Genomic DNA, 111,935 nt, shown 5'->3' with positions numbered 1-111,935 from the left:
GCTTACGGTGCCGTCCACTTGGAGGAGCAGCGGCGGCGGATGTCCCCGGTCGACGATCCGTACGACGCCGTCGCCGTGCGGGAGTTCGGCGAGGACGGCCGTGGTGAACCCCTCGAACGCGTCGAGTCCGTCGCGCCGGGTGCCCTCGCGCGCCAGCGCCCGCTCCAGCCGCTGCGCGACCGCCTCCAGGGTCGTCTCCTGCTCGGCGGCCTCCCGGAACGCCCCGATGACCACGGCGACGGCGGCGACCGCGCCCATGCCCTTGCCGCGCACGTCCCCGACGACCAGCCGTACGCCGTGCGGGGTGTCCTGCACCGCGTACAGGTCGCCGCCGATGAACGCGTCCTCCTGCGCCGCCTCGTACCGTGCCGCGATCTCGAACCCGCCGATCCGCTCGGCCGGTTCGGGCAGTACGGCGCGCTGGGCGGCCTCGGCGATCTCGCGCGCGGAGGCGAGCTGTTCGCTGCTGCGGCGGACCAGGGCGTTGATCAGGACGGCGAGAACGGCGACCGTCGCGACGGTGGCCGCCTCGGTGATCGCGTCGGAGTGCAGGACGATGCCGAGCTTGACGTGGATCGCGAGCACGACGACCACGGCCGCCAGCCCGGTGAGCACGGTGCCGCGCCGGGAGTAGAGCGGGGCGGCGACCAGGGGGGCGGCGGTGAAGAAGGGGGCCGCGGTGAAGTCCTGCGGGGTGAGGTAGTCGTAGAACGCCCCGACGATCAGCAGCAGCGCCGGCAGTCGGCGGACGAAGGTGCGGGCGGAGGAGATCCGCCGTCCCTCGACGGGGCCGAGGCCCGGGTCGGGCACGGGATCGCCGGGCAGGCGCCCGCCGGCTCGCGCATACGGACCCTCCTCCTCCACGGATCCAGTTTTTCGTGGTGGGGAGGGGGCGGCGAGTGGTGTGGGCCGATCGAGGAGGCCTAGGGGTTCTAAGGGGTCTAGGGGTTCTACGGGAAAAACACCTAGGGCCGGAATCCATTTCTGGATTCCGGCCCTAGGCCTTAGTAGCGGGGACAGGATTTGAACCTGCGACCTCTGGGTTATGAGCCCAGCGAGCTACCGAGCTGCTCCACCCCGCGCCGTTGTGATTGCAACTATACGCCATTCGCGGGGTCCGATGTCACACAGGTTTCAGTCGGCGGTGTTACCGGCGTGCGTGAGGGTCTCCCAGGAGACGAAGAGGTCGTCGCTGCCGGCCGGGCGGGTGGACTCGACGAGCTTGTCCGCGGCGGGCACCTTCACGCCGAGCCGGCCCTCCAGGTGGTTGACGGCGACCTCCAGGTCGGGGCCCATGTTCCGGTCGACCTTGCCGCCGCACAGCCAGGCGGGCGCGGGCTCGCCGAGCTGGTAGCGGGCGTGGAATTCGAGCGCCGCCTTGAGCCGGTCCTTGACGCCGTCGTAGAGGTCGACGCCCTGGTGCCAGGCGGTCTCGGCGATGTGCGCGGTGGCCGCCAGCGAGTACCCGACGTGCTTGAAGTTGCGGCAGGTCTCCTGCGCGACGCCGTCCCGGAACGTCGTCTGCTTGAACCAGTACGTCGTCAGTTTCTGCGGGGTGGTGACCTTCGAGCCCACCGGGGTGAGCGGCACCTTGCCGTCCTTGGCGAGGTAGAAGTAGGCGGGCACGCGGTCGCGGAAGCGTTTGACGGCCGCGTCGAACGCCTTGTGGTCGTCGAGGAAGACGGCGATGCCCATCGCCGCGTCCGTCATCGCGAGGTCCCAGTTGCCGTTGTAGTCCGGCAGGTCCTTGGTGACCTCAGGCTCGTAGGCGGTACGCAGCATCGTCCCGAACCGCTTGACCCGGTCCGCCGGCCAGCCCGCGCCGGGCGCGTACCGCACGATCTCCGCCGCCCGCGCCCAGGTCGACCCCGCCCACGCGGTCTGCAGCCCCGCGTCGTCGGAGGTGTGCTCCTTCATCTTCGCCGACCAGTCGTCCATGATCTCCCGCGCCTTCAGCGCGTGATGCTGCTTGCCGGTGATGCTGAAGAGCAGGGCCTGCGTGTACGCCGCGATCGCGTCCTCGCGCTCCTCGACACAACCGTGCGCGGCCTTGCCGTTCCAGGGGCAGTCGACGTCCGCGTACGGCTTCGCCGTGTACTTGTACGACCCGTACTTGCTGTCCCGCATCCCGAAGTACGCCTTCAGCCAGGGTTGCTTGCCGGCGGTCACGTTCTTGCGTACGGCGTCCAGCTGGGCCTTGCTGACGAGGACTCCGGGGTGCGTGAACGCGGCGCTTGCGGGGAGCGCCCTTGCCATGGTTCGGGTACCGGTGTCCGTCGATCCGCACGAGGCGAGTAGTCCTACGGCTACGGACGCGCCCAGCACCGCGACTGCCCTCATGTGTCCTACCTCCGCGTTGTCCTCCGCACCGGTTCTTTGTGAGCGTGACTCGGTGGGCGGTGGGGTGCAGGATTTGATGGGCCGATTGGTCGTGGTGGGCGGGCGGTGTTGGGGTGGGCGTCCCTGGGGGCTCCGCCCCCAGACCCCCATCGGCCCTGAAGGGGCCTCGTCCTCAAACGCCGGACGGGCTGATTTTGTGGGCCTTGCCGAAGAGCTGCCGGACGGGCTGACTTTTGCCGACCGGCATCAAAGAACTCACCCCAGCAGATGCCCGTTCGGTGCCTTCGCTCGCTCCTCGTACTCCGGGAGTACGACCACGGTCACCCCCCGCGCGGCCAGCGCCCCGCTCCCGTCCGCACCCTCCACGAACGTGTCCGGCTCGCGCCAGGCGGTCACCACTCTCCGCACACCCGCGTCGAGGATCAGCTGGGCGCAGGGCTTGGGGCGGGAGGCGCGATGAGTGCAGGGTTCGAGGCTCGTGTAGACCGTGGCCGTCGGGAGGCGCGGGTCTGCGGGGTCCAGCTTGGCCAGTGCCGCCTCCTCCGCGTGGACCACCGGGTCGCCCGCCTCGCGGGAGTGGCCCCGGGACAACTCCGTGCCGTCCTCCGCCACCACCACCGCGCCGACGCTGAACGCCGTCTCCGAGGGCGGGCAGTCCGCCGCCAGGTCGCAGGCGAGGGCGAGCCAGTGGCGGTCTGCGGCGGAGGGGAGGGTGTCGGTGCCGGGGGCGGTGGGCTCGTAGCGCATGAGTACTACGTCTTCGATGGGGCGGGTCTCCAGCAGGCGCAGGCGGCCGGGCTGGTAGCTGCCCGGGCCGAAGAGGCGGGGGGCCTTGTCGTCGCCCACGAACAGGGGGGACAGGACCAGGTGGAGTTCGTCGGCCAGGCCCTGTTGGAGGAGTTGGGTGTGGATCGTGCCGCCGCCCTCGACCATCAGGCGGTCAACTCCCCTTACCGTGTGCAGGTGTTCAAGGAGGGCTCGCCAGTCGAGGTCCGGGCCGAGCGACACCACGTCCGCCGCCAGGGCCAGTTCGTGTGCCCGGTCGGCGCCCCCGTCGGTCGTATAGACGAGCTTTTCGCCGCCTGTGTGCCAGAAGTTGGCCGTCGGGTCGAGGTCGCCGGAGGCGGTGACCGTGACCTTGAGGGGGTACTCGGGCTTGCCCTGGGCGACCCGACTCGCCCTGCGCTCAGGGGAGTTGACCAGGAGGCGGGGGTTGTCCGCGCGGATCGTGCCGGCGCCGATGAGGATCGCGTCGACCGATGCCCGGACCTCGTCGACGCGGTCGAAGTCGGCCGGGCTGGAGAGGAGCAGCCGGTCGGGGCCGGTGTCGTCGAGGTAGCCGTCGAGGGAGACGGCGGCGGACAGCAGGACGTACGGGACGTACGGGTGGGGCATCGACGCGCTCTCTCTCCGAGGCGGGCGGGGCTGGATGGCACGGCGGGGCTGGGTGGAGTGGCGGGGCTTGGTTCAAGTTTGAAACAAAACTACACTGGGGGCATGACGACTCGCTGGCTCACCGCCGAGGAGCAGCGCGCCTGGCGCGCGTACATCGCCGCGACGCACCTCCTGGAGGACGCGATCGACCGGCAGCTCCAGCAGGACGCCGGCATGCCCCACCTGTACTACTCCATCCTCGCCAATCTCTCCGAGGTGCCGGACCGGCGGCTGCGGATGACCGACCTCGCCGAGAAGTCGAAGATCACCCGGAGCCGGCTGACGTACGCCGTGACCCGGCTGGAGAAGGACGGGCTGGTGCGGCGGGAGGGGTGCCCGAGCGACAAGCGCGGCAGTACCGCCGTCCTGACCGACGAGGGGATGGCCGTGCTGGAGCGTACGGCGCCGGGCCATGTCGAGACCGTACGGGCCGCGATCTTCGATCACCTCACCCCGGAGCAGGTGGGGCAGCTGGAGGAGATCAGCGCCGGGATCGTGCGGGCGCTGGAGGAGCCGCAGGACGTGCCGTGGCGCCGCCGCTCCACGCCTTCGTGTTCGTAGACCGTCCGACGTTCGTGACCCGTCCCACAATTCTGTTGCTTCAAATTTAAAGCATGAGGTAGTGTCCGTCATCGTGGAGGTGCTTCAAAACTGAAGCACCTCACCGACGCACATCCGCGTACCTGCCGCCGGACCACGGAGACCCGCATGCCCGACTTCCCCGCCGCCACCCCGCGTGCCCGCGTCCGGGTACCGCTGCGCTTCCAGGACGGCTACGGCGTCGACGCCGAACTCGTCACCTTCCACGGCCTGACCGACGGCCAGGAACACGTGGCCGTCGTCCTCGGCGACCCCGCCCCCGGCACCACCCCGCTGGTCCGGCTGCATTCCGAGTGCCTCACCGGCGATGTCTTCGGCTCGGCCCGCTGCGACTGCGGACCCCAGCTGCGCGAGGCCGTCGAGCGCATCGCCGAGCGCGGCGGTGTCCTGCTGTACCTGCGCCAGGAGGGCCGCGGCATCGGCCTCTACAACAAGCTCGACGCGTACGCCCTCCAGGACCAGGGCCTCGACACGTACGCCGCGAACACCGCGCTGGGCCTGCCCGAGGACGCCCGTGACTACACGGCCGCCGCGCAGATGCTCACCGCCCTCGGCATCACGTCGCTCGACCTGCTCTCCAACAACCCTGACAAGGCGGACCAGTTGCGCGGTCTCGGCATCGACGTCCACGACCGCGTGCCGACCGGTGTGTTCACCACCCCGCACAACGTCCGGTATCTACGCGCGAAGGTCCTCCAGACCCAACACACGTTGCCACTGGGCCAGTTGACCGAGCTGAACGTCGGCTGAAGCAACCTGACGCGCTCACGGATGGTGTAGCGGGCTACACCAACCATTCGGGAGGGCACTCCCTCGTGCCGTAGGGCCGCCGACGGAAGGCTTGAGACCACGATCACGCACTTGATCTGGATCTCGACCGACCGCCGACGTGGAGGCCTTCCCCAGCCATGGCAACTCTCCTGTATCGCTTGGGCCGTGTGGCCTTCCGGTGGCGCTGGTTCGTCACCCTGTTGTGGGTGGCGGTCCTCGGCGCCGTCGGGTTCGCGGCCACCAAGGCCCCCGCCGCCCCGGACGACGGCTTCACGATGCCCGGCATCGAGTCGCAGCGCGCCTTCGACCTGCTGGAACAGCGCTTCCCCGGCACGGCGGCGGACGGCGCGAGCGCCCGGATCGTCTTCGTCGCCCCGAACGGCGAGAAGGTCACCGCGACCGAGAACAGGGCGGCGATCGAGAAGCTGGTCACGGAGGCGGCCGACGGTTCCCAAGTCGCCTCCGCCGTCGACCCGTTCACCGCGAAGGCGGTGAGCAAGGACGCGTCCACGGCGTACTCCACCGTCACCTTCAAGGTGAAGGCCGACGACCTCACCGGCGCCGCCAAGACCCACCTGGAACGGGCCATCGACACCGCCCGGGACGCGGGCCTGACCGTCGAGGTCGGCGGTGACGCCCTCGCCACCCAGCCGGCCGCCGGCGGCAGCGCGGAGGCGATCGGCATCGCGATAGCCGCCGTGGTCCTGCTGATCACCTTCGGTTCGCTGGCCGCGGCCGGACTGCCCCTCCTCACCGCGATCATCGGCGTCGCCATCAGCATGTCCGGGGTCCTCGCCCTGGGCAGCACGTTCGGCCTCTCCGAGACCACCGGCACGCTGGCCACGATGCTCGGCCTGGCCTGCGGAATCGACTACGCGCTGTTCGTCGTCTCCCGCTATCGGGAGGAGCGGGAGAAGGGTCACGCGCCGCGCGAAGCGGCGGGGCTGGCCGCCGGTACGGCGGGTTCGGCAGTGGTGTTCGCCGGGCTGACCGTCGTCATCGCCCTGGCCGGTCTGTCGGTGGTCGGCATCCCGATGCTGACGAAGATGGGCCTCGCGGCGGCCGGCGCGGTCCTGCTGGCCGTCCTGATCTGCCTCACCCTGGTCCCCGCCCTCCTCGGCTTCTGGCCGAACGCCGTGCTCTCGCGCCGCGACCGGAAGAACCGGAAGAAGAAGGAGAAGGCCGCGCGGGCCAACGGCGAGAACGGCGGCAGCCGTTGGGCACGCCTGGTCGTCCGCCGCCCGATCCCCGTCCTGCTGCTCGGCGTCGTCGGTCTCGGCGCGATGGCGCTGCCCGCCCTGAACCTCCAACTCGGCATGCCCGGCGACGAGTCCAAGTCCACCGCCACCACCGAACGCCGTGCCTACGACGACCTCGCCCAGGGCTTCGGCCCCGGCTTCAACGGCCCCCTGACCATCGTCGTGGACGCCAAGAAGGCCGACGACGCGAAGAGCGCCGTAGCGACGATTTCAAAGGAGATCGCGGCCACGGACGGAGTGGTCTCGGTCTCGCCCGCCCGCTTCAACTCGGCCGGTGACACAGCGGTGTTCGCCGCGACCCCGGCCACCAGCCCCACCGACGAGAAGACCAAGCAGCTCGTCCAGACGATCCGCGACGAACGGGCCGGCATCGAGTCCGGTACGGCGGGCGCGAACTTCGAGGTCACCGGCACCACCGCGCTGAACATCGACGTGGCGCAGAAGGTGCAGGACGCGCTGATTCCGTACCTGGCACTGGTGGTTGGCCTGGCGATCGTCCTCCTGCTCCTCGTCTTCCGCTCCCTCCTCGTACCGCTGAAGGCGGCGCTCGGCTTCCTGCTCTCCGTGCTCGCGGCGCTCGGCGCGGTCGTGGCGGTCTTCCAACAGGGCCACTTGGCCTCGCTGTTGGGCGTCGATCAGACCGGTCCGATCATGAGCCTCATGCCGATCTTCCTGGTGGGCATCGTCTTCGGACTCGCCATGGACTACGAGGTGTTCCTGGTCTCCCGGATGCGCGAGGCCTACGTCCACGGGGACGGGCCCGGTCAGGCGGTCGTCTCGGGGTTCCGGCACAGCGCCCGGGTGGTCGTGGCCGCCGCGCTGATCATGATGGCGGTGTTCTCGGGCTTCATCGGCGCGGGCGCCTCGATGATCAAGATGATCGGCTTCGGGCTGGCCATCGCGGTGCTGTTCGACGCGTTCGTCGTCCGGATGGCGATCGTGCCGGCCGTCCTCGCCCTGCTGGGCAACAAGGCCTGGTACCTGCCGAGTTGGCTCGACCGGGTCCTGCCCCGCATGGACGTCGAGGGCGAGGCCCTGACCCGCAAGGTCCCGGCACCGGCCGCCGACACCCCGACCGCCCGGCTCACCGCGGTCCCTTAAGGACCCCCAGACCGGGGCCGCCGAGAGCGGTGGCGGCCCCGCGGTGCCGGATCCCGTGGGGACGGGGACCGGCACACGTCCCGGGCCCGGCGACGGGGCACTCCCCCCGCCTGTCGCCGGGCCCGCGGACGTCCACACCGCACCGCGTCACCCACCTCAACGAGTCACCGACTCGCCCACCAGAGAGGGCACTTCGATGAAAACCTCCGTACAGGCCGGAGTGGCCGGGCTCCTCGCCTGCGGCACGCTGCTCACCGTCGTCCTGGTGGCCCGAGACGGCGGCGACGACAGCGACGGCCACACCGGCATCGCCTACTCGTCCCCGACGAAGGGCCCGTACGTGGCCCTGGGCGACTCCTACACGGCCGCCCCCGGCATCACCGACCCCACCGGCACCCCCGCCGGCTGCGACCGCTCCAGCGGCAACTACCCGGCCCTCGTCGCCGCCGAACTCGGCCTGAAGGGACGGGACTTCCGCGACGTGAGCTGCAGCGGCGCCACGACCACCGACCTCACCGGTTCGCAGCACACGGACGACGGCACCAACTCCCCCCAGCTCAGGGCGATTTCCTCCACCACCCGGCTGATCACCATCGGCATCGGCGGCAACGACATCGGCTTCAGCTCGATGATCAAACGGTGCGTGGCGATGGGCGCGCTGTACGAAATGACGGGCAGCGGCAAGTACATCGCCGAGGACGCGCCCTGCGAACGCAACTACGTCAACGGCGACTCCGACGCGGTGAAGGCGAAGATCGCCACGGCGGGCGACCGCCTCACCCGCATCCTGACCGAGGTCGGGCGCCGCGCCCCCGAGGCCCGGGTCTACGTCGTCTCGTACCCGGCGCTCCTGCCCTCCGACGGCGCCGACTGCGGCCGGGACATGTCCCTCGCCCCCGGCGACGTGACCTTCCTCCGCGAGAAGGAGCAACAGCTCAACTCCATGCTGCGCCAACGGGCTTCGGAGGCGGGCGTCGGCTACGTCGACACGTACACCCCCTCCAAGGACCACAACGCCTGCACGGCGAAGGACACCCGCTGGATCGAACCCCTCGTACCGCAGAACCCGGCGGCACCGGTGCACCCGAACGCGCGGGGTGAGCGGGGCATGGCGGACGCGGTACTGCACACGCTCAAGTCGGCGCTGTAGGACGGTTGTTCCCGCTCCACTGTTGGGCGGCCGTTCAGGCTCCGAGGTGTCAACCCGCAGGTACGCAACCTAAGTTGCACCTGTGGGCACTGTGAGTCACGACAACTCCCTAGGCCGTACCGCCGGCCCCGGCACAGCATGAGGCCACTCGTCCTCAAGTGATCGGGAGACCCAGTGAATTCCTCCCCCACCGGTACCGGCCGCCGCGACTTCCTAGGCCGCACGGCGGCCGCCACGGCCGGCGCGACCTTGCTGAGCACCCTGCCCTCAACCCCGGCATCAGCCACCCCACGCAACGCCGCCGGCCACCCGGTCAGAACCCAGTCCGGCCTGGTCACGGGCACCGCGGCCGCCCTCCCCGGCGTCACCGTCTACAAGGGCATCCCGTACGCCGCCTCCACCGCGGGCGAGAACCGCTGGCGCGCCCCGCAACCCCCCGCCTCCTGGCAGGGCGTCCGCAAGGCCGACACCTGGGGCGCCGCCTGCCCCCAGCCGGTCACGGGCATCACGGCCGACAAGGTCCCCCCACTGAGCGAGGACTGCCTGAACCTCAACATCTGGACGGCGGCGGGGAGTTCAGGGTCCTCCCGCGCCCTCCGCCCGGTCTTCGTCTGGATCTACGGCGGCCGCAACAGCGCCATGTGGGCCTCGCAGCCGGTGTACGACGGGGCGAACCTGGCGGCCAAGGGCGCGGTGGTGGTGACGTACAACCACCGTGTGGGCGCCTTCGGCAACCTCGCGCATCCGGCGCTGAGTTCGGAGGGCGGGCACGGTGGTTCAGGGAACTGGGGTGTGCAGGACACGGTGGCCGCGCTGAAGTGGATCCGCCGCAACATCGCCGCGTTCGGGGGCGATCCGGAACGGGTGACGCTGGCGGGCTGGTCGCACGGCTCGTCGTTCGTGAACATCCTGATGATCTCGAAGCTGGCGCGGGGCCTGTTCCACCGGGCGCTGCTGTCGGCGGGCGTGCAGTACACCAAGGACCCGGCGCTGGGCCATGTGGCGGGCGGCTACGCCCAGTTGGCGGCGGCGGAGGCCAACGGCACGGCATTCGCCACGTACATGGGCGCGTCCACCCTGGCCGACCTGCGCGCCCTGCCGGCCGACGACATCGTGACCAAGGTGTACGCACCGGGCGCCCCGGCGGCGGGCACGAGCTTCGGCAACGTACTCGACGGCTACGTCCTCCCGAAGTCGTACACGGCCGCGATGAAGTCCCGTACGGAGTACGACATCCCGGTCCTCACCGGCAACAACAAGGACGAGAACGGCGCGTCACCGACGCTGACGATGACGGTCGCGGCGTACGAGGCGTACGCGACAACGACGTTCGGAGATCGGGCGGCGGACTTCCTGTCCCTCTACCCCGCGACGACGGACGCGGAGGCGGCAGCCCAGTACAACAACTACGCCCGCGACGAGGAGCGGGTCTCCACGTTCCTCTGGGGCACACAGTTCCGCGTGACGGCCGCCAACCGCAGCCCCGTCTACACCTACTGGTGGACCCACGTCCCCCCGGGCCACGACACCACCAACCCGATCGAACCGGCGGACGGCGCGGGCGCCTACCACGGCGCCGAGAAGTACTACTTCTTCGGCAACCTGTACGGCACGGACCGCCCCTGGACGGCCACGGACTACGCCATCGCCGACCGCACGTCGTCGTACGTAGCGAACTTCGTGGCCACGGGGAACCCGAACGGCCACGGGCTCCCGGCCTGGCCTGCGTTGCGGACGTCGAGGCCGCAGTCGATGGAGTTGGGCGACCATTTCGCACCGCTCCCGGCGGCGGACTCGGGGGCCAAGTATGCGTTTCTGAAGGGGTACTTGGAGTCTCAGGTGACGGAGTACTGAGCGCGGAGTTGGGTCAGCTGTGGGCTCGTGCGGTGAGATAGGGGTCCCGGCGGAGGGCTTCTCGGCTGCCGAAGAGGGTGCCGACGGCCAGGCCGGCAGCGGGCAGCAGCAGTGCCGCTCCGGCCCAGGCCGGCCCGGGCAGGGCGTCCGTGACGGTGATGGGCAGGCCGAGCACATCGCTGAGCGGGCCGGCCAGCGACGCGGACAACGCCGTGCCGACGACCGCGCCGAGCACCCCGGCCACGCCGCCGGAGAGCACGGCTTCGCCGAGCAGGATCCGGCGTAGTTCGGACCGTCCGGAACCGAGGATCCGCAGGACGGCGAACTGGCCGATCCGTGCCCGCGCGCTGTCCGCGGCCCGCACGACACCGAGCGCGAGGGCGCCCAGCGCCAGGACCAGTACGCCGATGCGCATCGCGAGGTCCGCCGCACCGAACAGGCCGGGCAGGTTGCGGACCCGGTCGGAGACAGCGGAGGCCGAAAACCCCTTGTTCTGCAGGGATTTGGTGACCGCGGCCACCTGTCGTTGGTGCTCGACCACCACGACGGCGGACTGCGCACCCTCCCGGTTCCGGAAGGCTTCCGCCGATTGGCCGGAGCGTGCCGCGGCCAGCAACGCGGCGATGTCCTGCGAGAGATAGGCGGCGCCCGGTCCGTCGGCCTGCCAACTCGGGTCGTACAGGGCGACGATCTTCAACTTGATCACAGCGCTGGTGCCGGACGCGGCGCCCGTCGCCCTGGTGTACCCGAAGGCAACGGACCGGCCGAGGAGGGGCGCGAAGTCGGTTCCCTGCGCGGTGGCGGGCAGCACGACCTCGTCCGGGCCGAGCGACGCGGAGACCTTCCCCTTGGTGACCGGCAGATCGTCACCGGGTGTCAGGGTGTGGCTCGCCAGGTCGTACGTCCCGTTCTCCTCGGCGTACAGCACGGAGGAGTAGTCGGCGACGACCTGCCGAACTCCCTTTACCCGTACGGCTTCCCGCAGCGCCGAGGTGGTGAGCGGGCGGACCGACGCGTCGCCCTCGAACGAGGAGAGTTCGATCTGCGTGAGCCCGCCGGACCCCAGTACGTCCCGCTCCACGGCACCGGCGGCACCGGCCGCGACCCCGGCGGACGTCGTCAGCAGCGCGGCCAGGACCGTGAGGGTGGGCAGTGCCCGGCGCAGCGAACGCCCGTCGCGCTTCCAGGTGTAGAGACTCCAGCGGCTCATCCCAGCGTCTCCCTACGGGCACTTCCCTGCCGAAGGTCCTGTTCGCCGACGTGCGACAGCACACCGTCGTCCAGCACATAGCGCTGGTCGCAGGCCTCGGCGACGGCGGAGGCGTGCGTGACGAGCAGTACGGCCGCGCCCCGTTCCGCGCACGAACGCAGCGCATCCATCACGGAGTCGGCGTTCTTCGGGTCCAGTCCCGAGGTCGGCTCGTCGGCGAGGACGAGCAGCGGTTCCTTCACGGCCGCCCGGGCCACCGCGATGCGTTGCCGCTGGCCGCCGGAGAGTTCGGTGACCGGGGAGTCGACCAGGTGCGCCATGCCGAGGTCGCCGAGCATCGCCAGGGCCGCCGTACGGTGCCGGGACAGCCGTGGCCCGAAGGCGGCGGCGACGTTCTCCCAGGCGTTGAGGAACGAGAGGAGCCCGAGGTCCTGCAGCACGATGCCGATCGAGCGCAGGCGTAGCGCGTCCCGGCCGGCGGGTGACAGTGCCCCGGTGTCCGTGCCGGCGATGTGGAGAGAGCCCGCGCTCGGCGAGAGGATGAGCCCGAGAAGGGCGAGCAGGGTGCTCTTGCCCGAACCGGACGGCCCCTCGACGGCGGCCGTCGTTCCCGCCCGGAGCGTGAGATCCGCCCGGCTCAGACCACCACCGGCCGCATATCTGAAGGCCAGGCCTTCGCCCAGGACGATGGGTGGGGAGGCGGTGTTCATACGGCGGGTGCCCTTCTGGGGTGGGGAGAGCGGGGCGGGTGCGGGCTCAGGCGAGGAGGTAGTACGCGGCTCTCGTGGCGTCGGCCGAGGCGGCTCCGCCCGGCGAGTCGGCGTACAGGTCGGGGAACTCGGCGTCGCGGTAGGGCGCCAGCAGTGCCGGAAGCTCGTTCCAGAAGCCCTGCGCGACGTTCTGGTCGGCGGCGAGGGCCGCCTGGACCGCGTCGGAGGCAGCCGCCAACTCTCCGTCGCGCAGGGCTCTTTGGGCCTGTGCGACGAGGTCGGTCCCCTCCGTCAGCCGTCGCGCCTGGGTCGTACACCCCGCGTCGGCGAGCACCGCCGCGACGCGCAGGGAACGGGAGGGGAGAGCGTCTCCCTCGTGCCGGGGCGACGCGACGGACGTGCGCGGACACCCCAGTCCAAACTCGGCACGCGCGGCCGTCGCGCCGTACCAACTGTGCTGGTTCTCCGTGGTCAGACGTGCCGGTACCGTGCGTTCGGCCGCTTCGGCCGCCCCCTTGTCGGCCTGCGGTCCGCAGGCCAGGGACAGCCGGTGACAGGTCATGGCGAGCAGCAGCCGGTCGGACGGATCGAGTCCGGGATCCGAGCCCAGCCGCTTCAGCCCGTTCCTCAGCCAGCCCGGTGTGCGCTGCTGTCCGCCACTGGCGGTCAGGGCCCGCGCGACGTTGTACGTGGCGGTCAGCGTGCCGAGTTGGGTCGGGGACTTGGCCACGAGACCGTCGGGCCGAACGGCCGCCGTCGGCGCGGGAATTGGCGGTGCCGACGAGTCGGACGCGCCGAGGGCGAGCGCCCGCCGGACCAGCCACCGGGTCTGGGTGTCGGGATCGTGCAGCGCGGGCAAGAGGCAGGCACGCGTCTGCCGTGTCAACTCCCGCCGCAGCAGGGCGGATGCGGCCCGCTGGATGGGTTCGAGTACGACGCAGTCGGCCCTCCGGAGATCGGCGTCGGCGTGCCGGAGGACGCGTGCGGCCCGGGCCCGCACACCGACGGCCCGCAGCGCCTCGACGGCGTACAACGCCGTTACGGGCCGGTCGACTTGAGCGGTGTCCGCCGCGAGACGCGTCAGCGCGGCGGGGGCCACCTGGTCGTCGCGGCCCAGGCAGGCCAAGGTCTGCAGGAAGGCGGCGCGGGTGGCGAGCGAGGTCGTGGCGTCGTCCCCGGGGTCCGGCGCCCGGAGATAGCCGAGCGCCTCGGTCTCGGCCCGCGTGAGGAGCCCCGCCCGTTTCAGGACGGCGGCCGCGTTGGTTGCCAGGGAGACTGCGGGGACGTCGGCGGCTCGGGAGGGTCGGGAGGGTCGGGAGGGTTCGGCGGCTTGGGAAGTGGCCGACAGTGACAGGCACACGTACTGCGCCCGCCAGGCGGGGGTGTCGAGCAGGTCGGTGCGGGCCAGTTGTGCCAGGGCGGCCGGCCGAATTCCGGGAACGGGCTTGCCGCCGGTCCGGTGTCCGGTGGGGAGCGCGGCTTCCAGGCGCCCGTACGCGGTCGGGTACAGCGCGGGGTCACGTCCGACCTCGGCGCGGGTGGCACGTACGAGATCGTTCGCTCCGCGCAGGGCGTCGAGCTGCGCGGCCAGTTCGGTGCCGGGCCGGTCGGGCCGCTCCACCGTTCCGCCGCCGAACATCGAGACGCCCAGGGCGGCTACCCCGGCGATCGCCGCGGCCGCGGTGACCACCGCACGGCGGCGACGCCCGGTACGACGTGGCAGGACGCTGTGTTCCATGTGCTCAGTCGTTCGCGCAGGCCGAGGCGAACGCCTTGACGCCGGACTTGAAGGCGCCGCCGTCGGAGCAGGTGGTGATGCTCGTGTTGAGCGAACCGTCGGGGTCGGCGATGCCGCTGACGTCGGCGATCCAGGTGTTCTGGTTGGTCCAGCTGACCTGGCGGGTGCTCTCGCTCACCTGAGTACCGCTGGGACTCAGCGCGAGCGTGGCCTGCCATCCGTTGGCCTTCACGGTCGCGGTGTTGCTGATCTTGCTGACCTTGTACTTCGCGTTGCCCTTCTTCGTCTTGGTGGACGTCTTGAAGGAGCACTTGTCGGCGTAGGCGTTGCACTGCCAGGCGGTGACCTCGATCTTCGCCCCCGTGCCGGGCAACGGTGTCGATCCGGAGTCGGAGATGGCCATGGTCGGCGCGGCCGTAGCCGCCGTCAGCAACGCGACCAGTCCTGTGGTCAGCAGGATCTTCTTCACCCGGTTATCCCCTTTTTCGTCCCCAACTGGGCGTCGAAATGTATATGTTGCGGGAATATCCACGAGTGACCGAAAAGTGCCGACAGACGTGTGCGAGATGTCCTGGATTCACAGAACGAGGTGCCCCTGGACGCCGCAACTCCCGTGTCCGCAAAGGAACCCGGCGACCGGTTTCAGCCATCACGATCCCGGCCCGTTTCACTCCTGAGGAGTAACGGAGACCGGACTCGTCTACCAGAGAACGACGCAGCCTCGCCGTTCCAACTCGGTCAACAGCGCTGCGGAGGGGACACATTCGTTCCACCGCAGGTCCAGCTTCTCCAGCGACGGCATCTCCACCACCCAGTCCGGCAGCAGGGTGAGGCGGTTGCTCCGGAGGTCGATCTGCCGCAGTCGGGGCAAGTCGGCCAGCACGTCCGGGAGTTGGGCGAGGGCGTTCTCCCGTAGATCCAGGTGGCGGAGTTCATGGAGGTCGGCCACGGACGACGGCAGGTGGGCGATCTCGTTGCCGCGCAGCCAGAGTTCGCGAAGGTTGCGGAGTTCGCCGATACCGGCGGGCAGTGTCGTCAACCCGTTGTGCTGTGCCCGGAGTTCGACGAGCCCCGCCATGCGACCGATGGCTTCGGGCAGGGCGGTGAGGGTGTTCTCGCCGACGTTGAGGTAGCGCAGCCGGGTCAAGTTCCCCAGGGCGTCGGGGAGTTCGGGCAACGCGTTGTCGTGCAGGTAGAGGCAGCCGTCGAGGGTGGTCAGGTCGCCGAGTTCGTCGGGGAGGGAGGTGAGGTGGTTGTGACCGAGGTCCAGGGTAGTCAGGCGGTGCAGGCGTCCGATCTCGGGCGGGAGGTCGGTGAGTGCATTGTCGGCGAGGATGAGGATCTGGAGTTCGGTGCGTTGCCAGACCGACTCCGGTACTTTGCCGAGCTGTTGACGCCATAGGTTCAGTACGTGTGGCACGACTTGCCCGCCTTTCTCGACAGCTCGGCGTACGAAGGGAACACGCGAACGTGACGACCCTCGCGGTGACCGGCCACATCGACCTCACCGAGGACAGCATCCCGCTGATCCGCGGCGCACTGGCCGACCTGCTCACCCGGTACACCACCGACGGCCGGCTCATCGGCGTCTCCTGCCTCGCCCAGGGCGCCGACTCCCTCTTCGCCGAGGCCGTCCTCGCCGCCGGCGGCCGCCTGATCGCCGTGATCCCCTCCCAGGACTATCGCCGACACAAGGTCGGGCCCGACCAGGCCCCCCTCTTCGACCACTTCGTCGAATCCGCCGAGGAAGTACTCGTACTCCCCCACGAAACGGCCAACCGTCAGGCCTACGAAGCCGCCAACACCGTCCTCCTCCGACGCGCCGACCGCCTCGTCGCCGTATGGAACGGCCAACCCCCCACCGGCAAGGGCGGCGGCACCGCCGACACCGTCCTCGAAGCGCGGGCGACCGGCATCCCCGTGGACGTCGTATGGCCGGAGGGCGCCGCGCGCCGAGGGTGAGGGCATTGCCCGCGCGGCGCGGAGTCAGCGGAGTCAGAGGAAGGCCTCGGTGCCTGCCGGCCAGGAATCCCCGATGGCTCAGCCCCCCGATCCCCCATCGGCCGGCGCCCCGGTGACGGCCTGCGTCTCCTGACCGATCATCTCCCGCAACGGCACGCCGTCGCGGTTGCCGAGGATGACGCCGACCCAGCCGGTGTCCGGGTAGATGTCCCAGTTGGCGGCGACACCGGGGTTGCCGCCGGCGCGCTGGTACATCCACTGGCCGCCGACGATGGAGACCGGAAGCCCGTACGCCCCGAACGAGGCCGGTCCTTGCGGGGTCCTGGCGGCGGTGAGCACGTCGGCCCACGGCCGGTCCAGCACCGTGCCGTCGCCCAGCGCGTGCGCGAACCGCACCAGATCCGGCGCCGTGGCGAAACCGCCGTCCCCGGGGGCGTCGATGAAGGCGCGGCCCGGATTCTTGCCGAGGACGTTCGGGTCCGGGCTGCTCACATCCAGGTTGCGGACGGCGTCCACCACGCTGCCGTCGGCCAACTCCATGTACGGGTGCGCGATGTGCCCGTCGGTGAGCCACCGCGGCCGCGTGAAGAACCCCGAGCCGGTCATCCCGCAGCGCGCGAAGACGTACTCCCGCACGTAGTCCCAGTACGACCGACCGCTCACCGCCTCCACGATCAGCGCGGCCAGCGTGACCTCCGCCTCCTCGTGGACGGTGTCGGGAACACCCGGAACACCCACCAACTTCGCCTGCCGCGCCCGCTGTTCGTAGTACGCGTGCACCTCGTCCCGGCTCCGGAAGACCCGTTCTACGTCTTCGTCCGCGACGTCCAGCCCAGAGGTGCCGGACAACAGGTGGTGGACGGTCACCTGCTCGGCGACGTCCTTGGCGAGGCCCGTCAGATGCGTCCCCACCGGGTCCGACAGCCTCACCTTGCCCGCCTGCACCAACTGCAGAACGGCCACCGCCCCGAACGGCTTCCCCGCCGAACCGAGGCTGAACGCGACGCCCTGGTGATGGGCGATCCCCCTCTCCTCGTCGGCCATCCCGTAGCTGCGCGCGAGCACCGTCCGGCCCCGGTGCGACAACAGCACGACACCGGAGAACTTGCCGTCGGCGGCCAACTTCGCGACGTACCGGTCGTAGGCCCCGCCGGGCCGGGTGTCGGCCGGGATCGCATCGGTCGAACCTTGACCGGCCGACTCGGCGTAACCGGGCTGCGCCCCCGCCGACGACGCCCCCGCCACCACCCCCACGGCCCCCAGCCCACCCCACCCGAGCAACCGCCGCCGATCGACACCACGTACGGAATCCGACACCACGCCCACGCCCCTTCCCCGAGGAACGAACCGACCGTCGGTGCACGGTGGTTCATGGGTCCACCGAAGTCGGGGGGCGGTTGCGGGGGTGTATGCGCTTTTCGATACGTCGGCGATACGCGCAAGAATCTGCATGGCGACGATAAAAATCGACACTGTGTAGACTTTGAAGCGAGGGAGAGCGACCAGGCTCCTCCCGAGTCCCTGCCAGAGCAACAAACCAGAGCAACAAGCCAGAGGAACGAGCCGGAGGAACAATGCGGGAACAGACGTGGCTCATCACCGGTGTCAGCACGGGCCTCGGACGCGCCTTCGCCCAGGCGGCCCTGGCCGCCGGGCACACCGTCGTCGGCACGGTCCGTTCGGAGCAGGACCTGCGCGCCTTCGAAGAACTCGAACCCGGGCACGCTCACGGCCGCATCCTGGACGTGACGGACGGCGAGGCCGTCTCGGACGTGATCACCGAGGTGGAACAGAGCGTCGGCGCCCTGGACGTCGTCATCGCCAACGCGGGCTACGGCCTGGAGGGCACCTTCGAGGAGACCCCGCTGGCCGAGGTCCGGCGGCAGTTCGAGGTCAACGTGCTCGGGACGGTGGCCACCCTGCAGGCGGCGCTGCCCCACATGCGCCGGCGCCGCCGCGGACACCTGATGGCCGTCACCTCCATGGGCGGGCTCATGGCCGTGCCCGGCCTGTCCGCGTACTGCGGCAGCAAGTTCGCGCTGGAAGGCATCCTTGAGGCGCTGGGCAAGGAGGTCGCGCAGTTCGGGATCCACGTGACGGCGATCGAACCCGGCTCCTTCCGCACCGACTGGGCCGGACGGTCCATGTCACGCGTCGCGCAGTCCATCGACGACTACGCCGAGTTGTTCGCCCCCATCCGCGAAGCGCGGCAGAAGGCCAGCGGGAACCAACTGGGCAACCCGGCCAAGGCCGGTGACGCCGTCGTACACATCACGTCGGTGGACCGGCCGCCGGCCCACCTCGTCCTGGGCTCGGACGCGCTGCGCCTGGTCACCGCCGCGCGCACGGCCGTTGACGAGGACATCCGCGCATGGGAGACGCTCTCCCGTACGACCGACTTCGCCGAGGGCGCTCAGCTCTGATGCCCGGCCACCACCCCGCGCGAAGCCGACGCACCACCGAGCGCAAGGGCGATGTCCGCGAGCGGGCCATCCTGGACACCTGCGAGGCTCTTCTGGCGCAGAAGGGCTACGACGCCATGACCGTCGGCGACATCGCCCAGGGCGCCGGCATCACCCGCGGCGCCCTGTACTTCTACTTCGGCTCCAAACAGGAAGTGGTCACGGCGCTCGTGGCCCGGACGGTCGAGCACCTGTGGGAACGGTCCCGGGTCACCGCGCGGGCCGACGATCCCCGCCAGGCCATCACGGCGGCCATGCACCGCACGGTCGAGCTGTGGAACGAACACGGCCTGGTCATGCGCACGGCCATCGACCTGTCCCTGACCGTGCCGGAGATCGGCGAACTGTGGAGCCGTACGGCCGACTTGTTCATCACGGCCATCACCGCCGTCCTGGAACGAGCCGGCATCCGGTCCGGCCCCGAGCCGGAACAAGCACCGGCAATGGCACGCGCCCTGTGCTGGATGATCGAGCGGACCTTCTACCACGCCTCACAGGAGTCCCGCGCGAACCTGCAAAAGGCCTCCTCGACCTGCGAACACATCTGGCTGACCAGCGCCGGCCTGACCGGCTGACCACCTGACCGCCTGACACATCCGGCACTGCCGGTATATCGCTGCTGACCATCGTGGGGGTGGTTCAGCGGTGGTCGCTGCCGCCTTGGCGGAGTCGGTCGGCGAGATGAGTGATGGTGTCGATGCGGTCCGCGAGGTCGGGGTGGTTGGCCTTGAGGTGTGTATGGGTGTCGGTGAGCGGGTCGATGAGGCTGGCGGTGTCGTTGTCGGCGAGGGCTTCGGCGAGGCGGGCCAGGGGTGTGCGGGCCTGGGCGGGAAGGTCGGTGAGGGCGGTGATCTGGCCGGCGAGCTGGCGCAGGTCGGCGGCGTTGGTGCGGGCCCAGGCGGTCAGGGTGCGATCGGCGGCGCGACGGCTGCGGGTCGCTTGCACGCGCTGTTCGCCGGTGGTGCCGGGGGTGCCGGGGCGTACGCGCAGGTAGCGGCGTTCGGCGGCCTGGCGGCTGGCGACGCCCAGAGGGTGGGCGAGGTCGGCCCAGCTGGAGCCCGCCGCACGGGCCGCCTCGATGAGTCCGGGTTCCCACCCCGCGAGCTGCTCGCGCAGTTCGCGCAGCATGAGCAGGGCGGCCAGGGCCTCCTCGGAACTGGCGTGCCCGCCCTCGGCGGGTGGTGGGGTGTGCGTGTTCTGGGCGGTGCGAACGGCCTCGTCGATCGTGTTCAGCGCTGCCGCGGCGGCGAAGAACGAGGTGGGGTCACGGGGCTCGGGGGAAGTGGGCACGAAGATCCTCCCGGAGTGCGTGTCATCCAAAGGACGACTCTGAGCTTGTCATCGTTTGGATGACATGTTACAACGGTGTCAGACGAAGCGCATTGGCAGTTCCTGCCAGACCTGTGGAGGTGTTTTCGCGATGTTGATGCGCACCGACCCGTTCCGCGAACTCGACCGGCTCGCCCAGCAGTTGACGGGTGTGACCGGTACCTGGTCCAGGCCCTCGGCGATGCCGATGGACGCCTACCGCGAGGGCGAGGAGTACGTGATCGCCCTCGACCTGCCGGGTGTGGCGAAGGACGCGATCGACGTCGATGTCGAGCGGAACATGCTCACCGTCAAGGCCGAGCGCCGCCCGGTCGCCAAGGCCGACGACGTGCAGATGGAGCTCTCCGAGCGGCCTCTGGGCGTCTTCTCCCGTCAGCTGGTGCTGGCCGACACTCTGGACACCGAGCGCATCACGGCTGACTACGAAGCAGGGGTGCTGACCCTGCGGATCCCGATCGCCGAACGCGCCAAGCCCCGCCGGATCACCATCGGCGGCCAGGCCGAGCCCCGGCAGATCAGCGGCTGAGGAGCCAGTCCCCTCGACCGCACCGACGGCGGAGGACGGGCATCGATCTCCCCCTCACCTCCCGTCCTCCGCGCCGCCTCCCTCGCACGACGACGCAGAAGAGGCAAGGGTGGCCATGCGCTGGGAGGCATTCCTCGACCACGTGCGGGAACGCGGCGAGTACAACCGCACCCCAGGAAGCCGAGCGGGCCGCGCGCACCGTTCTCGCGCCGCTGGGCCCGCATCTGGTGGGCGAGGTCCGGGCCGAGCCGGCCGCCCGGCTCCCGGAAACCTTCGCCCTGGTTCTCCTCAACCCCCCGCGGGCGACCGAGCCACTCCCGCCCGAGCGGTTCCTGCGGGCGACCGCGGCACGGATCGAGGGAGCCACCGAATAGACCGCCGCCTGGGACGTCGGCGCCGTACCGAGTGTGACCGCCGACGCGGCGGGCGATGAACTCACCCGCCGCATCCTGCTCCAGCTCCCCCCGGGCTACGACAGCTCCCCACGGGCTACGACCTCCTCTTCGGCCGCCCCGAGCACACCGGAACACCCACATCGAGCACACCTGAACCCGTACCGATCGCCCCGCCCACACGGTCGGCGAGGCCGGCCGGCGCGACACCCCCTTCACACGAGAAAGGCGACCACTTCCCCATGCTTCCGCTGCGTGAACCGACCCCTGCCCGGCCCGGCATGACGTTTCACCAGATGCTGGAAAGAATCCGCTACGAGGGTGCGTATCCCACCCGGGAGCGGGCCGAGGACGTCACGCGCGCCGTGCTGGAGGCCCTGGGCCGCCAGCTCACCGGCGACGAACGCGTCGACCTCGCCGCCTGCCTCCCCGTAGAGGCCGCACTCGACCTCACGGGCCAGATCCCCGCTCCCCAACCACTCACCGGCTGGGGCTTCGTCAAGGACCTGGCCGCTCGCACCGGCGCCACCCCCGCGACCGCCCGTTGGGACACCGGAGCCGTGCTCGCCGTCGTCGGCCAGCTGGCCGGACCCGGCCTCCTGGACCGCATCCTCACCCAGCTCCCGACCGGATACGCGCTGCTGTTCGGCCGCGCCGAACTCACCCGGACCGCCTGACCGCCCCGAACCGCAGCGGGCGAGGACGGCAGCAGCAGCCAAGGACACGGTCGACACGCGAAAGGGCTCCGCCGATGACATCGCCGGAGCCCGGCGCGCCTCGCACCGCCGAGCGGGGCAGGCCGCCGCCATTCTGTCGAGCGCTGGGTGAGGCCGCCCCGGGAATCCCGCGGTCGGCGTCCCCGTCGGCGGGTCAGGCGTCCGCCGCGCCCTGCGAGTTGGCGGCGTTGCGGTGTTCTTCGTTGATGCGCCGGGCTTCTTCGAGCTGGTCTTCGAGGATGATGATGCGGCAGGCGGCCTCGATGGGGGTCCCGTGGTCGACGAGTTCCCGGGCGCGGGCGGCGATGCGCAGCTGGTAGCGGGAGTAGCGGCGGTGGCCGCCGGCGGAGCGGAGCGGCGTGATCAGGCGGGCTTCGCCGAGAGCACGGAGGAAGCCCTGCGTGGTGCCGAGCAGTTCGGCGGCTCCGCCCATCGTGTAAGCGGGGTAATCGTCGTCGTCGATACGGCCGAACGAGTCGTCTGCTGTCATTTGCACCTCTCTGTGGAACGCGTCGAGGGGCCTTGGTGCCGTACGGCACCAAGGCCCCGAAGGAACTGCTACACCATCTGTCGGCTCTCGTACTGCGCCGACCCTCTGTTTCCGCAGACCCGACCGGCATGCTGCCGGGGCTGCTGGGATCGCGGTTGCTTGACCGGAGACCACCTCACTATCGATGTCCTGCGGTACCCGGGTTCAAGATGTCGGCCCGGGCGATCCTGATGGCGCTCGGCTCCTCCGTTCTTCCCTCTGGGATCAACTGCTGACAAGTGGGGTACTGCTGGGTCCCGCTCACGGCGGCCCCTGATCACCGCGGGCCACCCGGTCCGGTCGTCAGCCCCGTCGCCGTCCTGCAACCGCTCTGGCTTCGAAACTCCACCACCGCACCGTCCTGCGAACTGCACTCGCGTGTACTGCCGCCCGGCAGTTCGTGTCTGCCAGGCCCTACTGTCTCTCTGAGCTACGAGAGAACCTTAACCACGCCTCAGGGGCAATGTCTACTCTGACAAACACAGACTTTCGCGCGTTCGAAAGAGAGGCAACCAGCCTCGAACAGCGACAGGCGCAGGAGGAGCGGCTGTCAGTACCTGGTTCACGGGCCACGGGCCGGGGAACGAGACACGGCTGTCAGAGAGGGGCTCGGTCTGCTCTGCGAGCGGCCTGAAGCGCGGTGACGCGTTCTCTTGGTGTGTGGTCGCACCGGGCCGCGCTCTGGCTGGAGACCACCCGCGCCCACAGTCCGCCAGAGTTTGGAGCGGCTGCGCGAGATGGGCGTCCTGATCGGGTCGTACGAGCCTCACCGGCCGAAGGCCGGCGGCGGGGCCGACCGCTGGCCCCGGGAAGAAGTGCTGGAACTGCTCGCCCCAAGGCTCCACATACGACCGTGACGCCAGGCCAGCACCGTGCACGCTCACGCACGCCGGCCCCGAAACCAAAGCAGCGCCCAACCCGACCAAAGTCGAATCAGACGCTGCACAGCAGGTCAGAGGCCTTAACCCCCGCCCACCGCCGGTAGACCCTGTGGGACTCGAACCCACAACCAATGGATTAAAAGTCCACTGCTCTGCCAATTGAGCTAAGGGTCCTCGCGATGTTGCCTCCCCGAGCATAGCGGGAGGTGGCCGTGTCTCCGATCGGGTATCGGGGACACGGCCGCGCCGGACGGGAGGAAGACGGCCGGGTGGGTCCGGAGTGTTACGGATCAACCGGTTCGGGCGCCCCGGCCCGTGCCGCCTCTCGCGCCTTCGTTCGTACGTGTTCCGGGTTCAGGAACCACTCCCGGGCCGAGGCGAACCACCAGGCCGCCGCGAAGCCCAGGACGACCAGGACCGCCACCGGCGCGTAGTTGAAGGACTCCCACGTGACCGGTGACACCTGCGGCAGCATGAACAGGACGGTGATCACGATCACCCACACCACCGACACCGTGCCGATCAGCCGCGACCACCGGCCCAGATGCCACGGCCCGCGCTGGAAGTCGTCCCCCTTGCCCAGCCGCAGCAACGTCGGGATGACGTACGCGATGTACAGGCCGATCACCGCGATCGACGTCACCGCCGCGTACGCCGTGACATTGATCAGGTAGGGGAGGCCGAGCACCAACGCGCCCGCCGCCGCCAGCCACACCGCCGCCACCGGTGTCCGCGTGCGCGGGCTCACCGTGTGCCAGACGCGGGAGAACGGGAGCGCGCCGTCGCGTGAAAAGGCGTAGATCATGCGGCTGTTGGCCGTCACCGACGCCATCCCGCAGAACAACTGCGCGCCGATCACGACCAGGAGCAGCAGCTTCCCCGCCGTCGCGCCCAGCGCGTCCAGCAGGATCTGCGCCGGGGGTGCCCCCGTCGCCGAGCCCAACTCCTTGTCGTAGGACTGGATCGCGTACGTGAAGCCCAGGAGCAGCACGAAGCCGGCTATCCAGGACGTCCAGATGGAGCGGACGATGCCCTTCGGGCCGGCCGTCGACGCGTCGTGGGTCTCCTCCGTCATGTGGGCCGAGGCGTCGTAGCCGGTGAAGGTGTACTGCGCCATGAGCAGGCCCAGCAGGACCACGTAGACCCCGCTGCCCCAGCCCGTGTTGTTCACGAACTTCGTGAAGACGAACGTCGTCGACTGGTGGTGGTCGGGGACGAAGGCGAGCGCTCCTACGATCACGCCCACCCCCAGCACGTGCCACCACACGCTCACGTTGTTGAGGAGGGCGACGATCTTCACGCCGAAGGTGTTCAGCAGGCCGTGCAGGATCAGGATTCCGGCGAACAGCAGCACCGTCCTGCCCGGCGTCACCTTGAAGTCGAACTGCAGGTTCAGGTACGCGCCCAGGAACGACGCCGCCCCGAAGTCGATGCCGGCGGTCACGGCGACCTGGCCGAGGACGTTGAACCAGCCCGTGAACCACGCCCAGGCCGCCGCCGAGCGCGGGGGCGCCAGGCGGTGGGCCCAGAAGTACAGGCCCGCCGACGTCGGGTAGGCCGAGCAGATCTCGGCCATCGACAGGCCGACGAAGAGGGTCATCAGGCCGACCGCCACCCAGCCCCACATGATCACGGCCGGGCCGCCCGTGTTCATGCCGAACAGATACAGCGTCAGGCAGCCCGACAGGACCGAGATGATCGTGAAGGAGACCGCGTAGTTGGAGAACGCCGACATGCGGCGGGCGAGAACCTGCGTGTAGCCGAGTTGGGCAAGCCGTTCTTCGTCGGAGAGACCGGATTGATCGGAGTGATCTCCCTTTGACAGCCCACTCGCTATGGCGTCATCTGTCATGCCCCCAGCGATTCCCTCGCCGGGGGCGTGACATGCGCCACTTAAGGAATCGATAAGGACTCGATGTGGCTAAAAAATGCCCTTGTAGCCCTGCCATCCGGTCGCGATCTTCACCCGCGCCCCGAACGACCCCTTCCCGTCGCCGCTGTTGCGGTACAGCACCCCGGCCGAGTCCCGCTCCACCAGGTCCGCCTTCCCGTCCCCGGTGATGTCCCCGACCCCGACCACCGCGTTGTACGACCCGCCCCACGCGGTGAACAGTTTCGCCCGGGCCCCGAACGTGCCCTTGCCGGTGCCGTAGTAGCGGTACACGGTGTTCGACTTGTCCTGCGCGATCAGGTCGCCGATGCCGTCGCCGTTGAGGTCGCCCACGCCGACCACCTTCTTGTACGTCTTCCAGTCGGCGTACAGCTTCACCCGCGCCGACAGCTTGCCCGCGCTCGTCCCCTTGTAGAGGTACACGGTGCCGGACGAGGCCGCCCGCGCGATCAGATCCGGGCGGCCGTCACCACTGATGTCACCGGGCGCGGTCAGCACGTCGTACTGGTTCCAGCCGCTCGTGCCCAGGGACGTGTACGACGTCGTCGGCTTCGGCGCCGTACCGCAGGCCGGGTTGTACGCGCGCAACGCCCCGCTGCTCAGCTTGACCAGAACGTCGTTGCAGCGGTCTCCGCTCAGGTCGCCGAAGGGGACCGCCTTCACGGTCGTCGGCCAGCCGGTGCCGCTGACCTTTCCGGTGAACGTGCCCGTCCCCGTGCCCTGTTGGAAGGACAGGGCCCCCGAGGAGTCGAGGGTGAGCAGGTCGGCGATGCCGTCCCGGCCGACGTGGTCCCGGCGGACCGGTGCGGCGGGTGTGCCGGCGGTCAGGAGGTGGATGCGCTCGGCGGAGTCCACGTAGACCAGACGGTTGGTGTACGGGTCCAGCGTCCAGCGGATACGCCGGTCCGAACCGCCCGCGCGCACGTCGAGGTTGGCTGTCGCGGGCAGGGCTGCCACGTCGGCGGTGACCGCCTTGCCGGAGCTGACGTCGGTGCGGACCAGCTTGCCGCGGGCGGTGTCGTGCCGGATCACGAAGCCGTCGGCCAGCAGGGCGTCACCGGCCGGTACGGCCACCGAGCGTCCCCGGGAGCGGTCGAACACGCCCGCCTTGCCCTGGGTCGCACAGGTCCAGTAGATCCAACGGGCGTACACCTGAAGCTCGTTGGGCGTGCAGGCGGAGCCGATGTTGACGTCCACGGCCGGTGCGGTGGAGCCGAGCCGGGTCATCGTCAGATGTCCGGCGGCGGACGCGGTGGTCCACAGCTGACCGTCCCGGAGCGTGGCGGTGGTCGCCGTGCGCGTGGCGACGACCTGGTGATGCGTCCAGTCGTAGACGTACTGCTTGTGCACGGTGCCGGAGATCACCGTGTACGGGCCGTCCGCCGTCACGACCTGGGCGCCGTCGAAGGAGACGCTGTCCGTCAGGCCGGCGGAGGTGCGGTGGTGGATCGTTCCGGTCGCGTCGGGGCCGTCGTCGTAGACGACCGATCCGTCCGTCAGGCCGAAGGAGTGGACGCAGGCGTACGCGGCGCCGCACGGCTTGACCCAGCCGCCGGCCTGGCGCACCGGTCCGGCCTGCGGGGGTGAACTCGCCGACACCGTACGCGAGTTCCACATGACGTCGTACGACGGAGACGCGGTCTGATCGGTGTACGTGAGCGTGCCGCCGGCCAGGGTCAGTCCGTCGACGGGCGCGGGCACCGGCGGCAGGTCGATGATCTCCCGGGCCACCACCTCGCCCTCGGACGACTCGGTGAGGCGCTGGACGCCCCAGTCCTGCGGGCCCGAGCCCGCCTCGACGATGAGCGACCCGTCGGGCGCCTCCCGGAGGAAACCGTCCATCGCGGGGAACAGCTGCCGCCAGGTGCCCCCGGTCAGCGGCATGGTCAGCAGCTCACGGGTCTCGTTGTCGACCGCCACGACCTGGTCCCCGAGGACGGAGAGCGAGACCTTGCCGACCGTGGGGGCGCCGGGGACCTGGGTCACCGGGCCGGCCGGGTCGTCCCGGCGCACCAGGCGGGCGCCGGCCCCCGGGTACCACCAGCCCACGTAGTCGTGGCTGAGGAAGGGGGTCCTGGCGGACGTGGCCGGGTACGGGTCGAAGATCTTGGTGAGGGTCCCGTCCCGGACGTCGACGAGCGCGAGCTGGTCGAGGAAGACCTTGGGGTCGTCCGTCGGCATGCGGTAGCGCAGCAGCAGGGAGCGGGCGTCCCTGGCAGTCACCGTCAGGATCTTCGCGCCCTCGGGGAAGCCCGTCACCGACGCGTCGGAGGTACCGCCGTCGGCCGTCGGCCTCAGCAGGTGCACCGCGCGCACATCGGTGCCGGTGCCCTCGTACGCGACGACCGTCACACCCGCCGGGCCGCCCCACCTCAGGCCGCTGGGCACGGTGACCGTGCCCCGGTCCGCGCCCGTGCCTAGGTCGTGGAACCGGACGACGTAGGGACTGCCCGTGGTCAGCAGTTCGTACGCCGTGTCGGACTGCGCCAGTCCGAGGGGGCCCTGGATGCCGTCCCATGGGGCGAGTTCGGTCACGTCCCGGGACTGTCCCGTCGCGTAGTCGGTCCACTGCTGGTGGGCGGTGCCCTCCGGCTGCGAGAGCAGACCGGTGTCGCCGTACCCCTCCAGCACGGCGTTGCGCGGGTTGGTCCTGATCGCGGAGTCCAGCACGGTCTCACCCGTACCGGCGGCCGCGGCCGTCCCCTCCGCCCCGGCAACCCCCAGTGAACCCGCCGCGAGCGCGAGAACGGCGACCAGCGCCGCACCCCCGAGCCCTCGGCGCCGTACGAATGTGCGGCCCTTCACGGAACCCCCCGGCCCCTCGACCCATACCTGTGTATGAAATGTGCATGCCCTGAGCGGGCCACGGGAGCGTATCAGTGAGCGGTCCTGGGGCCACCGGGGTTTCCGTGGCATACGAAAGGGCCCGTACGACCATGTCGTACGGGCCCTTCCTCAGCTCACTCGGTGTCAGCCGTTGCGCTTCCAGCGGGGCTTGTCGTCGCGGCGGCCGAAGGAACCGGTGCCGGTGCCCGTGCCGGTCGTGCCGCGGTGGCCCGGGCGGTCGTGGCCGCCGGCGCGGAAGCCGGGGCGGTCGCCCTGGCGGTCACGGTTGAACGGGCGGTCGCTGCCCCGGTGACCGGTCGCGGGACGGTCGTCGCGACGGTAACCGCCGGACGCGGGACGGTCGTTGCCGCCACGGTCGTCGCGGCGGAAGCCACCGGACGGACGGTCGTCACGACGCTCGAAAGAACGGCCGCCACGGTCGCCGTCACGGCGGTCGTTGCCGCCACGGTCGTCACGGCGGAAGCCACCCGAGGGGCGCTCGTCACGCCGGTCGAAAGAACGGCCACCGCGGTCGCCGTCACGACGGTCGTTGTTGAAGCCGCCCGAGGGACGGTCGTCGCGACGGAAACCACCACGGTCGCCGCCACGGTCGTTGCCACCGCGGTCGTCGCGACGGAAGCCGCCCGAGGGACGGTCGTCACGGCGGAAGCCGCCACGGTCGTCACGGCGGAAGCCACCCGAGGGGCGCTCGTCACGACGCTCGAAGGAACGGCCACCGCGGTCGCCGCCCCGGTCGTCACGACGGTCACGGCGCTCGTAGTTGCCGCGGTCGTCACGCTGCTGGCGCGGACGGTCGTAGGAAGAGGACTCCTCGCGCACCGGCGCGGGCTCCGCGGCGACGGCCTCGGCGGCCGCCTCCACGACGGCTGCGGCCTCGGCGACCGCGGCCTCGGGGTCGTCGCCCCGCTCACGCGCGGCACGGGCGATCAGGCGGTCCGACTCCTCGCGGAGCTCGGCGGCGCGGCGCGTGGCGCGCTCCAGCTCCTTGGTGAGCTGGACGACCTCACGCTCGGCCTGCTGGGCGGCGTCGCCCGCCGACTGGGCCTGGACCTCGGTCATCGAACGGGCGCCGGTGATCTCGGCGACCTCGGGCTCGAAGGCCGTACCGGTGTTGATGATGTGCCGCCCGGCGTCGACGCCCGCGTCCTCCATCAGCCGGAAGATCTGGCGCCGCTGGTGCGGCAGGGAGAGGGAGACGACGGTGCCTGTACGACCGGCACGCGCCGTGCGGCCCGCGCGGTGCAGGTAGTCCTTGTGGTCGCCGGCCGGGTCCACGTTCAGGACCAGGTCGATGCCGTCGACGTGGATACCGCGGGCGGCGACGTCGGTCGCGACGAGCGCGTTGACGTAGCCCTCCTTGAAGTCCGCCAGCGTCCGCGTACGGGCGCCCTGCGTCATGCCGCCGTGCAGCGCGTCGGCCTTCACGCCGGACTCGCGCAGCTGCTCGGCGATGCGGTCGGCGCCCAGCTGGGTGCGGACGAAGATGATCGTGCGGCCCTTGCGGGAGGCGATCGCGGCGGTGACCGGCGCCTTGTCCTTGGGCTTCACGATGAGGATGTGGTGGGACATCGTCGTGACGTTGCCCTGCGCGCTGTCGACCTCGTGCGTGACCTCGTTCTTGAGGTAGCGCTTGACCAGCGTGGAGATCTCGTTCTCCATGGTCGCGGAGAACAGCATGCGCTGGCCGCCGGCCGGGATCTGGTCGAGCAGCTCGGTGACCTCGGGCAGGAAGCCCAGGTCGGACATCTGGTCGGCCTCGTCGAGGACGGCGATGCGCACGTCTTCGAGGGAGCAGGCGCCGCGGTTGATGATGTCGCGGAGGCGGCCCGGGGTGGCGACGAGGACGTCGACGCCGCGCTCCAGGGCGTAGATCTGGTTGCCCATCGACGTACCGCCGCAGACGACCTTCATCTTCAGGCCGAGGACGTCGCCGTAGGGCTGCAGGGCGTCCGCCACCTGCATCGCCAGCTCGCGGGTCGGGGTGAGGATGATGCCGCGCGGGCGCTTCTTCTCGGTGCGGCCGCCGGACAGCGTCGCGAGCAGCGGCAGACCGAACGAGAGGGTCTTGCCGGAGCCGGTGCGGCCACGGCCGAGGATGTCCTTGCCGGCCAGGGCGTCCGGGATGGTCGCCGCCTGGATCGGGAAGGGGGCTGTCACACCGTTCTGCGCGAGCTTGCGCACGATGCCCTCGGGGAGACCGAGGGACGCGAAGGTGACCTCGGGAGCCGCCTCGGTGGTGGCCTCTACGGTCGTCTCGACGTCTTCGGTGCCCTCGTTCTCGGGCATGACGATGTGATCAGTACTGGAAATGGACATGCGAATGCGAAACCTTCCGGAGTATCCGTCGGCACGCGCCCGTCAACTCCGTGATTCGCTATCGACCGCCTCAATGCGGTCCGCCACGGCAAGGGAGAGTACGCGCCACACGGCGCGCTCTGCAGTGGCGCCGGGCAATGGGATCAAACGATCTACCACCATACGCACCCACCACCCCCTGAGGCAAACCGACCTCGATTGACGTGCGTCACAACCAGCTCCTACGCCGGTGATCCGGCCGCCGGCGCCGGTTCACGGTCGACGAGCTGCGGTACGGGGTCCTCGTGCGCGGAGGACGAGGGTTCCGCGACGGTCGGCTGGGCGGAGGGCGACTGCGGGCTCGGCGAAGGGTCCGGGGGCGGCGGAGTCCGCGTCGGGGTCGGCTGCGGCGCGGCCGTCGTCGGCTCACCCGGCTTCGGACTCGTGCCGGGTCTGGGTGCCTTGGTGGCGGTCGGGCTCGCCGCACCGCCCGGCGCGGACGGCGAGGCCGAACCCGAGGCGGACTCCCCGGGCTTCGGCTTCCCGTGCCCGTGTTTTCCGTCACCCCCCGAGCCGCCGAACCCGAGGTCGCCCCCGGGCACTCCCGAACCGCCGTCGGGTGCCTCGCCGGCGTGCTGCCCGGCGGAGTGCGAGGGCTTGGCACCGCCGCCCGCGTCGTCGCCCACGCTCATGCAGCCGGCGGCAGCGGCGACGACGGCGACCGCTGCGGCCAGACGGACGGGTACGTACATGGGGCGCACGGGGCCACCTCCGAGGGCGGAAAAAGGGAGTCCCCCTCTCAACTCCCGCCGCCCACCGGAAGACACGCGCGCCCGCCCGTGTCGCCCATTCCTGACCGGGAATTGCCCCCTCCTGACGCCAGCCGCACGATCGACCGCGAACCGACCGCCCCGCAGCGAGCCCTTCAGGAGCCACGGATGACCGAGACCGACCCCCAGCACCTGGCCGAGCGCTACATCGCCCAGTGGACCGAACCGGACGCCGCCCGACGCAGGGCGGCGATCGAGAGCCTCTGGGCGGCGGACGGCACGCACGTCCTCCAACCGCCCGCCGAGATCCGCGAGATCGCCGCGGACCTCGGCTTCGACCACCCGACGCTGCGGGCCGAGGGACACGACGCCATCGAGACCCGCGTCACGCGCGGCTACCAACGGTTCGTCGCGAAGGGCGAGTTGACCTTCCGGCCGCGCGCCGACGCCGTACGCCTCGACGGCGTGGTCCGGTTCGGCTGGGACACGGTGGCGGTCGGCAGCGGCGAAGTCGTGGGCGGGGGACTGGAGTTGCTCGTGCTCGACCCCGACGGCCGTATCCGCACCGACTACATGTTCCCCGGAGCCTGATCCCCCGCCGCGGCAGCCAGCGCCTCCGCCGTGGCCGCGTCGGCCGGCAGAAACGCCTCCAGTTTCAGCTCGGCGAGGGTCACGTCCACGGCGGTGGCGAAGGTCGTCACGGTCGTCATCAGCCGCAGCTCCCCGTACGACGACCGCAGCCGCAACGGCACCGCGAACCCCAACGCCCCTTCCCTCGGACCGAGTTCGGGCACATACCCGGCAAGCTCGGCCCGCAACTCCGCCAACTGCCCCAGCCGCGCCAGGATGTGCCGAGCCCACTCCGCGAGGTTGAGGATCCGGGGCGCCAACCCGTCGGGATGCAGGGCCAGTCGGTACACATTCGCCCCCGGCCCCAGCAGCCCGGCCGCGGCCCCCTCGGTGATCACCCCGAACGCGCTGTTGGCGGCGACCAGTTGGCCACCCCGGTCCACCACCACCGCGGGATACGGCAGATGCCCCCGCAGGATGTGCCCGATCGCCTCCCGCACCGGAGCCAGCACCGGCCCGTCCAGCGAACTCTCCGCGTACACCGGCGCGTACCCGGCGGCCAGCAACAGCTCGTTCCGCTCCCGCAACGGCAGTTCGAGCGCCTCCGCCAGCCGCACGACCAACTCCCGCCCCGGCACCGACCGCCCCGACTCGACGAAACTCACATGCCGCTGCGTGGTCCCGGCCCGCAGCGCCAACTCCAGCTGACTGAACCGGCGATCCGTACGGCGCTCACGCAACACCCGACAGAAGTCCACGCCCCATTTCTACGACCCACCACTCCAACCGGCCATTCCCCACAGGGAATTGAGCCGATACCCACCCCCACCCACCATCGACCGCATGGACATCGGCGTACTGCTCCCGACCGGAACCGCCCAATGGGCCAAGGACGACGACCCGCGCGACCTGATCACCCTCGCCCGCACCGCCGAACACCTCGGCTTCACCTCCCTCTTCGTCAACGACTCCCTGATCACCCCACGCATCGAAGCCCTGACGCTGCTCGCCGCCCTGGCCCCGGCAACCACCACCGCAACCCTCGGCACCGGCGCCCTGCTCCCCTTCCTGCGCCGCCCGGTCCAGGCCGCCCAGTCCCTCGCCTCGATCGACCTCCTCTCCGGCGGGCGCCTCACCCTGGCGGTCGGCGCGGGCTACCCCGGCCGCTTCGGCCGCCCCTTCTACGCCCTCTCGGAGGTCCCCTGGCCCCGCCGCTTCGCCCGCCTGGACGAGACGGTCGCGCTGTGGCGGGCCCTGTGGCAGGGCGCCGACTCCTTCCACGGCGAGTTCCACGACGTCCCCGACCTCCCGCCCGCCCTACGGCCCCACCGCCCCGCCGGCCCACCCATCTGGCTCGCCGGCACCACCCCCACGGCCCGCACCCGCACCGGCCGCCTCTACGACGGCTGGCTCCCCTACCCGCCAGACCCCGCCGACTACGCGACCGGCCTGCACGACATCCACCGGGCGGCAACGGACGCGGGCCGCACGCCCGAGGCGATCACCCCGGCACTCTTCGTCACCGTACGAATCGACGAGAACCCGGACTACGCACAGCGGGCGACGGACGACTACGTCCGCGCCACCTACGGCATGCCCCTCCCGGAACTGGCGAAGATCCAGGCCGTCGTGGCGGGCCCCGCCGAGCAGGTCACCGAACGTCTGAACCAGTACGTCACCGCAGGCGCCCGGCACCTGGTGATCCGCCCGGCCGCCCTGGACCTGCCCGCCCAGCGCGAGCAGATGGAGCGCGTGGCCGCCCTGATCCCCGACCTGCGCCCGTGACCGCCGCCCCGAACCGGCGTTCGTCCCCGACAATGGGCGTGTGCTGGAAATGACACGCGAGGCGTTCGAAGAGCTGGTGAGCGAGGCCCTGGACCGGATCCCGCCGGAGCTGACGCGGGTCATGGACAACGTGGCCGTGTTCGTCGAGGACGAACCCGACCCGTCCGACCCCGAACTCCTCGGCCTCTACGAGGGCACACCCCTCACGGAACGCGGCGAGTGGTACGCCGGGGTCCTCCCCGACCGGATCTCGATCTACATGGGTCCGACCCTGCGCTACTGCGCGACCACGGAGGACGTCGTGCACGAGGTCGCCGTCACGGTCGTCCACGAAGTCGCCCACCACTTCGGCATCGAGGACGAGCGGCTGCACGAACTGGGCTGGGGCTAGACGCTCCGCTGAGTAGGCGGTTCTTTGGCTGCGCGCCGGTGGGGGCTGGGCGCTGGGTGGGTGGTTCCTCGGCTGCGCGCCGGTGGGGGCTGGGCGCGCAGTTCCCCGCGCCCCTTTCGGGGCGCGAGCGCCCCCGTGCCCATCAGCCACCGCCGGCTTCCCCGAACAGGGGCTTGGCCCACCCGCATACCTGCCCCCACCCCTGGGCATACGGGACCAATGGCCCGCGTCCCCGTCGCAGCCCTGAACCGCCTCCGCCGAGCCCAGCACGCCCTGATCCGTCAGTACCGCGCCCGCCGTCCCCGCCCCACCGTCGAACTCGTCCCGCAGCCGCACCCCTGGACCCGCGCTCTCGGCCTCGTCATGGTCGTCATCGTGGGGGCCTGGCTCGGGCTGCTGATCGTGGGCAACGTACGGGCCCAGGTCGGGCCCATGAACACGACCATGACCCTGCGCCCGTCCCTCACCGGCGGCACGAAGATCAACGTGTCCCCGCTCGGCGCCCTGTCCCTGGACAGCCATCACGCCCCCGTCCGCCTGGACGTCAACGTCGACCAGCTCGACCCCGAGCGCTCCCAGGCCCTCGTCGACCACCCCGAGCGCATCTCGGGTCTCCAGGACGAGGTCGCCCGTGACGTCGAACACGGCACGCTCGACCTGGCCGTACGGTCCTGCACGGCCGTAGTCCTGGGTGCCACGACCCTCGGGCTGGCGATCTACCGCCGCCCCCGCCGGGCCCTCGCGGCCGGCGGCCTGGCGCTCACCCTCCTCGCCGCGTGCGGAGCGACGGCGTTCGCGACCTGGAACCCCAAGTCGATCCTGGAACCGAAGTTCTCGGGCCTGCTCTCCTCGGCCCCGTCCCTGGTCGGCAACGCGCGCAACATCGTCACCGAATTCGACGTCTACCAGCAGGAGTTGGCCCGCCTGGTGACGAACGTGACCAAGCTCTACGACGTCACGTCGACGCTCCCCGCGTACCAGCCGGACCCGTCCACGATCCGCGTCCTGCACGTCTCGGACATCCATCTGAACCCCGCGAGCTGGAAGATCATCGCGTCGCTGGTGGAGCAGTACAAGGTGAACGTGATCGTCGACACCGGCGACACCATGGACCACGGCACCACGGCCGAGAACGGCTTCCTCGACCCGATCGCCGACCTGGGCGTCCCCTACGTCTGGGTCAGGGGCAACCACGACTCCCTCGCCACCCAGCGCTACCTGGAGCGGATGAAGAACGTGCACGTCCTGGACGAGGGCCGCGCGGAGACGGTCGCGGGCCTGCGCTTCGCGGGCATCGGCGACCCCCAGTTCACCCCGGACCGCTCGACCGCCCCCGGCGGCAACAACGCCGAGGAACTCGCCGGCGACCAGCTCGCCTCCGCCCTCCGCGACCAGCAGACCGCCGGCACCCCGGTCGACATCGCCCTGGTCCACGAACCGTCGGCGGCCCGCCAGACGGACGGCGAGGTCCCGCTGGTCCTGGCCGGCCACCTCCACCACGAGGGCACCGAGGTCATGCCGCACGGCACGCGCCTGCGCATCGAGGGCTCGACGGGCGGCAGCGGCCTGCGCGCGGTCGAGGGCAAGTACCCCGACCCCATCGAGGCGTCGATCCTCTACGTCGACCGCGACACCCACCGCCTCCAGGCATGGGACGAGATCAAACTCGGCGGCCTGGGCCTGACGACGGCCGAGGTGAGCCGCCATCTCCCGAAGGAGAACCTGCCGGGCGCGGCCCAGTCACCGAGTCCGACCCCGAGCGAGTCCCCCGGCCAGTCCCCAAGTCAGTCCTCAAGTGGGTCTCCGAGTACGCCCCGGACCCCCTCCCCGCGCCTCTCTCCATCGGCCTCGTAAACCGTTTTGGCGATACCTCCCGCCATCCCATATGCTTCTCACGTCCCCGACGCGCTGAGAAGCGCCCAGGCGGGCCGATAGCCCTCATCGTCTAGCGGCCTAGGACGCCGCCCTTTCAAGGCGGTAGCACGGGTTCGAATCCCGTTGGGGGCACGCAACACCGTGTGCGACACTGGCTTCCGCCGGTTCGCACGCGACAGCAAGGTCCTGTGGAGCAGCTTGGAGTGCTCGCCACCCTGTCAAGGTGGAGGCCGCGGGTTCAAATCCCGTCAGGACCGCTGAGGTTCCGCAAGGAATCTCGTGGCTGGGTAGCTCAGTTGGTACGAGCGATCGCCTGAAAAGCGATAGGTCGCCGGTTCGACCCCGGCCCCAGCCACCGGATCGAAAGCCCTGTCCCACCGGGACGGGGCTTTCGTCGTGACCGGACCGGATGAACACGGGGTGGGGCGCGATGGGCCAGGACACCGACCTGGAGAAGATACGGGCGCGGTACGGACTGCTCGCCGTGGTGGGCAGCAACCTCGCGATCACCGCGGTGGCGATCTTCGGCGTATGGCAGCTGGACGGCGACCGCGCGGTGATCGTGGGCGTCCTGACCTCGGCGTTCACGGCGATGGCGGGGCTGACGACGGCGTACCTGGGCATCAAGGCCGTATCGAATACGGCGCAGTCGATGTCCAAGGAGGCGGGCCGGCAGCAGGACGCCGAACGCCAACAGGCCGCCGACACCGGATCAGGCGCAGACGCAGGCACAGGCCAGCAATAGCCAGCCCGTCCGACAACGGCACCCACCCCGGACAATCAACCCGGGACAATTCATTCGCCAGGAATTTCGCCGAGGTGAGATCCTGGACGGCGTATGTCTACGCACCCCGCCTCCGCGCCCGGCTCCTCCGCCCCCGCCCTCGGCGACCTCGCCCCCCGCCTGACCGAGCTGACCCTGCGCGACGCGCACCGGCTCGGGCGCAGGCTCGAAGGCGCGCGCAAGATCCGCAAGCCGGAGGCCCGCGCCGCCGTACTCGCCGAGATCGAGACCGAGGTCGCGCGCGGCGAGGAGCGGATGGCCGCCCGGCGCACCCGCATCCCGGCGATCTCGTATCCGGAGCAGCTGCCGGTCAGCCAGAAGAAGGACGACATCGCGGCCGCGATCCGCGATCACCAGGTCGTGATCGTGGCGGGCGAGACCGGTTCCGGCAAGACGACCCAGATCCCGAAGATCTGTCTCGAACTCGGCCGCGGTGTCCGCGGCATGATCGGCCACACCCAGCCCCGCCGGATCGCCGCCCGCACGGTGGCGGAGCGCGTGGCCGAGGAGATGAACACCCCGCTCGGCGAGGCCGTCGGCTGGAAGGTCCGCTTCACGGACCAGGTGAACCAGGAATCGACGTTCATCAAGCTGATGACGGACGGCATCCTGCTCGCCGAGATCCAGACCGACCGCGAACTGCGCGCCTACGACACGATCATCATCGACGAGGCCCACGAGCGATCCCTCAACATCGACTTCCTGCTCGGCTACCTCGCCCAACTGCTGCCCAAGCGCCCGGACTTGAAGGTCGTCATCACCTCGGCGACCATCGACCCGGAGCGTTTCTCCCGGCACTTCGGCGAGGCTCCGATCATCGAGGTGAGCGGCCGGACGTATCCGGTCGAGGTCCGCTACCGCCCCCTCCTCGAAGACGAGTCCGAGGACTCCGACCGCGACCAGATCACCGCGATCTGTGACGCCGTGGAGGAGCTTCAGGGCGAGGGCAAGGGCGACATCCTCGTCTTCCTGTCCGGCGAGCGGGAGATCCGCGACACGGCGGACGCGCTGACGAAGAAGAACTACCGGTTCACCGAGGTCCTGCCCCTCTACGCCCGCCTCTCGCACGCCGAGCAGCACCGGGTGTTCCAGCAGCACACGGGCCGAAGGATCGTTCTGGCGACCAACGTCGCCGAGACCTCCCTCACCGTCCCGGGCATCAAGTACGTCATCGACCCCGGCTTCGCCCGGATCAGCCGCTACAGCCACCGGACGAAGGTGCAGCGGCTGCCGATCGAGGCGGTCAGCCAGGCAAGTGCCAATCAGCGCAAGGGTCGTTGCGGCCGTACGTCGGACGGCATCTGTATCCGGCTGTACTCGGAGGAGGACTTCGAGGCCCGCCCGGAGTTCACCGACGCCGAGATCCTGCGGACGAACCTCGCCTCCGTGATCCTGCAGATGACCGCGGCCGGTCTCGGTGACATCGAGAGGTTCCCGTTCATCGACCCGCCGGACCACCGCAACATCCGCGACGGCGTCCAACTCCTCCAGGAACTGGGCGCGTTGGACCCGGGCGAGAAGGACCCGCGCCGCCGGCTCACCCAGACGGGCCGCAAGCTCGCCCAGCTCCCGGTCGACCCACGCCTGGCCCGCATGGTCCTGGAGGCCGACAAGAACGGCTGTGTCCGCGAGGTCATGGTGATCGCCGCCGCGCTCTCCATCCAGGACCCGCGCGAACGCCCGGCGGACAAGCAGACGCAGGCGGACCAGCAACACGCCCGCTTCCGGGACGAGTCGAGCGACTTCCTCGCGTTCCTGAACATGTGGCGGTACATCCGCGAGCAGCAGAAGGAGCGCGGCTCGTCCGCGTTCCGTCGCATGTGCAAGCAGGAGTACCTGAACTTCCTCCGCATCCGCGAGTGGCAGGACATCTACAGCCAACTCCGCACGGTGGCCAAGCAGATGGGCATCCAGTTCAACGAGGAGGACGCGGCCGAGCACAGCGTCCACGTCTCCCTCCTCGCCGGACTGCTCTCGCACATCGGCATGAAGGACGTGAAGGACGGCGCGAAGAACGAGTATCTCGGCGCCCGCAGCGCCAAGTTCGCGATCTTCCCCGGCTCGGCCCTCTTCAAGAAGACCCCGCGTTTCGTCATGTCGGCGGAACTGGTGGAGACGTCCCGCCTGTGGGCCCGCGTCAACGCCAAGATCGAGCCCGAGTGGGTCGAGCCCCTCGCCGGCCACCTCTTGAAGCGGACGTACAGCGAACCGCACTGGGAGAAGGACCAGGCAGCCGTGATGGCCTTCGAGAAGGTCACGCTCTACGGCGTCCCGATCATCGCCCAGCGCAAGGTGAACTACGGCCGCATCGACCCGGAGGCGAGCCGCGAACTCTTCATCCGCAACGCACTCGTCGAGGGCGACTGGCGCACGCACCACAAGTTCTTCGCCGACAACCGCAGACTCCTCACCGAGGTAGAGGAGTTGGAGCATCGCGCCCGCCGCCGGGACATCCTGGTCGACGACGAGACGCTCTACGACTTCTACGACCAGCGGGTGCCCGAACACGTCGTGTCCGGCGCCCACTTCGACTCCTGGTGGAAGCACAAGCGGCACGAGGAGCCCGAACTCCTCGACTTCGAGCGCTCGATGCTCATCAACGAGCGCGCGGGCGACATCAGCAAGGCCGACTATCCGGACTCCTGGCACCAGGGCCGGCTCAAGTTCCGGGTGACGTACCAGTTCGAGCCGGGCGCGGACGCCGACGGCGTCACGGTCCACATCCCGCTCCAGGTCCTGAACCAGGTGACGGACGAGGGCTTCGACTGGCAGATCCCGGGGTTGCGGGAGGAGGTGGTGACGGAACTGATCCGCTCCCTCCCGAAGCCGATCCGCCGCAACTACGTCCCGGCGCCGAACTTCGCGCAGCGCTTCCTGGCGACGGCGACCCCCCTGCAGGAGTCCTTGACGACGACGATGGCGCGCGAACTGAAGCGCATGGTCGGAGTCCCCTTCACCCCCGAGGACTTCGACTGGTCGAAGGTCCCCGACCACCTCCTCATCACCTTCCGGATCGTGGACGAACGGCGCCGCAAGATCGCCGAGGACAAGGACCTGGAGGCGCTGAAGGTCCGCCTGAAGCCGAAGGCGCGCCAGGCCATCTCGCAGGCGGCCGCGGCGACGGCCGAGCGCGAGGGCGGCGAGTCCCTGGAGCGCAAGGGCCTGACCGACTGGACGATCGGCACGCTCACCCGCGTCTTCGAGACCCGCAGGGCCGGCCAGCCGGTGAAGGCGTACCCGGCACTCGTGGACGACGGCGACACCGTCTCCGTACGGCTCTTCGACACGGAGGAGGAGCAGGCGGAGGCGATGTGGAAGGGCACGCGGCGGCTCATCGTGCGCAACATCCCGGTGAATCCGGCGAAGTTCGCGTCCGAGAAGCTCACCAACGCGCAGAAGCTGGCCCTGTCCGCGAATCCGCACGGTTCGATCCAGGCACTGTTCGACGACTGCGCGCTGGCGGCGGCGGACAAGCTGATCGGCGACTTCGGCGGCCCGGCGTGGGACGAGGAGTCGTACCGGAAGCTCTACGAGAAGGTGCGCGCCGAGATCGTCGACACGACGGTCCGCGCGGTGAGCCAGGTCCAACAGGTGCTGGCCGCCTGGCAGGCCTGTGAGCGCCGTCTGAAGGCGGCGAACAGCCCGGCGCTCCTGCCGAACCTCGCGGACGTACGCACCCAGCTGGACGCCCTCGTGAAGCCGGGGTTCGTCACGGCGGCGGGGATACGCCGGCTGCCCGACCTGATGCGCTACCTGGTGGCCGCGGACCGTCGTCTCCAGCAGATGCCGACCGGGGTCCAGCGGGACACCACCCGCATGGAGAAGGTCCACGAGATGCAGGACGAGTACGCGTGGCTGCTGGAGCAACTCCCGCAGGGCCGCCCGGTTCCGTCCTCCGTCCGGGACATCCGCTGGATGATCGAGGAGCTCCGGGTCAGCTATTTCGCCCACGCGTTGGGCACGGCGTACCCGGTCTCCGACAAGCGGATCGTGAAGGCGATCGACGCGGCCGCACCGTAACAACGCCTGCACACCGAGTGAGTTCGACCAGGCGGGCCCCCCTCCTGTACAGTCTCATCTCGCGGCACAACGCACCATCAAGCGCCGCGAATCAAGGTCCTGTGGAGCAGCTTGGAGTGCTCGCCACCCTGTCAAGGTGGAGGCCGCGGGTTCAAATCCCGTCAGGACCGCAGTAGATCAAACAAGAGCCCGGGTCTTCGGACCCGGGCTTTCGTGTGTGCCGGTGCCCTCATGGCCGCTACGGCTCTCTTGACGCCCGCCCACCCTCCCGGTACTCAGAAACCAGGCCCCGTTCCGCACAGGGCCACGGAGGTGGCACATGGCGGCTTCGGTCAGGCACGAGACGCGGGCGTTGCTCCGCGCGCATCTGTCGGCCGCCAGCTCCTACCGCCATGTGACCCGGCACTGCCCGATCTGCCACCGCCTGCAGCGGCTGGCCCTGGACGCCCCTCCGCCACGGGAACCGGAGGACGATCCGGAGACCGGAACCCCTTAGCGCACATGGGTCAGAGGCAACAAGCCATCTGGTATGTGACGGGTGTCACCGCATAAGTTTTTGAAACGTCGGAACTTACGACTCACCTACAACTGGTCAATTTAATATGTGCAATTGCACCCCTACGAGGGATGGTTCCACAGGAGATCCGACACCCCTCCCCAGACTCCGACAAGGTCCCTCACAGAACCTCGCGCCCAGGGCCCACCGGCCGCGCACGGACCCACGACCAGGCACAAAAAAGATCGCGCTGGACCCGGCGGAGTCCAGCGCGATCTACGACGCACCCTGTTCAAGTTGGTTCAAAAGCCTTGGGCGTGGGCCCTGTTGGGGCAGAACCCGCGTCGCTTGGAGCTGTGCTGTCGGGCACCGTGGCCGGTTGGGGGACTGGCCGTCGTGCCCTTATTCAGTTGGTCAGGCTTCGCTGCGCTGCTGCGGAATGCCCGCGAGCAGTGCACGGACCTCCGCCTCGCGGTAACGGCGGTGTCCGCCGAGCGTGCGAATCGAAGTGAGCTTGCCGGCCTTCGCCCACCGCGTGACCGTCTTGGGGTCCACACGGAACATCGTGGCGACCTCAGCCGGGGTCAGCAGCGGCTCGGCATCAGGGGTGCGAGCGGTCATGAGCGGCCTCCTCGGGAGAACCGAACCTTCTCGGTTCTTTCCTCTAAATTCTGCACCTTGACCCGCGTTGCCCGAAATGGCGTGTGCGGGTCGAGTCGGTTATAGGACGAACGGCTTGTCCTCGGCACTACAACTACACCATCTGTCCAACCGCGTAGGCCAAACCGATGGAATTGCCCTCCCAGGTGTCCATCAGCGACGGAAGCCGATGGACCATGCCATAGCGGACAGTCACACCTCTGTGACGATCAGTCACAGGGGCGATCAGGAGTCATCCAGACCCCCCAAAGCGCGCAATGCCGAGATTCCGCCCAAAGCATGACGGATGGAGTCCTCCCCGGACTCCTTGTCCTATTTTGGCATGAGGAGGGGCAAGCGGCGCAAGGCATCTGCACGTGCGGTCCGTCACGCTTGGCATCAATCGTCCGGATCGGGACCTACGTCCCGTGTTGACGAACCGTAAGAATCCTATGCGCATACGTTCGAACCTGTCAGCCTCGTTCGAATATGCCAGCAAGGATTGCCGCCGCGGGTCAGTTCGCCGAGCGCCGGTCCCTGACCGACCGCCAGCGCTCCACGAGCCGCCCGTACGCCTCGCCGGCCGCCGCCCCGTCCCCGGTCCGCAGCGCCTCGATGCCGGCGGCCACGTCCGCCGCCGAGTGGTCATCCTCCAGCTCGCCGGCCGGCAGGACGTGCACGAGCCCGCCGTAGTCCAGCTCGACCAGGGACCGCGGATGGAACTCCTCCAGCCAGCGCCCCACGTCCACCAGACCCTCGATCAGCGGCCCGTCGTCGATCGCGTCCTTCAGCGTCCGCAGCGCCCGCGCCGTGCGCCGCCGCGCCTGCACCATCGGCGTCCGGTACCGCAGCATCGGCGGATCGTCCCCGGAGGCCTTGTCGTAGCGCCGCTCCTCGTCCCCGACGAGCACGAACCAGTTCAGCGGCACCTGCCAGGTCGCCGTCCGGATCCACGGCCGGGCATCCGGATTCCGGGCCAGCCAGCGGTCGTAGTCCTGGGTGGCCTGGTGCCGTACGAGCGGCGGGAGTACGGCGTCCAGGACCGGCGGCGGGAGTTCCTCCGCGAGGTCGCCCAGCGCCTGCCAGCCGCGCAGCCGGGTCCGCCAGGGGCAGACGCAGACCACGCCGTCGACCTCCACCACGAAGGCGTCGGCGCTCTCGTGCACCGGGACCGGGACCGGCGGGGTGGGCAGCAAGTCGGCCAGCGCGCGGCGGAGTTCGTCCTGGTAGGACGGGCGGTCGGGGCGGCGGGCGTAGCGCGTCCAGTGGCCGCGCTCCGGCTCGGGGAAAGCGGCCAGCGGCTCGTAGACCCGTAGATAGGTCGCGTACGGGACGATCACCGAGGACACCTTCTTGGGCACGCCTGCTCCCTCCCCCGCCGTCCGCCAGGAAAACCTCCGGAACCCGCCCACAAACGCGCGGGAAAACTATGCAAATCGTCGCACGGACACCCCCCTTCGGTAGGTGATCCTGAACACTGCACCGATGGCGGTCGGGCCCAGGCTCTACGCTCGTGCCACAGCACCCGCCACCCCTACGGGAGCCTGTCTCCAACCGCCGCCACTTACCCAGGAGTCACCACAGTGACCGACGTAGACAACGGCGTCCTGCACACCCTGTTCCACTCGGACCAGGGCGGTCATGAGCAAGTCGTGCTCTGCCAGGACCGGGCCAGCGGCCTCAAGGCCGTCATCGCCATCCACAACACCGCGCTGGGCCCCGCCCTGGGCGGTACGCGCTTCTACCCGTACGCCAGCGAGGAAGAGGCCGTCGCCGACGCGCTCAACCTCGCGCGCGGGATGTCGTACAAGAACGCCATGGCCGGTCTGGACCACGGCGGCGGCAAGGCCGTGATCATCGGTGACCCGGAGCGCGACAAGACCGAGGAACTGCTGCTCGCCTACGGCCGGTTCGTGGCCTCGCTCGGCGGGCGGTACGTCACCGCGTGCGACGTCGGCACGTATGTCGCCGACATGGACGTCGTGGCGCGCGAGTGCCGCTGGACGACCGGGCGCTCCCCCGAGAACGGCGGCGCCGGCGACTCCTCCGTGCTGACCGCCTTCGGCGTCTTCCAGGGCATGCGGGCCAGCGCCCGGCACCTCTGGGGCGACCCGTCGCTGCGCGGCCGTACGGTCGGCATCGCGGGCGTCGGCAAGGTCGGGCACCACCTGGTGGAGCACCTGCGGGACGAGGGCGCCGAGGTCGTGATCACGGACGTGCGCGAGGAGTCCGTACGGCGGATTCTCGACAAGCATGCGACAGGCGTTACGGCCGTTGCCGACACGGAGGCGCTGATCCGGGTCGAAGGGCTCGACATCTACGCCCCCTGCGCCCTCGGCGGCGCCCTGAACGACGCGACCGTGCCGGTGCTGACCGCCAAGGTGGTGTGCGGGGCGGCCAACAACCAGCTGGAGCACCCGGGCGTCGAGAAGGACCTCGCCGACCGCGGGATCCTCTACGCGCCGGACTACGTGGTGAACGCCGGTGGTGTGATCCAGGTCGCCGACGAGCTGCACGGGTTCGACTTCGAGCGGTGCAAGGCGAAGGCCGCGAAGATCTTCGATACGACGCTGGCCATATTCGCACGTGCGAAGGAAGACGGTATTCCGCCGGCCGCCGCGGCCGACCGGATCGCCGAGCAGCGGATGCACGAGGCGGCCGGCGCACGCGGACTCTGAGGTTCCGGTAAGCCGCTCGGCAGGCCTCCGCGGTACCCGCCGGCGACGACTTAGAGAGAACTCTCACGTTCGTCGGCGGGTCGCCTGCCAAGAAGTGGTTAAAATCGCGGTTGACCAGCGAGTACAGGGCACCTCGCGGGTCCTGGAGCCCGGCACGTGCTGCGGGCGACGTACCGTATGGGCGCGGGCTCAGGTACCGTGGAAGCCCTACGGACCGGTCTCTCCACGGAGAGTCCGTTCCAGATCATGAACGCGTGTCAAGACTCTGGGGCCACGGAGCCCCGTATCCGAGGGGGTCGAGCCATGGGGCGCGGCCGGGCAAAGGCCAAGCAGACGAAGGTCGCCCGCCAGCTGAAGTACAGCAGCGGCGGGACTGACCTCTCGCGTCTGGCCAATGAGCTGGGCGCTTCGACTTCGAGCCAGCCGCCGAATGGCGAGCCGTTCGAGGACGACGACGAGGAAGAAGACGACCCGTACGCTCAGTACGCGGATCTCTATAACGACGACGATGAGGACGAGGACGACGAGTCCGGTCCCCAGTCGCAACGTCGCGGCGCGTAACGCTTGCAGCGCGCCCAGCGGTTAAAACTTCCCGTCAGCTGACTGCACCTCGCCCGGTCCGGGGCATCAACACCGGACCGGGTTTTGTGCTGCCGTCACGGGGCGTTGGGTGTCGGCGACACGGGGCTCCGCCCCGGACCCCGCTCCTCAAACGCCGGAGACGCTGATTCACGCGGCCCGGAACGGCTCGTTCACGCGTAGTCGCCGACCATCTCCGCGCCCGTCGCGTGATCTCCCCGCTCGGTGATCTCGCCCGCGACCCACGCCTCGACCCCGCGGTCGGCCAGGGTCTCCAGGGCCACGTCCGCCGAGTCCTCGGGGACGATCGCGATCATGCCGACGCCCATGTTCAGGGTCTTCTCCAGCTCCAGGCGTTCGACCTGGCCCGTCCTGCCGACGAGGTCGAAGATCGGGGCCGGGGTCCAGGTGGAGCGGTCCACGATCGCGTGGAGGCCGTCCGGCACGACCCGGGCGAGGTTGGCGGCGAGTCCGCCGCCGGTGACGTGCGAATAGGCGTGCACATCGGTCGTGCGGGTCAGCGCCAGGCAGTCCAGCGAGTAGATCTTCGTCGGTACGAGGAGTTCCTCGCCGAGCGTGCGGCCGAGCTCCTCGATGCGCGCGTCCAGGGCGAGACCGGCCTGGTTCAGGAGCACATGCCGGACGAGCGAGTACCCGTTCGAGTGAAGTCCGGACGACGCCATCGCGATGACCGCGTCACCCGTCCGGATGCGATCGGCGCCGAGCAGCCGGTCGGCCTCCACGACGCCCGTACCGGCGCCGGCGACGTCGAAGTCGTCCGGGCCCAGCAGACCGGGGTGTTCGGCGGTCTCGCCGCCGACCAGGGCGCAGCCGGCGAGCACGCAGCCCTCGGCGATGCCCTTGACGATCGCCGCGACACGCTCGGGGTGCACCTTGCCGACGCAGATGTAGTCGGTCATGAAGAGCGGCTCGGCGCCGCACACCACGATGTCGTCCATGACCATGGCGACCAGGTCGTGGCCGATCGTGTCGTAGACACCGAGTTGGCGGGCGATGTCGACCTTCGTGCCGACGCCGTCCGTGGCGGAGGCGAGCAGGGGGCGCTCGAACCGCTTGAGGGCGGAGGCGTCGAAGAGCCCGGCGAAACCGCCGAGGCCGCCGAGGACCTCGGGGCGCTGGGTCTTCTTCACCCACTCCTTCATGAGTTCTACGGCGCGGTCGCCCGCATCGATGTCGACGCCGGCGGCGGCGTAGGAAGCACCGGAGGGTGAGCCCGTCGACGGAGTCGACTGATCGGATGCAGCAGACATTGCCTGGGATCTTTCGCGTTGATTGATACAGCGGGGCTTACGGGCGACGGATCGCGTCGGCCGCTGCCGTGGCGGCCGGACCGGCCGCCAGCTCGGTCTCCAGGAGCTGCTTGCCGAGCAGTTCGGGGTCCGGGAGGTCCATCGGGTACTCGCCGTCGAAGCAGGCGCGGCAGAGGTTCGGCTTGGCGATGGTGGTCGCCTCGATCATGCCGTCGATGGAGATGTACGACAGGGAGTCGGCGCCGAGCGAGGTGCCGATCTCGTCGATGGTCATGCCGTTGGCGATGAGTTCCGCGCGGGTGGCGAAGTCGATGCCGAAGAAGCAGGGCCACTTCACGGGCGGGGACGAGATCCGGATGTGGACCTCGGCGGCGCCGGCCTCGCGGAGCATGCGCACCAGCGCGCGCTGGGTGTTGCCGCGCACGATCGAGTCGTCGACGACGACCAGGCGCTTGCCCTTGATGACTTCCTTCAGCGGATTCAGCTTCAGGCGGATGCCGAGCTGCCGGATCGTCTGCGAAGGCTGGATGAACGTACGGCCGACGTAGGCGTTCTTCACCAGACCCGCACCGAACGGGATGCCCGAGGCCTCCGCGTATCCGATCGCGGCCGGGGTGCCGGACTCCGGAGTCGCTATCACCAGATCGGCGTCGACCGGAGCTTCCTTGGCCAGCTTTCGGCCCATCTCGACACGGGAGAGGTAGACGTTCCGCCCGGCGATGTCGGTGTCGGGGCGGGCGAGATAGACGTACTCGAAGACACAGCCCTTGGGCTTCGCATCCGCGAATCGGGAGGTGCGCAGGCCGTTCTCGTCGATGGCGACGAACTCGCCCGGCTCGATCTCGCGGACGTAGGCCGCGCCGCAGATGTCGAGCGCTGCGGACTCGGAGGCGACGACCCAGCCGCGCTCCAGGCGGCCGAGGACCAGCGGGCGGATGCCCTGCGGGTCGCGGGCCGCGTAGAGGGTGTGCTCGTCCATGAAGACGAGCGAGAAGGCGCCCTTGACCTGCGGGAGGACCGCGTGGGCGGCCTCCTCGATGGTCAGCGGCTTGCCGTCGGTGTCGACCTGGGCCGCGAGCAGCGCGGTCAGGAGGTCGGTGTCGTTGGTGGCCGCTACGCGGGGCGTACGGCCTTCCTGCTTGGGCAGGTCGGCGACCATCTCCGCGAGCTGCGCGGTGTTGACCAGGTTGCCGTTGTGGCCGAGCGCGATGGAACCGTGCGCGGTGGCGCGGAACGTCGGCTGGGCGTTCTCCCACACGGAGGCGCCGGTGGTCGAGTAGCGGGCGTGACCGACCGCGATATGACCCTGGAGCGAACCGAGCGAGGTCTCGTCGAAGACCTGGGAGACGAGGCCCATGTCCTTGAAGACGAGGATCTGCGAGCCGTTGCTGACCGCGATTCCCGCGGATTCCTGGCCTCGATGCTGGAGGGCGTAGAGCCCGAAGTAAGTGAGCTTGGCGACCTCTTCACCGGGAGCCCAGACTCCGAAGACGCCGCAAGCGTCCTGGGGTCCTTTCTCGCCGGGGAGCAGATCATGACTGAGTCGACCGTCACCACGTGGCACGACCCCGAGTGTAGGCGAGATCGACCACTGGTCCGAATTCGGGTTACTCGTCGGTAGTGGATCACTTGGCGGCGCGTGCGTGGACGATCGTGCCGTTTTCGCTGGTCAGCGTGATGGTGTCTTGATCGACTCGGTAGGCGACCTCGCCGTTGAAGAGGCCGAGGAGGGCGCGTTCGGTGCCCATGAGTGAGGCGTCGCACATCATTCGGGTGGTGGAGGGGCGGCCGAGCGTGATGTGTCCGGTGCGTACGGTGGCCGTCGCGTTGACGGCGTTGCAGCCCAGGCGGCCGCCGACCTTGCCGCCGGTTTTGGTGTTCTTGGCGCTCGCGGTGTCGAAAGTGAGGTGCGGGTTGCCCTGCGCTTTCTTGGTCGCGCCGGACGTGGTGATGTCCTGCACCTGCCAGTCGACGCCGGTTACGGGGCGCTGTTCCTCTACCGAGCCGGAGCCGCTGCCGCTGGTCGCCTTTTCGCTGCCGCACGCCACGACGAGCGGGACGATGGTCAGGACGGCGAGGGTGAATCGCTGTTTGTCCATGGGGGTGGGACGGGAGGGGCGGGGGAGCGGTTCCCTGTCGCCCTTCGGGGTTCCGCGTCGCCCTTCGGGGTTCCGCGGCTCACCCCATGATCGGCAGGAGCCCCGCGAGATCCGCCCGCTCCCCGCTCGCGCTTACCTTCGCCTCTTCTACGGCGTCCTTCCACCGGGTCCGGCCGGTCGCGAGCCGGAGCCAGGTCAGGGGGTCGGTCTCTACGACGTTGGGTGGGGTGCCTCGGGTGTGGCGGGGGCCTTCGACGCACTGGACCACGGCGTACGGCGGGATGCGTACCTCGGTCGAGCCGCCGGGGGCCTTTGTCGCGAGGGCGTCGGCGAGGAGGCGGGTGCAGGCGGCCAGGGCCTGGCGGTCGTACGGGATGTCGAGGCCGGGGACCGCGGTGTTCAAGTCGTCGGTGTGGACGACGAGTTCGACGGTGCGGGTGACCAGGTAGTCGGCCAGGGGCATCGCCCCGACGTTGGTTTCGAGGAGTCGGGCGCCGGGGTTTGTGTCGAGGTGCTCGGTGAGGGTCTGGTCGATGTCGGCCAAGTAGGCGTCGAGGTCGGGGTGTTCGGCTGCGAGCGTGCGGGTGAAGTCGGCGATGGCGGTGGAGTTGGCCCCGGTGGCGAAGGGCCAGTCGAGGAGCACGGCGTTCTGCGCGGGCGGGGCGGGGCGGTCCAGGGAGCGGTGGATCGCGGTGAGCGCCATGCCGATGTGTGCGACCAGTTCGCGGACCGTCCAGTCGCCCAGGCGTGTGGGTAGGGCGAGTTGATCGGGGGTGAGGGTTGCCACCGCCGTTCGTACGTTCCCGAACTGGGCCTGTACCGCTTGGCGGGTCTTGGCCGGGTCGTAGGTGCGCGCGCGCTTTTTGGCCGGGGGCATGGGGGTGAGACTAATCCTCGGGTGTGGGGGCCCGCAGCTGGTGGTGGGTGGGGTCGGGGTCGTGGCGGTACGGCGAGCCCGCCGCGGGTTGCGCCCCTCTGCCTTTTGCCACAGTTGAAGGAGTGGGGACCAGCTGAGCGGCGGGCTGCGCCGTACCGCCACGACCCGCTCCCGGTTCGTCGGCGGCTGCGGGCCTGTGGGGGGATTACTGGGCTTTGCGGGCGTAGTTGCCCAGGCCCTGTTCGACCAGGGCGAAGGCTCGTTCTGCGCGTTCGGTGGCGGTGGCTGCGACCTCTTCTACGGATTCGCCGGCGTCCAGACGGCGGTGGTGGTCTTCTACGAGGGCGTTGCGGGCGGCGGTGAGGGTGGCGGCGGCGATCAGGGCGAGGACGGTGTCGCCCGTCTCTTCTGCCAGGAGGTCGGCCAGTTCGCGGGCGCCCTTTTCGGAGGTCAGGTAGGCGCGTTCCATCAGGACCGGGGTCTCCATGACGAGCTTCCGGATGCGGCGGCCGAATGGTTCGACGTGCAGGCCTATTGAGGGGTCGCGGGTCTCGATCATCTGTAGGAACTGTCGGCGTACGGCGGCCACCGCCGACTCGCCGGGGTGGCGAGAGCGGACTGCGCGGGCCGCGTCGGAGAAGTGGTCCTCGATGGGGCGGAAGACCAAGTCCTCCTTGGTTCCGAAGTAGTTGAAGACAGTCATCTTCGAGACCTCGGCGGCGTCGGCGATCTCCTGTACCGAGACGGCGTCGAAGCTTTTTTCCAGGAACAGCTCGACGGCTGTGCGGTAGATGCGCAGCTCCGTCTGGAGCTTCTTGCGCTCGCGCAGTCCCATCGTCGTCGTTGCCGTCGTCGTCGCCTCAGCAGGAACCATGACCTTACTGTACCAAGCTGAATTATGGTCTGGGATGAAATATTGGCTCGGAAAATAGATTGACTCGGTATATGTTGCTGGTTCATGGTGGGTGGCATGACCGAGACCCAGCGCCGAATCGGCTTCCTCGTGTGTCTGGTGACGATCGTTCTGGCCGTCCTGGACATGCAGATCGTGTCCGCGGCGACCGTGCCGATCGTCCGTGACCTGGACCCCGCCCATGGCATCGACAGGATTCCGTGGCTGGTCAGCGCGTTCGCGCTGGCGTCGGCCGCGGTGCTGCCGCTGTACGGCACGTTGTGCGACACCCTCGGCGCGAAGCGGGTCTTTCTGACGGCTGTGGGGGTTTTCTTGGTGGGCTCGGCGCTGTGTGGGGCGGCTCAGTCCATAGGGGAGTTGATCGCCGCGCGGGCCGTGCAGGGTGTTGGTGCCGGTGGGTTGATGAGCGTCACGATGGTGGTGATCGCCGAGTTGAGGGGGCCCGGCGAGAAGGATGCCAAGGGCGCGGGGATGGGTGGGGTCGTCTCTGGTGGCGGGATGGCGGTGGGGCCGTGGATCGGCGGTCTGCTTGCGGAGCACGCGAGTTGGCGGTGGATCTTCTACGTCAATCTGCCGCTGGGGGTGGTGGTGCTGGTCCTCGGCGCGCTCGTGCTGAAGCTGCCTCGGCAGCCGCACCGGCATCGGATCGACTTCCTGGGCGCGGCCCTGGCTGCTTCATTCGCCGCGGCTCTGTTGCTGGTGACCGAGTGGGGAGGCAAGCAGTACGGGTGGGCGTCACCGCAGATCGTGGGGCTGGGGTTGGGTGCGGTGGCTGCGCTGGCACTCTTTTTGTGGCGCCAGAGGGTGGCTCCCGAGCCGATCCTTCCCCTTTCCCTGTTCCGGGTGCCGGAGTTGCGATGGGGGTTCGCGATCCAGGGGTTGATGGGGGCGGCGATCATTGGCGCCATGTACTACGTCATGGTCTATCTGCAGGTGGCCCGGGGTGTCAGCAGCTCCTCGGCCGGCCTGTATCTGCTGCCCATGGCGTTCGGCATGACGGTTGTCGGCATCCTCTCCGCCAAGCTCACGGAACGGGGGTGGCACGAGCGGACGTTCGCGATAGCCGGGTCGGCGATCGGTGCGATGGCGTTCGTGTGCCTGTCCGTTCTGGGTACGGGTACGTCCCTGTGGTGGTTGCGCGGGGATCTGCTTCTGGTGGGGATGGCGTTCGGGCTTCTCCTCGGCCAGCTGATCCAACTGGTCCAAGAGGCGGCACCCCGGCGCCAGTTGGGCGTGGCCACGACCGCCATCCGGTTCTTCCAGGCCCTGGGTACGGCGTTGGGCGCGGCGCTTTTCGGCACGGTGATCAGTCGGTTGTACGACGGTCCGGTCCCGGCGACGTCCGGGGCGGGGGTGCGGTCGTACGTCGACGCGATGGACTCGGTGTTCTTGTGTGGGGCTGTGCTGATGGGGCTGTGCGTTGTCCTGGCCCTCCGCCTGCCCAAGTCCCGTGCGGGGAGCGGGAGTTCATCACCCACGGCGGCTTGGGAGGCGGGGTCGGGGTCGGTACGCGCGTGAATTCCGGTCAGCTGCCAGCCGTCAGCTGACCTGGCCGAGATGAGCGACGAAGCTTGCGAATGCCTCCGGCGGGAGGGTGAGGGTGGGGCCGTGGGGGTGCTTGGAATCTCGGTCGGCGACCAGGGCGTGGGTGGGGGTGAGGTCAGCGACCTCGACGCAGCTGGACCCCTGCTCGTCGCTGTACGAAGACTTGAACCAGGTCGGGTTCACGGCTGGCTCTCCTTCACATCGTCAACGAGCGCGGCGAACGCCTCCGGCGGAAGAGCGAGGGCGGGGCCGTGGGGGTGTTTGGAGTCGCGGACGGCAACACGGGCGTGGGTCGGAATGAGGTTGGCTACCTCGACACAACTGCCGCCCGCATCGCTGCTGTAGGAAGACTTGCGCCAGGTTGGCTTCAAAGCCGGGCCGGCTTCACATGGGCGACGAAGCTCGCGAACGCCTCCGGCGGGAGAGCGAGGGCGGGGCCACTCGGGAGCTTGGAATCGCGGACGGCGACGAGGGCGTGGGCGGCGATGAGGTTGGCTACCTCGACGCAGTTGCCGCCCGTCTGGTCGCTGTAGGACGACTTGAACCAGGCAGCGCCGTCAACCAGTTCGAGGACATTGCGGTGTGTGCTCATTCCTGCTCCAACTCTCGCTCTGCTCTCTTCAGGAAATCGGCCGTGTGCCTCGGGCCGGCCGCTTCGGCACGCATGGCGTCGAACCGGCGCCGATAAGCCCAGATCTCCGTGTCCTTGTCCGTGACGTTGACCGAGGTGAAGCCGTCGACGCTCACCACCGTAGGCAGCGGCGCCTCGAACTCCATGAGGTTGAAGTTCTGGTGGCTCCGGTACACGGGCTGCCCCATCGGCAGGATCTGCACGGTGACATTCTCCAACGCGGCCAGTTCCGCCAGGTGCTCGTACTGGTCCCGCATCACCTCCGGGCCGCCGTACACGCGCCGCAGGACGGCCTCGTCGAGGATCGCATGGATCTCAACTGGGCGTTCGCTGCGGGTGATGGCCTCCTTGCGCCTCATCCGGATCTCGATGTTCCGCTCGACGAACTCGGTGTTGCGCTCGTCAACCGGCTTGGCGCTATCGAACATGGCACGTGCGTAACCTGCGCTCTGAAGCAGCCCGAACACAACGTCCGGTTGGTAGACCCGGAGAATCTTCGCGTCGCCCTCAAGCCCCACGCTGACGTTGAAGCCTGAGGGCATGAACGTCCGGTACGGAGACCACCAGCCCCTGTTCAACGAGTTCTTGTGGATGTCCAGCAAAAACTCGATGTCACCCGGGTCACTCACCCCGTAGCGCTTCAGCAACGACTTGAGATCCTGCACCCTCGGCAGGCTCGTCAACCCCCGCTCCACGCGATGCAGTGTCGACTCGGAGACGCTCGTCCCCTTCACCGCCTGGCCCCTCGTGATGCCTCGGCCCAACTCACCTCCCCCGTCCGCCTGTTCCCGAAGGCGTCGCAGCTCCTGACCCAGCTGCATACGACGAATCGTGGGCCCCGTTTTCGCTGCCACCGTGTCCACCTCTTTTCGTGCCGTGCCCGCCAACTCGACCCGCATGCCCACCGAATCACGCACGGTGCCCACTGGATCGCAGCCAGTGCTCGGAGTCTGGCATACCGTGCCCCGCGTCCGCAGGTGAATGCCCACCACCCGGCATATACCAGTTAATGCGGGATTCCCTTGTTCGATTGCCGCGCCTGGTCCCACCTGCGGAAAGTGGTCCCATGACCACACCACGCAACAACCCCACCCCTACCCCAACCTCCAACCCCCGCCCCCGCACCGGCGCCCCCTTCCTCGTCGGCGACCGAGTCAAGGGCACCAGCTACGTGCCGCCAGGCCCCCACCGCCGGGAAGCACCGGAGACCTTCGAGGGTGTCGTCGTGCAGGTTGGTTCCGGGTATGCCGGGGTCGATGCCGAGCACGCGTTTCTCTGGGTGAAGTTGAAGGATCACACCGAGCGGCAGGCACTGGTCGCCGACACCGAGTTGGTCGAGGAGTGAACCTCGTCCTCAGTACCCTCGCCGGCCTGCTTGCCCTGCTCGCCCTCTTCTTACTGCTCAAGCCGGACAACGAACCGCCGCCACCGCAGCCCCCAGCCGAACCCGAAGCTGAAGCCGAACAACTCCACTCCCCCGAACTCCCCTCCCCCACAACCCCGTTCACCACCACCGGCCTCGGCGGCCCCTGGCCCCCCGCCACCTACTGCGGCGAACCTTGCCGCACCGCCATCACCAACCCGCTCGACCACGTCAACCGCACGGAACGGAAATCCGGGCGCCCCTCCAACTCGGCCAACAGCCGTTTCACCGCAGCCTCGTGGGACGCCGGCCAGTCCGGTTGTAGGAGCAGGTCGTCGATCAGGTAGGTGCCGCCGGGGGCCACGAGATCCAACGCCCGTTCCAGGTGGGTGAACTTGCCGGGCCAGGTGTCCGCGAAGACCAGGTCAAAGGGCTCCCCCTCGTACTCCTCCAGCCATCGACCCGCGTCCGCCGTCACAAAGGTGACCCTCGGATCCGACCCCAACTCCTCGCGGGCGATTGCCTGGACGCCGGCGTCACGTTCGACCGTGATCAGGCGCGCGGCCGCGTCCATCCCGCTCAGGAGCCAGGCCGTGCCCTCGCCCACGCCGGTGCCGAGTTCGAGGACGCGGCCGCCCGGGCGGGTTGCCGCGAGGACGGACAACAGGCTGCCCGTTCGTTCCTCGCACGATCTCGTGAAGCCTGCCTCCTGGGCCGCAACGCGTAGGGACGGAAGGGCAGTTGGGGGAGTGATCGGGGAGTCGTCGTCCATCCCCGGATGATGCGAGAGCCGGCCCTCCTCCGCAACCGCCCTGTCGGTGAACTGTCGGCCGTGTCGGTCTCACGTCGGTGACTTGTCGGTGCGCACTGGAACCGTTCCGTTCCGGAGTTCCCGCCGGGCGACCGCCCAGCAGGCCCGCGCCACACAAGGCGTACAACACGCACCCGACACACCCGACACAAGGAGTCATCATGACCACGCACGTCACAATCATCGGCGCCGGACTCGGCGGACTGACCCTCGCCCGCGTCCTGCACGTGAACGGCATCCCGGCCACCGTCTACGAAGCGGAGGCCTCACCAATGGCCCGTCTGCAAGGCGGGATGCTCGACATCCACGACTACAACGGCCAACTCGCCCTGAAGACAGCTGACTTGATGGACGAGTTCCGCGCCATCATCCTGGAGGGCCGCCAGGCGACCCGAGTCATCGACCGCGACGGCACCGTCCTGTTCGACGAGCCCGACGACGGCACAGGGGGTCGACCCGAGGTACAGCGCGGGGAGTTGCGGCAGATACTGCTCGACTCGCTCCCGGACAACACCGTCCGCTGGGGCCACAAGGTCAGCGGGACCCGGACCCTCGACGACGGCCGGCACGAAGTCGCCTTCTCCGACGGGAGCGTCGTCGTCACGGACCTGCTCGTCGGCGCCGACGGCGCCTGGTCGCGCGTACGGCCGCTGCTGTCCGATGTCACTCCCGAGTACTTCGGGCGGTCGTTCGTCGAGACCTATCTGTACGACAGTGAGACCCGGCATCCGGTCGCCGCGCGGACGGTCGGTGGTGGTTCGCTGTTCGTGCTCGCCCCGGGCGAGGAAGCGAGCGGGAAGTGGATCGCCGCACACCGGGAGCGCGGCGAGACGCTGCACGCCTACCTGATCCTGGCCAAGCCGCAGGAGTGGTTCGCCGCCATCGACTTCACCGATTCCGCCGCCGCCACCGCGCGCATCGCCGCCGAATTCGACGGCTGGGCCCCCGAGATCACCGCCCTGATCACCGACACCGACACCGCTCCCGTCCTACGGCCCCTCAACTCGCTCCCGATCGGCCACCGTTGGGACCGGGTGCCCGGGGTGACCCTGCTCGGCGACGCCGCCCACCTCTCGCCGCCGGACGGCGAGGGCGCCAACCTGGCCATGCAGGACGGTGCCGAACTCGCCCTGGCCATCGCGGCGCACCCCGACGACATCGAGGCCGCGCTCACCTCGTACGAGGAAGCGCTGTTCCCCCGTAGCGCCGCCGCGGCTGCCGCGGCCGTGGCCACCAACGAAGCCATAAGCCAGCGGCTGATCGACGGCCTCGACCTCGACGAACGGAGCGCATAAAGGAAATAGCAGACGGCCAGGACCTGTCGGCTAGCTCTTGGACAGCCGGAACGTCGCCGCCGCCGGGAACTTCAGGTCGGTGCAGTCTCGGCGGGCGGCGACGTCCGTGACGTACGCCTTGAAGAGGGCCTGGAGGCGGGTCTGGACGATCCTGTCGTACGGATAGTCGCTGCTCAGGGTGTGGACGGCCGGCTGGCCGGCGCAGGTGGAGGAGGCCCACCACACGTTTTCCTCGTCGTCGTAACCCGCGGTGCCGGGGTCCAACGACCTGTGCTCCCTGCCGAAGTGGTCCGTCGCGACCTCGCGTGCCTCGTCGCCGAAGTAGGACTCGGTCCGCAGCCAGAAGGGCGCGAGCCGGGTCACATCGTCGAGGCTGCTGCCGCCGACTTCGTCCTTGCCTAGGTCGGGCCACATCCTGCGCACCTCCTTGCCGCTCACTCCGAGCAGGCAGCTCTCCTCCGGCGCGTGGGCGGCGGCAGGGGTGCCCAGGGCGCGGTCGGGGAGACGCCCGCGGCCCTTCGCCGCGATGTGTCCGGCGTACCAGCCGCACGTTCCGGCGGCCGACTTCGCGTTCACCAACTTCGCTCTGGGCGTGGGGAGTTCGGCCTGAAGCGCGGGCAGCGTGGCCTTGCAGCCCAGCTTCTTCGCCGCCCGTACGACCGCGGTGCGGGCGAGCTCGGCAAGTGTTCTGCGGTCGGCGTCCGTGACCGGGTCGCGATAGGAGTACTTGGCCACGGTCATGGCGTTGACGGAGGTCGTGCCGCCGGACTTGCCGGTGCACTTGGCCTTCACGACGGCCGCGTTGCCGTAGTACACACCGAGCTGCCCGTCACCGAGCGGGTACGCGCCCGTCTCGTGGGCCTTCCGGGTGGCGTCGGCGTTCGCCGACCTGCCCACTATCTCGAACGGGTCGTCCCACCCGCTCACCGACTGCGCGAAGTCATCGCTCGGGTTCGACCAGACTGACAGCACGAAGTGGCTGTACGTGGTGCCCGGCTTCCCGACCCGGTAGATCTGACACCGCGCGGGCATGAAGCCCGGACCGACCTGGTCTATCGAGTCGTTCGCCAGGCTGCCCGCCTCCGCCTTCGTCGTACCACCGTCGAGGTCCAGCACCTGGTCGGCGTCGACCAGCCCGGCGCAGGCCTTCGCGATCCGGTCCCGGCTGGCGGACCGGTCGAAGTAGTCCTTCGTATCCAGCCCCAGACCCCAGCCCCCGGCACCGACCCCGAACACCGCTGCCACAGCCACGAGTTGGTTGAAGGCGTTGCGCCGACGGCTCCCTCGTTCCGGAGTCAGCCAGCGCGACCGCGGAAAGGGCACCCGGGCCCGCTCGGAGGAATCATCTGGCGTGGGCTCACTGTGGAGGCTCACGTGCGCCTCCGGCCGCCGCCGAACTCGCCTATCCCCACCGGTACTTCCACGTCCCCGCTCCCCCGTTCCACGCCCACGAACCGTCGAAGTTAGCACGCGCGAAGGCCCCGCCCGGATCCCGGACAGGGCCTTCACATGCGTGCTTTCCTACGACGGGCTACGACGACCTACGCCAGCAGCGCCGGGATCGTCCCCTCGTGCGCCTCGCGCAGTTCCTCCAGGGAAAGTGCGAACTCGCCCTGGATTTCAACCGAGTTGCCGTCCACTACACCGATGCGCGTGACCGGGAGACCCCTCGCCCCGCACATGTCGTTGAAGCGGAGTTCCTCCGAGCGGGGGATCGCGACTACCGCGCGGCCCGCCGACTCCGAGAACAGGAACGTGAACGCGTCGAGGCCGTCGGGCACGATCAGGCGCGCGCCCTTCTCGCCCAACAGGGCCGATTCCACTACCGCTTGGATCAGACCGCCGTCGGACAGGTCGTGCGCCGAGTCGATCATGCCGTCGCGGGACGCGGAGATCAGGATCTCGGCCAGCAGGCGTTCGCGCTCCAGATCGACCTTCGGGGGCAGGCCGCCGAGGTGGTCGTGGACGACCTGCGACCAGGCCGAACCGCCGAACTCCTCACGCGTGTCGCCGAGGAGGTAGAGCAGCTGCCCTTCCTCCTGGAAGGCGACCGGCGTGCGACGCGCCACGTCGTCGATGACGCCCAACACCGCGACGACCGGGGTCGGGTGGATCGCGACGTCGCCCGTCTGGTTGTAGAGGGAGACGTTGCCGCCCGTCACCGGCGTGCCCAACTGCTGGCAGGCGTCGGCCAGTCCACGGATCGCCTCCGCGAACTGCCACATCACCGCCGGGTCCTCGGGCGAGCCGAAGTTCAGGCAGTCGGAGACCGCGAGGGGCTTCGCGCCCGTCGTGGCCACGTTGCGGTATGCCTCCGAGAGCGCCAACTGCGCGCCCGCGTACGGGTCCAGCTTCGCGTAACGGCCGTTGCCGTCCGTCGCGATGGCGACCCCGAGGCCGGTCTCCTCGTCGATGCGGATCATGCCCGAGTCCTCGGGCTGCGCCAGCACCGTGTTGCCCTGCACGAAGTGGTCGTACTGGGACGTGATCCACTTCTTCGACGCCTGGTTCGGGGACGACACCAGCGCCAGGACCTGGGACTTGAGTTCCTCCGAAGTCCCGGGCCGCGCAAGGTTGTTGGCGTCGTCCGCCTGCAACGCGTCCTGCCAGGACGGGCGGGCGTACGGGCGCTCGTAGACCGGTCCGTCGTGCGCGACCGTGCGCGGGTCGACGTCCACGATCTTGCCGCCGTGCCAGAAGATTTCGAGGCGGTCGCCGTCGGTCACCTCACCGATGACCGTGGCGATGACGTCCCACTTCTCGCAGATCTCCAGGAAGCGGTCGACCTTCGACGGCTCCACGACCGCGCACATCCGCTCCTGCGACTCGCTCATGAGGATTTCCTCGGGCGAGAGCGTGGAGTCGCGGAGGGGGACGTCGTCCAGGGTGACCGTCATGCCGCCTGAGCCGTTCGACGCCAACTCGCTTGTGGCGCAGGAGAGTCCGGCTGCTCCGAGGTCCTGGATGCCGACCACCAGCTTCTCGGCGAAGGCCTCCAGGGTGCACTCGATGAGGAGCTTCTCCTGGAAGGGGTCGCCGACCTGGACCGCGGGGCGCTTCGACGGCTTGGCGTCGTCGAAGGTCTCGCTCGCGAGGATCGACGCGCCGCCGATGCCGTCGCCGCCCGTGCGGGCGCCGTAGAGGATGACCTTGTTGCCCGCGCCGGAGGCCTTCGCGAGGTGGATGTCCTCGTGGCGCATGACGCCGATGGCGCCGGCGTTGACCAGCGGGTTGCCCTGGTAGCAGGCGTCGAAGACGACCTCGCCGCCGATGTTCGGCAGGCCCAGGCAGTTGCCGTAGCCGCCGATGCCCGCGACGACGCCCGGCAGGACGCGCTTGGTGTCGGGGTGGTCGGCCGCGCCGAAGCGCAGGGGGTCCACGACCGCTACCGGGCGGGCGCCCATCGCGATGATGTCGCGCACGATGCCGCCGACGCCCGTGGCCGCGCCCTGGTAGGGCTCGACGTAGGACGGGTGGTTGTGCGACTCCACCTTGAAGGTGACCGCGTAGCCCTGGCCGACGTCGACGACGCCCGCGTTCTCGCCGATGCCGACGAGCAGGGCGTCCGACTGGGGGGCCTTCTCGCCGAACTGGCGGAGGTGGACCTTGGAGGACTTGTACGAGCAGTGCTCGGACCACATGACCGAGTACATGGCGAGTTCGGCGCCGGTGGGACGGCGGCCGAGGATCTCGACCACGCGCTCGTACTCGTCCTTCTTCAGGCCGAGTTCGGCCCAGGGCAGCTCGACGTCGGGGGTCTCGGCCGCGTGCTCGACCGTGTCCAGAGGCGTCCGGCTCATGCGTTGACCAGCTTCTTGAGGATCGAGGTGAAGAAGGGGAGGCCGTCGGTGCGGCCGGACCCGACGAGCGGCTCGACCGCGTGCTCGGGGTGCGGCATGAGGCCTACGACGTTTCCGGCGGCGTTCGTGATGCCGGCGATGTCCCGGAGGGAACCGTTCGGGTTCACGTCGAGGTAGCGGAAGACGACGCGGCCCTCCGCCTCCAGCTCGTCGAGCGTGTGCTCGTCGGCGACGTAGCGGCCGTCCATGTTCTTCAGCGGGATGTGGATCTCCTGGCCGGACGTGTAGTCGCTGGTCCAGGCGGTGCCCGCGTTCTCCACCCGCAGTTTCTGGTCACGGCAGATGAAGTGCAGGTGGTTGTTGCCGAGCATCGCGCCGGGGAGAAGGTGCGCTTCGGTGAGGATCTGGAAGCCGTTGCAGATTCCGAGGACGGGGAGTCCCGACTTCGCCTGCTCGATGACCGTCTCCATCACCGGCGAGAAACGGGAGATGGCACCCGCGCGCAGATAGTCGCCGTAGGAAAAACCGCCCGGGAGGACGACCGCGTCGACCTGGTGGAGGTTCTTGTCCTTGTGCCAGAGGGCTACCGGTTCGGCACCGGCGAGACGGATCGCGCGCTGCGTGTCGCGGTCGTCCAGGCTGCCGGGGAAAGTGACGACGCCAATACGAGCGGTCACTTGGCCGCCTCCGCCACTTCTTCCACCTTGACGGTGAAGTCCTCGATCACCGTGTTGGCGAGGAAGGATTCCGCAAGATCGTGGATGCGGGCGAGCGCGGCCTCGTCGACCGGTCCGTCAACTTCCAGTTCGAATCGCTTTCCCTGACGTACGTCGGAGATCCCGTCGAATCCCAGACGCGGCAGTGCGCGCTGCACCGCCTGGCCCTGGGGGTCGAGGATCTCCGGCTTGAGCATGACGTCGACTACGACGCGTGCCACGGGCACTCCCGGTGGTGTGGTGCTGAGCAGGTCCCTGCAAGTGACTTCAGACTACCTGCACAAAATTTCTACGCGGGTAGAGTTGTAGGAATCTACGTGATGACCATCACGATCCGGTGTCGGGCAGGGGTCTTCACGAAAAGTTCAGGGAAAGATCCCGGATCGATCCCGGTTCCCTATTGCGCCAAGACACGCGGGAAGATTTAGTCGGGCTTCACATTGCATTGCCGGGCACTGTACAAATGAATTGGCAATAGCCGATACTTTGCCCATTAACAGGCGGACAGTCGACATCTCCGCACCTCCGTGACGTCTCCGTGCGTCCCCGCGGATAGTGCGGTTTCAGGTGTCGCACGAAGGGACCGATATTCGTGGCGCAGAAGGTCGTGGTCACTCTCTTTGACGACATCGACGGCTCGGAAGCGGCGGAAACGATCGCCTTCGGGCTCGACGGCAAGTCGTACGAGATCGACCTGAATCAAGCCAATGCCAAGAAACTGCGTAAGGCGCTCGCGCCCTACGTGGACGCAGGTCGCAAGCGGTCGAGGTCGGGCAAGGCCTACCGCCAGACCGAGGTGGCACCCGACCCGGCGGCCGTCCGGGCCTGGGCCCAGGCGAACAAGATGGACGTGCCGGCACGCGGACGCATCCCCAAGAAGGTCTACGAGGCGTTCGCCGCCGCGCAGTAGGCGGACCGTGCGACAGCTGGGCCGACGGCCGGTCACCGGCCCCTCGGGACAACCGACTTGCGCTGCACCCCTCCTGGTCAGCTAGAGTTCGGAGCACGCCGAGGGGCGAGGCCGAAAGGCCCAGCTCACGGAGTACATGCGGGTGTAGTTCAGTAGCAGAACATCCCCCTTCCAGGGGGAAGGCGCAGTGTGCAATTCCTGTCACCCGCTCTGCAGCATCACCGTTCGGACCACTCTTGTGGATCGGGTAGGCTGGTGCTCGCGCCGATCAGTGAGAGCTGGTCGGAGGCAATGCGGACGTAGCTCAGTTGGTAGAGCGCAACCTTGCCAAGGTTGAGGTCGCCAGTTCGAACCTGGTCGTCCGCTCCAGCGAAAAACCCCGGTCCACTGGACTGGGGTTTTTGCTGTACCCAGTGCCCGATGCGCGTCAACAGATCATCCCCGTCTGACATTTGTCATGCCGAGTGATGACACCGCGCACTGCTCCCGAGCCTCCTTCGCCGGGACGCTGAAGTCATGGACACCAACGAACACGAACACGTGATTGAGGTCACTGACCTACGCCGTGTGTACGGGGGCGGGTTCGAGGCTGTGCGGGGGATCACGTTCTCCGTGCGGCGCGGGGAGGTCTTCGCGCTTCTGGGCACCAATGGCGCGGGCAAGACGTCCACGGTCGAACTTCTCGAAGGGCTCGCGCCGGCGTCCGGCGGGCGGGTGCGCGTCCTGGGGCACGATCCCTACCGCGAGCGGGCCGCCGTACGGCCGCGGACCGGGGTGATGTTGCAGGAGGGCGGGTTTCCGTCCGAGCTGACGGTCGCGGAGACCACGCGGATGTGGGCCGGGTGCACGAGCGGGGCGCGGCCCGAGGCCGAGGCGCTCGGTCTTGTCGGGCTCGCGCGGCGGGCGGACGTACGGGTGAAGCAGTTGTCCGGGGGTGAACGGCGGCGGCTCGATCTGGCGCTGGCGCTGCTCGGGGAGCCTGAGGTGCTGTTTCTCGATGAGCCGACGACAGGGCTCGACGCCGAAGGGCGGCGGGATACATGGGAGTTGGTGCGTGCGCTGCGGGACGGCGGGACGACCGTGCTGCTGACCACGCACTACCTGGAGGAGGCGGAGGGGCTCGCCGACCGGCTCGCGATTCTGAGCGAGGGGCGGATCGCGGTCACCGGGACACCGGCCGAGGTGACGGCGGGGCGGCCGTCGCGGATCTCGTTCGAATTGCCCTCGGGTTATTTCGTGGGGGATCTGCCGCCGCTCGGTGAGCTGGGGGTCGTCCGGCACGAGGTGGCGGGGAGGGTCGTACGGCTGGAGACGCATGAGTTGCAGCGGGCGGCCACCGGGTTGTTGGTGTGGGCCGAGGGGGCGCGGATCGAACTGCGGCGGCTTGAGGTGCGGTCGGCCTCGCTGGAAGAGGCGTTTCTGGGGATCGCGCGGGAGCAGCAGGAGGTGTCGGTATGAGTGCCCCGATGACTACTCCGGCCGGGCGGTTGCGGGCGCTGGGGCGGGCCGAGCTGGCGTTGCTGGGGCGGAATCGGAGTGCGGTCGTCACGGCGTTGCTCGTGCCGCTCGCGCTGCCGTTCAGCGTGCGGCCGGCCGTCGATCAGATGGATCTCAAGGGGGAGGGGCTGTCGGTAGGGGCGGTGATGCTCACGGCGGCGATCGGGTTCTCGCTGCTCTTCGCCGTGTACTCGTCGCTGGTGAGCGCGTTCGTCGCGCGGCGGGAGGAGTTGGTTCTGAAGCGGTTGCGGACCGGGGAGCTGGGCGACCCCGAGATCCTCGCCGGTACCGCGCTGCCGTCGGTGTGCCTCGGGTTCGTGCAGTCCGTGTTGCTGGCGGTGGCGTGTGTGCTGCTGCTGGACGCGGGGGCGCCCGCGATGCCTCAACTCGTCGTCGTAGGGCTGCTGTTCGGGCTCTTCCTGTCCGCCGCGCTGGCCGCCCTCACGGCGAGCGTGACCAGGACGGCGGAGAGCGCGCAGGTGACCGCGTTGCCGGTGCTGTTCGCGTCCATGCTCGGGTCCGGGATCATCATTCCGCTGCCGCTCCTGCCCGACCGGGTCGCGGACGTTTGCCGGTTCCTGCCCCTCTCCCCCGCGATCCGGCTGATCAGCGGCGGCTGGAACGGCGACCTGTCCGGCTACGACGCCCTCGGCGCCGTCCTGACCGCACTGGCCTGGACCGTCCTCGCGGTGTTTGCTGTACGGCGGTGGTTCCGGTGGGAGCCGCGGCGCTGAGGTACGGGGACCATGTGATGCGGGCGACGGGCGGCTGGTGGGGGCGGAAGAGCACGCCCGGGAAGGTCGAGACGTACACGCGGTGGTCCTTCCACTTCTTCGCGGTGGTCGAGGTCGCGGCCGTCGGGCTGCCGGCCTTCGCGCAGGCCGGGACCGGGCTCGCGGCCTGGCTGCCGGCGGTCGTGACCGTGCACGCCGTGCTCTGTTCCCGGACCGCCTCCCAGGCCCTCGACTGGACCCGCGGCAGACGTGAGCAGCCCGTACGGCTGCTGGGGGCGCTCGGCACGGTCACCGCGCTGATCGTCGTCGGCTCGGTCGTCCTCTCGGAGCGGGGCCCCGGCGGGGAGCATGTGGCGGCCGCCGCGAACACGGTCTTCGTGGGGGTGCTGAGTTTCGGCGCCGGCACGCTCACGCTGGGGGTCCGCGGCCGGTGGCACGTCCTCGCGGTCGTGGCGGGGAGCGTGGCCGGCGCGCTGCTCGTGCAGCTCCCGCTGGGCGTGGCCGCCCCCGCCGCGCTCGGCACCGCGTTCGCCGTCCTCGTCACCTGCGGCGGCCTCGCCTTCACCTCCGTCTTCTCCGTCTGGCTCCTCGACGCCGTCTACGAACTCGACGAGGCCCGCGAGACCCGGGCCCGCCTCGCCGTCGCCGAGGAACGGCTCCGGTTCGGGCGCGACCTCCACGACGTCATGGGCCGCAACCTGTCGGTGATCGCCCTGAAGAGCGAGCTGGCGGTGCAACTGGCTCGGCGGGGGCGCACCGAGGCCGTGGAGCAGATGATCGAGGTCCAGCGGATCGCGCGGGAGTCGCAGCGGGAGGTGCGGGATGTCGTACGGGGTTACCGCGAGGCCGACCTACGCCTCGAACTGGCGGGCGCACAAGGCGTGTTGGCCGCCGCGGGCATCGAGTGCGAGGTGACCGGCGACGCGGCGGGGCTGCCGGTCGAGGTGCAGTCGGCGCTCGGGTGGGTGGTGCGCGAGGCGACGACGAACGTGCTGCGGCACGGGGATGCGGGGCGGTGCGTGGTGGGGGTGCGGGTGGATGGGGGGCGGGTGGCTGGGGGGCGGGTTGTGCTCACCGTCGAGAACGACGGGGCGAAGGTCGGCGACGGGGGCGGGGGTGAGGTGTCCGAGGGCAGCGGTGGGGCCGGGCTGATCGGGCTGCGGGAGCGACTGACCGCGATCGGGGGCGAGTTGGAGGCGGGGGCTGTGGACGGTGACCGGTTCCGGGTGGTGGCCACGGTGCCGCTGCCTTCGGCGACGGGGGTGGAGGGGGGCACCTCATGACCGGGTTGCGTGTCCTACGTCCGCTGGGTGCCGGGTGCTGTGAGCGGGGCAGGGTGCCGGGTGATCGGGGGCGGCGTACGACTTCTGGCGGCTGTGAGCGAGCGCGGCTCACGGTCGGCACGGCCGTTCCGGCGCGCTGTGAGCAGGGCCGGATGCCCGGCGGCCGGGGACGTCGTACAACTTCTGGCGATTGTGAGCGAGGACGGCTCACCATCGCCACGGCCATCCCGCCGCGCAGTGAGCAGGGCCGGATGACCGGCGACCGGGAACGTCGTACAACTCCCGCCGGCCGCGAGCGAGGGCGGCTCACCATCGCCCGGCCTGCCCGTCCCCTCCCCACCTCGATCAGGAGCACCCCATGACCGGCCCCGTCGTACGACTGCTGCTCGCCGATGATGAGCACCTCATTCGGGGGGCGCTTGCCGCTCTGCTCGGGCTTGAGGACGATCTCGTCGTCGTGGCCGAGGCGGCTACCGGGCCCGAGGCGTTGGCGATGGCTCGGGCGCATGAGCCGGATGTGGCTGTGCTGGATCTTCAGATGCCGGGGGCGGACGGTGTGAAGGTGGCCACATCGTTGCGGGCCGAGCTGCCCGGGTGTCGGGTGTTGATCGTGACCGGGCATGGGCGGCCCGGGCATCTCAAGAGGGCGCTTGCTGCTGGGGTGCGGGGGTTCGTGCCGAAGACTGTTAGCGCGCAGCGGCTTGCCGAGATTATTCGTACCGTGCATGCCGGGAATCGTTATGTCGACCCGGAGTTGGCCGCCGACGCGATCTCCGCCGGGGACTCGCCGCTGACCGCCCGTGAGGCCGAGGTGCTGGAGTTGGCCGCCGACGGGGCGCCGGTCGCGGAGATCGCCGAACGGGCCGCGCTCTCGCAGGGCACCGTGCGGAACTATCTCTCCTCCGCCGTCTCGAAACTCGGTGCCGAGAACCGTCATACGGCAGTGCGTCTCGCACGCGAGCGAGGTTGGGTATAGTTGCTCTCGCGCCACGGCGCAGCGCGGACGTAGCTCAGTTGGTAGAGCGCAACCTTGCCAAGGTTGAGGTCGCCAGTTCGAACCTGGTCGTCCGCTCAAGACGAAGACCCCGGTCCAGTGGACCGGGGTCTTCTCGTGTGCCTAGCTCCAGCTCAGGCCCGTCAGGCGCTCGTACGCCTCGATGTACTTCGCGCGGGTCGCGTCCACGACCTGCTGCGGCAACGCCGGCGGGGGCTGCTCGCTCTTGCGGTCCCAGCCCGACTCCGGCCCGGTCAGCCAGTCGCGCACGAACTGCTTGTCGTACGACGGCTGCGCGCGCCCCGGCTCCCACTCCTCGGCCGGCCAGAAACGGGACGAGTCCGGGGTGAGGACCTCGTCGGCGGCGATCAGGGTCTCGCCGTCGTAGCCGAACTCGAACTTCGTGTCCGCGAGGATGATCCCCCGGTCACGCGCGATGTCCCGGGCCCGGCCGTACACCGCGAGGGTCGCCTGACGCAGCTGCGCGGCGGTCTCGGCACCGACCTGCCGGGCGACCTCCTCGTACGACACGTTCTCGTCGTGCTCCCCTACGGCCGCCTTCGTCGCCGGGGTGAAGATCGGGGCCGGGAGTTCGCTGCCGTCGACCAGGCCCTCGGGGAGGGCGAGGCCGCAGACCGTGCGGGTGTCGTTGTACTCCAGCAGGCCGGAGCCGGTGAGGTAGCCGCGGGCCACGCATTCCACCGGGACCATCTTGAGGGACTTGCAGATGAGGGTGCGGCCTGCCCAGTCGGCGGGGGCGCCCGGCGGGAGGTCGGTGCTGAGGACGTGGTTGGGGACCAGGTCGGCGAGCTGGTCGAACCACCAGAGCGAGAGCTGCGTGAGGACGCGGCCCTTGTCGGGGATCTCCGTGGGCAGTACCCAGTCGTACGCGGAGATGCGGTCGCTGGCGACCATCACGAGCTCGCCCGCCTCGTTCTGGTACAGCTCGCGCACCTTGCCGGTGTGGAGGTGCGTCAGGCCGGGAACCTGGAGCGGCTCGGGCTTTTCTACGAATCCGGACACGGGTTCCTCCAGTAAGTCTCTCCAACTGGCTCGATTGTCCCGTATGCGCGGCCGGCCTCTGGTCGCGGGGTTGGCCGACCGCTGGTCGCGGGGTCAGTGGGGTGCTGGTACGTGAGGTCAGTCGTGCTGGTACGTGAGGTCAGTCGTGCTTGCAGATGCGGTCCAGGAGGTTGGCCGTGGCGCGCTGGATACGGGCGTCCACATGGCCGGGGCGGTCCAGGGACGGCGACCAGGCGAAGGTGCCGGAGGCGAAGACGAGGGAGCCGGAGGGGGCGCGGTAGAGGGACGTCTCCTGGTGGCGCAGGGCGCCGTCGCCGTCCGCGTACGGGGAGTGGGCGAGCAGGATGCGCTCCTCGTGCTCGGGGAGCTGGGTGCGCGGGAAGTACCGGTCGGCCTCGCCCGCGACCAGGCCCTCGATCGGGTCGCCCTCGCCGGCGCCGGTCGCCTCCCACAACCAGTGGTCGGCGTTGCGCACGATCAGCGGGGACGGCTCGGGCACCCGGCCCGCGTACTGGATGCCCACCAACTGCTGTTCCGGGCGGTCGACTTCGCGCCACAGCACCGGTTTGCCCGGGCCCCTGCGCTTGCGGCAGGTCAGGAGGCGGTCGGGGACGCCGGACGGGGACGGGCCCAACTCCACTTGCCAGTACATGGTGTTGGCGGAGAGGAAGACGAGGGACGTGCCGTGGTCGCGGGCGCGTTCGACGGTACGGCGCATCTGTGTCGACCAGTACTCGTCGTGGCCCGGGAAGACCAACCCCCGGTATTTGGTGGGGTCTACGCGTCCTGAGTGCAGGTCGCGGGCGTCGGCGTAGGCGAGGTCGTAGCCGTAGCGCTCGGCCCAGCGGATGAAGTCGTAGGCGTGGCCGACGTGCAGGGGCAGGCCCGCGCCCGCGTACGGGCGGTCGAAGGAGACCGTCGTCGCGGCCTCGGACTCGCCGAGGAGGCGGCCGTCGCCGTCCCACGCGTGGTAGAGGCTCGCGCCGGTGTGGCCGTCCTCCGGGTAGAGGTTGTAGGCCTGCCAGGTGATGTCCGGCAGGAGGAGGAGCAGGTCGGCCGGGTGGCTGTCGCGGACCGTGAACGGGATGTGCGAGCGGTAGCCGTCGGCGGTGGTGAGGACGGCCACGTACGCGCCGATGCTCCAGTAACTCGGGATCTGCAGGCGCCAGGACAGCCACCAGTGGTGGCAGGAGACCGTGCGGTCGGCGGCGAGCGGCGGGGGCTGCACGATGCCCGAGAGGCGCGGGCTGGTGGTGATCTTTGCCGCGCCGTCACCGCCGTAGTGGCCGATGCGGTACACGTCCACGGCGAACTCCTGGGGCGGATCGACCGTGACATGGAAGTCGAGCGCCTCGCCGGGGGCGACCGCGCTGGCGGAGGTGAATCCCTTGATCTGGCGGCGGACGTCGTCGGCGGAGCGCGGGCCGCCGCCGTCGGACGCGCGCGGGGCGGGGACCTTGAGGGCGTTTCCGCCGCGGGTGCGGGGGGTGTGCGCCGGGGTCGGGTCCACGTACCAGGGGACGACGTGGCCGGTGTCGTCGAAGTACGTCTCGCTGCCCCGGAGCCAGGGGACGGGGCCCTGACCGAAGGGGTCCGTGACGGCGTGCGCCAGCGCTCCCGACTCCCAGCGGCGGATCTGCTCCGACCCCATGGTCGCTCCCCTCCTTCGTGCCCCCGTGGTGGTCCTTCGTCCAACTGTCGTATGCCGTAAGCCTTTGCCACGTACGGGACGGCATACGGGACGGCATACGGGATCGGTCCCAGCACATCACATTAAGCACGCACACTGTCACTGGTCGTTGCCAATTGACCAAAAGTGGAGCCCATGATTCCGATACGGATGGGTGGCCGAGTGGTGGGGGGAGGGTGCGCTCGGCGGTCGTGTGGCTCGGGTGTCAGACCAGCCGTACCGGCTTCTCCGGGCGTATGCCGAGGTCGATCAGCCACGCCTGCAGCGGGGCCGGGTCGCCGTCCTCCACGAGGCTGAGCACCCTCGGGGCGAGATCGGCCGCCCTTTCGCCGTTGACCAGCAGCGTCGGGCCGTCGAGCCAGTCCAGGCCGGGCAGCGCGCCGGCGGTGTCCATCGCAGCGCAGCACACCATCGCCGTGACGTGGTCGGCGAGCAACTCCCGTCCGGTGCGCGGAGGTTGGAGCGGGAAGAGGGGGAGCGCGGTGTCGTCCCAGAGCCCGGTGTCGGGGCCCTGCCCTGGCGGGGCCGAACCGGTCGGCGGGGTCGCCGCCTCCTCGCGCGCCAACTCCGCGGTGAGGCCTGCGGCGAGGGCCGCGCTGTGCGGGGAGCAGCTTTCGCCGAGCTCTTCTTCGTCGTCGGCCATCGCCTTGTAGGGCTCGGGGTCGGGGTGGGGAGCCTCTTCCGACTCCGGGCGCGGCTCGAACTCCTCGCGTGGGACTTCCAGTTCGGCGGGGGCGGACGGGTCGTCGACGCCGGCGTCCGTCCCGTACGGGTCGGTGGTGCCGTCGGCCTCCCCGTACCGCCCGTACCGCCCGTACTGGTCGTCGCCAGCCGCTGTCGTCGCCGTCGGGTCGGTCAGGTGGTCCACCACTCGGGCCAGGGTCGGGGCGTCGTGGTGGGGCGGGGTGGGGTCGGGGGCGCGGCGGACGCCGAGGGTGTCGAGGACGCGGTGGAGGCGGGCCGCGTCGGTGCGCCATTTGCGGTCGACGACCTCCTCCGGGTACTCCTGCCAGTCCACCGGCGCCCAGTCGGGACCGGTCTCGGCGGGGCCGCCGTGGAAGAGGCGGGCGGCGAGGAGCGAGGTCGCCTCGTCGATCGTGCCGGGCTCTTCGAGCAGGTCACAGGCGGGACGCTCGCCGAGCCGCGAGGCGAAACCCTCGGCCAGGCGGTCGCGCCGGGACAGCTCGGTGAGCGCCGCGACGACGCCCGCGTCCAGCCGGGACGGCCAGCGGCCCATCCGCCACGCGGGCAGCGCGACCCGGGTGAGCAGCCGGTCCCAGCCCGCGTACGCCAGACCCACCTGTTCCTGCGCGACGATCCGCAGCCCGTAATCCACAGCCTGTGCACGCTCGGCGGCCGCGGCGGCCACGCCCCGCTCCATCTCGGCCGCGTGCCCCCGGCAACTGCGCAGCAGCAGCCGGGCGACCCAGCCGACACCGGCGAGCACCGAACGGAACACGGGCCCGCGAGGCGCCGAGGTCACGGCCACCGCCGCGTCAAGGCCCCGTACGAATCGGCGGGCCGCGGCTATGTCCGGGTGCGCGGAGGGACCCGTACCGGCGACGACCGGCGCGAGCACCGCGCGCAGCTCACCGACCCGCATCCACCACAGGAACGGCGAGCCGATGACGAGGACGGGCGAGGCCGCCGTACGACGGGAACGGCCCGGGGTGAGGCCCCGTACGCCGGTGATCTCGTCGCGGTTCTCCTGCGGGGGCGGGCCGTGGGCCGGGTGGGTGCGGTCCTCCAGCCAGCTGTCGCAGTCCGGGGTGAGCGCTATCGCGGAGGGGGCGGGGACGTCGAGGCGGTCGGCGAGGTCGCGGACCAGGCGGTACAGGTCGGGGGCCGACTCCTCGGCGATCGCGACCGTAGGACTCACGGCGGGGCGGGCCCGCGCGACGACCAGCGCGATGGCGCCGGCGGCGAGCAGTACGACGACGGCGGCGACGCTCATGATCCAGCGGGAGAGGTCCCAGCCCCGGCCCACGAGGTGGCCGGTGGAACCGCCTGCCAGCAGGATCACCGCGACGGCCGCGGGCAACAGGGCGACGGCCAGCGCCCGGCTGCGGATCCGCAGCACGGCCAAGGCCCGGGAACGCGCCGCCTGCGCGCCCGCCTCCACACCCACACCCATACCGGTCACGACCGGACCTCACCCCCTCCGTGCTGTCCCGCTCTGCTGGCGTTGCTCACTCCCCCACTGTGGCACCCGCCACTGACATCGCAATGCCGGTGGGCCAAGTGCCGGAACGCTTGCGCCGCACCATAGTTGGGGCCCCGGTCCCCGTCAGCCGGTTGGGGCATCGGTCACTCGATGGAATGGCTCAGGGGAAAGGTGGATGACAGAGGGCAAGGATCAGGCCCCGAATCGTGAGACGGATTCGGGGCCTGTCGGGTTTATCGGTGGGCTTAACCGTTGGGCGGGGGGCTTGGGGTTACTCGCCCGTCGCCGCCTTCGCCGCGATGTCCGTGCGGTGCTGTGAGCCGTCGAGACGGACCCGGGCCACGGCCGCGTACGCACGCTCGCGGGCCTCGGTGAGGTCCGCGCCGGTCGCCGTGACGGACAGGACGCGGCCGCCCGCGCTGACGACGTCGTCGCCGTCGTACTTCGTCCCGGCGTGCAGCACGTACGCGTGCGGGGCGTCCTGCGCGGCCACCTCGTCGAGGCCGGTGATCGGGTCGCCGGTGCGGGGGGTGCCCGGGTAGTTGTGCGAGGCGATGACCACGGTGACCGCGGCGTCCTCGCTCCAGCGCAGGGGGGCCAGGTCGTCGAGGGTGCCGTCGGCGGCGGCGAGCAGGACGCCGGCCAGCGGGGTCTTCAGACGGGCCAGGACCACCTGGGTCTCCGGGTCGCCGAAACGGGCGTTGAACTCGATGACCCGGACGCCGCGACTGGTGATCGCGAGGCCGGCGTAGAGGAGGCCGGAGAAGGGAGTCCCGCGGCGGCGCATCTCGTCGACGGTCGGCTGGAGGACGGTTTGGAGTACTTCCTCCACCAGCTTCGGGTCGGCCCACGGCAGCGGGGAGTACGCGCCCATGCCGCCGGTGTTCGGGCCCTCGTCGCCGTCGAGCGCGCGCTTGAAGTCCTGCGCGGGCTGGAGCGGGACGACGGTGACGCCGTCGGTGATCGCGAAGAGGGAGACCTCGGGGCCGTCGAGGAACTCCTCGATGACGACCCGCTCGCAGGCGTTGGCGTGCGCCTTCGCGGCGTCGAGGTCGTCTGTGACTACGACACCCTTGCCCGCGGCCAGTCCGTCGTCCTTCACGACGTACGGCGCACCGAAGGCGTCGAGGGCCTCGTCGACCTCTTCCGGGGTCGTGCAGACGTAGGAGCGGGCGGTCGGCACACCGGCTGCGGCCATGACTTCCTTGGCGAAAGCCTTGGAACCCTCCAGCTGCGCGGCTTCCCCGGAGGGGCCGAACACCGGGATGCCCGCCTCGCGTACGGCGTCGGCGACCCCGGCGACGAGGGGTGCCTCCGGGCCGACCACGACCAGCTCGGCGCCGAGCTCTGTCGCCAGTGCGGCTACGGCTGCGCCGTCGAGGGGGTCGACCTGGTGCAGCTCGGCCACCTCTGCGATGCCGGCGTTGCCGGGGGCGCAGTGCAGGGCGGTGACGTTGGGGTCGTTGGACAGGGAGTGGCACAGGGCGTGTTCGCGGGCGCCGGTACCGATGACGAGGACCTTCACGGGGGTCAGCCTAGGTCACGGGGAGGGTGAGGTGGGTCGGGGTGGGGGGTGGTCGGGGGCGGGGTGCGGGTGAGGGCGGGGTTACGGGCCGGGGTGGGGGTGAGGGTTGGACGGGGGTGGGAGCGGGGTTGCGGTCGGGGCGGGGGTGGGGGGGTTTGGGTTGTGTGCAGAGTGCGGGTGAGTGGGGGGTTGGGTTGTGTGCCGGGTGCGGGTGGGTGGGGGCTGGGCGCGCAGTTCCCCGCGCCCCTGAGGGCGATGGGGTGGGCGGGGTGGAGGGGTGGGGGTGCCTCGGGTGCCCCTTGGCCTGGATCGCCTCGGCCTTGGAATGAATGTCCTCGGCCTTTGGCCTGGATGACCCTGCCCTAGGCCCTGAATTGGATGGCCTCGGGTGTTGGGGCGCGGTGTCGGGGCGCTGTTGGGGCGGCTACTCGTTGGTGAACTCCTCCATCACCGTGGCTCCCAGTTCTCTGACGATCAGTTCGTGGCCGGAGAGGGCTGACTCGTCGAGGTCGGGGTCGTCGTCCTCGGCGGTGTCGTCCTCGGCGGAGACCGTGCGGGGGGCGGGAGTTGGGGAGGGAGGGACAGGGGGTGGGGGTTGGGTGGAGGCCTGTGCCGGGGGTGGGGTCGTCGGGTTCGTGGGTGTGGATGTGGGGGTGGGCTGGGGGGATGCCGGGCGGGGGGCGGCGGGTGCAGCGGGGGCCGGGGCGCCGTAGCCGCCGGACGGCGCGCCGCCGTAGCCGCCCGCTGCCGAACCGACACCGCCACCGCCGTAGGAACCGCCCGGCTGCGGGGGCGGGGTGCCGCCGCCCGACGGGTCCACGACCGCGTCGATCTTCCACTGGACGTTGAACTGCTCGGACAGCGCCTGCTTCAGTACGTCCTCGCTGCCGCTGCTGTTGAAGTTGTCCCGGGCACCGGCGTTGACGAAGCCGATCTGGAGGGTCGTGCCGTCGAAACCGGTGACCTGCGCGTTCTGGCTGAGCAGGATCCAGGTGAAACGGCGGCGGTTCTTCACCACTTCCAGGATGTTCGGCCAGAGCATGCGGGGGTCGAGGCCGCCGGCCGGGGGTGGGGTGGGGGCGGCTTGGGTCGGGGGCGCGGACTGGGGCGCGGGGGCCTGTACGGAGGCGGGGGCGGGGGTGTTGTGAGCCGGGGCAGGGGGTTGTCCGCCGCCCGCCGGGGTCGCCGTGGGCCAGCCGCCGGGGCGCCGACCGCTGCCTGCGGCGGTGGCGGTGGGCCAGGCGCCGGGGGTGGGAGCGGGGGCAGGGGCCGGGGCCTGGGGTTGTGCTTGGGGCTGGGGGTGTTGGGGTTCCGGGGTGGGTGGGGCCGGTTGGGCGTAGGCGGCCGGGCCGGGGGGCTGCTCCGGCGGCGTCGCTGGTGGGGTCGTAACGGCGAAGGGGACTGGTGCGGCGCCGGGTGCGCCTGGGCCTCGTACGGCTGCTCGCGCGGCGGCGGCGCCACCCCCCGGCGGGACGGGGGCGTGGGCCTGGACAGGGGCCTGCGCGTGGGCATGGGCGTGGGCGTCGGGTCCGGGGACGTAGCCCATGGCGGGCGCACCCCCGCCACCCGCGAAGTTGACGCCCCGCTCCAGTCGGTCGAGGCGGGCCATGACCGACTGTTCGTCGCCGTAGGCGGCGGGGAGCATGACGCGGGCGCAGATCAGCTCTAGTTGGAGGCGGGGGGACGTGGCGCCGCGCATCTCCGTGAGGCCGGTGTTGACGAGGTCGGCGGCGCGGCTGAGTTCGGCGGCGCCGAAGGTGCCTGCCTGGGCCTGCATGCGTTCGAGGACGTCGGTGGGGGCGTCGATGAGGCCCTTGTCGAGGGCGTCCGGGACGGCGGCGAGGATCACCAGGTCGCGGAGGCGCTCCAGCAGGTCGGCGACGAAACGGCGCGGGTCGTTGCCGCCGTCGATGATGCGGTCGACGACTTCGAAGGCGGCGGCGCCGTCACCAGTGGCGAAGGCCTCGACGACGGAGTCGAGCAGCGAGGCGTCGGTGTAGCCGAGGAGGGAGGTGGCCATGGCGTACGTCACACCGTCGGTGCTGGCGCCGGCGAGCAACTGGTCCATGACGGACATGGAGTCACGCACGGAACCGGCGCCGGCGCGCACGACGAGAGGCAGGACGCCGTCCTCGACCGGGATGTTCTCCTGCCCGCAGACCTGCCCGAGGTACTCGCGGAGGGTGCTGGGCGGCACGAGCCGGAAGGGATAGTGGTGCGTCCGCGAGCGGATCGTGCCGATGACCTTCTCGGGTTCGGTGGTCGCGAAGATGAACTTGAGGTGCTCCGGGGGCTCTTCGACGACCTTGAGCAGCGCGTTGAAGCCGGCCGACGTGACCATGTGGGCCTCGTCGATGATGTAGATCTTGTAACGGCTGCTCGCGGGCCCGAAGAACGCCTTCTCGCGCAGCTCACGGGCGTCGTCCACACCACCGTGCGACGCGGCGTCGATCTCGATGACGTCGATGGAACCGGGGCCGTTACGCGCGAGGTCGCGGCAGGACAGGCACTCGCCGCAGGGCGTGGGCGTGGGGCCCTTCTCGCAGTTCAGACACCGGGCCAGGATGCGCGCGCTCGTGGTCTTGCCGCAGCCTCGCGGCCCGCTGAACAGGTACGCGTGATTGACCCGGTTGTTCCGCAGCGCCTGCTGCAACGGGTCGGTGACATGTTCCTGCCCGATGACCTCGGCGAACGACTCCGGGCGATAGCGGCGGTAGAGCGCGAGAGACGACACGCGTACGAGGTTATAGGCGCCCACTGACAACGGGGGCCGCCGACAAGATCCACGGAGGCGCTCCCCGTCCCGGGAACGACTGCGAGCGATTGGGGACGGCCGGGAAACGGCCGGGAACGCAAGCGCCCCCCACGCACCCGCCAGAGCCAACCTACCCTTGCTGCCTTCCGGCCCTGGGGGAGTTCAGTCAGATAGCGCCGCGTGAGGGGCTCCGCACAGGCTACAGGATCTGAGCGGGGGGAACGAGTTCGCGAGCACTCCTCAACGTCTTGTATTGTTTGCCGCGGAGGATTCGCCTAGTGGCCTAGGGCGCACGCTTGGAAAGCGTGTTGGGGGCAACCCCTCACGAGTTCGAATCTCGTATCCTCCGCCAGTGCCTCACCGGGCACGATGTCGAAGGGCCCCGCTGTTCGCAGCGGGGCCCTTCGTCGTTGTCCGTCTCAGTTTCCGTCTCAGTTTGTCTCTGAGTCCGTTTTCGGGAGCTCCCAAAGGGCGTCGCCGACTTGCTGGGCGACTTTGCGAAGCATGGTCCCCGTCACGTGCATGTACCGAGCGCGCATCCGGGCCGCTCCCCCGGGCTCCCAACCCATGATCGAGTCGATCACGACGTCGGGGACCCCGAGGATCAGGAGGACGGTCGCGGCGGTGTGGCGAGCGTCGTGGAGACGGCCGTTCCGTACGCCCGCGTCCCGGAGAAGCCGCTTCCAGGTGTGGAAGTCGGTGTTGGGACTGAGAGGGCCGCCGATCGGCGAGGCGAAGACGTACCCCTTGCCCGCCCAGTCGGTGCCGGCCGCGATCCGCTCCCGCTCCTGTGCTTCCTGGTGCTGGCGAAGAATCTTGATCAGCGGGTCGGGCAGGCCGATGGTGCGTCGGCCCGCGCGTGATTTGGTGGACTTGTGCTCGCGCCGGGTCTGCTCCCGCTTGGGGCAGTAACCAGCCTTCCGGCCACACGGGTTGGCAGCGCCGCAGCCATGCGCGTACTTGGGGCGGAGCCGGTTCTTACGAATACGGACGTATCCCGAGGCGAGGTCGACGTCTTCCCAGTGCAGGCCGAGCGCCTCACCCTGCCGGAGGCCGAGCGCCAGGGCGACGACCCAACGTGCGCTGTTGCGGAGCTTGGCCGCTTCGACGAGCAGGCTCTGAACCTCCTCGATCGTGAACGGCTCGATGTCCTCCTCTTCGAGTCGCGGAGCCTTGGCGATCTCGGCTGCGTTGGTGGGCACGTGTCCGCGCCTCACTGCCTCGCTGAGGGCGGTACGGACCGTGCGGTGCACGTGGTGGGCGGTGCCGGCCGCGCTGCCGTTGCTCTGCATCTTTTGGTAGAAGCGCTCCAGATGCTCGGGCTCCAGCCGATCGAGCCGGTGGGCGCCGAGACCCGGGACCAGGTGCACGCGGACGTCCACCTCGTATCCGGCGTACGTGTTCTCGGAGACGTACGGCTTGGCGATGTTCTCGACCCAGTGCTCAAGCCAACCCTGGACGGTCCAGCCCTTGCCCGGCTTCCGGAGCTTCTTGTCGTCGCGGGCCCGTTCCAACTCGCGGACCGCCTTGGTCGCTTCGGCTTTCGTCTTCCGCTCGACGTGACGGCGATCAGGCTTGCCGTCATCGCGGACGCCGACCGTCACGCGGCCGTGCCATTTGCCGTCCTTGCCGAGGTAGATGGACGAGGCGCCGTTGGGCTGGCGAGTGCGTTTGGCCTCTGCCATGTCTCCCCCCTTCAGGCCGCTACGGCGGGACGGCGGCGGAGTTGGCTGACGTATGCGGGCAGCGCCTCAGCCGGAACTCGGCGCAGGCGGCCGACCGTGACCGATTCGATCTCGCCCGCGAGCACGAGCTTGAAGCACGTCGTACGGCCGATACGGAGTCGCCGTGCCGCCTCTTCAACGGTCAGCAGGACCAAGGACGAGTCGGCTAGTTCCGGGACGGCGGTCAAGGCTCGCGGCTCAGCCACGGGTGGGTTCTCCTTCCGTTCCGAGGGCGGGTTCGAGGGTCTCGGCGAGCCAGGCTTCGGTGGACGAGAGGCCGGTTCCGGCGAAAGCCCAGTGGGCGAGGACGTGCGTGGTGTTGGTGGTGGGGCCGTTGGCGGGTGTGGCTTGTGCGCGGCGCCATTCGGCGCGGGCGTCGCGGAGGGCGCCGAGGGTGGTGGAGTAGCGGCGGGATTTGGTGGAGAAGTGGCCGCGGAAGCCGAGCATGTGGGCCCAGGCGCGCAGGCGGAGGTGTTCCAAGCTCTTGCGGGCGCCGAGGGTCCAGGCCGTGCGGATGAGGCGGCGGGCGTGGTCGCTGATGTCGAGGTGGGCGAGTTCGGCGGCGAACTTGAGCGGGCGGTCGAGAGCTCCCGTGGCTGTTTCGGCGCCCTTGGTGGCGTACTTGGCGATGTAGGCGGCGACGGCTCGTTCGGTGAGTTCCTGGTCGTCGTTGAAGTCGGCGGATCGGATGGTGCGGACGTCGAGTTGGCGGCCGAAGGTGAAGGTGTGGGTGCGGCCGTCGATGGTCGGGCCGTCGACGCGAACCTTGGGTGCGGCGGCACGGATCGCGTCGGTGAGCAGCTCGGCGGTGGCCCAGGGAGGGGGCGGGGTGTCGCCGCCGGTGGGGCCGTCGATGCGGATGACGGCGTGGAAGTGGACGGCTCCGCGTTTCTGGTACTCGGCGACCTTGGCGAAGGACACGCGTGCGTGGTCGCGGAACCGGCGTTGGGAGAGGCCCGCGCGCTTGGCGACCTCTCGGCGCAGGTAGGTGGAGAAGCGGCGCCAGAGGGGACCGGCGTGTGCGTTCCAGAGGACGGCGGCTTCGTAGTCGTAGGTGTCCGGGTTGAGTGGGGTGCCGAGTACGTCGTCGTCCTGGTCGTGGTGGACGCCACAGCGGCAAGTACGGCTGTTGGAGGGCCGGTTGTGGACCGGTCCGAAGCCGGGGGCGGTGAAGGTGGCGAAGGCGCGGGGGTGGGTGGCGACGTGTTCCGGGGTGCCTTTGCCGCCGCGCAATCCTGCGGTGATCAGGTGGAAGGTGTCGCGGCGGTAGACCTCGGAGCAGGCCGCGCAGCGGGTGGTGCGGCGGTTGTTGCAGCGGACGAGGAGTTGGCCGGCGGGGAGGGTCGATGAGTTGAGGTGGTGGAGGACGGGACCGATCTCGCCGGTTGTGGTGTCGAGGTCGTATTCGGTGCGGTGGCCGTCGAGGCGGATGGGGTTGGTGCAGCCGCCGAGGCCGGAGAGTTGGCGGAGGATACCCGGGAGGGTGCCTTGCGCGGCCAGGTTCGCTAGTTCGGGGAGTGGGGCCGGGGTGGGGCGGGTGAAGATGGCTTGCTCCTTCTGGCTGGCTCGGTCAGGAGAGACGGGCCCCGGGGCGGCGAAATGCTTGGTCGTGTGCCGCCGCCCCGGAGGCCAGGGGTTGTTCAGGGAGTGGTTCAGCGGCGGTGGTCGCGGAGCATCGAGCGCGGGACCACGGCGGCGATGGCTACGGAGATGGCCGTGACGGCGACGGCGGCCAGGAGCGCGGTGAGGACGACTCCGCCGACGACCAGGACGAGGACCGCGTTCCGGTCGATGGCGACGGGCGGAAGCGAGCGCCGTACGGGCATCGGGTCGGCCGGGGTGTGGGTGTGTGCGGGCGGCGGGGTCGGGTTGTCGGGGTACTTGGGCAGGAACACGGCGAACCCTTTCTCATCTACTCGTCTAGTCATGTGAGCCGTTTACGACACCCACGCCGGAACGCGTGCCGGACTCGATGGCGGGGGCGAGGAAGGTGTGCGAGAGCCAGAAGCCGAACAGGGCGATCAGGACGACGATCCAGGTGCGGACGCCGAGGAACTTGATCGCTCCCCAGGCGAAGAAGCCGAGGACGACGACGAGCGGCAGGCTGACGGTCACGGGGTGGAACTCCCTTTCAGCGGACGGGGCAGCGGTGGGTGTGGGCCGCCAGCTCGGCGGCGGCCCGGCTGTCGTAGTCGTGCGAGGCACCGCAGCGCGGGGCAGTGCAGGCGGCGGTGTGCTTCTCCTGGCCCCGGTCGTCGTAGGACGTGGCGACCTGGACGGGGCCGATGCGGATGACGTTGCGGAAGCGGCGGTTGGCGGGCAATTCAGTCCTCCTCTCGGCGGTGCGGTGCGGGGAACTCGGCGAGGATGCGGGCAGCTTGGGCAGGGTCCGAGGTCCGGTCGGCAGCTTCCTCGGCGAGGAGGCGGGCCAGTGCCCACCGGCTGCTGCGGGCCATCTCTCGGGCCGCGTCGAGGTAGTCGGCGGCGGTGTTGAAGGTGAGGGGCACGGGTCAACTTCCTGTCGGTGTGAGGTGGGCGGCGATGGCTTCGGCCATGGGCGCGGGGACACCGAGGCGGGCGCGGAGGGTCGGGGTGTCGATGGGGGTTCCGGTTCGGGTGTGGTGCTCGGTGGCGACCTTGCGTGCGTGCTCGACCAAGGCGGCAGGGACCGACACGGCAGGGCGCTCGGGTGGTGCCTCAATGGCCGGTTGCGCTGGCATCTGAGGCGAGGGTTCGGGTACGTCCTCCCGAAGGGCGGCGGCCTCAACGTCGTTGGTTGCTGGGGGTGTTGTGGTGTGGGCGAGGAGAGTTCCGCCGAGGAAGGCGACGGCGGGCCAGCCCGCGACGAGGATGCGCAGCCAGGCGGGGACGTCGCCGAGGTCGAGCAGGCCGGCGGTCGCGACGTTCGCGCCGAGAGACGCGGTCAGCGCGATGACGAACCAGCACCAGCCAGAGGCTTTCGCGTTGCCGGTCCGCAGTCGGCGCCAGGCGGCGACGAGGAGCAGGTCGACGCTGATGGGGTAGGCCCACGCTTTCCACCCGTCCTGTCCGGCCGCCGAGGCGATGTCGTGCAGGTGGGCGAAGGAGAGGGCGGCGGCGATGAGTGCTTGGACGAGTACCGCGTCGACGCGGGCCAGTTGGGCGCGCATGATGCGGCTCCTTCCGGGTTCGGGCATGGGAGGGGTAGGGACGTGGCGCGAGGCGGTCACGCCAAACCGGGGTGAGGGAAGGTCAGTTGGTGGCCGGGCGCGGCTGGACGTTGGGGCCCGGGGCCTTGACCGGTTGCGCGGGCGCGTACGGCTGGAAGCGCTTGAGCGCGGGCAGGTCGGGCACCAAGTGCGCGGAGTCGCGGCAGATCTCGGCGGCGTCGCCGAGGGACAGGTAGGGGGTGCGGATACGGGACCAGCCGCCCGAGGTATCGCCCGCGACAGCCAGGCCGGGGCGTTCCGGGGCGATGGCGCAGGCGGCGCCGACGGCTTCGGGGGCGATGTCGCCGAGTGCCATTTTGGCGGAGGCTTCGTCGTTGACGCGGTGGCAGACGCGGCCGGTGAGTTGGGCGCGGAGCGTGGTGGCGCCCTTGCCGAGTTCGGCGCCGAAGCGCTGGCCGCAGACTTCGAGGTAGATGCCGGCGGCGCGGCCGAGTTGGGCGAGGCGGATGAGCTGGGTGACCATCTCGTCGCGTCGTTCCTCGTCCCTGCGGGTGGCGACGAGGAAGAGTTCGGCCACCTCGTCGACGAACAGCACGATCGGGACCGGGCGTTCGCGTTCGGGCAGGCCCCAGATGTCTGAAGTGATCTCCTCCTCGGGGGTGTTGGGGGCGATTCCCTGCCGAGCCTTGATCAGGTCGTAGCGGTCCTCCATTTCGTCGATGAGCGCGGGCAGCAGATCGGCGGCCTGGTCGGGGTCGGTGGCCAGGGCAGAGAGGCGGGCAGCGAACGGGGACAGTTCCACGCCGCGCTTGCAGTCGATGCCGACCAGGGCGACCGGCTGTCGGGCGAGTCCGGCGACCAGGTGGCGCAGGTACATGGACTTGCCCGACAGGGTTGCGCCGAGGGTGAGTTGGTGCGGGACGGTGCGGTAGTCCCGTACGAACGGGGTGGCGTCCTCCCGCAGGGCGACCGGCACCTTGAGGAGACCCGACGGGAGCTTGCGCGGCATCCGCACCCGCCGCAGCACGTCGTAGCCGACGAGGCGGAGTTCGACGATGCCGGGCTTGAGGGTGGTGACGTAGACGGCGTGAACTCCCCAGGCGTGGCGCAGCCGTTCGGCGGAGGCGGCGACGTCGACGGGTTCCTGGCCCGGGGCGAGCCGCAGCCGTATCCGCAGCCCGGTCGAGGTGGGGCGGATGATGCCCCGGCGCGGCGGCACGGGCCGGATCTCGCGGCGGGTGGTGGCCTTGACGGCGAGGACGCGCAGTCGGGACGGGGCGACGGTCAGGCCGCAGGCCTCCATGACCGAGCCGTACGAGCTGAGCAGGCGGGTGGTGGATATCGGCAGGCCGATCGTGGACCAGTACGCGGCCGGGTACTTGGCCCGGGTGTAGGCGGCTCCGCCACCGAGTGCGGCGAGGGGACCACCCACCTCCAGGAGCGTCGTCAGGTCGGTCATCAGGCAGCAGCCCCGGCGACGGCCGGGAACGCGGCCGGAGTGACGGCGGCGGCACGGAAGGCGATGCCGTGGCGCTGCTGCCCGTTGAACACGCTCTCCCACGGCCGGGCAACGAGCCCCGGGAGCGAGACCGGAGCTCCGAGCGCCAGTCCCTCGGACACACCGCCCTCGGGGATGGTGACCTTGATGAGGGACGACTCGCCCTCCTCGATGTAGACGACACCGAGCGTCATGAGCGCCTCGCCGCTGACGGCGTCCTTGGCGATCTCGCCGGTCTGACGGTCGCGGACCTTCGGCTCCGGGGCCTCGGTCAGCAGGATCGTCGCGGCGGCGGTCTCAACACGGATGGTACGCAAGGAAGTTTCCCTATCTACTCGTCTATACATGTAGCGATCCGAGAACCCGATCTCCGGGTTCGTGCGGACCACCCTGCCACACAACTTGCCCACTCGTCTATACGAGTATGCACGTTGGGGTGTACGAGTTCGGGAAGCGTCCCCCGCGCACCACCACCCGTCATGCGATCAGGTCGCCGGGAGCTGGTACGACAGCACGTAGGCGTCCGCCGCCATGACCGTGTCGCAGACCTCCACAGCCCGCCCCTCGGTGTCGTACGCGGTGCGGATGAGGTGAATCACGGGCACGCCGGAGGCCAGCCGGAGCGTCTTGACCTCGGTGGGCGAGGGCATCCGGGCGCGGATCTCTTCCTCGAAGTGGTCGAGGTGGTGGCCGAGTTCTTCGAGGCGGGCGTAGATGCCGCCGGGGCCCGGGTTGGGCTCGGCGATCTGCGTGCCGCGCGCGATGTCGAGGGGGAGGTAGGAAGTGGCGAACTCGACCGGCTTTCCGTCCAGCAGATACCGGCGGCGTCGGGCGAGCACGCGCCGTACGGAGCCGAGCCGGGTGGAGATGTCCTGGCTGGCCTTCTCCTCCTTGACCTCCAGACTGTCGACCTGGGGATGGCTGCCAGCAGCGTCGGCCTCAACGATGAACGCGGACTTCCCTTGCTCACGGTGCCGTCGCGCGAAGCGGTCGGAGGCGAGACGCCGTACGGGCGGCCGGGGCCGGACGAAGACGCCCTTGCCGTGCTCGGCGTGCACCAGGCCCTCGCCCTGGAGGACGGAGAAGGAGTTGCGGACGGTCATCCGGGAAACTCCGTAGTGCTCGACGAGGTCGGCTTCGGAGGGCAGCTTTTCGCCCTCCTTGAATCGCCCACGGTCGATGGCCTCGCGCAGCTGGTCGGCGATCTGCCGGAAGACCGCACGATCACTCGTGGGGTCGAGATCGCCGAGCAGGCCGGAACGGAGAGGGCTCACGTTGAGTACTCCTTTAGGTATCTAGACGAGTGGGCGAGTGTTGTTGCTACGGTGGAGAGCCTAGCCAGCCGGGAGGGCCGAGGAACGTGAGCACTGACCGTCCGCACTCCGTGAGCGTCGCCGGAGTCATCGTCGACGACCACGGCCGCGCCCTCCTGATCAAGCGCCGGGACAACGGCAAGTGGGAACCTCCGGGTGGCATCGTCGAGCGAGACGAAACCCTCCCCGAGGCCCTTCAGCGCGAAGTCCTCGAAGAAACCGGCATCAAGATCGCACTCCCCGCGACCCTCACCGGCGTCTACAAGAACATGACGGGGCTGATCGTCTCCCTGGTCTTCCGCTGCCAGGCCGCCGACGGCACACCCACCACCGGGGACGAGACCCGCGCACTGCGCTGGGTCACCCGCGAAGAAGTATCCGAACTCGCCGACGAGGCATACGCGATCCGCGTCATCGACGCACTCGACGCGGCGTCTCCGCCGGCCATCCGCGCCCACGACGGCATCAAACTCGTCTAGCCCGAACCCGCTGCACATGGCGGCCTACCAGCACGAAGGAACTTGTATGCACGAGTATACGAGCACTGCGCCGGTCTGGGGACTCACTTGCCCAGGTTTCCCGGAAGAGGTCAGCAGGGCGCGGCGCTGGACGCGGGACATCCTGCGCGGGTCGCCGTTGGCCGAGGACGCGGAACTGATCGTGAGCGAGTTGAGCGCGAACGCGATCCTGCACACGGCGAGTGGGCGGGAGGCCGGCAGTTTCCATCTGGCGCTTGCGGTGTCGTCGCAGGTGGTCGCTCTGTCGGTGACGGATGGCGGGGGCGCCGGTACGGCTCCGAAGGTCGAGCACCAGGACCAGGAGGCGGAGCACGGCCGAGGGCTGGGGATGGTCAGCGCGATTGCGCATCGGGTCGTGGTGCACGACAGCGACGGCGGTCACACGGTCACCGCGGAGCTCTTCACGGATGTACGACGAGGAGGGCACCCGTGCTGAGCACGACGATCGACCCAGGCTTTTGGTGCGAGTGCTGGACCCGACACCTGGACGACAGCCAGCCGCCAACGCTCTTCGGCTCCTACGACGCCTACACAGAGGTCGAGGCGAACAACTGGGTCTCCGAGATCCTGCGCACCATCTCACCGGCACTCGACTCCGACGCCTCCCAGGAGGCATGGGAACGGCTCTACGACCACCGCATCAACACCCGACGGGCCCTCTTGCGGCGCGTGCCCTGGACGGTGTCCGTCATCCATGCCCGCACACTCATCACCTGGACCGTAAGCCCAGTGACCTTCCTGCCGATGGCACACCGTCAGGCCGCAGAACTTCCCCCGTGCGCATACGACTTCAAGCCGCGCTCCAGTAGCTGACGAGCCTCCACCAAGAGGTCAGCGTGGCACCCGCCCGGCGGTGAACCCTTCGCCATCCTGGAATTCGATCAGGATCCCACTGTCAACGAGGTAGACCCAGCACTCAGAACAGCACTCCAAAATCATGTCGGCATGCGTGGCTACCAAGCCGACCTCCAGGGCGAGCGAGGGCACCGCGAGATTGCCCCAGAACACGACTGCCAACTCGTCCGGACGAGCGAGCCTACCCAACAGTCCCCGAAGCTCCCCACCGTCGAATACTGGGGAGCTCTGGAGTACTTCAACACCACTCCAGTCCAGGCGAGATGACCCCACAGAACCGAAGCGGCTCAAGCTCAGCGCGGCGAACGATCGGTCCTCGTCATACGACAGCACCACCGCCCCGCCTCCAGCAGCGGCCAGAAGCGCCGCGATCACATCAGGCTGTGCTCCATAGCCGATCTCAGCGCTCACGACACTCCCTTGCATCCACCGCCTTCTGGGATGCACGAGCGAGCCCTTTCCTCAGACAGCACAGCACCCAGCCGTGAGGCACACCCCCAACAGCACCATCCAACCTACTGAGTTACAACTTTCTCTACTGGTTCAAGGCGGCTCGCTCCGCTCCCCGCGCGCGGCCCGACCCCCGGCCGGGCCTGCGCTCCTGTCTCCGCCCCGCTCCAGCCCGGCCGGCGCCCGTGCCGCACCCATGGCAATCAGTCACTTGATGCCAGAGAAAGGGCATGTCGTTCTGTACCACGAAGGTCCGCACAGTTCCCGATTCGCCGTGAATATACGGGGCCATAATCGCTCTCGCCAAAGCAGCTCCAGCCCAAAACCGTTCCGCCGATCTTTCTTCCGCTGCATCCCTAAAGCCCTAATACTTGAATGGATCAGGGCATCCGTGAAGACGCAGTTCTACATGAGTGGGTAGAAATTTCACGCAGCGATCATACAGACCAGCCAACCCGCGTTGGGCAATTTCAGATACGAGTAGATCGTATAGGTCAAGCAGCCTGATGACGTCTCCAACTGCATACTCAACCTGACTCTCGCTCAGCGACTCCGTCAGCCAGTCCGTGAAACGAACAGACTTATCGAGGCGCAGATTGAAGTGACGAGCCATGAGGTATTTCAAGGAGAAATTCTCGGCCGGATCCGACGGAGCAACAAGCTTGGCTGCAATCTTCGTGCAAGCCACATTGCCTGGCGCAACACCCCAGGAATGTGCCATAAATGACAGGTCGAAGGGTGCATGGTGAAACACCTTTAGCACGCGCTCGTCGGATAGCAATCGCGACAACACCGGGGGCACTGTCCCAGCCACCTGAGTCACAACGAACGCACCCACACCTGGGCAGTAAATCTGACATGTGCCAATCTGGGACTCGCGCGGGTCAAGGCCATTGGTTTCAATGTCCCAGGCCACCCTTCCACTAGCCACCAGACTCTCGTAGACACTACGAGGCAAGTCGTGACGGAATACGTCGATGTGACCAAACCGCGCATCATGGATAGATTTTTGTGCTTGCATCGAGAACCCCCTCCAAATCTTCCTCGAAGAAAGCAAACAGAGAACCGCCCTCCCTGCATGTAAGGGCAGGGAAAGAGCCCCGTCGATTATCCTTGTGGTGATACAAGGTTACGACAAATTGATTGTCGATCCTGTAGGAAGTGAAGGCCCTGAAGACAGGAGTTGTGTAAATCTCAACACGCCCCGTACTACTACCGTTTGCATCAAGTTTCTTATACCCCTCGATAGCTTCACTAAGCCTGTTGCGGGCCTCGGTCTGCGTCATGTTGAAGCGGGTGGCCAGGGATTTGATGCAGTTGGGGTCTGCGGGGTCAGGGAGGCAGATTCGGATCTTCGCATCGCTTCGGGATGCCAGTTGCTGAAGATTTGTTTGGTTACTGTTGCGCCAAGTCGTAGCCCAGGCTGCGAAGATGTCCAGGTTCTTGGCGGACCCAAGGCAGTCATCCCAGTTGACGACCTTCCTGTAGTCCGTGCCAATCGACGTGAGTCCCGACGCATGGATGTCCTGCTTGAGCTCAAGAACTTCAAGCATCTCTCTGAAGAACGAACGGCGCCCGACCAGGTCCCACATAGTTGCCAAGGCAACTGATGCGATGAGAAGGCCACCGAGCTGACTGGTCAGGGCGCCGAAAGATTGGTGATCCTCGAACCAAGGAAGGCCTGACACGTACAGCAGCACCACGCCTACGACCAGCCCTCCACTGGCTAGCAGCCAGTACTTGAGGTTGGTCACCAGCGTGTACGGGGTGTTGTTCGCCATCCGTGTCCTCTCTCATGTCAAACGACGCTATCGCGCACCACTGACAACGCACCGGCAAGCCTGAGCACGGTGGGCTCGGCAGACTGTATCGGTGAGGCAGGGACACAGCGCTTGGAGAGCAGAAAGATGCCTTGCCCCAGGTCGGTCCGCCGTAGCCGCTATGGTCCTGATGCTCCAACTCCGCCGTGCTGGTGATTCCTGATAGCTCAGCAGGTATACGCGCAGACGCAGACGATGCCTCCGGCGGGGGATCGGCCGGCACCGGGGGGGGGACCCGCTCCCGGCTGACGGTCCGTCGTGGCGTGGGGTGCTCCCATCCCGTCCACCGCCGACCCAGGCAGAGCCGAGCAGGCGCGGCCCAGGGGCGTCAAGGTCGTTCGTACAGTGGCGCGCTCCACCTTGACGCCCCTGAACCACGCCTGCTCCACGTTGTGTGGGTCGACGGCGGACGGGATGGGAGCTGGGAAGGGTAGTGGCTAAAGTGAGTGGGAAGGGCTCGGCTCAACGCACTTGGGCCCATCGATCACGAAGAGGTGGGTGGCAGTGGCCCGTTGGCGCAAGAAGTTCCTGACTGAAGTGACAGAGAAACTTGTTCAGCTCGGTCTGAAAAGCTGTCCGGTCTGCAACTCCGACACTCTAGGGGCAAAGTCGTGGCCCGTAATGGCAGAGATTGGGGGCCTTCACTCCGCCAAGGACATGCAGAGCGATGAGGAGCAGAACGTCCTCTTCTTGGTCGGGGTGGAATGTTCCTCGTGTGGCCATCTGATGCTATTCAACAGTGAGCGGTTCCGCACCGGCGACGAGGGCACTCTAGTCAAGGGGCTCACGCACGAAGAAGAGGCCGAGGCAGAAGAGCGCGGGCTGTGGGACGACTGAGGGGGCCCGTCACGATCGCCTACCAACGCCGCCTAACCAGCCCGTGCCACTGTCGTGCCAGAACGGGTGGGGACTCACGGGGAACTCCGGGGAATCAACGGACCGCCCGCCGGACGGCGACACCCTTCCGCCGCAGGTCAGCCCGGCAACACGCCCTACATCACCTTAGCTTCCCAAGCTGATGGTCCAACAGCTCAGTACGGCCGCGGAATCACGTGCTCGTTCAACACAGCCTCGTAACCGTGACAACAGAGCATCCACGTCCGCCAGAAGACGGCCGGCGGAGTCCCGACAATCAGGGCCCGAGCTGACGAGGCTCACTCATAGGGGCCGAGGAACCGTGAGCCGTTCAGGTGGATCAGGTGATCAGGTGCGTCAGCCACCCAGGCTTCGGTCTCCCATGCGAGGTCGGCCAGCCACTTGCGCATCGTGGCTCGGTCCGGGAAGCAGTTCACGAACACCAGCCCTGCCTTGTCCGTCGCGAAGAGGTTCTTCAAGTGCTCACGCCGTCCGAAGTCGATCGGTCCGTGAGAAGTGACGGCCTCCATCAGGAAAAGCCAACCGCGCTGCTCGTCGTAGACCACGAGGTCCGGGTTCTTGCCGTGCTCGTCGAAGGCCAGCCCGAGACGTGCGAAGGCGTCGTCTTCGCGGATGTCGTAGCGGTGATCCTTGGCGTCCCCCAGGTAGAGGACCTGTCCGCCCGGGGCGAAGCGAGGGCAAAACTCCTCGACCATGTTCCGGATCAGGGGGTTCTGGCCACCGGGAGAGAGGCTGAACAGACGGCCGTCGGGCAGCGTGACCGGGAGCATCTGCATCTTGCGGGTGGCCTTGTAAGCAGCCTTCTGGGTGGGAGCTTCGGCTATCCAAGCGTCGAGGGCATCTTGGAACCCCCGGGTGCCGAAGAGACGCACTACGGACAGAGCAGCCGGAGCGATCCGGTAATTGTTCTTGGAGGAGTTGACCGCGCGCCCTTCGGGAGCATCGGAGTTGTGCTCAGCGAACCCCGCGTCGACGAACTGGTGGAGCGTCTGCTTGCGGAAGGTCTCCCGCGAGTTCGGGGCGTACTCCTTACCCCACTTCTCCGCAATGACGCCCATAACTTCCGTGACGCCGAGACGCGGGTTGGTCGCCGTGTCCCACGGCTCGCCTGGCTCCAGGCCGAGCAGCACGAGGGCCGTCAGGGCGGACCTGTCATTGCAGCGGACCTTGTCGAAGTCGAAGGCTTGCAGGAGGGCGCTAGCGTTCTCGACAGATGCTCGTAAAGTGCTGATCACTCTGCGGAGCCTACGACAGCGGGGAACAAGTCAGCCACGAGGGCGTCGAGCTTCGACTGCTCTGGGAGCCATTCCGGCGCGTTCTGTGCCAAGCGCACCAGATCGTCGCGGGAGGGGAAAGGGAGCGTCTTGACGTCCCCGGCGTTGACCTGGGTGTGCCCGGAGAAGGTGCGAAAGATCGCGTCGAGTGTCGAGGAGTTCAGCCAGAGCATCAACCCGTGCGCGAGCTGAGGGTCGATAGGCCCCTTCTTCTCGTGCAGGTAGTTGGTCTTATTGTCCAGGGCAACCGGGCCATCGTGCTTCCAGACGCCCGCGACCACGCGCCGCTTCTCCTCCTTCGCGGAGAAGCGCTTGATGACGACGTAATGCCCTTCGGGCAAGAGCAGTTTGCGGGCGGCCTCGGTGCTGGGGGAGAAACCCTGCGGCTTCTTCGCGGGGCGCTGTGGCCACTCGATCTCTCCGCCGCGCACGTTGGCCTGGTAGACCATCGGCACAACACCGTCGGCGCTGAGGTCTCCGGTCAAGTGTTCGCGGTTACGGAAGTCGACGACCTTGCCCGTGCTGACGCCCAAACCCAGGTCGGCCAAGGTGAATGAGACTGCCGGCGGCACGGCAGCGGAGTCATCGAAGCGGACGAACCGCTCGCGGTCCCCGGGCAGGACCACGGCGTCGAACGGGACGGTGCGGCGCAGCGGGGCATCGTCGTGCGCGATCGACGCCGACAGGACGACCTGTGGCTGCTGCTCGCCCCGTGTGCCAACCACGATGACGTTTTCCTGGAGGACACCGGTGTCGGCGAAGACTGTGTTGCGGCTCTCGAAGACGTGGAGGAGGTCGAGGCTGGTGCGATCGAGCATCCACCGACGAAAGACGCGGTGGTAGGTGCCGTTGGCCCAGGAGCGGGGCACGATGATCGAGATCTGACCGCAGGGGGCGAGGGCAGCTGTGGCCCTGGCCCAGAAGGCCGTGTAGATGTTGCTGGTATCGACCAGGTGGTGCGCAGTGCGCGTACGGTGCAGGCTGCCTGCGGCGAGCTTTCCGTAGGGTGGGTTGGCGACGACGAGGTCGAACGGCCCGTCGATGAGTGCGTCATCGTCGGTGAGGTAGTCGCCCTGCACGAGGTCGAAAGTGGTGCCGTAGGTTGCCCTGCATTCCTTGAGCGTGGCCTGCAAGTAGGGCACAACCTGCGGGTCGGTCTCCACAGCAACGACGTGAACGTCCACGCCGGGGCACTCTTCGTGCAGTCGGACCACCAGTGCGGCGGTCAGCGAGCCGACCCCGGCGCCGGGGTCCAGAACGCGCACAGTATTACTCAGCGCGTCTAGGCGAGGCATCGAGGCGATCAGGGCAGCGGCTGGTGCAGGGGTAAAGAACTGCCCCAGGGCGGCCTGGGTTTCAGGGGCAAGGACACTGAGCGCCTCCACCCGGCGTGCCTCGGTGTTCTCGATCAGTTTCACGTCCGTGATCCTCTCACGGCCCCGCTTGGGGTTGTTGATGGATATACACGCGGGCGTCGCTGGACGAACTCCAGCTCGACACGGCGGCTGACGACTTGCGGCAGTTCATTGTGCCAGCCGCTGACAGGCCATGATCCCAAGCCGATATTTTACAAACAGATCCAGAGACTACCAGAATCGTCGGAATCTTAAGGGGCCCCATGGTAACTCGCCCCAAAATCGCTCCGCCGGCCTCGATGCAACGCGCAATTCAAGTCAGCGCTGGTACAGGATAGGAAAACCATCACGGTGCATGGATTCCGAATCGGCACAAAATCGGCCCTTCACATAGGCAGGAAACTCTGCGAAGGGCCGGAACATAGCGGTCCTAAAATAAGCAGCATCTCTCGTTTCGCGTGGACGCCTTCGGACCGATTCAAGGTGCTGGAGCATGTCCCACGGTCGGGCGAACCACAACCCCACTCCTACATACCGTTCTGTCGGTGCGTGAGCTCGCCCGATAACCTGGGCGTGGACCAAGAAAATTGGGGCCTTCAACGCTACTGCGGCTGCCGTTATGTCATCACAGTCGGTTGTGTCAAGTTGGAACTGCGACATGGGACTTCCTACGCCACCTCCAGCAAGTGCGCTGCGGCCGCTTTTAAGTTCGATCCCAAGCGCAGCTTCACCTGACACGTAATCGGCCACGAAGTCAGCTATCGCCACCCGATCCACGTCCGACCTCTGCCCCCGAGGACGCAACTCAACAGGGTCGGTTTCCCGCAGCGACAGCCCCGAAGCCCCCCGGAATGTGTCCGCCCACACCGATTCAACATATTTGGCAGATGCAAGGCCCCGCCCGATCGACCGGACGACACGGTCACAGGTACCGCAAAGAAACCACTGGGTGAGGCGCACTCCTCGACGTTCATTACAGTGGCCGCAGTGCCCCTCGATCTGCTCCCTCGACACCCACTCCGGACTCCGATCGCCGAAGGCGAGGTGAGCGTAGGCCTCCCTGCACGAGTTACAAAGGAAGTACGCCCGCAGTTCGGCGTCCCGGGCGATGTCTGAATGGCGTGCACACTCATACGCCGCGTAGGGGTCAGCAGCTAGAGCTAGTCCTGCCTCCTTCAGCGCCGAGACGATGTGCGTTACGGTGGTCGGTCCTATCCCGGGCAACGATCGAAGCTCGCGCTCGTTCAGCGCAAGCAGCTGCTCAACACTGACGATCTGGGCCCGCAGCAACTTCTTCTCGACTGCGCGCTCGAATGACACCACTGAACCGCGGAACTCCACGTCCCCCCCCCACCTGTCGACCCGACCGGGCGATCAACCTAACAAGGGACCGCTTCAAGATCGAATCAGCACAACGGTGGCATTCCGACCGTCATGCTCTCGATGTTGGGCGGGGCGACACTGCTTGCAGCGTTCGGCAGCAGCGAACCACCACAGCGGTGAGCCCGTGTCTCGAGCCCCGTGGATCCTCAGAGGCCTTGACCGGGGTGACCGTCGCTGGATGTATCGGGGTGGTGCTGAGTGTCTAACTGCGTGACAACGTCAACGACCACCGACGGACAAGCACGAACGCCTGCGGACCATCAGCCCAGTTGAGAGGCACACCAGCCCAAGGCACCACCCTCACCCAAGTTGCTTCGGGACGAAGAGGTCATGGGTTCAAGTCCCGCAACCTCAAGGGCGTAGTAGCCGGCTCAGGTCGATGGGGTAGCTGGTCTACGAAGTGGGCTGGCTCTCCAGCAGAGTTTGCACCGTCAGGGTTCCTGCCAGCGTGCCCGCCAGCCATTCCGCGAGATTCACGCCCTGGGGCCAGCACTCGCCTTCATGGTTGCACCACATGGCGCCCGCAGGATCGCGGAAGTCGACCAGCGACCAGATGGTGCAGCCCCAGTCGTAGATCAGCACCAGGCCGGCCGGGATGCGGCCGGACGGATCCGGTCCGTCCTGGTACAAGTCGGCGATGTCCGCGAAGTTGCCCTGTGCGGCCCCACCGCGCACGCCCAAGATTCCTTGCCTCGGGCCGAATCCGCCGTTGGCGACCTCGACGTACAAGCGCCGCAGGAGAGGAGGCAACGAGAACCCGATCACCTCTTCCGCCGCGGCGACAACCTCCGGTGTTGCGGGCGGCGGCAAAGTCCCCGCCGACGCTACGACCCGCAGCGCCTCGACAACCTCATCATCAGTCACGGACTCAGACTCTCAGTCCCGAGCGGTCGGACGTGCCAGATGCGTGCCAGATCCTGCGAGGAAGCACGGGGAACAGCGGGGAACAAGTCGGCGATCGTCTGCGCACCGTTCAAGGTCCACCGCAGGTCAGCGAAGCATTCGCCGCCGAAGGCCTCAAGCTTCCCAGGCTCGGGTTGAACGCACTCCGCTGACGGAGGAAGCACCGCGATGCCGACCAGGACGACGATCACGGACGCCGTCTCTTCGACATCGCAGACTCTGAGCGCCATCGTCAGTCAGAGCGGCGTTTCATCGAAACTTGACGAGGATCGCCCTCACTGCTGATCTAGCAAGGAAGTGAGGGGGATACATGCTGGATCAGCTTTCGACCTTGATCGGCGTCGTCATCGGCGCAGCCATGTCCTACCTGGTTGGCGCACTCCACGACCGCACGCGTTGGCAGCGCGAACAGAGCGCGCGGTGGGACGGAACGCGTCTCCAGGCCTACAGCGACTATGGACAGGCGATCAAAGAGTGTGTCGTCGCCTACCAAAGGCTGGCGGCCAGCAGAGGACTGACAACGGACCCCACTCCGATAGAACCTACCGAAGACGCCCTTGGACAGGCCGCGAAGGCTGAGTTGCGGCGCGCTGCTCTGACCGAGCCGCTACGGCTGCTTGCCGACGGCGGGACGGCTGGGGCAGTTCGCCAAGTGAACGACGCTGTTTGGCACCTGGAATGGCTAGCGCGGGGCCAGTTGGCAGGAGACGCCGCGACATGGGATCAGACGTACAACAGGTACCGGGCAGCACGCAGGACGTACTACGAGAAGGCCCGTGCCAGCCTTCACGTTCCAGGGGAGGTCATTGCTGAGCGAGCTACCTGGCCACCGCAGTGGCGAGCGAATACTTGATCGGTGACTGCCGCCAAGCAACCGTCTCAGTTTCCGTCTCATTCACCACCGTTCGCCGACGTTCAGGCGGGACCAGACGGCCACTCCCGTCCATGAGTCAGCCGCCTGTGAACCCAGGTGAACGCCCCCGCACACACCCCAACACCCCACCACCACAGTTGGAAAGCGTGTTGGGGGCAACCCCTCACGAGTTCGAATCTCGTATCCTCCGCCAGTGCCTCACCGGGCACGATGTCGAAGGGCCCCGCTGTTCGCAGCGGGGCCCTTCGTCGTGGTGCGGTCCCCGTTAATTGCGTAATTGCGCGGAGCGGTCAGCCGCGAGCTTCCGCAGAGTTCCGTCGGCTTCCGCGGGCAGGCTCTTGGCGGCAGGTCTCGCGATGGGATGCCGTACGTCGACACACAGGCCGCGCAGACCCACAAGCCGCGCAGCCCTTCCCCCTCTCCCCCTTGATCGGAACTTTGCCGCCCCTTCATCAAGATCGCCGATCTGAAGGCGACAGCCCCTGATTTCCACACGCACAGCTCCGGCCCTGGCCAAGGCGCTGACCAAGCTCAAGACCGGTCTGGCGGGAGCCGGTTCGCCGTGGGGGGGGACGACGAGCGGGCCCGGAAGTTCCACGAGGAGTACGGCCCGCACGTGACGAAGATGGAAGAGGCCGCCGGGATCCTGGCGCTCGGCCTGGCCAGTGTCGAGGCGGTCATGACCGACATGGCGGACGGCCATGTCGACAACGAACTGCTCGTCCGCTCGATGTTCGGCAAGATCCAACCTGCTCCGCACGACGGCGACGGACCCGCGCGGTGAGCGCGGCCGACACGGCCAAGAAGATCGTCCAGGACATGACCGGCATGTGGTGGCCGGATGCCGACGAGGGCGGTCTGCGGGACGCGGCCAAGGCGTGGCGGGACTTCGCCGACGATCTCGAAGAGGTCACCGCCGCCGCGAACAAGTCGGCCCGGGGCATCATCGAGCACAACAAGGGCGAGGCGATATCCGCCTTCGACGACCCGTTCTGGCGCCGTTACTACTACGACGGCCACGGCCGGCTCCGGGACATGACCGACGGCGCCCGCGACATGGCCAAGGCCCTCGTCCAGCACGCCGATGTCGTCCACAAGGCCGTCAAGCATCTGGAACACGAGCTGGAGATCGTCGGCGCCACCATCGTCGCCGGCACCGCCCTCGCGGTCTTCACGCTCGGCATCTCCGAAGACGCCGCGGCCGCCGCCACCGCTTCGATCCTGGAGCTGTCCGCCACCCTCGGCGTGACCGTCTCCACCGAGATCGCCACCATCGCCGGCACCACACTCGCCACCGCCGCCATCGGCGGACTCGAATCGATCACCGTCGACCTGGCCGTCACCCAGCCCGTCGCGATCGCCACCGGGGAGAGCAAGGGCCTGAGCCTCGACGAGGTGAGCGACTCCGCCCTCTACGGCATGGCGTTCGGCGGCGCGTTCGGAGCAGGCGGCAGCACAGCCCGAGTCGTCACCGAGAACGGCGGGATGGAGGGCCTGTTCAACGGCTTCCGGCTGAACAGTGCGGCCCTCGACGAAATGGGCACGTCCCGTGCCTGGAAACTGATCCAGGCTCCGGACTCGAAGATCCCCGTAGCGCCGCTGAAGGCGGGGGACTTCAAGCTCGTCTCGGGCGACCCCGTCTACTTCGGCAGGACCACCACTACGGTGGGCTACGACGAGCGCACCCTCAACAACCTGCAGCGGTCGCCCGGATCCCCGGCGTACACGACGTGGTCGTCCACGGCACGGACCAGGGAGTGTTCCTACCCGGTCGCGTCAATGCCGCGGGCAAGGCCCTGACGGACTTCGAAGCGCACCCCAACCACATCGCGGACGCCATCCGCAGCAATCCCAACTACCACGGCGAACCGGTACGTCTCATCTCCTGCTACTCCGGCGCCGACGCGCGACCTCCCGAGCTGCCCCTGGCCCAGTCCGTCGCCAACGAGCTCGGCGTGCCCGTGCCCGTGCCCACGCCCACGAACAAGGTGGGCACGTTCCCCGACCTCGGACTCAACCAGACCCCCACCATCGCAACAATGGTTACTGGCGCACCTACCTGCCCATGACCCACTGACGGCAGGCCCACGGGAGTGACAATGATCAAGCGAGCGGGCTTCTCCGGGAGCTCGGCGGCCCGGACGCCACAGCGGCCGATGCGCCGTCCCTGCACGACGCCGTGCGGAGCAGCGGGCCCTGGGACGAGGACCGCGTTCTCGCCTACCTGGCATCGGCTCGGGAGATCTATACGACGATGGGGGCTCAGCGCGACGCCCTCGCCGGCGACGAGTGGATCGCGGGCTCCGAGTCCCTGCTGACCGACGGCACCTGTGATCTGGCCGGTCGACCTCGTGCACTACGTGCGCCGTCACCACGCCGCCCTCCCGCAGGAGTTCCTGGACCACATCCGGACCAACGACTACACGGTCCCCGCCGTACCCGACGAACGAGCCAGGCGGATTTTCCAGGAGGAGTTCCCAGTCAGCGCCCCCGCCAGGGCCCCGTCCCGGGCAACGGGCTTCTTCACCTGGTACGTGCCGAAGCTGAACAGCACGAGCGCCCAGCAGCTCCTCGCCCACCTGGAGGACGCGGGACTCTCCGCCGTACACCCCCTGACGAACGCCCTCTTCGGATTCCGCGAGACACCGACCGGGAACCGCGAACCCCTGCTGGGCGACGGCACAGCCCTCGCCACCGTCCTGGCCGACGACCGCTACTCGACAACCGAGTTCACCTGCTGGATGGGCTACGACCAGTCCCTGACCGGCATCGTGCGACGCACGGACGAGACGACACAGAGCATCACCCTGCGCCTCACCGACGTCCCGGCACCCGACCGCGAGGAGGCCGTAGCGGCGCTGGTGCGCACGCTCGACCAGGACGCGACCGAGTGCCGCGGTTTCGTCATCGACCGAACCGGCGTCTCGGCTTCCCAGGACTGGGACCGCATCCTCACGGGCGACGGAGCACACGTCACCGTGTGGCCCGACACCATCGGCATCCTCCGGGACCGCGTCGCCAACCACCCCGAGCTGACCGACAGCAAGCCGACCGCCTACGGCCCGCTCGACGTCTTCCACCGCCCGTGGAAGGCGCCGTAGTGGGGCCCAGGGGTTCGGCGGAGGCGATCGCGGAGGGCGGGAACACGGATCCGCACGTACGCGGCCAACCCCTGTGCGAGGAAACGGTGTTGGCCGTGCTCCCGGTCGACCATCCGCTCGCCGAGCGCGCGTCCGTGACCTGGCACGACCTGGCCCGGCAGCCCTTCGTCGCCTTCACGCCGTCCAGCAGCGTACGGCGGCTCGCGGACCTGTCCTTCGAGCGGGCCGGCATCCGACGGACGAACCTGATCGAGACCCGGGAGGTCGGGACGGTGGCGGGCATGATCTCGGCGGGCCTCGGCGTCAGCGCCGTACCGCGCCCGGTGCTGCCGCTGATGACCTTCGGGCGACTGGTCACCCGTCCGGTCAACGGCCCCGGTACGGTACGGAAGTTGGCGGTCTACACGCCACGTACGCCGGTGCTGCCGGCGGCGTCCGCGTACTTCCTTCACCGGCTTCTGCATACCGCGACCGGTGAGCATGAGGAGGAATGACTACGTGTCTGAAGCGCCCGGTGAAGTCGTCGTCTACTGGCGGCCCATGTGCCCGTACTGCATGAAGCTCCTCGCCCAACTCCGGTTCACCCGGCTGCAGTTCACCAAGGTCGACATCTGGCAGGACCCTGACGCGGCGGCGTTCGTCCGGTCCGTAGCGGACGGGAACGAGACTGTGCCGACGGTGACGGTGGCGGGGCGGGCGATGGTGAATCCGTCGAAGCGGGAGTTGCTGGAGGCGGTGGAGGCGTATGCGCCGCATCTGTTGTCGGGGAGCGGCTGACAGGGCTGTTCCGGCGGCGCGTCCGGACCGTGCATAGGCGCCCCGGACTTCTACTGCGGTTGTCCGCCCAGGAATTGGGCGTCAGCCACTCGCTTCACATCGGCGAACCGGTCGTCCTGGCGAGTTCCGGCTGCCAGGTCGCTCAGGGCGTACGCCGTGTACGTGAACCCGTCCGTCGTGTGGAACTGGGCTCCCCAATTGCCGTGGGTCACCGCGCTGACCCGCGACCAGGGCAGGCGTTGGGTGCCCCAGGGGTTCACCATGACGATCATGTCCGTCGTGAGTTCCAGGCGTACGCGCAGCAGCACCCACCAGGCGAAGAGGGCGAGGCCCAGCGCGAAGGCGGTCGCTATTCCGGCGGACTTCACGTTCTCCGTCTCCGGGTGGGACAGGGCACCCCACCAGGCGGCCAGCGCCCCGCACGCCGGGCCGACGGCCAGCAGGTAGCCCCCGATCCGACCGGACCGGCTGACCCGCCAGACGCCCAGGACTCCGTCTCGTACACCGTCCACGGTACGAATGATGCCCTCCCGAGCGCCGGTTCGGTTCAGGGGGTGGGCCTGAAGCCGGCCGAGAGGTCCAGGTGGAACACGGACGCACAGCGAGGGTGGATGTGGTGCGCGGCCGGTGCTGGCAGGTCGCTCCTTGGCCATCGGCGAAGCCCGACCGTCGGTTGGGTCCCGGGTCGTGCCCGGGCCGCCCCCGGACAGAGTCGGGGATGCAACCGTTCTACAGAGCTGGACACCCCGGAAACCGGCCGCGCGTCTGTGAGCCTAGTGACGGGCACTGACAGTCGGGGGGGCTAGCGGGGCGGGGCGAACGGGTCGTAATCCAGGGGTGGTTGGGTGTTCCACCATGCCGGTGGGGGCGGGATCGGGGTCCAGTCGGGGCCTCGGTGGGTCAGCCACCAGGTTCCTATGGTGTGGAACTTCTTCTCGAAGTGGCGGTCCCAGGCGAGGAATCCGGTGGTGGGGGCGCGTAGTTGGGTGCGGCGGCCGTTCGCTTCGTAGAGGACTGTCGATCTGATGCCCATGATCGTCTCGACCTGGATGGCCTGGATGTCCGGCCAAGGGATGGTCCTGCGGCGCAGGTTGCGGACGACTGCTGCGGACGGGGTGAGCGTGATGCCGAAGTAGGACGGGAGCAGGACGCCCAGGAGCACCAGGCCGGCCCAGAGGGTGAGGAGTGCGGTCAGTGCGTCCGGGGGCGGTGTGCCGGTCGAGGACGTGATGATGAGGGCCGCGTTCAGAACGGCCAAGGGAAGGAGGGGTGTTGTGCGTTGCCACGCCGTCGCGCTGTAGCGCACCTTTGTCGGCGGCGGAGTCCTACCCGGTGAACCGTCCATCGCTGTCACCCCGTTGTTCCGGTCATCCGATGCGATCATCCATCGTTGCCCTTGTCTCTGTGATTGTCGCCGGAAAAAACTTCCCGGGGCGTGACAACCCCCCGACCCCGTACGCCCGTTCCTAGGGCATGAAGTACTTCTCACCGCGCGCCGCGCCGGTGCCGGGTGGAGGTGGGCTGTGATTCGGACGTCCCCGGGGCAGGGCGTCTCCGATGCCGGTGATGTGGGTGGCTTTGGTGAAGTCGGTCTGGAGTTTGACGACTTCGCGCGTAGTCGGCAGGCGCATCTGCGGCGTACGGCTCATCTGCTGTGTGGGGACTGGCACTTGGCCGAGGACCTGACGCAGACGGCGCTGGCGAAGCTGTACGCGGTGTGGCGTCGGGTACGGCAGTTGGAGTCGCCGGACGGGTACGCGCGGCGGGTGCTGTACCGGACGTTCATCGACGAGACCCGGCGTCGGCGCTGGTGGGAGCGGCTGGGGGCGCAGGAGGAGGATGTCGTGGCTCCGGTCTCGGACCCGGATCTCCGGCTGACGCTGCTCGACGCGCTACGGCAACTCCCGCCGCGTGGACGGGCGGTGCTGGTGCTGCGGTTCTGGGAGGACCAGAGCGTGGAGGCCACGGCGGCGGCGCTGGGGTGCAGCGTCGGCACGGTGAAGAGCCAGACCTCCCGGGGTCTGGGCACCCTGCGCCGCATCCTCGCCGACTCCGGCCAGGATCTCGGCAAGGACTTCGGCAAGGACCCCGGACCCGGTGGCACGGGAACGGGAACCGGCTATCTGCGGGCGGAGTGGTGAGCATGAAGGGGAAGGCCGGTGACGAGTTCACGGACCAGACTGACCAGTACGTGTACGCATCCGCACTGGCGGACGCCCTGGAAGGGCTGGGCTCCGGAACCGAACCGCCCATGCCGGACCTGGTGCCGGGCGCGGTCGTGCGCGGCACCCGGATGCGCCGTCGGCGACGGGTCGGGGCGACCGTAAGTGCCGCCGTCATGGCGGGAGTTGTCGCCCTCGGCGGACACGCGCTGCTGACACCGAAGCCGCAGAGCGCGCCCACGCTTCCCGCCGGGCAGCCGTCGGTCTGGTCCCCGTCACTGGAGTTGGTGCGGTCGATCCTCTCCGCCGGAACAGGCGCCGGCACGACCGTCTCGGCCGAGCAGCCGCGTCAACCCCTGCGCCCCGGACGGTACTTCAGGATGACCACCGCCGACGGCAGCGTGAACGACCTTTACGTGAGCGTCAGTCGGACCGCCACCGACCCGTCGTACACCCACCCGACCCGGGCCTGCCTGGACGGCAACGGCCGGGTGCTCGCCTCCCCGTGGAACGGCCTGATCACCCGGTGCTCCCGGACCGAGCACGGGTCGGGCAGCCTGATGCTCTACTTCGTGGCCGACAGAACCCAGGCCGTCGGCGTCACCTATCTGACCGCGGGCGGCTGGACGGTGCAGGTGATCGCCGGTTCGCTCGACGAGGCCGGGGCCCGCCGGAGCAGCGGCAGCACTCCGCGGACCGGCCCGCTCATCCAACTCGCCACCGATCCCCGCATCTTCGACGCCGTGAACGCCGAGAAGGGCGACAAGACCGCTTAGACCGTGAAGGGCGACAGCGGCTGAACCGGGGCTCGACGACCGGCCGGGTTCAACATCCCTTACCCGTAACCCTGATCAACCCTGAAGGAGTGTATGGCATGAGCATGCCCAAATTCGGCACGCCCAGAATACGTGTGTCCGCCCTGGCCCTCGGGCTGCTCCCCCTTCTCGCCGCCTGCGGTGGCGGCTCCGACGGCAAGTCGGCGGCCGGCACCGGGAGTTCGGACGCGAGCGCGGGCACAACGACCGTCAACGGCGCCACCCAGCTCACCGTCCCGGACGGCGTGGACGACGCGACGAAGAAGGAGTACATCCAGGAGAACGCCATCGCGGTCTGCATGAAGAAGCAGGGGTTCACCTACACCCCGCACGTGGAGCCCTCGCCCCAGGCCGACTCGTTCGCCGCGGTCGACGGGGAGGACTACGCGCGGGCGAAGCAGTTCCGGCAGAAGTACGGCTTCGGGTACTACGCCGGCGCCGTCTACCCGAACGACGTCAACGTCCCGTTCAGCAAGGCCGCGGTGGCGAAGCGGACCGCACCCCAGGACCAGGACGAGGACGGTCTGACCAACGCGCAGAAGAAGGCGTACGACGTCGCGCTGTCCGGTCCCCCGGCCAAGACCAAGGCGGACGAGAAGCCCGCCGGGTGCTCCGAGGTGGGGCGGGTCGCGGCGAACGGGCCGGCGCTCAGCGCGGCGGCCGAGAAGGACGCGGAGAAGGCCCGCGCCGACCAGAACCACGCCAACGGCCTCGCGCTCAACGGTGACTCCCAACTCGTCCAGCTCGCCCAGAAGTTCGCGACCTGCCTGACCGGTCAGGGCATCCAGGTCTCCACCACCCAGCCCACCGGCATGGTCTCCATGGTCCGCCTCGACATCTCCCGCCAACTGCCGGAGAACTTCATGTCGTTGAGCAAGGACGAGGCGCTGCCGCTCCTCAACAAGGACATCGGCATCGCCATGAAGGACCTGGAGTGCGGCAAGGCGTTCCGCGCCGCCTACTTCCCCAAGGAGAAGGCCAAGCCCTACTACGGAGAGAACGGATGAGCCACCCGGAGGAAGAGAACCCGAGCGGTGTCAGCGGCCGAATCGGCAGCGGTCGTAGGCGACTTGGGGTCGTGGTCTCGGCTGTCGTGCTGGTCGGGGCGGGTGGGTGGTTCGCCGGTACGCAGGTGCAGTCGCCTGCGGACGCCGCCGCCTCGCACCAGGCGCCGAAGGCCGGTCCGGTGACCGTGGCGGTCGTACGGCAGTCGCTCACCGCGAGTGTGGTGGCGACCGGGTCCGTCGAGTTCGCGTCGCCGCGGCCCCTTTCGCTGGCCGGGCCGGTCGGCAGCGGGGCGTCGGCCTCCGGCGCGGACGGCGAGGGCGCCGAGCAGCGGGTCACCAAGGCGCCGGTGGCCGGGACGAAGATCAAGGAGGGCGACGTCCTGATGACGGTCAACGGCCGTCCGGTGTTCGCGCTCGCCGGTTCCGTACCGATGTATCGCGCCCTGGGACACGGTACTTCGGGCGACGATGTGACGCAGCTTCAGAAGGCTTTGAAGCGGCTGGGGTTCGACCCCGGGGGCACCGGCGGGACGTACGGGCAGGGGACCGCCACCGCCGTCTCCGACTGGTACAAGAGCGAGGGGTACGACGCCCAGGAGCCGAGCAGCGCCGACCAGCAGCAGCTCGGCACGCTCGAACAGGCCGTCTCCGCCGCTCAGGAGACCCTCCTGACCACCAACAGCGGGGCTGGGGAGGAGAGTTCGGGTGACGGTGGTTCGTCGAGTAGCCCCAGCCCCCAGTCCAGCACCGACAAGCAGGTCCATGAAATTCAGGTCAAGTCCGCCCAGAAGTCGCTGGACTTGGCGAACGACGCGCTCAGCAGTTTCAAGGCCACCTACGGTACGAAGGTTCCGGCCGGCGAGGTCGTCTTCCTGCCGAAGCTGCCCGCGCGGCTGGACAAGGTGACCGTCAAGACGGGCGACATCCCGTCCGCGCAGATCGGTACCGTCACCAGCTCCGACGTGGTGGTGCAGGCGGCCGTACCCGGCACCGACGCCCAGCTGCTGCGCCACGGCATGACCGCCCAACTCACCACGGCGGACGGGAAGTCGGCACAGGGCACCGTGGACGTCGTAGCCGACGACACCGCGTCCTCCGACGGCTCGTCGTCCGCCACGGACACCTCCGCCACGGCCGGCACCGACTCCACGTCTGGCTCCACGTCCGGCTCCACCTCCGACTCCACCGCCGCCGTGCAGGTGCGCATCACCGTCCCGGACCCCGGTCCGCTCGCCGGTGAGGCCGAGGCGGCCGTGAAGGTGACCATCAAGGTCGGCGCCTCGGACGGCAAGGTGCTGACCGTGCCGATGGCAGCGATCCACACCTCGTCCGACGGGCGGGCCCGGGTCAAGGTCGAGCGCGACGGGACCGTGACCGAGGTCCATGTGACCGTCGGTCTCTCCGCCGCCGGGATCGTCGAAGTCAGGCCGGACGGGGGCGCGTTGAAGGCGGGCGAGAGGGTGGTGGTGGGCGAGTGATCGACACCTCGGAAGACACCTTGGTCGGCACCGCGACCGACACCGTCATCCAACTCAGCGGTGTGGAGCGGACGTTCCCTTCCGATCCGCCCGTGCACGCCCTCCGTGACGTCCACTTGACCGTGCGCCGCGGTGAGCATCTCGCCATCGTCGGGCCGTCCGGGTCCGGGAAGTCGACGCTGCTCAACACGCTCGGGCTGCTGGACCGGCCCACGGCGGGGTCGTATCTGCTGGACGGGGTGGAGACCACCGGACTCGGCGATCTGGAACGAACTTCCCTGCGGGGGAGCCGCATCGGGTTCGTGTTCCAGTCCTTCCACCTCCTGCCGTACCGGACCGTCGACGAGAACGTGATGCTGGCCGAGGCGTACCGCAGACCGCGTGCCGGGCTGGCGCGCGGCGGGCGGCTCGCGCGGGCCCATCAGGCGCTGGAGCAGGTGGGGTTGGGACACCGGGTGGGTTTCCGGCCCGACCGGCTGTCCGGCGGTGAACGTCAACGGGTCGCCATCGCACGGGCGTTGCTCAGTGACCCGGCGCTGCTGCTCTGCGACGAGCCGACCGGCAACCTGGACACCGAGAACACCCTCTCCGTGCTGGAACTCTTCGACGACCTGTGCGCCCAGGGCATGACCCTGGTCGTGATCACCCATGACGACGCGGTCAGCCGGCGGGCGGGGCGCCGGGTCCGTATCACCGACGGTCGCCTGGCCGAGGAGGCCAAGTGAGCTTGGTGGAGAGGGAGTTGGAGAGTGCCGTACGGGTCGAGCGGCCCTGGATGGATCCCCGGGATCTGTGGACGGAGGCCCTCGCCGGGGTGCTCGCGCGGCCGGTGCGGTCCGCGCTGACGACGCTCGGGACGGTGCTCGGCATCACCACGCTCGTCATCACGATCGGGGTCGCGTCCACCGCGGGCAACCAGATCGTCGGCCGCTTCGACGCGCTCACCGCGACCTCGGTGACCGTGACCGTGCCGGAGCCGCTGCCCGGTGCGGAGGACGCCGCGCCGTTGGTGCCGTGGTCGGGGACCGATGCCGTAGGGCGGCTGGCGGGGGTGGAGTCGGTGGCGGCGCTCGCCGACTCGGACGCGACCGACAGCGTGCTGGTGCGGGCCAACGACGTGGCCGCGCCCGGCGACATGTCCGGCCAGACCCTCGCCGTGGTCGCCGCCTCGGCGGGCCTGCCGGCGGCCGTGCACGGGCGGATGACCGCGGGCCGGTTCTACGACACCGGGGACATCGCCCGGCGCGACCACGTGGTCGTGCTCGGCGACCAGGCGGCCCAACTCCTCGGTATCAAGCGGGTGGAGGACGCTCCGGCGGTCTTCTTCCGGGGGCAGTCGTACACCGTGATCGGCATCCTCGGCGGGATCCGGCGCGAGGCGCGGCTGTCCACCGCCGTGATGGTGCCGCCCACCACCGCGGCCGACCGGATCGGGCTGCGGAACATCACCCGCGTGCTGATCGACACCGCGCTGGGCGCGGCGAAACAGGTCGCGCGGCAGGCGCCGATCGCGCTGGCGCCCGGCCACCAGGACTCGCTCGCCGTCGTCGCGCCGCCCGATCTGTCCAAGGCCCGCGCCGGCGTCCAGAACGACGCCAACAGCCTCTTCCTCGTCCTCGGCCTCGTCTCCCTCGTGGTAGGCGCGATCGGCATCGCCAACGTGACCCTGGTGACGGTGATGGAACGGGTCGGCGAGATCGGGCTACGGCGGTCCCTGGGCGCGTCACGACGCCAAGTGGCCGGACAGTTCCTGCTGGAGTCGACAACCATCGGGCTGCTGGGGGGAGTTGTGGGCGCGGCCCTGGGCATCGCGGTGGTGGTCTGCGTCGCCGTGTTCAAGGAGTGGACGCCGGTGCTGGATCTGCGGCTGGCCCTGGGCGCGCCGCTCGCCGGTGCGCTCGTCGGACTTCTCGCGGGGCTGTATCCGTCGCTGCGGGCGGCTCGAATGGAGCCGGTGGACGCGCTGCGCGCACCTTCATAGGTGTACGGCGGGACAAGGGCGGGCGCCTGATTTACACTCCTCACGCCCGATTCCGGGAGGGAGAGGCCCATGTCCTCGATCACGACGCCGAGTTCGGAGAGCTCCGCGACGCGGCTGGAGTTCTGGCGCGACATCGTGAGCCGGAGCTTCGTGCCGCTGGAGATCGTGCCGCGTGAAGGGCCCGAGTTCCACGCGCAGTTGAGGATCGCGCGGGTCGGCGCGGTACGGGTGTCCGTCGTGACGACGCCCGCGCACACGGCCCGCACCCGACGGTCGGCCGGATCCGGGTCCGACGCCTCCGACCACGTCAAGGTCAGCCTCCAGCTGTCCGGGCACTGCGTCCTCACCCAGGGCGACCACCAAGCCGAGCTGAAACCGGGTGAGTTGGCGGTCTACGACACCCGTCGCCCGTACACCCTGGACACCGACCGACCCGGCCGCAGTCTGGCCCTGATGTTCCCCCGGGCCATGTTGCGGCTGCCGGAACGGGAGTTGGCGCGGGTGACCGCGACCTCGGTGTCGTGCCGGGACGGGATCGGCACGGTGGTGCGGCCCTTCCTGTACGGACTGGCGCGCCAGGTCGACGAGTTGGAGTCGCTCGGCACCTCCCGGCTCGCCGACAACGTGGCCGATCTGGTCGGCACCCTCCTCGCGGACCACACGGGCGCCGACCGGACCTCCGGCAGCGAGGAGGGCCGCGAGGTGCTCACGCACCGCATCCTCACGTACATGGAACAGCGGCTCCACGACCCGGAGTTGGACCCCGACCGGATCGCGGCCGCCCACCACGTCTCCCGCCGCTACCTCTACAAACTCCTCGCCGAGCACGGGTACACCGTCTCCGGCTGGATCCGCGAACAACGGCTCGCCCGCTGCCGCAGCGACCTCGCCGACCCGGCACTGGCCCATCTCCCGGTCGGCGCGATCGGCGGCCGGTGGGGCTTCCCGGGCCCGGCCCACTTCAGCCACGCGTTCAGGGCGGCGTACGGGATGAGTCCGAGCGAGGCGCGCAGGGCGACGGCGGGTTGAGTGTGCTCAGCGCGGCAACTCGCCGTGCACCGCGACGAAAGCCGGGCCGCGCGCCGGGCGCCACCCTTCCGGCATGGAGACCCTTCAGAACACCGGCACAACACCCGCGCGCACGGCCTACGACCACATCGTGGTGGGCGCCGGTTCCGCCGGCTGTGTCGTCGCGCGGCGGCTCGTGGACGCCGGTCGCAGCGTCCTGCTGATCGAGGCGGGCGGCCCGGACACGAACCCGGCCCTCCACGACCCGGGCCGCATGTGGGAGCTGTGGACCTCCCCCGAGGACTACGCCTACCTCACCGAACCCCAGCAACACGCCGACGGAACAAGGGTGTTCTGGCCCCGCGGCAAGGTCGTCGGCGGGACCAGCGCCATCAACGCGATGATCCACGTGCGCGGCCACCGCTCGGACTACGACGACTGGGCCGCCCGGTACGGGGCGACCGGCTGGTCGTACGACGAGGTCCTGCCGTACTTCAAGCGCTCGGAGGACTTCGAGGACGGGCCCTCGGAGTTCCACGGTTCGGGCGGGCCGCTGCCGGTCACCCGCAACCACTCCCCCAACCCGGTCTCCCTCGCGTTCGTGGAGGCGTGCGAGCAGTACGGGATCCCGTACAACGACGACTGCAACGGCGAGGAGATCCTCGGCGTGAACCTCCTCCACCTCAACATCCGGGACGGCAGGCGGGTCAGCGCCTGGACGGCGTTCGTCCAACCCGTGCTGGACAGCCCGCTGTTGACCGTGCTGACGGGTGCGTCGGTGACCAGGGTGCTCGTCGAGGGCGGGCGGGCACGCGGGGTCGAGTACGTCGCGGACGGTCAACTCACCGCCGTACGCTGCGCGGACGACGTCGTGCTGTCCGGCGGGACCATCGGCTCCGCCCACCTCCTGCTGCTCAGCGGGATCGGTCCTGCCGACCAACTGCGGGCGCTGGGCGTCGACTTGGTCACCGATCTGCCGGGGGTCGGGGCCAACCTGCACGACCACGCGCTCACGCCGGTGGTGTACGAGTCGGCGCGGCCGGTGCCGCCGGGGACGTCCAACAAGATCGAGGCGCAGTACTTCGCGAAGACCGACCCCGCGCTGGCCGCCCCCGACCTCCAGCCGGTGATGTCCCACGTGCCGCTGCCCGTCGTAGGGCAGGAGGTGCCGGAGGAGGGGCACGGGTACAGCGTGGTGCCGGGGACGATCCGGACGCTGAGCCGGGGCCGGTTGTGGCTGCGGTCCGCCGATCCGGCCGAGGCGCCCGCGCTCGATCCGCGGTACTTCTCCGACCCGTACGACCTGAGGACGATGGTGACGGCGGTCAAGCAGGCGCGGGAGATCGGGGAGCAGAAGGCGCTCGGCGAGTGGCGGGCCCGGGAGGTGGCGCCCGGACCAGGGGTCGTGACGGACGACGAGATCGCCGCGTACGTCCGCCGCAACCTGACCAGTTACCACCACCAGGTCGGCACCTGCCGGATGGGCACCGGGCCGGATGCGGTGGTCGATCCGCTGCTACGGGTGCACGGGGTGCCGGGGCTACGGATCGCGGACGCGTCGGTCATGCCTGCGGTGCCGTCGGGCAACACGCATGCGCCGACCGTGATGATCGGCGAGCGGTGTGCCGAGTTCCTGATCGAGCGGTCGGCTTAGAGCCGCTCAACTCACCTTGACGGACAGCTCTGTTGAGCCCTTCAGGGGGAGCGTCACGGAGCGGAAGCCGTTGGCCGGGTCGCGGATGTAGTCGAGGTAGTCGGGTTCGGCGTTGTCGTTCATCACGAAGGCGCCGGTGCGGAGTTGGGGCGCGATGAGCTCCATCACCTGGCGGGCGAGCGTCGGTCCGCCGTCGCTGATCGGCCAGCCGTCGATGAGCGCGAAGTCGACGGGGCCGCCGAGGTCGCGCAGCGTCTCCCGGGCATCACCGACACGCAGGTCGACGTACTTGTCCAACTCGGCCTCGGCCAGGTTGCGTTGGGCGGTGGCCGCCTTCTCCGGCACGATCTCGGAACCGATCACCGTCCCGCCGCCGTTGTCGCGCACGGCGGCGGCGAAGTAGATCGTGGAGACGCCTACGGACGTGGCGAACTCGACGACGCGGGTCGCGGAAATCGCCCGGCAGAGCAGATAGATGAGGTCGCCCTGATCGGCGTGGATCGAGAAACCGATGTCCGCGTAGGCGTGCGGATCACGGGTGTCGGCACCGCCGCGCGGACCTCCGTTGGCGGGGCGCCGGCGTTCGGCCTGGAGCCGGTCCAGGACGGCCGTGACCGTGGGGTCCTGTAGCGGGCCGGGGGAATTCTGCGCGGGCATCGTCACTCCAGTTCCTTGGGTACTACGGGTACTACGGGTTGTATCGCCGATACGTTCCAGCCCTATCACGATATATCGATTGCTGTCGACCGTTCCCGTTGCGAGTCCCCCGGAGCCGGGGTGGGGTGGGCGAGAGAAGGGGGCAAACACAGGCAATACCGAAGGAGTCCGTCGTGGTTGACCGGCGCAGGTTCATCGTGGGGTCCGGTGCCGTCGGCGCCTTGGCCGTGCTCGGCACAACGGCCGCATGCACATCGCAGGCCGAGGGCGAAGCCGTGAGCGGGACACTGTCGCCCTCCGGCCACGTCCGAAGCGCCACCGCGATCACCAAGGTCTACGGCGACGGCCAGAAACTCATCGCCGTGGCGGTCGAGTACGACACCGATATCACCGATTCGGCCCTGTCGACGTCGACCTTCAAGGTCACCGACCGCACGGTCACGAAGGTCTACCCGAACCGTTCCGCGGACCTCGCCGCGCACGGCAAGAACGGCCGCTACGTCATCGTCGAGTTGTCCCCGGACGACAAGGCGGCGGCGCTGTGGGTGACGCAGCAGGGTTCCGGCACGGCGTCCGGTTCCTCCCCCACGAGTACCTCCAGCGCGGCCCCCGGCGGAGGCGGCCCCAAGGTCGGCGACAGCACCCCCGGCGGCACCATCGTCGCCGCGAAAGCCACCCTCACCCAGACCGGCACCGTCACCACCACGGGCGGCACCCGCTACCCCGCGAGTACTACGGGGGTGACGACCGACGCCGTGAAGAACCTGATCGTGGACGACTTCCGGCAGTTCACGTTCACCGACCCGGCCACCAAGCGGACCCTCAAGTACAACCTGTTCATCCCCAAGGGCTACGACCGCGACCACCACAAGAGCTACCCGCTGGTCCTGTTCATGCACGACGCGAGCGTCGTGAACGTGGCCACGGAAGGCCCCCTCGTCCAGGGCCTCGGCGCGGTGTGCTGGGCGAGCCCGGAGGACCAGGCCCGGCATGAAGCCTTCGTACTGGCCCCGGAGTACGACTCCGTCGTGATCGACGACACCTACAAACCGTCGCCGCTCTTCGACACCACCGCCCATCTCGTCCAGGAACTCACGAAGAAGTACAACCTCGACGAGAAACGGATCTATGCCACCGGGCAGTCGATGGGCGCGATGATGACGCTGGGTCTGAACATCAAGTACCCGGACCTGTTCGGGGCGTCCTTCGTCGTCGCCGGGCAGTGGCCGGCGGACCAGGCGAAGCCGCTGGCGAAAAAGAAACTCTGGATCGTCGTCTCCCAGGACGACGACAAGTCCTACTCGGGCGAGAACGCCATCACCAAGGTCATCAAGGCGCAGGGGACGGCCGTAGGCACGGCGGTCTGGAACGGCCGGTCGACCGGCGCCCAGTTCGCCGCCGACGTGCGGAGCCTCAAGGCGCAGAAAGCGCTGGTCAACTACGCCTCCTTCAAGACCGGCACGGTCGTACCGGCCGGCTCGACGACCAGTGCGCACATGGCCACCTGGCAGGTCGCGTACACGATCCCCGGTATCCGGGACTGGGTCATGAACCAGTCCCTCTGAGTTCGCTCTGAATTCGAGCCACTCCCCTGGCAGAATTCTCGCCACCCGCAAAACAGGGGGATTTAGGTCAATAATTGCGGAGCAATATCTCGCGTTATCTAAGATTGCGCGACGCGAATAACCCGTACCACCAGGAAACTTCTGCGTGCCCTGTGAAAAGGGGTCTCCTTTCTCCTTTCGCTTCACAGATTGAGGCAGGACAGTGGCGCCCGGCAGCCCTGACAAACCTCGATCGAAGGAGCTCACCTTCATGGACAGGCGTAGGTTCATGGCCGGTACCGCGACCGCGACGGCCGGGGCCCTGGCGGTGTTCGGCAGTGCGACCCCCAGCTCGGCGAGAGAGGCCGGCGAGGCGAGCGGGACGGGTTCGGCGGACTCGGGCGGGGACCATGTGAAGGGCCTCACCGCCATCACCCAGGTCTTCGGCTCCGGGCAGAAGCTCGTCGCCGTAGCCGTCGAGTACGACAGGGACATCGACGGGCGGACGCTGTCGACGTCGACGTTCACCGTCACCGACCGCACGGTGACCAAGGTCTACACGAACCGCACCGCCGACCTCACGGAGCGGTCCCGGGACGGCCGCTACGTCATCGTCGAACTGTCGCCGGACGACACGGCGGCGGCCCTGTGGGTGACGGGGCAGGGCGGCGGTACCGGCACCCCGCCCACCGGCGGGACCGGTGACTCCGGTGGCGGGGTCGGCGCGGGCGGGCCGAAGGTCGGCGACACCACCCCCGGCGGGACGATCGTCGCCGCGAAGGCCACGCTCACCCAGGCCGGCACCGTCACCACCACGCGGGGCAGGCAGTACGCCGCGAGTACTACGGGGTTGACGACCGACGCGGTGAAGAACCTGATCGTGGACGACTTCCAGCAGTTCACCTTCGCCGACCCGGCGACCGGCCAGACCCTCAAGTACAACCTGTTCGTCCCCAAGCACTACAACCCGCGCAAGAGCTACCCGTTGGTGCTGTTCATGCACGACGCGAGCGTGGTCAACGTCGCGACCGAGGGTCCGCTGGTGCAGGGTCTGGGCGCGGTGTGCTGGGCGAGCCCGGAGGACCAGGCCCGGCACGAGGCCTTCGTGCTCGCGCCCGAGTACGGCGCGGTCGTGATCGACGACGACTACGAGCCGTCGACCCTCTTCGACGCCACCGCGAACCTCGTCGAGTCCGTCACGCAGCAGTACAGCATCGACCCCGACCGGCGTTATACGACCGGTCAGTCGATGGGCGCGATGATGTCCCTCGGCCTGAACATCAGGTACCCCGACCTGTTCGCGGCGGCGTTCATCGTGGCCGGGCAGTGGCCGGAGGCGCAGGCGGTACCGCTCGCGCAGAAGAACCTCTGGATCCTCGTCTCGGCCGACGACACCAAGGCGTACCCGGGCGAGCAGGCGATCACCGAGGTCATCCAGGAACAGGGCACGAAGGTCAGCACCGCGCTGTGGGACGGGCAGTCCACCGCCGCCGAGTTCGCGGCGGACGTGCGGAGCATGAAGGCCCAGCGGACGCCGGTGAACTTCGCCGCGTTCAAGACCGGCACGACCGTACCGACCGGCTCGACGACCAGCGCGCACATGGGTACCTGGCAGATCGCGTACACGATCCCCGGCATCCGGGACTGGATCATGCGGCAGTCGCTGTAGGGGACGGGCTCGGCTCCCTGCGGGCGCGGGCCCGGGGTCTTGGCCGGTCGCGGGGGCGGGTCTCCGGCCGGTCGCGGGGGCGGGTCTTGGCCGCGGCACTCCGAGGCATAGAGTGCTGCGGCAGATCCGACAGAACCGGCCGAACCGACGGAACCAACCGACCGGCCGGCCGCCCGCCCGCCCGTGGAGGTAGATCGCGATGGAGACCCCGCCGCAGCTCACCGTGGGACGACTGTTCTCCTCGTGGCAGGCGGACGTCCCCGCGCTGCTGGTCGTCGTCCTCCTCGGCGGCCTCTACGGCTGGGGCGTCCTGCGCCTGCGGCGGCGCGGCGAGGCCTGGCCGGTGGCGCGGACCGCCGCGTTCGCGCTGCTCGGCCTCGGCACGCTCGTGATCGCCACGATGTCGGCGCTCGCCGTCTACGACCGCGTGCTGTTCTGGCCGGCCGCCGTCCAGAACGTCCTCCTGGACCTGATCGCCCCGCTCGGCCTGGCCCTGGGCGATCCGCTACGGCTGGCTCTGCGCGCCCTGCCCGAACGCGGCGCGGCTCGCGCACAGGCCACGCTGACCGGCCGCGTCGTACGGCTGCTCACGTTCCCCCTGGTCAGCACGGCCCTCGTGCTCGCGACCGAGCTGACGATCTACTTCACCCCGTACTTCGAGACCGCCCTGGCGAACAACTGGCTGCACCAGCTGATGTATCTCCATCTGCTGCTCGCCGGGAGCCTGTTCGTGCTGCCGGTGCTCACCCGGGAGGAGGCGCTGCCCGCCTGGTGCACGCACCCGGTGCGGGCGGGCCTGGTGTTCGTCGACGGGATCATCGACGCGATCCCCGGCATCGTGGTGATGACCCACGGCACGCTGATCGCCGGTGCCTGGTACCTCAGCCACTCCCCGTCCTGGGCCCCCGACGTCCAGCACGACCAGCAGATCGGCGGCGGCGCGATGGTCGGCATCGCCGAACTGGTCGCCCTCCCCTTCCTCCTCGCGATCCTCGTCCAGTGGGCTCGTACGGAGCGGGCCGAGACGGTGGTGTTGGACCGGCGGTTGGACGCGGAACTGGAAGTGGTCCGGGCGACACCCTCAGAGACCAAAACAGGGACTTCTACTGAAGGGCCCGATCTCGTACGACCCTGGTGGGAGACCGAGAACAGCGAGGTCGCGCAGCGGATCCGGGGCCAGCGGTAGCGACGTACGACCGTAGGACCACCCCTCAGGCCACGACCAGGGCGTCCAACTCCCGCACCAGCCGGGCCCCTTCGCGGACCATGATCTCCGGGTCGCGCAGCGCGTTGGAGAGCAACGACATGCCCTGATAGGCGCCGATCAGAGTCAGGGCGAGGCCCTCGGGGTCGGCCGCGCCGAGCTGGCGGTACTGCTCCGCCGCCCAGTCCACCAAGCGCCGTATGACCTGGCCCGCGGCGAGATCGAGGCCGTCCTCGTAGCGCTTGTCCAGCTCTACGGCGAGGGTGCCCATGGGGCAGCCATGACGTGCCGCCATGTCCTTCTGCTCGACCCAGCCGCCGATGAGGGCTTTGAGGCGCTCGCGCGGGTCGGGGAGCTTGTCGAGCTGTGCGGTCAGGGTCTCCAGGTTGCCGGTGTGCTCGGAGAG

The 111,935-nt window shown here is 69.2% G+C and carries 107 protein-coding genes, 10 tRNA genes, 1 other RNA gene and 2 pseudogenes (2 of these 120 running past the window's edge); 58 read left to right on the top strand and 62 right to left on the bottom strand.

The window, feature by feature from the left end; genetic code table 11:
- The 4 genes from ACIBK4_RS43960 to ACIBK4_RS43945 form a co-directional block, all read right to left on the bottom strand.
- Window positions 1-864 carry the 5' portion of a PP2C family protein-serine/threonine phosphatase gene (locus ACIBK4_RS43960; protein ID WP_399004619.1) on the bottom strand. It extends 294 nt beyond the left edge of the window, so 864 of the gene's 1,158 nt are visible here — the first part of the coding sequence; it begins with the start codon at window positions 862-864; its stop codon lies beyond the left edge, outside the window.
- Between the two features lie 144 nt (window positions 865-1,008).
- Window positions 1,009-1,082: transfer RNA gene (locus tag ACIBK4_RS43955), tRNA-Met, on the bottom strand.
- Window positions 1,083-1,134: 52 nt separating this feature from the next.
- Entirely contained in the window at window positions 1,135-2,340 is a 1,206-nt protein-coding gene (locus tag ACIBK4_RS43950; protein WP_399004617.1) for an alginate lyase family protein, read from the bottom strand.
- 255 nt (window positions 2,341-2,595) lie between these two features.
- Entirely contained in the window at window positions 2,596-3,735 is a 1,140-nt protein-coding gene (locus ACIBK4_RS43945) for a dihydrofolate reductase family protein (RefSeq protein ID WP_399004615.1), read from the bottom strand.
- Between the two features lie 102 nt (window positions 3,736-3,837).
- Here ACIBK4_RS43945 and ACIBK4_RS43940 point away from each other — a divergent pair, with 102 nt between their 5' ends.
- The 5 genes from ACIBK4_RS43940 to ACIBK4_RS43920 all read left to right on the top strand — a co-directional run bounded on the left by ACIBK4_RS43940 (window position 3,838) and on the right by ACIBK4_RS43920 (window position 10,509).
- Complete coding sequence (locus ACIBK4_RS43940) at window positions 3,838-4,335, top strand: MarR family winged helix-turn-helix transcriptional regulator (protein WP_399004613.1); 498 nt, start codon at window positions 3,838-3,840, stop codon at window positions 4,333-4,335.
- 147 nt (window positions 4,336-4,482) lie between these two features.
- Complete coding sequence (gene ribA / locus ACIBK4_RS43935; RefSeq protein ID WP_399004611.1) at window positions 4,483-5,124, top strand: GTP cyclohydrolase II; 642 nt, start codon at window positions 4,483-4,485, stop codon at window positions 5,122-5,124.
- Window positions 5,125-5,282: 158 nt separating this feature from the next.
- Complete coding sequence (locus tag ACIBK4_RS43930; protein ID WP_399004609.1) at window positions 5,283-7,505, top strand: MMPL family transporter; 2,223 nt, start codon at window positions 5,283-5,285, stop codon at window positions 7,503-7,505.
- Window positions 7,506-7,701: 196 nt separating this feature from the next.
- Entirely contained in the window at window positions 7,702-8,655 is a 954-nt protein-coding gene (locus ACIBK4_RS43925; protein ID WP_399004607.1) for an SGNH/GDSL hydrolase family protein, read from the top strand.
- Between the two features lie 174 nt (window positions 8,656-8,829).
- Window positions 8,830-10,509 (top strand): carboxylesterase/lipase family protein, encoded by a 1,680-nt coding sequence (locus ACIBK4_RS43920; protein WP_399004605.1) that lies wholly within the window; start codon window positions 8,830-8,832, stop codon window positions 10,507-10,509.
- A gap of 13 nt (window positions 10,510-10,522) precedes the next feature.
- Here ACIBK4_RS43920 and ACIBK4_RS43915 read toward each other — a convergent pair whose 3' ends face one another.
- From ACIBK4_RS43915 to ACIBK4_RS43895, 5 genes are all read right to left on the bottom strand, one after another.
- The gene (locus ACIBK4_RS43915; protein ID WP_399004603.1) at window positions 10,523-11,719 is read right to left on the bottom strand and encodes an FtsX-like permease family protein; all 1,197 of its coding nucleotides are present in this window, start codon (window positions 11,717-11,719) and stop codon (window positions 10,523-10,525) included.
- Window positions 11,716-12,429 carry an ABC transporter ATP-binding protein gene (locus ACIBK4_RS43910; protein WP_399004601.1) on the bottom strand — a complete coding sequence of 238 codons (714 nt, stop codon included), beginning with the start codon at window positions 12,427-12,429 and terminating at the stop codon, window positions 11,716-11,718. The genes ACIBK4_RS43915 and ACIBK4_RS43910 overlap by 4 nt, the downstream gene beginning before the upstream one ends.
- A 46-nt stretch (window positions 12,430-12,475) precedes the next feature.
- Window positions 12,476-14,167 carry a hypothetical protein gene (locus tag ACIBK4_RS43905; protein ID WP_399004599.1) on the bottom strand — a complete coding sequence of 564 codons (1,692 nt, stop codon included), beginning with the start codon at window positions 14,165-14,167 and terminating at the stop codon, window positions 12,476-12,478.
- A 4-nt stretch (window positions 14,168-14,171) separates the two neighbouring features.
- Window positions 14,172-14,636 carry a hypothetical protein gene (locus ACIBK4_RS43900; RefSeq protein WP_399004597.1) on the bottom strand — a complete coding sequence of 155 codons (465 nt, stop codon included), beginning with the start codon at window positions 14,634-14,636 and terminating at the stop codon, window positions 14,172-14,174.
- Window positions 14,637-14,867: 231 nt separating this feature from the next.
- A complete protein-coding gene (locus ACIBK4_RS43895) occupies window positions 14,868-15,587 on the bottom strand; it encodes a leucine-rich repeat domain-containing protein (protein ID WP_399004595.1) in 720 nt (239 codons plus the stop codon).
- A 50-nt stretch (window positions 15,588-15,637) separates the two neighbouring features.
- On the opposite strand from ACIBK4_RS43895, the gene ACIBK4_RS43890 reads away from it, so the two are divergent.
- On the top strand, window positions 15,638-16,129 hold the full coding sequence (locus ACIBK4_RS43890; RefSeq protein WP_399004593.1) for a hypothetical protein: 492 nt from the start codon (window positions 15,638-15,640) through the stop codon (window positions 16,127-16,129).
- A gap of 78 nt (window positions 16,130-16,207) precedes the next feature.
- Here ACIBK4_RS43890 and ACIBK4_RS43885 read toward each other — a convergent pair whose 3' ends face one another.
- Window positions 16,208-17,449, bottom strand: coding sequence for a serine hydrolase domain-containing protein (locus ACIBK4_RS43885; RefSeq protein ID WP_399004591.1), 1,242 nt, complete (start codon window positions 17,447-17,449; stop codon window positions 16,208-16,210).
- A gap of 254 nt (window positions 17,450-17,703) precedes the next feature.
- Between ACIBK4_RS43885 and ACIBK4_RS43880 the strand changes: the two genes are divergently transcribed.
- The gene (locus tag ACIBK4_RS43880; RefSeq protein WP_399004589.1) at window positions 17,704-18,552 is read left to right on the top strand and encodes an oxidoreductase; all 849 of its coding nucleotides are present in this window, start codon (window positions 17,704-17,706) and stop codon (window positions 18,550-18,552) included.
- Complete coding sequence (locus tag ACIBK4_RS43875) at window positions 18,552-19,166, top strand: TetR/AcrR family transcriptional regulator (protein ID WP_399004587.1); 615 nt, start codon at window positions 18,552-18,554, stop codon at window positions 19,164-19,166. Before ACIBK4_RS43880 ends, ACIBK4_RS43875 begins: the two co-directional genes overlap by 1 nt.
- Window positions 19,167-19,230: 64 nt before the next feature.
- Here ACIBK4_RS43875 and ACIBK4_RS43870 read toward each other — a convergent pair whose 3' ends face one another.
- Entirely contained in the window at window positions 19,231-19,881 is a 651-nt protein-coding gene (locus ACIBK4_RS43870) for a type III effector protein (RefSeq protein ID WP_399004585.1), read from the bottom strand.
- A 130-nt stretch (window positions 19,882-20,011) separates the two neighbouring features.
- On the opposite strand from ACIBK4_RS43870, the gene ACIBK4_RS43865 reads away from it, so the two are divergent.
- From ACIBK4_RS43865 to ACIBK4_RS43855, 3 genes and pseudogenes are all read left to right on the top strand, one after another.
- Window positions 20,012-20,446: an Hsp20/alpha crystallin family protein gene (locus ACIBK4_RS43865; RefSeq protein WP_399004583.1), complete on the top strand. Its 435-nt coding sequence runs from the start codon at window positions 20,012-20,014 to the stop codon at window positions 20,444-20,446.
- A 109-nt stretch (window positions 20,447-20,555) separates the two neighbouring features.
- A pseudogene (locus ACIBK4_RS43860) lies at window positions 20,556-20,922 on the top strand (DUF2267 domain-containing protein); the annotation flags it as partial.
- Window positions 20,923-21,080: 158 nt separating this feature from the next.
- Window positions 21,081-21,515: a DUF2267 domain-containing protein gene (locus ACIBK4_RS43855; protein ID WP_399004581.1), complete on the top strand. Its 435-nt coding sequence runs from the start codon at window positions 21,081-21,083 to the stop codon at window positions 21,513-21,515.
- Between the two features lie 193 nt (window positions 21,516-21,708).
- Here ACIBK4_RS43855 and ACIBK4_RS43850 read toward each other — a convergent pair whose 3' ends face one another.
- The gene (locus ACIBK4_RS43850; RefSeq protein ID WP_399004579.1) at window positions 21,709-22,044 is read right to left on the bottom strand and encodes a MerR family transcriptional regulator; all 336 of its coding nucleotides are present in this window, start codon (window positions 22,042-22,044) and stop codon (window positions 21,709-21,711) included.
- A gap of 740 nt (window positions 22,045-22,784) precedes the next feature.
- Between ACIBK4_RS43850 and ACIBK4_RS43845 the strand changes: the two are divergent.
- Window positions 22,785-22,940, top strand: a pseudogene (locus tag ACIBK4_RS43845) (flavoprotein); the annotation flags it as partial.
- 125 nt (window positions 22,941-23,065) lie between these two features.
- Here ACIBK4_RS43845 and ACIBK4_RS43840 read toward each other — a convergent pair.
- The 5 genes from ACIBK4_RS43840 to ACIBK4_RS43820 all read right to left on the bottom strand — a co-directional run bounded on the left by ACIBK4_RS43840 (window position 23,066) and on the right by ACIBK4_RS43820 (window position 30,749).
- Window positions 23,066-23,138: transfer RNA gene (locus tag ACIBK4_RS43840), tRNA-Lys, on the bottom strand.
- 109 nt (window positions 23,139-23,247) lie between these two features.
- Window positions 23,248-24,816, bottom strand: coding sequence for an amino acid permease (locus tag ACIBK4_RS43835; protein ID WP_399004577.1), 1,569 nt, complete (start codon window positions 24,814-24,816; stop codon window positions 23,248-23,250).
- A gap of 69 nt (window positions 24,817-24,885) precedes the next feature.
- Window positions 24,886-27,660 carry an FG-GAP repeat domain-containing protein gene (locus tag ACIBK4_RS43830; RefSeq protein ID WP_399004575.1) on the bottom strand — a complete coding sequence of 925 codons (2,775 nt, stop codon included), beginning with the start codon at window positions 27,658-27,660 and terminating at the stop codon, window positions 24,886-24,888.
- Window positions 27,661-27,825: 165 nt separating this feature from the next.
- The gene (locus tag ACIBK4_RS43825; protein ID WP_399004573.1) at window positions 27,826-30,018 is read right to left on the bottom strand and encodes a DEAD/DEAH box helicase; all 2,193 of its coding nucleotides are present in this window, start codon (window positions 30,016-30,018) and stop codon (window positions 27,826-27,828) included.
- Between the two features lie 221 nt (window positions 30,019-30,239).
- Entirely contained in the window at window positions 30,240-30,749 is a 510-nt protein-coding gene (locus tag ACIBK4_RS43820; RefSeq protein WP_399004571.1) for a hypothetical protein, read from the bottom strand.
- 186 nt (window positions 30,750-30,935) lie between these two features.
- Here ACIBK4_RS43820 and ACIBK4_RS43815 point away from each other — a divergent pair, with 186 nt between their 5' ends.
- Window positions 30,936-31,358, top strand: a complete 423-nt coding sequence (locus ACIBK4_RS43815) for a hypothetical protein (protein ID WP_399004569.1) — start codon at window positions 30,936-30,938, stop codon at window positions 31,356-31,358.
- Here ACIBK4_RS43815 and ACIBK4_RS43810 read toward each other — a convergent pair.
- Complete coding sequence (locus ACIBK4_RS43810; protein WP_399004567.1) at window positions 31,337-32,095, bottom strand: helix-turn-helix domain-containing protein; 759 nt, start codon at window positions 32,093-32,095, stop codon at window positions 31,337-31,339. The two genes, ACIBK4_RS43815 and ACIBK4_RS43810, sit on opposite strands and share 22 nt — an antisense overlap.
- 85 nt (window positions 32,096-32,180) lie before the next feature.
- Between ACIBK4_RS43810 and ACIBK4_RS43805 the strand changes: the two genes are divergently transcribed.
- The 10 genes from ACIBK4_RS43805 (at window position 32,181) to ACIBK4_RS43760 (ending at window position 40,688) form a co-directional block, all read left to right on the top strand.
- On the top strand, window positions 32,181-33,122 hold the full coding sequence (locus tag ACIBK4_RS43805; protein ID WP_399004565.1) for an LLM class flavin-dependent oxidoreductase: 942 nt from the start codon (window positions 32,181-32,183) through the stop codon (window positions 33,120-33,122).
- 40 nt (window positions 33,123-33,162) lie between these two features.
- The gene (locus ACIBK4_RS43800) at window positions 33,163-33,513 is read left to right on the top strand and encodes a metallopeptidase family protein (protein ID WP_033285124.1); all 351 of its coding nucleotides are present in this window, start codon (window positions 33,163-33,165) and stop codon (window positions 33,511-33,513) included.
- Window positions 33,514-33,732: 219 nt separating this feature from the next.
- On the top strand, window positions 33,733-35,367 hold the full coding sequence (locus tag ACIBK4_RS43795) for a metallophosphoesterase (protein WP_399004563.1): 1,635 nt from the start codon (window positions 33,733-33,735) through the stop codon (window positions 35,365-35,367).
- 80 nt (window positions 35,368-35,447) lie between these two features.
- Window positions 35,448-35,520: transfer RNA gene (locus ACIBK4_RS43790), tRNA-Glu, on the top strand.
- Between the two features lie 50 nt (window positions 35,521-35,570).
- Window positions 35,571-35,645: transfer RNA gene (locus tag ACIBK4_RS43785), tRNA-Asp, on the top strand.
- Window positions 35,646-35,669: 24 nt separating this feature from the next.
- Window positions 35,670-35,743 (top strand) — tRNA-Phe (locus ACIBK4_RS43780).
- 75 nt (window positions 35,744-35,818) lie between these two features.
- Complete coding sequence (locus tag ACIBK4_RS43775) at window positions 35,819-36,133, top strand: hypothetical protein (protein WP_399004561.1); 315 nt, start codon at window positions 35,819-35,821, stop codon at window positions 36,131-36,133.
- A 93-nt stretch (window positions 36,134-36,226) separates the two neighbouring features.
- Window positions 36,227-40,192 (top strand): ATP-dependent RNA helicase HrpA, encoded by a 3,966-nt coding sequence (hrpA, locus tag ACIBK4_RS43770; protein ID WP_399004559.1) that lies wholly within the window; start codon window positions 36,227-36,229, stop codon window positions 40,190-40,192.
- Between the two features lie 95 nt (window positions 40,193-40,287).
- A tRNA-Asp gene (locus ACIBK4_RS43765) sits at window positions 40,288-40,362 on the top strand.
- A gap of 149 nt (window positions 40,363-40,511) precedes the next feature.
- The gene (locus ACIBK4_RS43760; protein WP_399004557.1) at window positions 40,512-40,688 is read left to right on the top strand and encodes a DUF6274 family protein; all 177 of its coding nucleotides are present in this window, start codon (window positions 40,512-40,514) and stop codon (window positions 40,686-40,688) included.
- 414 nt (window positions 40,689-41,102) lie between these two features.
- Here ACIBK4_RS43760 and bldC read toward each other — a convergent pair whose 3' ends face one another.
- Together bldC and ACIBK4_RS43750 are read right to left on the bottom strand one after the other, a co-directional pair.
- Window positions 41,103-41,309, bottom strand: a complete 207-nt coding sequence (gene bldC / locus ACIBK4_RS43755; RefSeq protein WP_003949541.1) for a developmental transcriptional regulator BldC — start codon at window positions 41,307-41,309, stop codon at window positions 41,103-41,105.
- A gap of 533 nt (window positions 41,310-41,842) precedes the next feature.
- Window positions 41,843-42,688 carry a hypothetical protein gene (locus tag ACIBK4_RS43750; protein WP_399004555.1) on the bottom strand — a complete coding sequence of 282 codons (846 nt, stop codon included), beginning with the start codon at window positions 42,686-42,688 and terminating at the stop codon, window positions 41,843-41,845.
- 222 nt (window positions 42,689-42,910) lie between these two features.
- On the opposite strand from ACIBK4_RS43750, the gene ACIBK4_RS43745 reads away from it, so the two are divergent.
- Together ACIBK4_RS43745 and ACIBK4_RS43740 are read left to right on the top strand one after the other, a co-directional pair.
- Window positions 42,911-44,005 (top strand): Leu/Phe/Val dehydrogenase, encoded by a 1,095-nt coding sequence (locus tag ACIBK4_RS43745; protein WP_399004553.1) that lies wholly within the window; start codon window positions 42,911-42,913, stop codon window positions 44,003-44,005.
- Between the two features lie 303 nt (window positions 44,006-44,308).
- Window positions 44,309-44,566, top strand: a complete 258-nt coding sequence (locus ACIBK4_RS43740; RefSeq protein ID WP_019061825.1) for a DUF3073 domain-containing protein — start codon at window positions 44,309-44,311, stop codon at window positions 44,564-44,566.
- A gap of 191 nt (window positions 44,567-44,757) precedes the next feature.
- Here ACIBK4_RS43740 and purM read toward each other — a convergent pair whose 3' ends face one another.
- From purM to ACIBK4_RS43715, 5 genes are all read right to left on the bottom strand, one after another.
- Window positions 44,758-45,855 carry a phosphoribosylformylglycinamidine cyclo-ligase gene (gene purM, locus ACIBK4_RS43735; protein WP_399004550.1) on the bottom strand — a complete coding sequence of 366 codons (1,098 nt, stop codon included), beginning with the start codon at window positions 45,853-45,855 and terminating at the stop codon, window positions 44,758-44,760.
- A gap of 37 nt (window positions 45,856-45,892) precedes the next feature.
- Window positions 45,893-47,419, bottom strand: coding sequence for an amidophosphoribosyltransferase (purF, locus tag ACIBK4_RS43730; protein ID WP_399004549.1), 1,527 nt, complete (start codon window positions 47,417-47,419; stop codon window positions 45,893-45,895).
- 61 nt (window positions 47,420-47,480) lie between these two features.
- Window positions 47,481-47,954 (bottom strand): META domain-containing protein, encoded by a 474-nt coding sequence (locus ACIBK4_RS43725; protein ID WP_399004547.1) that lies wholly within the window; start codon window positions 47,952-47,954, stop codon window positions 47,481-47,483.
- 79 nt (window positions 47,955-48,033) lie between these two features.
- Entirely contained in the window at window positions 48,034-48,831 is a 798-nt protein-coding gene (locus ACIBK4_RS43720; RefSeq protein WP_399004545.1) for a sterol carrier family protein, read from the bottom strand.
- A gap of 205 nt (window positions 48,832-49,036) precedes the next feature.
- Window positions 49,037-49,705 carry a TetR/AcrR family transcriptional regulator gene (locus ACIBK4_RS43715; RefSeq protein ID WP_399004543.1) on the bottom strand — a complete coding sequence of 223 codons (669 nt, stop codon included), beginning with the start codon at window positions 49,703-49,705 and terminating at the stop codon, window positions 49,037-49,039.
- Between the two features lie 96 nt (window positions 49,706-49,801).
- Here ACIBK4_RS43715 and ACIBK4_RS43710 point away from each other — a divergent pair, with 96 nt between their 5' ends.
- Window positions 49,802-51,262 (top strand): MFS transporter, encoded by a 1,461-nt coding sequence (locus tag ACIBK4_RS43710; protein ID WP_399004541.1) that lies wholly within the window; start codon window positions 49,802-49,804, stop codon window positions 51,260-51,262.
- A 21-nt stretch (window positions 51,263-51,283) separates the two neighbouring features.
- Here ACIBK4_RS43710 and ACIBK4_RS43705 read toward each other — a convergent pair whose 3' ends face one another.
- From ACIBK4_RS43705 to ACIBK4_RS43690, 4 genes are read right to left on the bottom strand one after another with little or no spacing between them, the layout of a single operon-like run.
- Window positions 51,284-51,472 carry a DUF397 domain-containing protein gene (locus ACIBK4_RS43705; RefSeq protein WP_399004539.1) on the bottom strand — a complete coding sequence of 63 codons (189 nt, stop codon included), beginning with the start codon at window positions 51,470-51,472 and terminating at the stop codon, window positions 51,284-51,286.
- Entirely contained in the window at window positions 51,469-51,660 is a 192-nt protein-coding gene (locus ACIBK4_RS43700; protein ID WP_399004537.1) for a DUF397 domain-containing protein, read from the bottom strand. The genes ACIBK4_RS43705 and ACIBK4_RS43700 overlap by 4 nt, the downstream gene beginning before the upstream one ends.
- On the bottom strand, window positions 51,657-51,881 hold the full coding sequence (locus ACIBK4_RS43695) for a DUF397 domain-containing protein (RefSeq protein WP_399004535.1): 225 nt from the start codon (window positions 51,879-51,881) through the stop codon (window positions 51,657-51,659). The genes ACIBK4_RS43700 and ACIBK4_RS43695 overlap by 4 nt, the downstream gene beginning before the upstream one ends.
- Entirely contained in the window at window positions 51,878-52,837 is a 960-nt protein-coding gene (locus ACIBK4_RS43690) for a helix-turn-helix domain-containing protein (protein ID WP_399004533.1), read from the bottom strand. The genes ACIBK4_RS43695 and ACIBK4_RS43690 overlap by 4 nt, the downstream gene beginning before the upstream one ends.
- Before the next feature lie 149 nt (window positions 52,838-52,986).
- Between ACIBK4_RS43690 and ACIBK4_RS43685 the strand changes: the two genes are divergently transcribed.
- A complete protein-coding gene (locus ACIBK4_RS43685; protein ID WP_399004531.1) occupies window positions 52,987-53,265 on the top strand; it encodes a hypothetical protein in 279 nt (92 codons plus the stop codon).
- Between the two features lie 199 nt (window positions 53,266-53,464).
- On the opposite strand, the gene ACIBK4_RS43680 is transcribed toward ACIBK4_RS43685, so the two are convergent.
- Window positions 53,465-54,055, bottom strand: coding sequence for an O-methyltransferase (locus tag ACIBK4_RS43680; RefSeq protein ID WP_399004529.1), 591 nt, complete (start codon window positions 54,053-54,055; stop codon window positions 53,465-53,467).
- Between the two features lie 200 nt (window positions 54,056-54,255).
- On the opposite strand from ACIBK4_RS43680, the gene ACIBK4_RS43675 reads away from it, so the two are divergent.
- Window positions 54,256-55,389, top strand: coding sequence for an FAD-dependent oxidoreductase (locus ACIBK4_RS43675; protein WP_399004527.1), 1,134 nt, complete (start codon window positions 54,256-54,258; stop codon window positions 55,387-55,389).
- A 30-nt stretch (window positions 55,390-55,419) separates the two neighbouring features.
- On the opposite strand, the gene ACIBK4_RS43670 is transcribed toward ACIBK4_RS43675, so the two are convergent.
- The 4 genes from ACIBK4_RS43670 to purS form a co-directional block, all read right to left on the bottom strand.
- On the bottom strand, window positions 55,420-56,640 hold the full coding sequence (locus tag ACIBK4_RS43670) for a hypothetical protein (protein WP_399004525.1): 1,221 nt from the start codon (window positions 56,638-56,640) through the stop codon (window positions 55,420-55,422).
- Between the two features lie 290 nt (window positions 56,641-56,930).
- Complete coding sequence (purL, locus tag ACIBK4_RS43665; RefSeq protein WP_399004523.1) at window positions 56,931-59,189, bottom strand: phosphoribosylformylglycinamidine synthase subunit PurL; 2,259 nt, start codon at window positions 59,187-59,189, stop codon at window positions 56,931-56,933.
- Window positions 59,186-59,866 carry a phosphoribosylformylglycinamidine synthase subunit PurQ gene (gene purQ, locus ACIBK4_RS43660; RefSeq protein ID WP_399004521.1) on the bottom strand — a complete coding sequence of 227 codons (681 nt, stop codon included), beginning with the start codon at window positions 59,864-59,866 and terminating at the stop codon, window positions 59,186-59,188. Before purQ ends, purL begins: the two co-directional genes overlap by 4 nt.
- Window positions 59,863-60,126, bottom strand: coding sequence for a phosphoribosylformylglycinamidine synthase subunit PurS (gene purS, locus ACIBK4_RS43655; protein ID WP_007383088.1), 264 nt, complete (start codon window positions 60,124-60,126; stop codon window positions 59,863-59,865). The genes purQ and purS overlap by 4 nt, the downstream gene beginning before the upstream one ends.
- Before the next feature lie 371 nt (window positions 60,127-60,497).
- Between purS and ACIBK4_RS43650 the strand changes: the two genes are divergently transcribed.
- From ACIBK4_RS43650 to ACIBK4_RS43615, 8 genes are all read left to right on the top strand, one after another.
- Complete coding sequence (locus ACIBK4_RS43650) at window positions 60,498-60,815, top strand: Lsr2 family protein (RefSeq protein WP_019073805.1); 318 nt, start codon at window positions 60,498-60,500, stop codon at window positions 60,813-60,815.
- 138 nt (window positions 60,816-60,953) lie between these two features.
- Window positions 60,954-61,025: transfer RNA gene (locus ACIBK4_RS43645), tRNA-Gly, on the top strand.
- 83 nt (window positions 61,026-61,108) lie between these two features.
- Window positions 61,109-61,184, top strand: a tRNA-Gly gene (locus tag ACIBK4_RS43640).
- Window positions 61,185-61,331: 147 nt separating this feature from the next.
- The gene (locus ACIBK4_RS43635; RefSeq protein WP_399004519.1) at window positions 61,332-62,273 is read left to right on the top strand and encodes an ABC transporter ATP-binding protein; all 942 of its coding nucleotides are present in this window, start codon (window positions 61,332-61,334) and stop codon (window positions 62,271-62,273) included.
- Window positions 62,270-63,046: an ABC transporter permease gene (locus tag ACIBK4_RS43630; RefSeq protein WP_399004517.1), complete on the top strand. Its 777-nt coding sequence runs from the start codon at window positions 62,270-62,272 to the stop codon at window positions 63,044-63,046. The genes ACIBK4_RS43635 and ACIBK4_RS43630 overlap by 4 nt, the downstream gene beginning before the upstream one ends.
- A gap of 17 nt (window positions 63,047-63,063) precedes the next feature.
- Entirely contained in the window at window positions 63,064-64,329 is a 1,266-nt protein-coding gene (locus ACIBK4_RS43625; RefSeq protein ID WP_399004515.1) for a sensor histidine kinase, read from the top strand.
- Window positions 64,330-64,687: 358 nt separating this feature from the next.
- Window positions 64,688-65,305: a response regulator transcription factor gene (locus ACIBK4_RS43620; RefSeq protein WP_033285109.1), complete on the top strand. Its 618-nt coding sequence runs from the start codon at window positions 64,688-64,690 to the stop codon at window positions 65,303-65,305.
- A 23-nt stretch (window positions 65,306-65,328) separates the two neighbouring features.
- Window positions 65,329-65,401 (top strand) — tRNA-Gly (locus ACIBK4_RS43615).
- Window positions 65,402-65,446: 45 nt separating this feature from the next.
- On the opposite strand, the gene ACIBK4_RS43610 is transcribed toward ACIBK4_RS43615, so the two are convergent.
- The 6 genes from ACIBK4_RS43610 to ffs form a co-directional block, all read right to left on the bottom strand.
- Complete coding sequence (locus ACIBK4_RS43610) at window positions 65,447-66,346, bottom strand: phosphoribosylaminoimidazolesuccinocarboxamide synthase (protein WP_399004513.1); 900 nt, start codon at window positions 66,344-66,346, stop codon at window positions 65,447-65,449.
- A gap of 139 nt (window positions 66,347-66,485) precedes the next feature.
- Window positions 66,486-67,997, bottom strand: a complete 1,512-nt coding sequence (locus ACIBK4_RS43605; RefSeq protein WP_399004511.1) for a N,N-dimethylformamidase beta subunit family domain-containing protein — start codon at window positions 67,995-67,997, stop codon at window positions 66,486-66,488.
- Between the two features lie 244 nt (window positions 67,998-68,241).
- Window positions 68,242-70,170: a hypothetical protein gene (locus ACIBK4_RS43600; protein WP_399004666.1), complete on the bottom strand. Its 1,929-nt coding sequence runs from the start codon at window positions 70,168-70,170 to the stop codon at window positions 68,242-68,244.
- A 301-nt stretch (window positions 70,171-70,471) separates the two neighbouring features.
- Entirely contained in the window at window positions 70,472-71,725 is a 1,254-nt protein-coding gene (purD, locus tag ACIBK4_RS43595) for a phosphoribosylamine--glycine ligase (protein WP_399004509.1), read from the bottom strand.
- Between the two features lie 424 nt (window positions 71,726-72,149).
- Window positions 72,150-74,459: a DNA polymerase III subunit gamma and tau gene (locus ACIBK4_RS43590; protein WP_399004507.1), complete on the bottom strand. Its 2,310-nt coding sequence runs from the start codon at window positions 74,457-74,459 to the stop codon at window positions 72,150-72,152.
- A 115-nt stretch (window positions 74,460-74,574) separates the two neighbouring features.
- An RNA gene (gene ffs / locus ACIBK4_RS43585) (signal recognition particle sRNA small type) lies at window positions 74,575-74,673 on the bottom strand.
- Window positions 74,674-74,744: 71 nt separating this feature from the next.
- Here ffs and ACIBK4_RS43580 point away from each other — a divergent pair.
- Window positions 74,745-74,832 (top strand) — tRNA-Ser (locus ACIBK4_RS43580).
- Between the two features lie 79 nt (window positions 74,833-74,911).
- Here ACIBK4_RS43580 and ACIBK4_RS43575 read toward each other — a convergent pair.
- From ACIBK4_RS43575 to ACIBK4_RS43525, 11 genes are all read right to left on the bottom strand, one after another.
- Window positions 74,912-76,165 (bottom strand): tyrosine-type recombinase/integrase, encoded by a 1,254-nt coding sequence (locus ACIBK4_RS43575; RefSeq protein WP_399004505.1) that lies wholly within the window; start codon window positions 76,163-76,165, stop codon window positions 74,912-74,914.
- An 11-nt stretch (window positions 76,166-76,176) separates the two neighbouring features.
- Complete coding sequence (locus ACIBK4_RS43570) at window positions 76,177-76,410, bottom strand: excisionase family DNA-binding protein (RefSeq protein WP_399004503.1); 234 nt, start codon at window positions 76,408-76,410, stop codon at window positions 76,177-76,179.
- Entirely contained in the window at window positions 76,403-77,704 is a 1,302-nt protein-coding gene (locus ACIBK4_RS43565; RefSeq protein ID WP_399004664.1) for a replication initiator, read from the bottom strand. Before ACIBK4_RS43565 ends, ACIBK4_RS43570 begins: the two co-directional genes overlap by 8 nt.
- A gap of 152 nt (window positions 77,705-77,856) precedes the next feature.
- The gene (locus tag ACIBK4_RS43560) at window positions 77,857-78,099 is read right to left on the bottom strand and encodes a SpdD protein (protein WP_399004662.1); all 243 of its coding nucleotides are present in this window, start codon (window positions 78,097-78,099) and stop codon (window positions 77,857-77,859) included.
- 25 nt (window positions 78,100-78,124) lie between these two features.
- Window positions 78,125-78,319 (bottom strand): hypothetical protein, encoded by a 195-nt coding sequence (locus ACIBK4_RS43555; protein ID WP_020940615.1) that lies wholly within the window; start codon window positions 78,317-78,319, stop codon window positions 78,125-78,127.
- A 16-nt stretch (window positions 78,320-78,335) separates the two neighbouring features.
- Window positions 78,336-78,527, bottom strand: coding sequence for a mobile element transfer protein (locus ACIBK4_RS43550; protein ID WP_093628273.1), 192 nt, complete (start codon window positions 78,525-78,527; stop codon window positions 78,336-78,338).
- 1 nt (window position 78,528) lies between these two features.
- A complete protein-coding gene (locus ACIBK4_RS43545; protein WP_200691511.1) occupies window positions 78,529-78,711 on the bottom strand; it encodes a hypothetical protein in 183 nt (60 codons plus the stop codon).
- Between the two features lie 3 nt (window positions 78,712-78,714).
- Window positions 78,715-79,353, bottom strand: coding sequence for a DUF2637 domain-containing protein (locus ACIBK4_RS43540; RefSeq protein ID WP_399004500.1), 639 nt, complete (start codon window positions 79,351-79,353; stop codon window positions 78,715-78,717).
- An 82-nt stretch (window positions 79,354-79,435) separates the two neighbouring features.
- Complete coding sequence (locus ACIBK4_RS43535) at window positions 79,436-80,812, bottom strand: FtsK/SpoIIIE domain-containing protein (RefSeq protein WP_399004498.1); 1,377 nt, start codon at window positions 80,810-80,812, stop codon at window positions 79,436-79,438.
- Complete coding sequence (locus ACIBK4_RS43530; RefSeq protein ID WP_399004496.1) at window positions 80,812-81,168, bottom strand: hypothetical protein; 357 nt, start codon at window positions 81,166-81,168, stop codon at window positions 80,812-80,814. The genes ACIBK4_RS43535 and ACIBK4_RS43530 overlap by 1 nt, the downstream gene beginning before the upstream one ends.
- 168 nt (window positions 81,169-81,336) lie before the next feature.
- On the bottom strand, window positions 81,337-82,125 hold the full coding sequence (locus tag ACIBK4_RS43525) for a GntR family transcriptional regulator (RefSeq protein WP_200689245.1): 789 nt from the start codon (window positions 82,123-82,125) through the stop codon (window positions 81,337-81,339).
- Between the two features lie 110 nt (window positions 82,126-82,235).
- On the opposite strand from ACIBK4_RS43525, the gene ACIBK4_RS43520 reads away from it, so the two are divergent.
- From ACIBK4_RS43520 to ACIBK4_RS43510, 3 genes are read left to right on the top strand one after another with little or no spacing between them, the layout of a single operon-like run.
- Window positions 82,236-82,643 carry an NUDIX hydrolase gene (locus ACIBK4_RS43520; protein WP_399004660.1) on the top strand — a complete coding sequence of 136 codons (408 nt, stop codon included), beginning with the start codon at window positions 82,236-82,238 and terminating at the stop codon, window positions 82,641-82,643.
- A 46-nt stretch (window positions 82,644-82,689) separates the two neighbouring features.
- Complete coding sequence (locus ACIBK4_RS43515) at window positions 82,690-83,118, top strand: ATP-binding protein (protein ID WP_399004494.1); 429 nt, start codon at window positions 82,690-82,692, stop codon at window positions 83,116-83,118.
- Entirely contained in the window at window positions 83,112-83,495 is a 384-nt protein-coding gene (locus tag ACIBK4_RS43510) for a hypothetical protein (protein WP_399004492.1), read from the top strand. The genes ACIBK4_RS43515 and ACIBK4_RS43510 overlap by 7 nt, the downstream gene beginning before the upstream one ends.
- Before the next feature lie 18 nt (window positions 83,496-83,513).
- On the opposite strand, the gene ACIBK4_RS43505 is transcribed toward ACIBK4_RS43510, so the two are convergent.
- From ACIBK4_RS43505 to ACIBK4_RS43495, 3 genes are all read right to left on the bottom strand, one after another.
- Window positions 83,514-83,948 carry a hypothetical protein gene (locus tag ACIBK4_RS43505; protein ID WP_399004490.1) on the bottom strand — a complete coding sequence of 145 codons (435 nt, stop codon included), beginning with the start codon at window positions 83,946-83,948 and terminating at the stop codon, window positions 83,514-83,516.
- Between the two features lie 403 nt (window positions 83,949-84,351).
- A complete protein-coding gene (locus tag ACIBK4_RS43500; RefSeq protein WP_399004488.1) occupies window positions 84,352-85,008 on the bottom strand; it encodes a ribonuclease D in 657 nt (218 codons plus the stop codon).
- Window positions 84,983-85,768 carry a hypothetical protein gene (locus ACIBK4_RS43495; RefSeq protein ID WP_399004486.1) on the bottom strand — a complete coding sequence of 262 codons (786 nt, stop codon included), beginning with the start codon at window positions 85,766-85,768 and terminating at the stop codon, window positions 84,983-84,985. Before ACIBK4_RS43495 ends, ACIBK4_RS43500 begins: the two co-directional genes overlap by 26 nt.
- A gap of 537 nt (window positions 85,769-86,305) precedes the next feature.
- Between ACIBK4_RS43495 and ACIBK4_RS43490 the strand changes: the two genes are divergently transcribed.
- Window positions 86,306-86,644, top strand: coding sequence for a hypothetical protein (locus ACIBK4_RS43490; RefSeq protein WP_399004484.1), 339 nt, complete (start codon window positions 86,306-86,308; stop codon window positions 86,642-86,644).
- Window positions 86,645-86,961: 317 nt separating this feature from the next.
- Here the strand turns inward: ACIBK4_RS43490 and ACIBK4_RS43485 are convergent, their stop codons facing one another.
- The 3 genes from ACIBK4_RS43485 to ACIBK4_RS43475 form a co-directional block, all read right to left on the bottom strand.
- The gene (locus ACIBK4_RS43485) at window positions 86,962-87,918 is read right to left on the bottom strand and encodes a BsuBI/PstI family type II restriction endonuclease (protein WP_399004482.1); all 957 of its coding nucleotides are present in this window, start codon (window positions 87,916-87,918) and stop codon (window positions 86,962-86,964) included.
- Window positions 87,915-89,375 (bottom strand): class I SAM-dependent DNA methyltransferase, encoded by a 1,461-nt coding sequence (locus tag ACIBK4_RS43480; protein WP_399004480.1) that lies wholly within the window; start codon window positions 89,373-89,375, stop codon window positions 87,915-87,917. Before ACIBK4_RS43480 ends, ACIBK4_RS43485 begins: the two co-directional genes overlap by 4 nt.
- 1,713 nt (window positions 89,376-91,088) lie before the next feature.
- Window positions 91,089-91,559 (bottom strand): SMI1/KNR4 family protein, encoded by a 471-nt coding sequence (locus ACIBK4_RS43475; RefSeq protein ID WP_399004478.1) that lies wholly within the window; start codon window positions 91,557-91,559, stop codon window positions 91,089-91,091.
- 1,475 nt (window positions 91,560-93,034) lie between these two features.
- Between ACIBK4_RS43475 and ACIBK4_RS43470 the strand changes: the two genes are divergently transcribed.
- The 6 genes from ACIBK4_RS43470 to ACIBK4_RS43445 all read left to right on the top strand — a co-directional run bounded on the left by ACIBK4_RS43470 (window position 93,035) and on the right by ACIBK4_RS43445 (window position 96,350).
- On the top strand, window positions 93,035-93,256 hold the full coding sequence (locus tag ACIBK4_RS43470; RefSeq protein ID WP_399004476.1) for a hypothetical protein: 222 nt from the start codon (window positions 93,035-93,037) through the stop codon (window positions 93,254-93,256).
- Window positions 93,253-94,272, top strand: coding sequence for a hypothetical protein (locus ACIBK4_RS43465; protein WP_399004474.1), 1,020 nt, complete (start codon window positions 93,253-93,255; stop codon window positions 94,270-94,272). The genes ACIBK4_RS43470 and ACIBK4_RS43465 overlap by 4 nt, the downstream gene beginning before the upstream one ends.
- Window positions 94,230-94,541 (top strand): hypothetical protein, encoded by a 312-nt coding sequence (locus tag ACIBK4_RS43460; protein WP_399004472.1) that lies wholly within the window; start codon window positions 94,230-94,232, stop codon window positions 94,539-94,541. The genes ACIBK4_RS43465 and ACIBK4_RS43460 overlap by 43 nt, the downstream gene beginning before the upstream one ends.
- A 261-nt stretch (window positions 94,542-94,802) precedes the next feature.
- On the top strand, window positions 94,803-95,573 hold the full coding sequence (locus ACIBK4_RS43455; RefSeq protein ID WP_399004470.1) for a hypothetical protein: 771 nt from the start codon (window positions 94,803-94,805) through the stop codon (window positions 95,571-95,573).
- The gene (locus ACIBK4_RS43450) at window positions 95,573-96,067 is read left to right on the top strand and encodes a LysR substrate-binding domain-containing protein (RefSeq protein ID WP_399004468.1); all 495 of its coding nucleotides are present in this window, start codon (window positions 95,573-95,575) and stop codon (window positions 96,065-96,067) included. Before ACIBK4_RS43455 ends, ACIBK4_RS43450 begins: the two co-directional genes overlap by 1 nt.
- Before the next feature lie 4 nt (window positions 96,068-96,071).
- Complete coding sequence (locus ACIBK4_RS43445; RefSeq protein WP_399004466.1) at window positions 96,072-96,350, top strand: glutaredoxin domain-containing protein; 279 nt, start codon at window positions 96,072-96,074, stop codon at window positions 96,348-96,350.
- A 50-nt stretch (window positions 96,351-96,400) separates the two neighbouring features.
- On the opposite strand, the gene ACIBK4_RS43440 is transcribed toward ACIBK4_RS43445, so the two are convergent.
- The 3 genes from ACIBK4_RS43440 to ACIBK4_RS43430 form a co-directional block, all read right to left on the bottom strand.
- Window positions 96,401-96,862: a hypothetical protein gene (locus ACIBK4_RS43440; RefSeq protein ID WP_399004464.1), complete on the bottom strand. Its 462-nt coding sequence runs from the start codon at window positions 96,860-96,862 to the stop codon at window positions 96,401-96,403.
- Between the two features lie 290 nt (window positions 96,863-97,152).
- Window positions 97,153-97,608 (bottom strand): hypothetical protein, encoded by a 456-nt coding sequence (locus ACIBK4_RS43435; protein WP_399004462.1) that lies wholly within the window; start codon window positions 97,606-97,608, stop codon window positions 97,153-97,155.
- 208 nt (window positions 97,609-97,816) lie between these two features.
- Complete coding sequence (locus ACIBK4_RS43430; protein ID WP_399004670.1) at window positions 97,817-98,020, bottom strand: hypothetical protein; 204 nt, start codon at window positions 98,018-98,020, stop codon at window positions 97,817-97,819.
- Here ACIBK4_RS43430 and ACIBK4_RS43425 point away from each other — a divergent pair.
- The 8 genes from ACIBK4_RS43425 to ACIBK4_RS43390 all read left to right on the top strand — a co-directional run bounded on the left by ACIBK4_RS43425 (window position 97,943) and on the right by ACIBK4_RS43390 (window position 106,455).
- Entirely contained in the window at window positions 97,943-98,491 is a 549-nt protein-coding gene (locus ACIBK4_RS43425; protein WP_399004659.1) for a SigE family RNA polymerase sigma factor, read from the top strand. The two genes, ACIBK4_RS43430 and ACIBK4_RS43425, sit on opposite strands and share 78 nt — an antisense overlap.
- Before the next feature lie 2 nt (window positions 98,492-98,493).
- The gene (locus tag ACIBK4_RS43420; protein ID WP_399004460.1) at window positions 98,494-99,288 is read left to right on the top strand and encodes a hypothetical protein; all 795 of its coding nucleotides are present in this window, start codon (window positions 98,494-98,496) and stop codon (window positions 99,286-99,288) included.
- A gap of 98 nt (window positions 99,289-99,386) precedes the next feature.
- A complete protein-coding gene (locus ACIBK4_RS43415) occupies window positions 99,387-100,334 on the top strand; it encodes a hypothetical protein (RefSeq protein WP_399004458.1) in 948 nt (315 codons plus the stop codon).
- Window positions 100,331-101,812: a peptidoglycan-binding protein gene (locus ACIBK4_RS43410; protein ID WP_399004456.1), complete on the top strand. Its 1,482-nt coding sequence runs from the start codon at window positions 100,331-100,333 to the stop codon at window positions 101,810-101,812. The genes ACIBK4_RS43415 and ACIBK4_RS43410 overlap by 4 nt, the downstream gene beginning before the upstream one ends.
- Window positions 101,809-102,537, top strand: coding sequence for an ABC transporter ATP-binding protein (locus ACIBK4_RS43405; RefSeq protein WP_399004454.1), 729 nt, complete (start codon window positions 101,809-101,811; stop codon window positions 102,535-102,537). Before ACIBK4_RS43410 ends, ACIBK4_RS43405 begins: the two co-directional genes overlap by 4 nt.
- Entirely contained in the window at window positions 102,534-103,793 is a 1,260-nt protein-coding gene (locus tag ACIBK4_RS43400) for an ABC transporter permease (RefSeq protein WP_399004452.1), read from the top strand. Before ACIBK4_RS43405 ends, ACIBK4_RS43400 begins: the two co-directional genes overlap by 4 nt.
- Window positions 103,794-103,862: 69 nt before the next feature.
- Complete coding sequence (locus tag ACIBK4_RS43395) at window positions 103,863-104,822, top strand: helix-turn-helix domain-containing protein (RefSeq protein ID WP_399004449.1); 960 nt, start codon at window positions 103,863-103,865, stop codon at window positions 104,820-104,822.
- A gap of 73 nt (window positions 104,823-104,895) precedes the next feature.
- Window positions 104,896-106,455 carry a GMC family oxidoreductase gene (locus tag ACIBK4_RS43390; RefSeq protein ID WP_399004447.1) on the top strand — a complete coding sequence of 520 codons (1,560 nt, stop codon included), beginning with the start codon at window positions 104,896-104,898 and terminating at the stop codon, window positions 106,453-106,455.
- Window positions 106,456-106,461: 6 nt separating this feature from the next.
- Here ACIBK4_RS43390 and ACIBK4_RS43385 read toward each other — a convergent pair whose 3' ends face one another.
- The gene (locus ACIBK4_RS43385; RefSeq protein ID WP_399004446.1) at window positions 106,462-107,112 is read right to left on the bottom strand and encodes an O-methyltransferase; all 651 of its coding nucleotides are present in this window, start codon (window positions 107,110-107,112) and stop codon (window positions 106,462-106,464) included.
- A 173-nt stretch (window positions 107,113-107,285) separates the two neighbouring features.
- On the opposite strand from ACIBK4_RS43385, the gene ACIBK4_RS43380 reads away from it, so the two are divergent.
- The 3 genes from ACIBK4_RS43380 (at window position 107,286) to ACIBK4_RS43370 (ending at window position 111,511) form a co-directional block, all read left to right on the top strand.
- On the top strand, window positions 107,286-108,677 hold the full coding sequence (locus tag ACIBK4_RS43380; protein ID WP_399004444.1) for a twin-arginine translocation signal domain-containing protein: 1,392 nt from the start codon (window positions 107,286-107,288) through the stop codon (window positions 108,675-108,677).
- A 250-nt stretch (window positions 108,678-108,927) separates the two neighbouring features.
- Entirely contained in the window at window positions 108,928-110,325 is a 1,398-nt protein-coding gene (locus ACIBK4_RS43375; protein ID WP_399004441.1) for an alpha/beta hydrolase-fold protein, read from the top strand.
- Between the two features lie 199 nt (window positions 110,326-110,524).
- Window positions 110,525-111,511, top strand: a complete 987-nt coding sequence (locus tag ACIBK4_RS43370; protein WP_399004439.1) for a cytochrome c oxidase assembly protein — start codon at window positions 110,525-110,527, stop codon at window positions 111,509-111,511.
- A 25-nt stretch (window positions 111,512-111,536) separates the two neighbouring features.
- Here the strand turns inward: ACIBK4_RS43370 and ACIBK4_RS43365 are convergent, their stop codons facing one another.
- Window positions 111,537-111,935, bottom strand: the 3' portion of a protein-coding gene (locus tag ACIBK4_RS43365) for a TetR/AcrR family transcriptional regulator (protein ID WP_399004437.1). 192 nt of this gene lie beyond the right edge of the window; only the last 399 of its 591 coding nucleotides appear in the window; its start codon lies off the right edge, out of view; it ends in the stop codon at window positions 111,537-111,539.

Source organism: Streptomyces sp. NPDC050528 (genome assembly GCF_044457795.1).
Classification (GTDB): domain Bacteria; phylum Actinomycetota; class Actinomycetes; order Streptomycetales; family Streptomycetaceae; genus Streptomyces.
The sequence above is the reverse complement of the archived record's forward strand: the minus strand, read 5'-3'. Positions and strand labels throughout refer to the sequence as shown.

What these genes read in the sequence shown, in the direction of transcription:
- ACIBK4_RS43675 (WP_399004527.1), top strand. Translation starts at nt 54,256, where the DNA reads ATGACCACGCACGTCACAATCATCGGCGCCGGACTCGGCGGACTGACC.
- ACIBK4_RS43540 (WP_399004500.1), bottom strand. Translation starts at nt 79,353, where the DNA reads ATGCGCGCCCAACTGGCCCGCGTCGACGCGGTACTCGTCCAAGCACTC.
- ACIBK4_RS43685 (WP_399004531.1), top strand. Translation starts at nt 52,987, where the DNA reads ATGACCACACCACGCAACAACCCCACCCCTACCCCAACCTCCAACCCC.
- ACIBK4_RS43910 (WP_399004601.1), bottom strand. Translation starts at nt 12,429, where the DNA reads ATGAACACCGCCTCCCCACCCATCGTCCTGGGCGAAGGCCTGGCCTTC.
- ACIBK4_RS43875 (WP_399004587.1), top strand. Translation starts at nt 18,552, where the DNA reads ATGCCCGGCCACCACCCCGCGCGAAGCCGACGCACCACCGAGCGCAAG.
- ACIBK4_RS43815 (WP_399004569.1), top strand. Translation starts at nt 30,936, where the DNA reads ATGACCGAGACCGACCCCCAGCACCTGGCCGAGCGCTACATCGCCCAG.
- ACIBK4_RS43375 (WP_399004441.1), top strand. Translation starts at nt 108,928, where the DNA reads ATGGACAGGCGTAGGTTCATGGCCGGTACCGCGACCGCGACGGCCGGG.
- ACIBK4_RS43855 (WP_399004581.1), top strand. Translation starts at nt 21,081, where the DNA reads ATGCTTCCGCTGCGTGAACCGACCCCTGCCCGGCCCGGCATGACGTTT.
- ACIBK4_RS43880 (WP_399004589.1), top strand. Translation starts at nt 17,704, where the DNA reads ATGCGGGAACAGACGTGGCTCATCACCGGTGTCAGCACGGGCCTCGGA.
- ACIBK4_RS43500 (WP_399004488.1), bottom strand. Translation starts at nt 85,008, where the DNA reads ATGCAAGCACAAAAATCTATCCATGATGCGCGGTTTGGTCACATCGAC.
- ACIBK4_RS43720 (WP_399004545.1), bottom strand. Translation starts at nt 48,831, where the DNA reads ATGCCCCCGGCCAAAAAGCGCGCGCGCACCTACGACCCGGCCAAGACC.
- ACIBK4_RS43725 (WP_399004547.1), bottom strand. Translation starts at nt 47,954, where the DNA reads ATGGACAAACAGCGATTCACCCTCGCCGTCCTGACCATCGTCCCGCTC.
- ACIBK4_RS43495 (WP_399004486.1), bottom strand. Translation starts at nt 85,768, where the DNA reads ATGGCGAACAACACCCCGTACACGCTGGTGACCAACCTCAAGTACTGG.
- ACIBK4_RS43905 (WP_399004599.1), bottom strand. Translation starts at nt 14,167, where the DNA reads ATGGAACACAGCGTCCTGCCACGTCGTACCGGGCGTCGCCGCCGTGCG.
- ACIBK4_RS43390 (WP_399004447.1), top strand. Translation starts at nt 104,896, where the DNA reads ATGGAGACCCTTCAGAACACCGGCACAACACCCGCGCGCACGGCCTAC.
- ACIBK4_RS43805 (WP_399004565.1), top strand. Translation starts at nt 32,181, where the DNA reads ATGGACATCGGCGTACTGCTCCCGACCGGAACCGCCCAATGGGCCAAG.
- ACIBK4_RS43865 (WP_399004583.1), top strand. Translation starts at nt 20,012, where the DNA reads ATGTTGATGCGCACCGACCCGTTCCGCGAACTCGACCGGCTCGCCCAG.
- ACIBK4_RS43950 (WP_399004617.1), bottom strand. Translation starts at nt 2,340, where the DNA reads ATGAGGGCAGTCGCGGTGCTGGGCGCGTCCGTAGCCGTAGGACTACTC.
- ACIBK4_RS43775 (WP_399004561.1), top strand. Translation starts at nt 35,819, where the DNA reads ATGGGCCAGGACACCGACCTGGAGAAGATACGGGCGCGGTACGGACTG.
- hrpA (WP_399004559.1), top strand. Translation starts at nt 36,227, where the DNA reads ATGTCTACGCACCCCGCCTCCGCGCCCGGCTCCTCCGCCCCCGCCCTC.
- ACIBK4_RS43600 (WP_399004666.1), bottom strand. Translation starts at nt 70,170, where the DNA reads ATGGGTGTGGGTGTGGAGGCGGGCGCGCAGGCGGCGCGTTCCCGGGCC.
- ACIBK4_RS43850 (WP_399004579.1), bottom strand. Translation starts at nt 22,044, where the DNA reads ATGACAGCAGACGACTCGTTCGGCCGTATCGACGACGACGATTACCCC.
- ACIBK4_RS43940 (WP_399004613.1), top strand. Translation starts at nt 3,838, where the DNA reads ATGACGACTCGCTGGCTCACCGCCGAGGAGCAGCGCGCCTGGCGCGCG.
- ACIBK4_RS43930 (WP_399004609.1), top strand. Translation starts at nt 5,283, where the DNA reads ATGGCAACTCTCCTGTATCGCTTGGGCCGTGTGGCCTTCCGGTGGCGC.
- ACIBK4_RS43410 (WP_399004456.1), top strand. Translation starts at nt 100,331, where the DNA reads ATGAGCCACCCGGAGGAAGAGAACCCGAGCGGTGTCAGCGGCCGAATC.
- purL (WP_399004523.1), bottom strand. Translation starts at nt 59,189, where the DNA reads ATGAGCCGGACGCCTCTGGACACGGTCGAGCACGCGGCCGAGACCCCC.
- ACIBK4_RS43825 (WP_399004573.1), bottom strand. Translation starts at nt 30,018, where the DNA reads ATGTCCATTTCCAGTACTGATCACATCGTCATGCCCGAGAACGAGGGC.
- ACIBK4_RS43370 (WP_399004439.1), top strand. Translation starts at nt 110,525, where the DNA reads ATGGAGACCCCGCCGCAGCTCACCGTGGGACGACTGTTCTCCTCGTGG.
- ACIBK4_RS43795 (WP_399004563.1), top strand. Translation starts at nt 33,733, where the DNA reads ATGGCCCGCGTCCCCGTCGCAGCCCTGAACCGCCTCCGCCGAGCCCAG.
- ACIBK4_RS43605 (WP_399004511.1), bottom strand. Translation starts at nt 67,997, where the DNA reads ATGGGGTCGGAGCAGATCCGCCGCTGGGAGTCGGGAGCGCTGGCGCAC.
- ACIBK4_RS43385 (WP_399004446.1), bottom strand. Translation starts at nt 107,112, where the DNA reads ATGCCCGCGCAGAATTCCCCCGGCCCGCTACAGGACCCCACGGTCACG.
- ACIBK4_RS43535 (WP_399004498.1), bottom strand. Translation starts at nt 80,812, where the DNA reads ATGACCGACCTGACGACGCTCCTGGAGGTGGGTGGTCCCCTCGCCGCA.
- ACIBK4_RS43760 (WP_399004557.1), top strand. Translation starts at nt 40,512, where the DNA reads ATGGCGGCTTCGGTCAGGCACGAGACGCGGGCGTTGCTCCGCGCGCAT.
- ACIBK4_RS43395 (WP_399004449.1), top strand. Translation starts at nt 103,863, where the DNA reads ATGTCCTCGATCACGACGCCGAGTTCGGAGAGCTCCGCGACGCGGCTG.
- ACIBK4_RS43575 (WP_399004505.1), bottom strand. Translation starts at nt 76,165, where the DNA reads ATGGCAGAGGCCAAACGCACTCGCCAGCCCAACGGCGCCTCGTCCATC.
- ACIBK4_RS43625 (WP_399004515.1), top strand. Translation starts at nt 63,064, where the DNA reads ATGCGGGCGACGGGCGGCTGGTGGGGGCGGAAGAGCACGCCCGGGAAG.
- ACIBK4_RS43680 (WP_399004529.1), bottom strand. Translation starts at nt 54,055, where the DNA reads ATGGACGACGACTCCCCGATCACTCCCCCAACTGCCCTTCCGTCCCTA.
- ACIBK4_RS43635 (WP_399004519.1), top strand. Translation starts at nt 61,332, where the DNA reads ATGGACACCAACGAACACGAACACGTGATTGAGGTCACTGACCTACGC.
- ACIBK4_RS43695 (WP_399004535.1), bottom strand. Translation starts at nt 51,881, where the DNA reads ATGAGCACACACCGCAATGTCCTCGAACTGGTTGACGGCGCTGCCTGG.
- ACIBK4_RS43620 (WP_033285109.1), top strand. Translation starts at nt 64,688, where the DNA reads ATGACCGGCCCCGTCGTACGACTGCTGCTCGCCGATGATGAGCACCTC.
- ACIBK4_RS43925 (WP_399004607.1), top strand. Translation starts at nt 7,702, where the DNA reads ATGAAAACCTCCGTACAGGCCGGAGTGGCCGGGCTCCTCGCCTGCGGC.
- ACIBK4_RS43820 (WP_399004571.1), bottom strand. Translation starts at nt 30,749, where the DNA reads ATGTACGTACCCGTCCGTCTGGCCGCAGCGGTCGCCGTCGTCGCCGCT.
- ACIBK4_RS43715 (WP_399004543.1), bottom strand. Translation starts at nt 49,705, where the DNA reads ATGGTTCCTGCTGAGGCGACGACGACGGCAACGACGACGATGGGACTG.
- ACIBK4_RS43710 (WP_399004541.1), top strand. Translation starts at nt 49,802, where the DNA reads ATGACCGAGACCCAGCGCCGAATCGGCTTCCTCGTGTGTCTGGTGACG.
- ACIBK4_RS43835 (WP_399004577.1), bottom strand. Translation starts at nt 24,816, where the DNA reads ATGACAGATGACGCCATAGCGAGTGGGCTGTCAAAGGGAGATCACTCC.
- ACIBK4_RS43915 (WP_399004603.1), bottom strand. Translation starts at nt 11,719, where the DNA reads ATGAGCCGCTGGAGTCTCTACACCTGGAAGCGCGACGGGCGTTCGCTG.
- ACIBK4_RS43515 (WP_399004494.1), top strand. Translation starts at nt 82,690, where the DNA reads ATGCACGAGTATACGAGCACTGCGCCGGTCTGGGGACTCACTTGCCCA.
- ACIBK4_RS43415 (WP_399004458.1), top strand. Translation starts at nt 99,387, where the DNA reads ATGAGCATGCCCAAATTCGGCACGCCCAGAATACGTGTGTCCGCCCTG.
- ACIBK4_RS43740 (WP_019061825.1), top strand. Translation starts at nt 44,309, where the DNA reads ATGGGGCGCGGCCGGGCAAAGGCCAAGCAGACGAAGGTCGCCCGCCAG.
- ACIBK4_RS43420 (WP_399004460.1), top strand. Translation starts at nt 98,494, where the DNA reads ATGAAGGGGAAGGCCGGTGACGAGTTCACGGACCAGACTGACCAGTAC.
- ACIBK4_RS43630 (WP_399004517.1), top strand. Translation starts at nt 62,270, where the DNA reads ATGAGTGCCCCGATGACTACTCCGGCCGGGCGGTTGCGGGCGCTGGGG.
- ribA (WP_399004611.1), top strand. Translation starts at nt 4,483, where the DNA reads ATGCCCGACTTCCCCGCCGCCACCCCGCGTGCCCGCGTCCGGGTACCG.
- bldC (WP_003949541.1), bottom strand. Translation starts at nt 41,309, where the DNA reads ATGACCGCTCGCACCCCTGATGCCGAGCCGCTGCTGACCCCGGCTGAG.
- ACIBK4_RS43945 (WP_399004615.1), bottom strand. Translation starts at nt 3,735, where the DNA reads ATGCCCCACCCGTACGTCCCGTACGTCCTGCTGTCCGCCGCCGTCTCC.
- purM (WP_399004550.1), bottom strand. Translation starts at nt 45,855, where the DNA reads ATGTCTGCTGCATCCGATCAGTCGACTCCGTCGACGGGCTCACCCTCC.